This window comes from Anaerocolumna sp. AGMB13020 (genome assembly GCF_033100115.1).
Classification (GTDB): Bacteria; Bacillota; Clostridia; order Lachnospirales; family Lachnospiraceae; genus Anaerocolumna.
Window position 1 is genome coordinate 2,770,685 of record NZ_CP136910.1, and the last position, 104,316, is coordinate 2,875,000.

86 protein-coding genes, 6 tRNA genes, 3 rRNA genes, 1 pseudogene, 1 riboswitch and 1 other annotated feature (2 of these 98 only partly in view) are annotated in these 104,316 nt (G+C 40.5%); of the genes and pseudogenes, 35 read left to right on the plus strand and 61 right to left on the minus strand.

Going from position 1 to position 104,316, the window contains the following annotated elements; all coding sequences use genetic code 11:
• Positions 1–804: the 3' end of a S8 family peptidase gene (locus R2R35_RS11170; RefSeq protein WP_317734604.1), read on the plus strand. It extends 927 nt beyond the left edge of the window; 804 of the gene's 1,731 nt are visible here — the last part of the coding sequence; the start codon falls outside the window, past its left edge; its stop codon occupies positions 802–804.
• Positions 805–808: 4 nt separating this feature from the next.
• Here R2R35_RS11170 and R2R35_RS11175 read toward each other — a convergent pair whose 3' ends face one another.
• The 6 genes from R2R35_RS11175 to R2R35_RS11200 all read right to left on the minus strand — a co-directional run bounded on the left by R2R35_RS11175 (position 809) and on the right by R2R35_RS11200 (position 5,511).
• A complete protein-coding gene (locus R2R35_RS11175) occupies positions 809–1,834 on the minus strand; it encodes a M42 family metallopeptidase (protein WP_317734605.1) in 1,026 nt (341 codons plus the stop codon).
• Positions 1,835–1,854: 20 nt separating this feature from the next.
• Positions 1,855–2,430: a cyclase family protein gene (locus R2R35_RS11180; RefSeq protein ID WP_317734606.1), complete on the minus strand. Its 576-nt coding sequence runs from the start codon at positions 2,428–2,430 to the stop codon at positions 1,855–1,857.
• Positions 2,431–2,477: 47 nt separating this feature from the next.
• Positions 2,478–3,230, minus strand: a complete 753-nt coding sequence (locus tag R2R35_RS11185; protein WP_317734607.1) for a GNAT family N-acetyltransferase — start codon at positions 3,228–3,230, stop codon at positions 2,478–2,480.
• A 117-nt stretch (positions 3,231–3,347) separates the two neighbouring features.
• Positions 3,348–4,106, minus strand: a complete 759-nt coding sequence (locus R2R35_RS11190; RefSeq protein WP_317734608.1) for an exodeoxyribonuclease III — start codon at positions 4,104–4,106, stop codon at positions 3,348–3,350.
• 122 nt (positions 4,107–4,228) lie between these two features.
• Entirely contained in the window at positions 4,229–4,891 is a 663-nt protein-coding gene (locus R2R35_RS11195) for an HAD family hydrolase (protein WP_317734609.1), read from the minus strand.
• A gap of 104 nt (positions 4,892–4,995) precedes the next feature.
• Entirely contained in the window at positions 4,996–5,511 is a 516-nt protein-coding gene (locus tag R2R35_RS11200) for an STM3941 family protein (RefSeq protein WP_317734610.1), read from the minus strand.
• A gap of 232 nt (positions 5,512–5,743) precedes the next feature.
• On the opposite strand from R2R35_RS11200, the gene R2R35_RS11205 reads away from it, so the two are divergent.
• The 4 genes from R2R35_RS11205 to R2R35_RS11220 all read left to right on the plus strand — a co-directional run bounded on the left by R2R35_RS11205 (position 5,744) and on the right by R2R35_RS11220 (position 10,414).
• Positions 5,744–6,598 (plus strand): Cof-type HAD-IIB family hydrolase, encoded by an 855-nt coding sequence (locus R2R35_RS11205; RefSeq protein WP_317734611.1) that lies wholly within the window; start codon positions 5,744–5,746, stop codon positions 6,596–6,598.
• A gap of 217 nt (positions 6,599–6,815) precedes the next feature.
• Positions 6,816–7,295, plus strand: coding sequence for a methylated-DNA--[protein]-cysteine S-methyltransferase (locus R2R35_RS11210; RefSeq protein WP_317734612.1), 480 nt, complete (start codon positions 6,816–6,818; stop codon positions 7,293–7,295).
• A 260-nt stretch (positions 7,296–7,555) separates the two neighbouring features.
• The gene (locus R2R35_RS11215) at positions 7,556–8,791 is read left to right on the plus strand and encodes an MFS transporter (RefSeq protein WP_317734613.1); all 1,236 of its coding nucleotides are present in this window, start codon (positions 7,556–7,558) and stop codon (positions 8,789–8,791) included.
• Between the two features lie 942 nt (positions 8,792–9,733).
• On the plus strand, positions 9,734–10,414 hold the full coding sequence (locus R2R35_RS11220) for an acyltransferase (RefSeq protein ID WP_317734615.1): 681 nt from the start codon (positions 9,734–9,736) through the stop codon (positions 10,412–10,414).
• A gap of 255 nt (positions 10,415–10,669) precedes the next feature.
• Here R2R35_RS11220 and R2R35_RS11225 read toward each other — a convergent pair whose 3' ends face one another.
• Entirely contained in the window at positions 10,670–11,245 is a 576-nt protein-coding gene (locus R2R35_RS11225; RefSeq protein WP_317734616.1) for a hypothetical protein, read from the minus strand.
• Between the two features lie 204 nt (positions 11,246–11,449).
• Between R2R35_RS11225 and R2R35_RS11230 the strand changes: the two genes are divergently transcribed.
• From R2R35_RS11230 to R2R35_RS11260, 7 genes are all read left to right on the plus strand, one after another.
• A tRNA-Gly gene (locus tag R2R35_RS11230) sits at positions 11,450–11,520 on the plus strand.
• A 216-nt stretch (positions 11,521–11,736) separates the two neighbouring features.
• Positions 11,737–12,438, plus strand: a complete 702-nt coding sequence (locus R2R35_RS11235) for a response regulator transcription factor (protein ID WP_317734617.1) — start codon at positions 11,737–11,739, stop codon at positions 12,436–12,438.
• Positions 12,439–12,441: 3 nt separating this feature from the next.
• Positions 12,442–13,365 (plus strand): sensor histidine kinase, encoded by a 924-nt coding sequence (locus R2R35_RS11240; protein WP_317734618.1) that lies wholly within the window; start codon positions 12,442–12,444, stop codon positions 13,363–13,365.
• 123 nt (positions 13,366–13,488) lie between these two features.
• Positions 13,489–14,412 (plus strand): ABC transporter ATP-binding protein, encoded by a 924-nt coding sequence (locus R2R35_RS11245; protein ID WP_317734619.1) that lies wholly within the window; start codon positions 13,489–13,491, stop codon positions 14,410–14,412.
• Positions 14,405–15,178 (plus strand): ABC transporter permease, encoded by a 774-nt coding sequence (locus R2R35_RS11250; protein ID WP_331670279.1) that lies wholly within the window; start codon positions 14,405–14,407, stop codon positions 15,176–15,178. The genes R2R35_RS11245 and R2R35_RS11250 overlap by 8 nt, the downstream gene beginning before the upstream one ends.
• A gap of 18 nt (positions 15,179–15,196) precedes the next feature.
• Positions 15,197–16,009, plus strand: coding sequence for an ABC transporter permease (locus tag R2R35_RS11255; protein ID WP_317734622.1), 813 nt, complete (start codon positions 15,197–15,199; stop codon positions 16,007–16,009).
• A gap of 105 nt (positions 16,010–16,114) precedes the next feature.
• The gene (locus R2R35_RS11260) at positions 16,115–16,378 is read left to right on the plus strand and encodes a hypothetical protein (protein ID WP_317734624.1); all 264 of its coding nucleotides are present in this window, start codon (positions 16,115–16,117) and stop codon (positions 16,376–16,378) included.
• A gap of 268 nt (positions 16,379–16,646) precedes the next feature.
• Here the strand turns inward: R2R35_RS11260 and R2R35_RS11265 are convergent, their stop codons facing one another.
• The 4 genes from R2R35_RS11265 to R2R35_RS11280 all read right to left on the minus strand — a co-directional run bounded on the left by R2R35_RS11265 (position 16,647) and on the right by R2R35_RS11280 (position 21,890).
• Complete coding sequence (locus R2R35_RS11265; protein WP_317734625.1) at positions 16,647–17,192, minus strand: ferritin-like domain-containing protein; 546 nt, start codon at positions 17,190–17,192, stop codon at positions 16,647–16,649.
• A gap of 144 nt (positions 17,193–17,336) precedes the next feature.
• Positions 17,337–19,724: a transglutaminase-like domain-containing protein gene (locus R2R35_RS11270; RefSeq protein ID WP_317734626.1), complete on the minus strand. Its 2,388-nt coding sequence runs from the start codon at positions 19,722–19,724 to the stop codon at positions 17,337–17,339.
• Positions 19,721–20,905 (minus strand): DUF58 domain-containing protein, encoded by a 1,185-nt coding sequence (locus R2R35_RS11275; RefSeq protein WP_317734627.1) that lies wholly within the window; start codon positions 20,903–20,905, stop codon positions 19,721–19,723. The genes R2R35_RS11270 and R2R35_RS11275 overlap by 4 nt, the downstream gene beginning before the upstream one ends.
• A 34-nt stretch (positions 20,906–20,939) precedes the next feature.
• Entirely contained in the window at positions 20,940–21,890 is a 951-nt protein-coding gene (locus R2R35_RS11280; protein WP_317734628.1) for an AAA family ATPase, read from the minus strand.
• A 470-nt stretch (positions 21,891–22,360) separates the two neighbouring features.
• A riboswitch (glycine riboswitch) is annotated at positions 22,361–22,460 on the plus strand.
• A gap of 113 nt (positions 22,461–22,573) precedes the next feature.
• Between R2R35_RS11280 and R2R35_RS11285 the strand changes: the two genes are divergently transcribed.
• Positions 22,574–23,965 carry an alanine/glycine:cation symporter family protein gene (locus R2R35_RS11285; protein WP_317734629.1) on the plus strand — a complete coding sequence of 464 codons (1,392 nt, stop codon included), beginning with the start codon at positions 22,574–22,576 and terminating at the stop codon, positions 23,963–23,965.
• A 321-nt stretch (positions 23,966–24,286) separates the two neighbouring features.
• On the opposite strand, the gene R2R35_RS11290 is transcribed toward R2R35_RS11285, so the two are convergent.
• Positions 24,287–25,981 (minus strand): methyl-accepting chemotaxis protein, encoded by a 1,695-nt coding sequence (locus R2R35_RS11290; RefSeq protein WP_317734630.1) that lies wholly within the window; start codon positions 25,979–25,981, stop codon positions 24,287–24,289.
• A gap of 334 nt (positions 25,982–26,315) precedes the next feature.
• Here R2R35_RS11290 and R2R35_RS11295 point away from each other — a divergent pair, with 334 nt between their 5' ends.
• Complete coding sequence (locus tag R2R35_RS11295) at positions 26,316–27,440, plus strand: diguanylate cyclase (RefSeq protein WP_317734631.1); 1,125 nt, start codon at positions 26,316–26,318, stop codon at positions 27,438–27,440.
• The gene (locus tag R2R35_RS11300; protein ID WP_317734632.1) at positions 27,437–29,056 is read left to right on the plus strand and encodes a tetratricopeptide repeat protein; all 1,620 of its coding nucleotides are present in this window, start codon (positions 27,437–27,439) and stop codon (positions 29,054–29,056) included. The genes R2R35_RS11295 and R2R35_RS11300 overlap by 4 nt, the downstream gene beginning before the upstream one ends.
• 14 nt (positions 29,057–29,070) lie before the next feature.
• Here R2R35_RS11300 and R2R35_RS11305 read toward each other — a convergent pair whose 3' ends face one another.
• The 7 genes from R2R35_RS11305 to R2R35_RS11335 all read right to left on the minus strand — a co-directional run bounded on the left by R2R35_RS11305 (position 29,071) and on the right by R2R35_RS11335 (position 37,458).
• Complete coding sequence (locus R2R35_RS11305; RefSeq protein WP_317734633.1) at positions 29,071–30,048, minus strand: carbohydrate kinase family protein; 978 nt, start codon at positions 30,046–30,048, stop codon at positions 29,071–29,073.
• A complete protein-coding gene (locus tag R2R35_RS11310; protein ID WP_317734634.1) occupies positions 30,048–31,031 on the minus strand; it encodes a LacI family DNA-binding transcriptional regulator in 984 nt (327 codons plus the stop codon). Before R2R35_RS11310 ends, R2R35_RS11305 begins: the two co-directional genes overlap by 1 nt.
• Before the next feature lie 33 nt (positions 31,032–31,064).
• Positions 31,065–32,621 (minus strand): glycoside hydrolase family 32 protein, encoded by a 1,557-nt coding sequence (locus R2R35_RS11315; protein ID WP_317734636.1) that lies wholly within the window; start codon positions 32,619–32,621, stop codon positions 31,065–31,067.
• Positions 32,614–34,068, minus strand: coding sequence for a sucrose phosphorylase (gene gtfA, locus R2R35_RS11320; protein ID WP_317734637.1), 1,455 nt, complete (start codon positions 34,066–34,068; stop codon positions 32,614–32,616). Before gtfA ends, R2R35_RS11315 begins: the two co-directional genes overlap by 8 nt.
• Positions 34,069–34,178: 110 nt before the next feature.
• Entirely contained in the window at positions 34,179–35,042 is an 864-nt protein-coding gene (locus R2R35_RS11325; RefSeq protein ID WP_317734638.1) for a carbohydrate ABC transporter permease, read from the minus strand.
• Positions 35,042–35,920, minus strand: a complete 879-nt coding sequence (locus R2R35_RS11330) for a carbohydrate ABC transporter permease (protein WP_317734785.1) — start codon at positions 35,918–35,920, stop codon at positions 35,042–35,044. The genes R2R35_RS11325 and R2R35_RS11330 overlap by 1 nt, the downstream gene beginning before the upstream one ends.
• A gap of 149 nt (positions 35,921–36,069) precedes the next feature.
• Positions 36,070–37,458 (minus strand): ABC transporter substrate-binding protein, encoded by a 1,389-nt coding sequence (locus R2R35_RS11335; RefSeq protein WP_317734639.1) that lies wholly within the window; start codon positions 37,456–37,458, stop codon positions 36,070–36,072.
• 536 nt (positions 37,459–37,994) lie between these two features.
• Between R2R35_RS11335 and R2R35_RS11340 the strand changes: the two genes are divergently transcribed.
• Positions 37,995–38,792: an SDR family NAD(P)-dependent oxidoreductase gene (locus tag R2R35_RS11340; RefSeq protein ID WP_317734640.1), complete on the plus strand. Its 798-nt coding sequence runs from the start codon at positions 37,995–37,997 to the stop codon at positions 38,790–38,792.
• Positions 38,793–39,061: 269 nt separating this feature from the next.
• On the opposite strand, the gene R2R35_RS11345 is transcribed toward R2R35_RS11340, so the two are convergent.
• The 5 genes and pseudogenes from R2R35_RS11345 to R2R35_RS11365 all read right to left on the minus strand — a co-directional run bounded on the left by R2R35_RS11345 (position 39,062) and on the right by R2R35_RS11365 (position 44,202).
• Positions 39,062–39,766 (minus strand): ABC transporter ATP-binding protein, encoded by a 705-nt coding sequence (locus R2R35_RS11345; protein ID WP_317734641.1) that lies wholly within the window; start codon positions 39,764–39,766, stop codon positions 39,062–39,064.
• A 280-nt stretch (positions 39,767–40,046) separates the two neighbouring features.
• A pseudogene (locus R2R35_RS11350) lies at positions 40,047–40,805 on the minus strand (ABC transporter ATP-binding protein); the annotation flags it as partial.
• Positions 40,805–41,875, minus strand: coding sequence for a branched-chain amino acid ABC transporter permease (locus R2R35_RS11355; RefSeq protein ID WP_317734642.1), 1,071 nt, complete (start codon positions 41,873–41,875; stop codon positions 40,805–40,807). The pseudogene R2R35_RS11350 and the gene R2R35_RS11355, both read right to left, overlap by 1 nt.
• A 9-nt stretch (positions 41,876–41,884) precedes the next feature.
• The gene (locus tag R2R35_RS11360; RefSeq protein WP_317734643.1) at positions 41,885–42,811 is read right to left on the minus strand and encodes a branched-chain amino acid ABC transporter permease; all 927 of its coding nucleotides are present in this window, start codon (positions 42,809–42,811) and stop codon (positions 41,885–41,887) included.
• 167 nt (positions 42,812–42,978) lie between these two features.
• The gene (locus R2R35_RS11365) at positions 42,979–44,202 is read right to left on the minus strand and encodes an ABC transporter substrate-binding protein (RefSeq protein WP_317734644.1); all 1,224 of its coding nucleotides are present in this window, start codon (positions 44,200–44,202) and stop codon (positions 42,979–42,981) included.
• A gap of 727 nt (positions 44,203–44,929) precedes the next feature.
• Between R2R35_RS11365 and R2R35_RS11370 the strand changes: the two genes are divergently transcribed.
• The gene (locus R2R35_RS11370; RefSeq protein WP_317734645.1) at positions 44,930–47,314 is read left to right on the plus strand and encodes a phosphoketolase family protein; all 2,385 of its coding nucleotides are present in this window, start codon (positions 44,930–44,932) and stop codon (positions 47,312–47,314) included.
• 105 nt (positions 47,315–47,419) lie between these two features.
• Here R2R35_RS11370 and R2R35_RS11375 read toward each other — a convergent pair whose 3' ends face one another.
• The 7 genes from R2R35_RS11375 to R2R35_RS11405 form a co-directional block, all read right to left on the minus strand.
• The gene (locus R2R35_RS11375) at positions 47,420–49,783 is read right to left on the minus strand and encodes a valine--tRNA ligase (protein WP_317734646.1); all 2,364 of its coding nucleotides are present in this window, start codon (positions 49,781–49,783) and stop codon (positions 47,420–47,422) included.
• A gap of 146 nt (positions 49,784–49,929) precedes the next feature.
• Positions 49,930–50,191 (minus strand) — a binding site (T-box leader).
• A 137-nt stretch (positions 50,192–50,328) separates the two neighbouring features.
• Positions 50,329–51,678: an aspartate aminotransferase family protein gene (locus tag R2R35_RS11380; RefSeq protein ID WP_317734647.1), complete on the minus strand. Its 1,350-nt coding sequence runs from the start codon at positions 51,676–51,678 to the stop codon at positions 50,329–50,331.
• Between the two features lie 312 nt (positions 51,679–51,990).
• Positions 51,991–53,121, minus strand: coding sequence for an iron-containing alcohol dehydrogenase (locus R2R35_RS11385; protein WP_317734648.1), 1,131 nt, complete (start codon positions 53,119–53,121; stop codon positions 51,991–51,993).
• Positions 53,122–53,429: 308 nt separating this feature from the next.
• Positions 53,430–54,347, minus strand: a complete 918-nt coding sequence (locus R2R35_RS11390) for a substrate-binding periplasmic protein (protein WP_317734649.1) — start codon at positions 54,345–54,347, stop codon at positions 53,430–53,432.
• A 53-nt stretch (positions 54,348–54,400) separates the two neighbouring features.
• Positions 54,401–55,096: an amino acid ABC transporter permease gene (locus R2R35_RS11395; protein WP_317734650.1), complete on the minus strand. Its 696-nt coding sequence runs from the start codon at positions 55,094–55,096 to the stop codon at positions 54,401–54,403.
• A gap of 118 nt (positions 55,097–55,214) precedes the next feature.
• Positions 55,215–55,943 carry an amino acid ABC transporter ATP-binding protein gene (locus R2R35_RS11400; protein ID WP_331670283.1) on the minus strand — a complete coding sequence of 243 codons (729 nt, stop codon included), beginning with the start codon at positions 55,941–55,943 and terminating at the stop codon, positions 55,215–55,217.
• Positions 55,944–56,131: 188 nt separating this feature from the next.
• Positions 56,132–56,749 carry a cytidylate kinase-like family protein gene (locus R2R35_RS11405; RefSeq protein WP_317734651.1) on the minus strand — a complete coding sequence of 206 codons (618 nt, stop codon included), beginning with the start codon at positions 56,747–56,749 and terminating at the stop codon, positions 56,132–56,134.
• 829 nt (positions 56,750–57,578) lie between these two features.
• Between R2R35_RS11405 and R2R35_RS11410 the strand changes: the two genes are divergently transcribed.
• The 7 genes from R2R35_RS11410 (at position 57,579) to R2R35_RS11440 (ending at position 63,059) form a co-directional block, all read left to right on the plus strand.
• The gene (locus R2R35_RS11410; protein WP_317734652.1) at positions 57,579–58,700 is read left to right on the plus strand and encodes a PucR family transcriptional regulator; all 1,122 of its coding nucleotides are present in this window, start codon (positions 57,579–57,581) and stop codon (positions 58,698–58,700) included.
• 422 nt (positions 58,701–59,122) lie between these two features.
• Positions 59,123–59,482 carry a hypothetical protein gene (locus R2R35_RS11415; RefSeq protein WP_317734653.1) on the plus strand — a complete coding sequence of 120 codons (360 nt, stop codon included), beginning with the start codon at positions 59,123–59,125 and terminating at the stop codon, positions 59,480–59,482.
• A 1-nt stretch (position 59,483) separates the two neighbouring features.
• Positions 59,484–59,777, plus strand: a complete 294-nt coding sequence (locus R2R35_RS11420) for a hypothetical protein (protein WP_317734654.1) — start codon at positions 59,484–59,486, stop codon at positions 59,775–59,777.
• Between the two features lie 10 nt (positions 59,778–59,787).
• Entirely contained in the window at positions 59,788–60,429 is a 642-nt protein-coding gene (locus R2R35_RS11425) for a DUF5081 family protein (protein ID WP_317734655.1), read from the plus strand.
• Positions 60,429–60,752, plus strand: coding sequence for a hypothetical protein (locus R2R35_RS11430; RefSeq protein WP_317734656.1), 324 nt, complete (start codon positions 60,429–60,431; stop codon positions 60,750–60,752). The genes R2R35_RS11425 and R2R35_RS11430 overlap by 1 nt, the downstream gene beginning before the upstream one ends.
• The gene (locus R2R35_RS11435; protein ID WP_317734657.1) at positions 60,749–62,290 is read left to right on the plus strand and encodes a hypothetical protein; all 1,542 of its coding nucleotides are present in this window, start codon (positions 60,749–60,751) and stop codon (positions 62,288–62,290) included. The genes R2R35_RS11430 and R2R35_RS11435 overlap by 4 nt, the downstream gene beginning before the upstream one ends.
• Before the next feature lie 7 nt (positions 62,291–62,297).
• On the plus strand, positions 62,298–63,059 hold the full coding sequence (locus tag R2R35_RS11440; RefSeq protein ID WP_317734658.1) for a hypothetical protein: 762 nt from the start codon (positions 62,298–62,300) through the stop codon (positions 63,057–63,059).
• Between the two features lie 187 nt (positions 63,060–63,246).
• On the opposite strand, the gene R2R35_RS11445 is transcribed toward R2R35_RS11440, so the two are convergent.
• Positions 63,247–64,071: an acyltransferase domain-containing protein gene (locus R2R35_RS11445; protein WP_317734659.1), complete on the minus strand. Its 825-nt coding sequence runs from the start codon at positions 64,069–64,071 to the stop codon at positions 63,247–63,249.
• A 211-nt stretch (positions 64,072–64,282) separates the two neighbouring features.
• Between R2R35_RS11445 and R2R35_RS11450 the strand changes: the two genes are divergently transcribed.
• The 3 genes from R2R35_RS11450 to R2R35_RS11460 all read left to right on the plus strand — a co-directional run bounded on the left by R2R35_RS11450 (position 64,283) and on the right by R2R35_RS11460 (position 68,282).
• Positions 64,283–64,729, plus strand: a complete 447-nt coding sequence (locus R2R35_RS11450) for a MerR family transcriptional regulator (protein WP_317734660.1) — start codon at positions 64,283–64,285, stop codon at positions 64,727–64,729.
• 408 nt (positions 64,730–65,137) lie between these two features.
• A complete protein-coding gene (locus tag R2R35_RS11455) occupies positions 65,138–66,775 on the plus strand; it encodes a MutS-related protein (protein ID WP_317734661.1) in 1,638 nt (545 codons plus the stop codon).
• Complete coding sequence (locus R2R35_RS11460) at positions 66,765–68,282, plus strand: MutS-related protein (RefSeq protein WP_317734662.1); 1,518 nt, start codon at positions 66,765–66,767, stop codon at positions 68,280–68,282. The genes R2R35_RS11455 and R2R35_RS11460 overlap by 11 nt, the downstream gene beginning before the upstream one ends.
• A 125-nt stretch (positions 68,283–68,407) precedes the next feature.
• Here the strand turns inward: R2R35_RS11460 and dnaK are convergent, their stop codons facing one another.
• Entirely contained in the window at positions 68,408–70,150 is a 1,743-nt protein-coding gene (gene dnaK / locus R2R35_RS11465; protein ID WP_317734663.1) for a molecular chaperone DnaK, read from the minus strand.
• A 720-nt stretch (positions 70,151–70,870) separates the two neighbouring features.
• Here dnaK and R2R35_RS11470 point away from each other — a divergent pair.
• Entirely contained in the window at positions 70,871–71,065 is a 195-nt protein-coding gene (locus R2R35_RS11470; RefSeq protein WP_317734664.1) for a hypothetical protein, read from the plus strand.
• 305 nt (positions 71,066–71,370) lie between these two features.
• On the opposite strand, the gene R2R35_RS11475 is transcribed toward R2R35_RS11470, so the two are convergent.
• The 4 genes from R2R35_RS11475 to R2R35_RS11490 all read right to left on the minus strand — a co-directional run bounded on the left by R2R35_RS11475 (position 71,371) and on the right by R2R35_RS11490 (position 76,084).
• A complete protein-coding gene (locus tag R2R35_RS11475) occupies positions 71,371–73,095 on the minus strand; it encodes an ABC transporter ATP-binding protein (RefSeq protein WP_317734665.1) in 1,725 nt (574 codons plus the stop codon).
• Positions 73,092–73,913, minus strand: a complete 822-nt coding sequence (locus R2R35_RS11480) for an ABC transporter ATP-binding protein (RefSeq protein ID WP_317734666.1) — start codon at positions 73,911–73,913, stop codon at positions 73,092–73,094. Before R2R35_RS11480 ends, R2R35_RS11475 begins: the two co-directional genes overlap by 4 nt.
• Positions 73,914–74,042: 129 nt before the next feature.
• Entirely contained in the window at positions 74,043–75,059 is a 1,017-nt protein-coding gene (locus R2R35_RS11485; RefSeq protein ID WP_317734667.1) for a FecCD family ABC transporter permease, read from the minus strand.
• Entirely contained in the window at positions 75,056–76,084 is a 1,029-nt protein-coding gene (locus R2R35_RS11490) for a FecCD family ABC transporter permease (RefSeq protein ID WP_317734669.1), read from the minus strand. The genes R2R35_RS11485 and R2R35_RS11490 overlap by 4 nt, the downstream gene beginning before the upstream one ends.
• Before the next feature lie 434 nt (positions 76,085–76,518).
• On the opposite strand from R2R35_RS11490, the gene R2R35_RS11495 reads away from it, so the two are divergent.
• Positions 76,519–76,992, plus strand: a complete 474-nt coding sequence (locus R2R35_RS11495; protein ID WP_317734671.1) for a metal-dependent transcriptional regulator — start codon at positions 76,519–76,521, stop codon at positions 76,990–76,992.
• A 244-nt stretch (positions 76,993–77,236) separates the two neighbouring features.
• On the opposite strand, the gene R2R35_RS11500 is transcribed toward R2R35_RS11495, so the two are convergent.
• The 4 genes from R2R35_RS11500 to R2R35_RS11515 all read right to left on the minus strand — a co-directional run bounded on the left by R2R35_RS11500 (position 77,237) and on the right by R2R35_RS11515 (position 80,278).
• Positions 77,237–78,346, minus strand: coding sequence for a slipin family protein (locus tag R2R35_RS11500; RefSeq protein WP_317734672.1), 1,110 nt, complete (start codon positions 78,344–78,346; stop codon positions 77,237–77,239).
• A 368-nt stretch (positions 78,347–78,714) separates the two neighbouring features.
• A tRNA-OTHER gene (locus R2R35_RS11505) sits at positions 78,715–78,777 on the minus strand.
• Positions 78,778–78,841 (minus strand) — tRNA-OTHER (locus tag R2R35_RS11510).
• Positions 78,842–79,045: 204 nt separating this feature from the next.
• A complete protein-coding gene (locus R2R35_RS11515) occupies positions 79,046–80,278 on the minus strand; it encodes an RtcB family protein (protein ID WP_317734673.1) in 1,233 nt (410 codons plus the stop codon).
• Positions 80,279–80,389: 111 nt separating this feature from the next.
• On the opposite strand from R2R35_RS11515, the gene R2R35_RS11520 reads away from it, so the two are divergent.
• From R2R35_RS11520 to R2R35_RS11530, 3 genes are all read left to right on the plus strand, one after another.
• Complete coding sequence (locus R2R35_RS11520) at positions 80,390–81,619, plus strand: WYL domain-containing protein (protein WP_317734674.1); 1,230 nt, start codon at positions 80,390–80,392, stop codon at positions 81,617–81,619.
• On the plus strand, positions 81,609–82,688 hold the full coding sequence (locus R2R35_RS11525) for a WYL domain-containing protein (RefSeq protein ID WP_317734676.1): 1,080 nt from the start codon (positions 81,609–81,611) through the stop codon (positions 82,686–82,688). Before R2R35_RS11520 ends, R2R35_RS11525 begins: the two co-directional genes overlap by 11 nt.
• 145 nt (positions 82,689–82,833) lie before the next feature.
• Positions 82,834–83,664 (plus strand): TrmH family RNA methyltransferase, encoded by an 831-nt coding sequence (locus R2R35_RS11530; protein ID WP_317734677.1) that lies wholly within the window; start codon positions 82,834–82,836, stop codon positions 83,662–83,664.
• A 477-nt stretch (positions 83,665–84,141) separates the two neighbouring features.
• Here the strand turns inward: R2R35_RS11530 and feoB are convergent, their stop codons facing one another.
• The 3 genes from feoB to R2R35_RS11545 form a co-directional block, all read right to left on the minus strand.
• Positions 84,142–86,262: a ferrous iron transport protein B gene (gene feoB / locus R2R35_RS11535; RefSeq protein WP_317734678.1), complete on the minus strand. Its 2,121-nt coding sequence runs from the start codon at positions 86,260–86,262 to the stop codon at positions 84,142–84,144.
• A 26-nt stretch (positions 86,263–86,288) separates the two neighbouring features.
• Positions 86,289–86,513, minus strand: a complete 225-nt coding sequence (locus tag R2R35_RS11540) for a FeoA family protein (protein ID WP_317734679.1) — start codon at positions 86,511–86,513, stop codon at positions 86,289–86,291.
• A gap of 223 nt (positions 86,514–86,736) precedes the next feature.
• Complete coding sequence (locus R2R35_RS11545) at positions 86,737–87,978, minus strand: LysM peptidoglycan-binding domain-containing protein (RefSeq protein WP_317734681.1); 1,242 nt, start codon at positions 87,976–87,978, stop codon at positions 86,737–86,739.
• A gap of 387 nt (positions 87,979–88,365) precedes the next feature.
• On the opposite strand from R2R35_RS11545, the gene R2R35_RS11550 reads away from it, so the two are divergent.
• Positions 88,366–88,560 carry a hypothetical protein gene (locus tag R2R35_RS11550; RefSeq protein ID WP_317734682.1) on the plus strand — a complete coding sequence of 65 codons (195 nt, stop codon included), beginning with the start codon at positions 88,366–88,368 and terminating at the stop codon, positions 88,558–88,560.
• A gap of 28 nt (positions 88,561–88,588) precedes the next feature.
• Complete coding sequence (locus R2R35_RS11555) at positions 88,589–89,176, plus strand: SOS response-associated peptidase (protein ID WP_317734683.1); 588 nt, start codon at positions 88,589–88,591, stop codon at positions 89,174–89,176.
• Between the two features lie 72 nt (positions 89,177–89,248).
• Here R2R35_RS11555 and R2R35_RS11560 read toward each other — a convergent pair whose 3' ends face one another.
• The 6 genes from R2R35_RS11560 to R2R35_RS11585 all read right to left on the minus strand — a co-directional run bounded on the left by R2R35_RS11560 (position 89,249) and on the right by R2R35_RS11585 (position 93,811).
• Positions 89,249–89,920, minus strand: a complete 672-nt coding sequence (locus tag R2R35_RS11560; RefSeq protein WP_317734684.1) for a DUF1847 domain-containing protein — start codon at positions 89,918–89,920, stop codon at positions 89,249–89,251.
• A 361-nt stretch (positions 89,921–90,281) separates the two neighbouring features.
• Positions 90,282–90,698, minus strand: a complete 417-nt coding sequence (locus tag R2R35_RS11565) for a hypothetical protein (RefSeq protein WP_317734685.1) — start codon at positions 90,696–90,698, stop codon at positions 90,282–90,284.
• The gene (locus R2R35_RS11570; protein WP_317734686.1) at positions 90,688–90,897 is read right to left on the minus strand and encodes a helix-turn-helix transcriptional regulator; all 210 of its coding nucleotides are present in this window, start codon (positions 90,895–90,897) and stop codon (positions 90,688–90,690) included. The genes R2R35_RS11565 and R2R35_RS11570 overlap by 11 nt, the downstream gene beginning before the upstream one ends.
• Before the next feature lie 107 nt (positions 90,898–91,004).
• Complete coding sequence (locus R2R35_RS11575; RefSeq protein WP_317734687.1) at positions 91,005–92,069, minus strand: helix-turn-helix transcriptional regulator; 1,065 nt, start codon at positions 92,067–92,069, stop codon at positions 91,005–91,007.
• Positions 92,070–92,404: 335 nt separating this feature from the next.
• The gene (locus R2R35_RS11580) at positions 92,405–93,538 is read right to left on the minus strand and encodes a YcjF family protein (protein ID WP_317734688.1); all 1,134 of its coding nucleotides are present in this window, start codon (positions 93,536–93,538) and stop codon (positions 92,405–92,407) included.
• Positions 93,539–93,592: 54 nt separating this feature from the next.
• Positions 93,593–93,811: a hypothetical protein gene (locus R2R35_RS11585; protein ID WP_317734689.1), complete on the minus strand. Its 219-nt coding sequence runs from the start codon at positions 93,809–93,811 to the stop codon at positions 93,593–93,595.
• A gap of 311 nt (positions 93,812–94,122) precedes the next feature.
• On the opposite strand from R2R35_RS11585, the gene R2R35_RS11590 reads away from it, so the two are divergent.
• Positions 94,123–95,097, plus strand: a complete 975-nt coding sequence (locus R2R35_RS11590; protein ID WP_317734690.1) for a serine hydrolase domain-containing protein — start codon at positions 94,123–94,125, stop codon at positions 95,095–95,097.
• A 153-nt stretch (positions 95,098–95,250) separates the two neighbouring features.
• Here the strand turns inward: R2R35_RS11590 and R2R35_RS11595 are convergent, their stop codons facing one another.
• The 11 genes from R2R35_RS11595 to R2R35_RS11645 form a co-directional block, all read right to left on the minus strand.
• On the minus strand, positions 95,251–95,727 hold the full coding sequence (locus R2R35_RS11595) for a pyridoxamine 5'-phosphate oxidase family protein (RefSeq protein ID WP_317734691.1): 477 nt from the start codon (positions 95,725–95,727) through the stop codon (positions 95,251–95,253).
• Between the two features lie 69 nt (positions 95,728–95,796).
• Positions 95,797–96,405: a DUF6273 domain-containing protein gene (locus R2R35_RS11600; protein ID WP_317734692.1), complete on the minus strand. Its 609-nt coding sequence runs from the start codon at positions 96,403–96,405 to the stop codon at positions 95,797–95,799.
• 50 nt (positions 96,406–96,455) lie between these two features.
• Positions 96,456–96,857 carry an effector binding domain-containing protein gene (locus R2R35_RS11605; protein ID WP_442872280.1) on the minus strand — a complete coding sequence of 134 codons (402 nt, stop codon included), beginning with the start codon at positions 96,855–96,857 and terminating at the stop codon, positions 96,456–96,458.
• Positions 96,858–97,592: 735 nt separating this feature from the next.
• Positions 97,593–98,012, minus strand: a complete 420-nt coding sequence (locus R2R35_RS11610; RefSeq protein WP_317734693.1) for a VOC family protein — start codon at positions 98,010–98,012, stop codon at positions 97,593–97,595.
• Between the two features lie 910 nt (positions 98,013–98,922).
• On the minus strand, positions 98,923–99,792 hold the full coding sequence (locus R2R35_RS11615) for a CPBP family intramembrane glutamic endopeptidase (protein ID WP_317734694.1): 870 nt from the start codon (positions 99,790–99,792) through the stop codon (positions 98,923–98,925).
• 591 nt (positions 99,793–100,383) lie between these two features.
• A tRNA-Cys gene (locus R2R35_RS11620) sits at positions 100,384–100,454 on the minus strand.
• Positions 100,455–100,478: 24 nt separating this feature from the next.
• Positions 100,479–100,550 (minus strand) — tRNA-Asn (locus R2R35_RS11625).
• Positions 100,551–100,642: 92 nt separating this feature from the next.
• A 23S ribosomal RNA gene (locus R2R35_RS11630) occupies positions 100,643–103,542 on the minus strand.
• A gap of 187 nt (positions 103,543–103,729) precedes the next feature.
• Positions 103,730–103,802 (minus strand) — tRNA-Ala (locus R2R35_RS11635).
• 19 nt (positions 103,803–103,821) lie between these two features.
• Positions 103,822–103,939 (minus strand): 5S ribosomal RNA (gene rrf, locus R2R35_RS11640).
• A 48-nt stretch (positions 103,940–103,987) separates the two neighbouring features.
• Positions 103,988–104,316 (minus strand): 16S ribosomal RNA (locus R2R35_RS11645); it runs 1,205 nt beyond the window's last position.
• Together the 16S, 23S and 5S rRNA genes with 3 tRNA genes alongside form the textbook arrangement of a ribosomal RNA operon.

The window sequence follows — 104,316 nt, forward strand, 5'->3', positions numbered from 1 at the left end:
ACCTTTCATAATGTAGAACTATCCGTAGGTGAAGACACCTATGGTTTTACTATGCTGTTCTGGGGAACCGCCCCTAATTGGTTCTGGATTGATTTATATGCTCCTGATGGAAGTTATATCTTTCGAATTCCCTATATAAGTGGTAACAGCCTCCTGTACACCCAAGGGGATATGACAATTATTGCAGACAGCAGAATTAAAGAAATCTATTCCTCCGAACAATATATCGCCTTGCGATTTATGCATCCCATCCCCGGTAAATGGAAGTTTTTTGTTTATGGAGGTACCTCCGATCTGCCTATGAGCTTTCACATATGGCTGCCTATCCATAATTTTTTATCAGAGGGGACGGCTTTTAAGCATCCCAATAACTATACCACCATTGTCAGTCCAGGTAATAACAACAACCTTATCTGCGCTTCTGCTTATAACCCAGATGACAAGCTTCTGTACTATTATGCCAGCAGAGGCAATGCGGTGAACAACTACCCCAAACCCGATATTACCGCGCCTGGTGTCCATTCCCTAAGCCCTTTCCTAAACAATACCTTTCTTAAGGCAACCGGCACCAGTGTTTCAGCTGCCTATGTAGCAGGGGTAATGGCTCTTTTGATGGAATGGAGCATAACAGGCGGTAACTTCCCTACGATGAACACTGCACTTATGAAGAAAATCATCACACAAAGCGCCAGCAGGAACCCGGAGGAAGATTATCCGAATCCCGATTGGGGCTATGGTATTGTCAACCTTAACGATATGGGAAAAGTTATTAACTCTATCATTCACGTGCAGGAATATCTGTAAGGATTTACTCGAGAATGTATTTCTCCAATAATTTCAGGGTGTTTTCCAACCCCTTTACATGGGTTCTTTCCATCCCATGGGAAGCATGTACGCCCTGTCCGATTAAGGCTCCCTTAATATTATTTCCACCTCTTAAGGCGGCGGAAACATCAGAACCATAATGAGGGAATATATCTACCACATAATCGATTCCGGACTTTTTGGCCAGATTGATCAGTTTTGTAGTAAGCTCATAATCATAGGGACCGGAAGAATCCTTGGCACATATGGATACTGCATATTCACTGCCGTTTAGATCCTCTCCCATCGCTCCCATATCAATTGCAATAAATTCCGTTATTTCTTCCGGAATCCAGCTCGCTCCAAAACCAACTTCCTCGTAATTGCTAATTACAAGCTTTAAGCATCTCTCCGGTATGATGTGGTCTTCATGCATATCCTTTAACAGACCTAACAGAACTGCTACAGAAGCCTTGTCATCCAGATGCCTGGACTTTACAAAACCTGCATCGGTATACTGGAAATTAGCATCAAAGCTGATATAATCACCTGTGTTGATTCCAAGTGCTAAAACGCCTTCTTTCTCTTTCACCTGTTCATCAATACGAATCTCCATATTCTTCTCACAACGCTCCAGTGTTCTGGCATCATCGTAGGTGTGAACCGAAGGGCTCTTGCTCAGAATCGTACCGGTATAGGTCTTTCCTTCTCTGGTATGTATCTTGCAGTAACTGCCTTCAATACTGTGCATGGTAAAGCCACCAACCAGTGTAATCCTAAGCATCCCTCCCGGTGTAATGGAACGAACCATAGCACCCAGGGTATCCACATGGGCAGACAGACCGAGAGTTTCTTTCGTTTTACCAGGTACTGTGATTATAAGACCACCTTTGTTACTGTTTTCGCAGGAATATCCAAACCCTTCCGCCTCTTTCCGTACATACTCCATTACTTCTTTGGTATAACCGGAGGGGCTTGGGATATTAACCAGCTTATTTATGGTTTCAATGATATATTTCATGGTTTCCATACGTTCTTCTCTCTTTCTTTTTATTTCATGTCCAGAAGCAGTGCCCTTACTGGTGCTCCGTCACTGCCTCCCAGTTTTAAGGGTGCAGCCATCAGAAAATAGTTACCGTCGGTAACCTCCTCAAGCTTAAGGCCTTCCAGTAATATGACTTCCTGACCCAGAAGCTCCCTATGCACTTCCAGCGGTGCATCCATGGGAGCAGCGCTTTGGCTTTCCACGCCAATAAGCTCCAGTCTGAACTCATTGATACATCTGGCAAGCTCCATTGTTATGGTAACCGGTCCTTTCAGAATTACTTTCTTCTCACTGTTCTTAAGGACTTCTCTTAACTCCTCTGGTGTTGGCTGGCTGTCAAAAGCTTTTACCGTGCAGTCTCCCACGCAACGGTACAGATCCAGTTCCTCCACGGTTTTTCCGTCCTTTACGAAATGAAAAGGTGCATCCAGATGCGTACCGTTATGTGCATTCATGGAAAAAACCGTTACATTACAGGGTGCTCCCTGCCCCATATCACTTACCCTTGTAAATGCAGGTACCTGATCTCCCGGATAGGTCCTGCAGGTAAATACTTCCTGTGTAATATCATATATTTTCATACATTATTTCTCCATTTTGGCTTAAACTCATTTATGTGGTTATGGCACTAGTCCGAGTCAATCGTGAAAATTAATATTTTTCCGTAAGGCTTATATCCCGCTGATAAAGCAGTGCGAATTGAAGCGGTATTATTAGGGGAACAACTATAAACGGACTCGCCGCCTCTTTCAATAACGTGACGGGCGACGGAATTAACACACTCCCGCGCATATCCTTTTTTCCGAAAATCCTTCGAAGTATCTACCCCGATATCGGCTACTATGTCCTGATACTTCCCTGTTTTATGTGCATGGGCCAAAGAAACAATTTTATTATTTTCGATAACACTATATACAATACCGTTTGGTACGCAATGGTCGGGAAAATTTACATCACCATAACATTCATAACTATTATCCGTAATTTTTACTGTTGTAATATTAGAGCTTGGCTTTGCAATCGTTTCAGCATCACACGCAAAAACGAAAGAGTTCCAAGAGCCCTTCAGCTCTTTATTAAACAATAATTTCGCTTCTTCCTTCGCTAATTCCTTTAAGGGTGAAACAAACAGGTTGTCATCGATATCATATTTTTCTACGTTTTCACGTAAAAACGCTTTTACTTTTTCAGAAGTATTCAACGGCACACTTGCAATAATGGAATCGTCATAAAACTTCACGATATAGAACATATGAATCATTCCATAACTAGGCATACAGTGATGTCTTTTCTCCGTTTCAATTATTGCTAAACCGCTACCTGTTTCTTTTGCATCTAAAAGTGAGAGTATATATTCATTAACCAACTTAAATTTTTTCATTTATGCTCAACCCCCTCAAACGCACCTATATCGATGAAAAAGTGCATATTATTCGCTGCATCCACTGAAGCATACAGCAGCTGCCAGAATAAACACTCAGTCAGAGTTTATTATAAATTACTCCAGTTCAATATCCAGTTCAACGGGGCAATGATCACTACCCTGCGTATCCTGGTGAATGATACTGTCTTTGATCTTCTCTTTTAAGGACTCTGAGACTACGAAATAGTCTATACGCCAGCCTGCATTCTTCTCTCTGGCACGGAACATATAAGACCACCAGGTATATCTGTCCGTGGCGTCAGGATAAAGGTAACGGAAGGAGTCTACAAAGCCATTGTCTAACAGCACTGTCATCTTCTCTCGCTCTTCTATTGTAAAGCCTGCATTCCTGGTATTGGTCTTGGGATTTTTGAGATCAATTTCCTTATGCGCGACATTTAAGTCTCCGCACAGAATTACCGGCTTCTGCTCGTCCAACTTCTTTAAGTGCGCTCTGAAATCATCCTCCCACTCCATACGATAGTCAAGTCTTGCAAGTTCTCTCTTGGAATTAGGGGTATATACATTCACCAGATAAAAGTTATCATACTCAAGGGTTATGACTCTGCCTTCCTTATCATGCTGTTCAATTCCTAAATCATAGGTAACTGACAGGGGCTCCTTCTTTGTAAAGATAGCAGTTCCAGAATAACCTTTCTTCTCCGCACTGTTCCAGTATTCATGATAACCTTCAAAGGTATGCTCCCATTGTTCCTTCTGCATCTTGGTTTCCTGAATACAGAAAAAATCTGCATCCTGTTCTTTAAAGAATTCCTCGAAACCTTTGCCGAGGCAAGCTCTTAAACCATTTACATTCCATGAAATAAATCTCATAATAATCTATCTCCTTACTCTAAATTGTATATTAGTTTACAGGTAACGGGGTGTGAAAGCTGTTGTCCGAATTACTGTTCACGAGATTTTCACTTTACAGTATGAAGAAATTCTTCCTAGGTTTAACGGTCACACTCCAGTAAAATGTCTTTTAATTCATTGAGATCTGCGGCAATTTTGTCTGCTCCTGCTTCCAGAAGCTCATCCCTGCTGCCAAAGCCATAGAGCACACCAATAGAGGCAATACCATTTTCTTTGGCTCCTAAAATATCATGAAGCCTGTCCCCAATCATGACTACCTGGTCCTTCTCTTTAATTCCATTCTCTTCAAGGGCATATGCTATTACTTCACCTTTCTTCGATCTGGTCTCATCAAGATTTGAACCACAGATATCAGTAAAATACTGCTCCAGATTAAAGTGCTTAAATATTCTCTCTGCAAATATCTCCGGCTTCGAGGTTGCAACGATAAGGATCTTTCCGGCTTTAACAAGGCTCTCCAGGAGTTCCTCTATACCTTCATATTTAATATTCATGAAAATACCCTTGTCTACAAAGTATTCTCTATAATAACCGATTACTTCCTCAATCTGAATGTCATCAAGACCAAAGAACTCTCTCAGCCCTCCTGCTAACGGAGGCCCGATATGCCTTTTTAATATGCTTCGGTCTTCTACTTTAATCCCTATATGAGACAATGCATATTGAAGGGATTTGGTTATTCCTTCTTCCGGGTCTGTTATTGTGCCGTCTAAGTCAAATAATATATATTTTTTATTCATCATTGCTCTTATCCTCCTGCCTTGGCACACATCTATCGGAGATTAAAAACATTTATCTATTTTACTCCATGCTGTATGTTTAAGCTCATCTTTTTGCTGTAAGCCCTTTAGTCATACAAGCTTCGGTAATCCTTCAGACGCTTCTTTAAAAGTGTATAAATATCTTCCAGGGACATATCTTTGGCATTGCCTACAAAAAGCAGAAATACCGGCTTTTCATTATTTTTATTAATCAAAGCCGTCTGCTGCTTCAATGGTGACAGCTTGCCGATAAAGGCTTCTTCATCCCTTGGTATGATTCCAATGGCATCATCTTCTGCTACAATACAAAACTGTTCAATATCCTGATAGGAAAGTAAGCCGACGGAGCCCTTGGAGGAGCTGTCTATAATACCGTCAAAGGTAATGGTAATCAAAGATTTCTTCTCGGAAGCCTTTAAAAGATTTATGATACATCTGATTCCGATTATAATTGTCGCTAGAACTCCTGCAAAACCCAGCAGTATATACCTTTCACGAAATCCTGTCACCCATAGGGTTACCGACAGGAAAAGCAAGGCAAAAGACTGCATACAGCGCCGCACGGCTTTTGTCTGTTTTTCCTCAATAATAATCTTTTCCACGTTACTCCCATCTGCTTTCTTACCACTTAGCTTCCAATCTTTCTTTCATTCTATATGGAAAACCTTGAAAATGCAAGTAACCCTGGCGAATAATTCACGATAAATCACGCTGTAATTTTTTTAATTTGACGTTTTATATTGGCTCTAGTATACTTAAATTCAGTTACTTGGATTAGCAATGTATACCACTGAGCGGCTTTGGAAGATAAGGCCAGCCGGAAAGAAGAATCGAATGAAAACCTTATATATTTCAGATTTAGACGGTACCCTATTAAATAGCAATGCCGAGCTTTCTTCCTATACCATAGAGACTATAAATTCTTTGATTGAAAAGGGTATGGATTTTACCATTGCCACTGCCAGAACCGCAGCTACGGTGACACATATTCTTGCACCTCTTAACCTATCGGTGCCTGTAATTCTCATGAATGGTGTTATCCAATATAATATACAGCAAAAGGAATATTTAAATACATTTTATCTTTCCCGGGAAACAGCTGAGATAATCTTAAACACCGCCAAACAATGTGACCTAACAGGATTTTTATACCGGATCAAGGATAATTGTCTGGAAACCTACTATGAAAAGCTTACCAATAATGGAATGACAGAGTATTACACCGAAAGAACGGTTAAATTCAATAAGGTGTTTACCCAGGTGGAGAATCTCTTAACTGCGGCAGGTGATCACAGTATTTATTATGCACTGCTTGATAAGTACGAAGCGCTGCTGCCGGCATATGAAGTATACCGGAATTTACCTGGTGTTGCTACTGCCTTCTACCAGGATAATTACAGTAAGGAGGGTATGTGGTTTCTTGAGGTATTCAGCCTTCATGGAACGAAATATAATGCAGCCATGTCTCTGCGGCAGTCTCTGGGGTATGACCGGGTAGTCTGCTTTGGCGATAACCTTAATGACCTTCCGATGTTCAAAGCCAGCGATACGGCCTGTGCCGTAGGCAATGCAAAGGAAGAAGTAAAGACAGCTGCTGATCACGTAATTAAGTGCAATACAGAGGATGGTGTTGCAAGATGGCTATTAGAGAACTTTGAGAAAGACAATAAGTGTACGCCTTGCTTGTAAAGTATCACATTTGTAGGTATATGTAATGTACAAGAGGGTATTGAGCGCAGCTTCAGTTCGCACCCTTACCCTTGTTGTGGAAGTACCCCCATCTGTAGGCAGTGCAGCATATAAGGGGGCACTGTTGTGAATCTATCGCAAAAGCTTGATACACACCCTTGTTGAAGAAGCATTGCCTTTATCAGAACAAGGTACAAGGAGAGCTAGTGAGAAAGGAATGGTAGTTACGATGAAGAATTCCATTATTTTTGATACGATAATCGGAAAACTCTATCTTGCAGAAACAGATGGAGCCATATCACACCTGTATTTTGCAGGAGACCCCTCAGAATATGAAACTGCTGGCGTTGAAACACCGCTGCTAAGAGAAGCCCGCAGCCAGATTAACTCCTATCTGGAGGGTAAGCGGACAAGCTTTGATCTTCCCCTGTCCCCCAAAGGTACACCTTTTCAGGAAAAGGTGTGGGAAGCACTTCAAACCATTCCCTACGGTGAAACCATAAGTTATAAGGAGCTGGCAACCCGTGCCGGAAACCCCAAAGCCAGCAGAGCGGTAGGTATGGCAAATAATAAAAATCCCATTTCCGTAATTATCCCCTGTCACCGTGTAATCGGAGCAAACGGACAACTGGTGGGTTATGGTGGCGGACTGCCATTAAAGGAACAACTACTGCGCCTTGAAGGTGTTTTATCTTAAGAAGGACAACCTAAAATTATAGATTAAATAAAAAATGAATTATATCCGATAAATTCCCAGGGTGTGTTTTCAGATTGCTTGTACCAGGAAAGGCTTTCCTGACGATCCAATGAGTTTTTAAACACACCCCCACAGCGTTCTGTACCTGCCTTTGTTCGTTACCGGAGTGTTTCAGGCACTTTAATAACGGGTAATATGCAAAGGCAGCTTCAGAACGCTTTGTTAAGCTTACAATTAAATTAAATGATAACGAGGTAATCATGGAATCCATTGCCAGAAGGCTTACACTTAAGTTTGGTTTCATTCAGTCCAGTTACTGGATCAGCCAATGTGCTATAAACAGCTTTGCCGCAGTTTATCTGCAAGCCAAGAATTTTGAGAACACTCAGATAGGCTTCATCCTCTCCTTTGCAGCGATTCTGTCCCTGCTCCTGCAGCCCTTAGTTGCTTCTTTTGCCGATAAATCAAAAAAAGTAACCTTAAGGCATATGTTATTGGTATTGATGTTTTCCGTATTTGGATTGGGCCTTTTACTATATTTTCTTCCCGATTCCTTCCTGCTTATTACGGTAATTTATATACTGATAAATGCTGTTGAGTATACGGTTAATCCGCTGTTTAATTCTCTGGCCATGGAATACATGAATCAGGGTGTACCTATGAATTATGGTCTGGCAAGAGGCATGGGTTCCATTACTTTTGCAGTTATGTCCTTTTTACTTGGTTCCCTGGTAGACAGGTTCGGTGCTGACATCATATTGCCGGTATTCTTAATCTGTTACATATTTGTTATTCTCTCAACCTTTCTCTTTCGTGAGAAGCTGCCGGAATTTACACCGGAGCAGAAGGAGATAATGGGATATACGGAAGGAGCTGGACAGGGAGAGGTTAAGGAAGCCTCCAATATCCTGACCTTCTTTCGAAACCATAAATTATTTCTGGTTATGCTATGCGGAGTCGCCATGATTTTTTACTCCCATGTGCTTATAAATACTTACCTGATTAATATTATCGAGAATGTAGGCGGTGCCAGTGCTGATATGGGGATTTCCCTTTCGATCTCTGCTGCTTTAGAGCTTCCCACTATGGCATTGTTTATTTATATCGTGAGAAAAATCAAAGGCACAAAGCTGATTAAAATATCCGCTTTTTTCTTTGTAGTAAAATGTTTGATAACCCTGCTGGCACCTAATGTTGCCATGGTATACTTTTCTATGTGTTTTCAGCTGATTGCCTTTGCATTGTTTACACCAGCTTCTATCTATTATGTCAACGATTTGATTGAGAAAGAGAACAGGGTAAAGGGGCAGTCCATGCTTGGTGTGGCTAATATAGCCGTTGCCGGAACCCTGGCTAATCTGACTGGCGGCAGGTTACTGGATGCTTATGGTGTTTCTGCCATGTTGATTGTCGGAACCATCGTTACTGCTGTTGGATTTTTATTGATATGCTTTAGTATAAGGGATAGTGATGGAGAAGTTTCTTCCAGGGATTAAAAGAAGGACGGACGAGGCTTAATAAATTTAATAAAATAATAGTAATGTACAGGCTAATGATTAATAACTCAACTTTCCCAGCTGATATCTCCAAACAAATCCTTAATAAATGCTAAATTTCGTTATAGCGGTTACTTTTTGAAGCAGAAGATTGCAGGTTAAATCCAGTTGAAAAAGTTGTATCCATCAGACCATCCCAGGGTAAGAAGCGTAAATCCTTTCTGGCATTTATGTTCTACATGGTCAAAGATACGAGCAAGTAATTCCACTGATTTGCTACGATTTCGTTTAATAACCGAATCATCAAGAATAAGAACTTTTACCCTTTCTGATCTGGTAAGAGTATCAAATGTTGATGTAACTCTAACAACAAGGAGCAGAAGAAACTTGCTCCAGTTATAGGAAGTTTCGTTAAGAAAACAGTAATATGTATTTTAGAAACCGCCTGGTCTTTATGTTTAGAATTCAGAAAGCGGAATAAATTCTTTCCGTGAAAAGCTAGCAGTAGTAAAAATTGAAATACCTCATATGCGGAAATACCACAGGATTTAGTTATATTGGATTTACGCATAAGTTTTCCAATTTGAAAATCTTTTAATGCTTTAGAAAACTGATTTTGAGTATTTTCTTTTTATCATTTTGGTATATCATAAGGTTCAGCACCTTTTCTTGATATTTTGATGTTTGTTGTGAACTTATTATATCAGAAATTTGGTGCTATTTTTATGTCAATACACCGATTTATGGAATTGTTTTGCTTAAAAAATCAACCATTCTCAATAGTTATGTTGGTGGGAAAGTTGAGTTTATTATAATAAAGGTACACCCATTTGTACAATTACTGCCAAATATAGATTAATACGGAGATTGCATAATATAATATAGAAGTAAGATAAATAGGGCATAACGTGGTGATTTATTATAAAAAATGGAGGGTGATGGATGTTAAAGAATATCGCTAAAAACTACATAAAATCGAATCCAGATAAGATAGCCTATTTGTTAAGGCTTCATAATCGCATTTTAGGTTTCAATAAGATAAGAATTTCTCCAAACAATAAGATAAAAATTGGCGCAGTACTTATGAAGAATACAACAATCATGGTAAAGGGAAGTAATAATACAATCACGGTTAAGAATTTATCGAGATTAGTAAACTGCAGTATATATATTAGTGGAAATAATAATCACATTGTAATTAGTAGAAGAGCCGGTTTAAATAAAACTGACTTACATATGGAAGATGATAATAATAAAATTTTTATCGGAGAAAATACTTCAATCTTTGGTGATACGCAACTTGCGGCTATGGAAGGAACCTCAGTTAGGATTGGAAGGGATTGTATGTTTTCGAGTGATATTCAATTTAGAACGGGTGATAGTCATTCTATTATAGATTCCAATGGAAAACGGCTTAATCCATCCGAAAATATCTATATTGGTAATCATGTATGGATAGGCACAAAAGTGATTTGCTTAAAAGGGGTTCATATTGCAGATAATTGTATTGTTGGTGCAGGCTCTCTATTAACAAAGAAATTTAACGAAGAAAATGTCATTGTGGCAGGTAATCCGGCAAAGATTGTAAAGCATAACATTAATTGGTTAGTGAAAAGAATATGACTTAAAAGAACGTAAATCCTTTCTGAGAATAAGAACTTTTACTCGTTCTGGTCTGGTAAGTGTATCGAATGCTGATGTAACTTTAACAGCAAGGAGCAGAAGAAACCGCTCCAATTATAGTAAGTTTCGTTAAGAAAACACCAAACTACTAACGTTATGCGCCACTCTGAATAGACACCTTTATTATTTCACTTGTCTATTTAAAGTGGCGCATACTTTTCTATTAAGAAAAATATTAAATTTTTACTTTTCTAATTAATATCTTGCTTTTCTTCCGCTAACACTTACGGGAATATTAACGACCTTCTGAAGAGGTTTCCATACGGCATAGGCTATGGTGAAGTCGATCATACTGTGAATAATTGTACCTGCTCCTACTAATAAGATAACTGAGAAGAGGTAGCCTTTATCATAGTAAGTACTGGACACATTATTACCCCAATAGAACAGTGTTACCACTGCAACTTCACTGACTGCATGGATAAGAGCCATTAAAAGACCAAAAACTGCAGAACCTTTTACAGTGCTTAATAATTTCGGATTCTTCTTAAGCATAAATGAGCCGATGGCTACAAAAACAACATGTGACAATGCTCTTAAAACTACAACAATCGGAAAACCTGCTAATAAAAAGCCCATTGCTGAGATCAGTGCAACGGATATTGCCACATAAGGTGATATAAACATTGCTATAAATACGGGAACATGGCTTGCCAAGGTATAGGAAGCAGGTTCTAAAATAAATTTTGGTGCAAACATCGGAATTACGATGCCTATTGCTGACAGTAATGCTGCGATTGTCATTTTTTGAATAGAATTCTTACTGTTCATCTGATTTCCCCCAGTTTTAAATTTGAGTGCAAGCTTAACTTCCTCCCGGACTGTTAAGTTGGCTGTCTTGTCACCTGTAATCACCTGTATTGTATTAAATTTAACAAGTAATGTCAAGGGAAATTTTTAGATGTTTAGAAAATTTTATTTTTAGGTTGAATTTTCCAGTTGATGGTTTTATAATTAGGGAGTAAACCGTTATGTGCGGATATAGTTTAATGGCAAAATTCGAGCTTCCCAAGCTTGTGTTGCGGGTTCGATTCCCGTTATCCGCTGTCCCGTATCAAACAGAAAACACGCTAATTGCTAATATCTCAAGGCATGAAGCGTGTTTTTATTTTTCTTAAAAGTTCATGATTTACTTATCGTATTGAATTATTTCTAAACTATGCAACAAGAACTCCAATACTTATCAGTGGATATTTGCAACAGCGTGATTTATATTTAGTATTGAGAGAAAATACCAATTAATAAATAGAAGGGGGAGTAACTTGGCTTACAATATTTTAGTAATTGATGATGACAAAGAACTATGCTCTTTAATTAAACAAAGCATATTGAAAGAGCAGATAAACTCTGATTGCTGCTATTCCGGTACAGACGGACTTACCTTGCTTAAAAAAAACAATTACCAGCTAATTCTTCTGGATGTGATGATGCCAGGAATGGATGGTTTTCAGACTATGGAGCAAATAAGGATGAAAAGCAGCATACCCATTCTGATGCTCACTTCTAAAAATGACAGCATGTCAAAAGTTCAGGGGCTGCGTAGTGGTGCAGATGACTATTTAACAAAACCCTTCGATATGGAGGAACTGATTGCCAGGATTATTTCTTTGATACGCAGATATACACGCTTTAACTCGGCAGGCAATGGCAATTACACACAGCCCCTTACCTACAAAGGGCTGACAATAGATTTTGACAATCGGAGCGTGACCACACAAAATGGTACCTTCGAACTGCCGCCGAAAGAATTTGATCTTTTGGTCTTTTGCGCTAAAAACCAGGGAAGAATTTTAACCAAACAGCAAATTTATGAAGAAGTTTGGGGTGAGCCCTATGTTTATGATGACAGCAACATTATGGCCATCATCAGCCGACTACGGAAAAAGATTGAACCCAGTCTTGGAGCGCCGCTGTATATCCAAACGATAAAAGGAATTGGCTATCGCTTTAACAAGGAGGTATAGATTATGCTTTGGGATATAGTTTTAAGCCTTTTATTTTTCCTCGCCCTCTTGTTTGGTTTTGTATGTTTTTCAAAACTAATCGGTGTAAAACGACAACTTACATATATAACCGAGGTTCTGGATGATATTCAGTCAGGAAACGGCAACCGAAAAATCCTTACGACAGACACTCAATTGACCGCAGAGCTTTCCTTCAAAATGAATGAGATTATATATGCCTATGAAGAACAGCTTTCGCAACTGCGGGCGGCAGACGAAGCCAACCGCCAGTTAATGACCAGTCTTTCCCATGATGTGAGAACACCCCTTACAACCCTGTTGGGTTACTTGGATGCTGTTCACAGAGGAGTTGTTACCGGAAAAACCCGTGAGGATTACCTTGATATTGCGAGAAAAAAAGCCCACAATCTAAAAGACTATATTGATGTTCTATTTGACTGGTTTAAGCTCAACTCCAGTGAATTTTCTTTATCCATAAAACCGCAAGAGCTTGCGGAGCTAACACGTCATATCCTCAAAGACTGGATTCCGATTTTTGAGGAAAAAAATCTGGATTATGAAATTGAGCTTCCAGAAAAACCGCTGCTTACAAGAGTGGATTCGGATGGGTATTCTCGCATCATAAATAATTTAGTCCAAAATGTCATGAGTCATAGTCAGGCGACACAAATCAAAATTGAAATGGTTCAACAGGAAAATGCAATAGAAATTCACATAACGGATAATGGGATTGGAATTGAAAAACTAGATTTACAGCATATCTTTGAAAGATTGTATAAATGTGATAAAGGACGTTCGGATAAGGGAAGCGGATTAGGCCTTTCCATTGTCCGGCAGATGGTGGAGAAAATGGATGGCCACATCACGGCACAAAGTGAGCCAGACCTATACACAATTTTCACTGTTTCCTTTCCTTTAGAGGCATGAACGAATCCCTGTCTATCAGCAGGGGTTCGTTTTTTAAATTGCAAGGTTAATGCAAGACAACGGCAAGGTTAATGCAAGATTGACAGGATAGACTGATTTCAGTAAGAGAAGGAGGTTCTTCATTTGAGTGATTTTATCATTGAAACAAAAAATCTCACCAAACAATATGGTGAGCAGAAAAGTGTTACAAATTTGAATATCCATGTAAAAAAGGGCCGTATCTATGGTTTACTCGGCAGGAATGGCGCAGGTAAAACCACGGCTATGAAAATGCTCTTAAATCTGACACGGCCTACTTCCGGAGAAGTTCAGATCTTTGGCAAAAGCATTCAGGGAAACGAAAAGAGAATTCTGCCCCGCATCGGAAGCTTAATCGAAGCACCAGGGTTTTACCCGAACTTGACTGGTACAGAGAACCTGAAAATTTTTGCTCAGCTCAGAGGTGTTTCCAAACGTACCGCTGTCAAGGAGGCATTAGAAGTTGTTGGACTTGCTTATGGGGATAAGAAACTGTTTTCTCAATACTCTCTCGGCATGAAGCAACGTTTAGCGATTGCCCTTGCTATTATGCACGATCCGGAGCTGCTGATTTTGGATGAGCCAATCAACGGTCTTGACCCCATAGGGATTGCAGAAGTGCGATCATTTATCCGGAATTTATGCGACGCTCGGGGAAAATCGTTTCTGATTTCCAGCCATATTCTTTCAGAAATAGCACTTTTAGTAGATGATGTCGGCATTATTGATCACGGCGTGCTGTTGGAAGAAGAAAGCCTTGCCGAACTGGAAAAAAAGAATGGGAAGTACATCCACTTTATTGTTTCTGACACAGCACAGGCTGCCAGAATCATAGAGAGAAATTTCAGAACTAATAATTTCACAGTGGATAATGATCATAGTCTGCGCCTACATGATAACAATTTTTCTGTGGCTGCCCTTAACCGTGCATTTATTGAAAACGGATTGGAGGTATCCGAAGCTCACACCTGTGAAGATACCCTGGAGGATTACTTCAAGCGCATAACCGGAGGTGAGGGCATTGCGTAATCTGCTTCTAAATGAATTTAGAAAATTTAAAAGAAAGAAAATATTTTTCTATGGAATATTGGCAGCATTCATTTTTCCTCTTTTTAATGCAGTGTTGTTGTCAGATTCCAACTTTGCAAGTATCCAGTCCGGCGTAAGAGAGGATAACGCCTTTTTGCTATTAATGCCCTTACTGATTATCCTGGCAGCTAATCTGTTTTTTGTTGAGCAGGATAATGACACCTTAAAGAATCTGCTTTGCATACCAATATCAAAAAATCAATTGGTCCGTGTAAAGTTATTGGTTTTGCTAATTTTTTCAGTTGCATTTCAGTTAATGGGTTTTACAGTAAGCACGGCAATTGCAGTTTCTCAAAACATCCCGCTGACTGATCTTGCTTTTCAATTCCTGCTCACAGCCTCATCAGGGATACTCATGTGGGCTGCTGCGCTTCCCTGTGTTGTGCTGGTTGTATGGTTTAATAAAAGCTATATTCTCTCGGTAATTATCGTGTTCTTTTACACCCTGTGTAATTATGTGATGCATTTCAGCAATGCGATTATGATGCAGCCTTTAGGGATAAATGCAGGAACCCTGATGCCTGTTCCCATGATCTTTCGGTGGCTATACCAATTTTACACGCCCACTGGTGAAATACAGACTGAATTTTACAATCGATTCAGCCCGTACTTTGTATCGGCACCCGTATGCTTTGGCATGCTTTTATTGGAAGCGGCCGTTTGTATGTATTTGATGATCCGCCTCTATCGGCGCAGAGAAGTTTGAGGAAAGGAGAGCTCTTTCATGGTTCGTATTATAAAAACTGAATTTTTGAAACTAAAAAGATTTCATATTTTGCTTATTGGCCTCATTGGTATGACGCTTCCTGCCATTTTGTCTGTATTCACACAGGCAGTCGCTACACCGGAGGTCACAACACAGGATTATGGCTTTTCATCTCTTTTTAATAGTACCATTTGGAATAGCACAACAATTTTTATGCCCGTTATATATACATTGATAGGCGGCTATCTGATCAACCGTGAATACACAGATAACACACTGAAAAACATTTTTCCTGTTCCCATAAGCTTTCAACGTCTGCTGTCCGGAAAACTGCTGGCTATGGGCATTTTAAGCGTACTGTTTGGCTTTTACAGCTATACTGTAACACTGGTTGTCGGATTGCTGTCGGGTCTTTCCGGACTTAATGCCGGAATTTTATTTACCGGGCTTTTGCAAATGCTCGGAATATCACTTTTAACCTATATCGCCGTTCTGCCGATTATGGCATTTACCAGCAGGAAACCCGGGCTATTCATAGGAGGTGTTATCATAGCCTTTCTCTTTGGATATAGTTCCATGTTCATCAAAGATGTCACGATGCGCAGCTTATACCCGATCCTGTCTGGACTAACAATTATGGGGTTCGATACGGGAACCTTCATGAACACTTCAGAAACGGGGAATCTTACACTATCCCTGCTATCCTTGACGGTCATGCTTTTACTCACAACTGTGATTGTACTGCAGACAAAATCACCAAAACCAGCTTCTGCACATAAAAAGCATAAAGCGGTCAGTATGTTCCTCTGGTCGAGGCAAAAAGGCCTATAATTTCAATATCCGCAAAGAATATCTGCGGGAAATTATATTGTTTCAGATGGTGATGAGTATCTGGTTGGATCGAGTTAGAGTTAATTGAAAGAGGTGACACACTCTATGAAAGATAAAATATTAAGCAAGCTTGCTTTGATTACCATTTTTGTACCGCTGACGGTAGTATTCTTTTGGGAACCAGATACCCCCAACGCAACCTCGCTGCTCATTGGATATTTTATTTTTATTGCACTTAGTTTTTGCTATACCCTGTTTCTATTTATTAGTAAGTATTTAAGAAATACAGATACTAAGATTGCGCTTAGTGTAAACGGTCTATATCTTGCTGGCATATTATTTCTTGTGATACTTCCACGTGTTTTCTAATCATGTCACAAAATTATACGAAATCCCTTCAACCCCGTAAAGGTTGGAGGGGTTTGTATGTGTTAGTTAATACAGACTACTCCTAGGTATTTGCAGCAGCGATATAAAGGTATTTCAACCATATATATGAATTAATTAAATAAAGCACGGAAATCCCCCCATGCCTTATTTAAAATATTCTGTTTCTGCATAACCCAAAAGCAGCATAAATTATCTACAGACTGAGTTTCTATCTCCATAATACAGAAATGCATAAATGCATCTATCTCTATGCGGTGCAAGAGTTTCTAGCGTAAAGATAGCTGTAAAGGATTCCATGCCTGATTTCATCCGTTATAATTTCAGTCATCATGTTGATATGAACACGGTCCTGCATTGCGTAGAGAATTTTACGATATTTTTGGACAGCATTCTGCTCTCCCAGTAAGGCTCGACCCAAACCCTCACAATAACTTTCCGGTTCGATAAACTGCTCCCCCTGCATCTGCTGGGACATCATACCGGTTAATTCATAGAAGAGCTGATTAAATAACGTATAGTGGCCAATTTCATTATCACGAATCCCAGCTATTATATTACGCTCTTCTTCAGAGGGTGCTGCCTGTAGCAGCCATGCATAGAACATTCTATCCTCTGTTTCACCAGATAAAGCCTCTTGTATTAAGTCAAGTGCATTCTGCAGATTTTGAGGATATAAGAATTTATCATCTGATTGTGTCTCTTGTGCGGCTCCGATTGTATCCTCTGCTGGCATATACGGATTAACCTGACCGTAATAATAAGGATGGTAATTGCTGTAGTCACTATAATACATTGTTGAACTCCTAAGTTATACTTTCAATATTATATGATGAATTTGATAGGACTGTGATAAAACCCAGGTAATGGATAGCTTATATTGTTTTAGTGAGGAAATAGCTTCAATAAACAGGCCGCTTCCTATTACTTCTTGTTTTATTCACTGATAAAAATGAAGAAATAAAAATCTCTCCAGTAGCATTTTTCTTTTTCCCAGCCTTTGTTCCTGGTAATATCTGAAATCCTTTGAAAACTCCATAACGTCCTTAAGTTCTTGTGTTTTTACCTCATACTCACCATATCTGACACCCATAAATATGACGGCCACTTTCAGGAAATCTGTCTGGCTAAATTTTATTTTGCTGCCAATTCTTCCAGCAAAGGTAAGCAGTGTATCTTCATCGGTCATGCGGAAGCCCTCTTTTTCAAGGTAATGCAAAATTTCAGCCATAATGAAAAAGAGCTTTCCGTTATCTGAAGCATTCTCAAATTTTTTTCTGTATTTAACATTTAGTATGTTGTAATAAATAAAAGTAATTCCTATGAATAGGATCAAAATACTTGTCACTACCCCAATAAAAGGTAACACATAATTTTTCCGTTGGGGCTGATAAAGTTGAAAATTCTCTCCGCTATTAATCAACTCCTGATAGGCAGGCGGCATTGAAGGCTGTATAAAACCGGATTCTCCAAAATTACTGTAGCCGGAAGTTTTTGGTTCTTCCTTCCACTGGGTATACCTGGCTCCATAGAATGCCGGCGTCGGTTCAAAAGGAATCCAGCCGATTCCTTCTATGTAAGCCTCAACCCAGGAATGCGCACTGCTGCTGTCTACATTATAGGCACCGGAAGAATCTATGTTTTTATAATCCACCATAAAGCCTTCTATGTAACGTGTGGGTATGCCGACACATCTGCCCAGCACTCCGAAAGCAGAAGCAAAATAGGTGCAATAGCCCTTTTTTTGATGAAACAGAAAATAATCCACAAAATCTTCTCCGCCCGGTGTCTTTCCGATGCTGGTAGTATAGGAAAGCTGATTCAGATAAGCTTCTATCGCTTTTAATTTATCGTAATCATTCTCACAGCCTTTGGTTAACTGAGCCGCCAGTATTCTGACCCGTTCTGGCAGAGAATCCGGCAGGGCTGTATACCAAGTCTTTATTTCAGCAGATCGGCGGTCAAGGTCTTGTTTTAATCCCTCCATGTCAATATCTGTTGGCAACATATCATAATGAAATAGTTTCACTGCAGTTCTGTTTAATACCTCCGGTGATACCGACCTGCTATCCTCCGCTCTTTCCCGGAGCATTTTCTGCAGAAGCTTATTATTTAAATTCAGTTCATAATACTTTACATTATACTTAAACCCGATTCCTTTTGCTTTATCAGATAAAAAGGCTCCCTGGGGTGTTTCATTAAATTTAAGATCCCGGTAGAACTTAATATTGTAGGTTTTTAAAGGATAGAAAAGAGATCTTGTACTGATATCATAATATTCAATATCATAGCTTCTGCTTTTTATGAAATTAGTTAAATCGCCGCCTTCTTCCCTGGCAAAAGCAATCAGTAATTCATAAAAGTCATAAGAGTAATCTTCTTTCTCAAGTTCTCTGCTTCTCCTGCTTCTCTCCCAGCTCCGCCCCGTATAAGTATCACTTATAGAACCGATTAGATATCCTGCCGCTGTACTTTTATTCTGTGTTTTAACCTTCAGCGCCGTTTCATTCTTTACGTTAACTTCCCCCCCAAGTTCAGTCAGTTCTTCCGAGTACCCGGAAAAACTGACCGAAAATTCGTTGCCATTACGGTCAAAAAGGAATTCCAGCTGGGTGATTAATCGAGCCCCCTGTTCCTGTGCTTTTTCAATAAAGTACTTAAATCCGTTCCACTTAATGGGCTCATTGCCAGATGGCAGCCATATGGATAACAAGGCTATAATGATACAGGCTGGTGCAAGATAAACAGTAGCGATACTATTATTTACTGTATTACTGCTCTTATAATATAGTTTACCGCAATACACGGCGAGGGTTGACAGAGAATAAAAAATAATTACTCCTACTGTAATTTTAGGTATATTGACTTTATACACAGCTGAGATGATAAGTAGTACTACCAGTACGGCTGCGGCCATATTCTTTACCATTTTTAAATGATACAGGAAATACGTAACTACACCACACAGGAGAAGAATACCTGCCATCACTATCACACCGTAACGTCTCTCATACAATTTCTCATCTCCGTTATAGATAAGGCACCATTGATACAGCTTCCCGATTTCCTTGATAAAATTGACTTTTAATGCTAAGGTGATAATGATAAATGCAAAGAGGATTCCTGTTAGTACAAATAGGGTAAGAAGATTCTTTTTATACTGGTCAATAAAATATATCATACCCAGGAAGATTACCGTAAGACACATAAGAACTACAATATGAATCCTCAAGACAAATCGATTCTCAAAATATGCCCCCATAGCCAGGGTAAGCAGAAAACTTTCCGCAACCGCCAATTTTCGAATTATCTGCTTCCCCGTATTCATGCCTTTAATACCTCCCCGATTTCATCCTCCCTCGTCACCTGTTTAATAAGTACTCCGGAAAGTTTCAGGCTTTTCATCATTTCCATCTCATCCTCTCCGACTGTGTCCCGAATTAGCAGCAGCGACAGGTCATTGCCATTCTCCGACAACCCCAGAATCGTTATGTATAGTTCAACGGTAATCTCATGGGTAATAACTATATAAAATCCCGTGTTCTCCGTAAAGTTCAGACTTTCCTGTATGATACTCTCTACAGGGATGGTCGAATGAAAGTGCATTTGTGTGGTAAGCTGGTAAAAGAAATCAAAATCCATCTTTCCCCCAATGAAAATATTTTTAATGCCTCCCTGTTCATAATATACCTTTACTCTTGTATTATTATCTTTACAGTAGTTTGCAATAGCAAGCGTACCTTCAAGGATCTGGTCTTCTATAATAATGGCAGTGATGCTGTCTTCCCTGACCATTCTCAGATCCATAAAGATAGCAGTTTCTGCTTTGGGATTGCTGATAAACTTCCGGACGAATAACTGATTGTGCCTGGCACTTACTTTCCAATGGATCTGTTTTTTACTGTCACCTGCTATGTATTTTCTTGTCTCCAGATCCATGGCATCCAAAGAAACGTTTCGTAAAAAGGACGTGTTCTTAACATCCTTAAGCTCCGGTGCTATACTAAGCCTTGGTATATTTACAATCCTTGGAAGCACAGTAACTTTTAGTTTGGAGGAAATAGGATAGGTAATCTTACACAAGTAGAAATAATCAATAATATCCACCGTACTGGCACCCACAAAGTATTCACCCCGATATCTGCACCTAAGATGGGTTTCCATTTTCTCCAGCTGTCCGGGTAAAAGACAGTATTCACTGATATCATCTATATTGGCTATACTGGATTTGTCATGGAAGAAATTAACTTTAATACTTCGAAAGGTAATATAATCTTCATTGGCCAGGGTAAAGGAATAGGGAATAAAATCACCTTTTACCACGAGCCGCTGACCGATTTCCTGATAGATTCGGAAACGGATATATACATAAAAGGTATAAAGAATAGAAACTACCGGTATGGATAAGCTCATATAAAAAAGAGCATACGAAACATTTCCGCCGTAATGGCTGGCGAAAATGGCCGACGCTATGATTAAAATCAGCATTATAATACGATTAATAAACATATAACTCCTTCCTGCACTGGCTGCCTCATGGGATTTATGAGCATCCTACAGGAAGTATGGGTACACGGAATCTGGCTATTATCTTATCCAGCACCATCTCTGCCGTAAGCTTATTTAATCTGGATTCGGGGGAAAGTATCAGCCGGTGCCTTATTACAGGCTGAATTACTTTAAGGATATCATCCGGAATACAGTAATCCCTGCGATTATAATAAGCTGCTGCCTGGGATGCCCGGATCAGAGCTAGGATAGCCCTGGGACTGGCACCTAATGTGATATTGGTGTCTTTTCTTGTTTCGTCTATTATTTCGATTATGTAGGAAATCAAATCCTGGTGTATTTTTACGGTCTTCACTTCCTCCTGCATAGCGGAAATGGTTTTTCCATCAGTTACAGCTTCCAGTGACTTTATGGGGCTCTGTCTGATGTAATAATCTGCCATCCTCTTTTCATCCGCCATACTCGGATAACCAATGGACAATTTCATCAAAAAGCGATCCAGCTGTGCTTCCGGAAGATTATAGGTTCCCAGATAATCAATGGGATTCTGAGTAGCAATAACCATAAAAGGGGTTGGCAGCGGATAGGTCTTTCCATCCACACTGATCTGTCTTTCCTCCATGGCTTCCAATAAACTGGCCTGGGTCTTTGGGGATGTGCGGTTAACTTCATCGGCTAGTATAATATGATTCATGATAGCACCGGGTGTAAATTCAAACTGTCCTGTCTGCATATTATAAACTGACACACCGGTTATATCGCTGGGCATTGTATCCGGTGTGAACTGAATCCGGTTAAAGCCGCAGTCAATGGATTTTGAAATGGCATTGGCCAGAGTAGTTTTTCCGACGCCAGGTACATCCTCTATCAGAAGATGTCCTTCCGATAACAAGGTTATTACCGCTAAATCGATTGCTTCTCTTTTTCCTATTATAACTTTTTCGATATTCTTAACTAAGTCCCCAATTACTTCCTGGTTTTGCATATACCCTCCACCTTTCGCTGGCCGCAAAACCGGTAGTATCAAACACCTTATGGCTTCGCAGCTGCTACTTACTATTTGTTATAATCTGCCTCACCCTTCAGTCCAGTTGTTTCCAGAATATCCTAATGAATCTTTATGAAATTTATGAAAAATATGAAATAGTAAATTTCCGAGTAAAGCTAGTCAATGAAACAGCACTGATAAGCCTAATATTATCATATCACTTGTCCAAATAATGTCAATTATTTTCACACCTTAAGCTTTAACAGAAAGAATATGCTTTAAAAAGTTCCAGTTCCAAGATACATGAAACTGCAACGATAATTGCTTTCATTGACTTCACTTTAACAAAGTGATATAATAAAGTATAAAATTAATACTGACATGTGAAGTTTGTAGGAAAATGGCTTTCGCCTGCCGAAGGAGTAACACTCTCAGGCGCCCATGAATACCGGGTGAAGACTATGAACGGATGTAACTCTGGAGAATCTCAAATGCGAGTGCCGAAGGTGTAAGGTACGAATAAAGATTTCGTACTAATCTCTCAGGCAAAAGGACAGAGAACCTGTATACTGGGACTATCATGCCTTTTTCTCATATCCGGAGTCAAACCATACGTGTGGTTTGACTTTTTTGTTTGCATCCGGCACCTGCAGTTATGAAAATTAGGAGGAGTATTTATTATGGTATGGTTATCTGATTTCGTCAGCAGTATAAACAGGATACTGTGGGATGTATTTTTAATTGTTGTGCTATGTGGCGTTGGTGTTTATTTTACGATCCTGACAAGGGGAATTCAGTTTCGCAGATTTAAACAAAGCTTAAAATTAACCTTTGGCTCTATCACCTTGCGCGGTAAAAAGGCCAGCGATAAGGAAGGAATGACCTCCTTCCAGTCTCTGCTTACCTCCGTTTCTGCCCAGATTGGAACGGGTAACCTTGCAGGTGTGGCAACTGCCATGGTTTCCGGAGGCCCCGGTGCGGTATTCTGGATGTGGGTCAGCGCGATTTTAGGTATGGCAACCATTTATGCAGAAGCTACCCTTGCCCAACGTTACAAAACAACAGTAAACGGAGAACTTGTGGGAGGCCCTGTCTATTATATCCGCGCTGCCGTCAAAGGGCCTGTTGGTAAAGCCGCTGCCGCAGTCTTTTCAATACTTATTATTGTTGCACTTGGTTTTATGGGAAACATGGTGCAGGCCAATTCTGTCGGCGGCGCCATGGAGGCAGCTTTCGGAATTCCTTCCGAGATCATCGGGGTTGTACTGGCACTTATTTCACTGCTGGTTTTTCTGGGTGGTGTTAAACGTATTGTAGCTGTTGCAGAAAAAGTGGTTCCTTTTATGGCTGTCTTCTTTACTCTGTCTTCTATCATCGTTATGGTCGTAAATTTCCGTAACATAATTCCAGCTTTTTATGATATATTTGTCGGCGCTTTTAATCCACAGGCAGTTTTGGGTGGTGTTCTGGGTGTAAGCGTACAACAGTCTATCCGCTATGGTATTGCCCGAGGTCTATTTACACATGAAGCCGGTATGGGCTCAACACCTCACGCACATGCTCTGGCACGTGTAAAAAATCCCTGTGAGCAGGGACTTGTTGCTATGATAGGAGTATTTGTAGATACTATTATTCTATTGCCCCTAACCGTGCTGGCAATCTTAACATCCGGCGTATTAGGCACCAAAGATGCAGAGGGAACCTTCCTTACCGGGATTGAACTGACACAATCTGCCTTTGCGCAGGTATTTGGCCAATTTGGATACGTGATTATTGCAATCTGCGTATTTTTCTTTGCTTTCGCTACCATTATGGGCTGGTATTTTTTCGGTCTTTCCAATGTGAAATATCTCTTTGGCAAGAAAGCTGTCACTATCTATTCCCTCCTGGTTTCCATATTTGTAGGAATAGGCTGTACCCTTAAGGTTGACCTGGTATGGAATCTGGCGGACCTTTTCAACGGACTGATGGTTATTCCTAATATCCTGGCACTGATCCTCCTGGGAAAAGTAGTTGCCAGCTTAACAAAGGACTGGGAAACTGGTATTTCCGGTCTATCCGAAAAGGAGTAACCTTTCAAGAAAGTTTTAGGGCCTATGATACATAAAGAAAAGGCTGTAGGTTAGTAAAGCCAATCAGCTGACTCCAGACAATAGAAGCAACGAAAGGCCGTAGATTTTAAGGAAGCAAAACAGCCGGTCAGCTCCGATAGAAACTAAAAGCCGGAAGCACCTCCATGTCTTTCCTCTAATAAAAGCTCTAAAGACATGGGATACTTCCGGCACCATATGATAAAATTTTATAACCTTATATACTAACAATGTACACAAATACAGTTTAACTTATTTCATCAATAATTATCTGATCTGTCCCGGAAGCTCTCTATCACATCCTTACAGTTTAAAGAAATCCACCAGGCTATCCAGCTGCTCCGCACTCTCCTTGTTTTCCTGAACCTGCTTTAATACATCGTTTACCCTAAAGGCAACACTATTAATTTTTTCCGCTATATCCGTTGTTCCTTCCGCACCTTCGCCAGCTGCTGTGGTTATTTCATCAATTGCTGTCCGGATCTGCTGCATGGCCACGTGAAGCTTCTCTGCAATCTCGTTTATTTCAGTAACAATGCCTCTTACACTATCAGAATCATTCACATATTGGCTGCTTGTATTTACTAACATTTCATAGTCTTTCAGCACCTGGTTATCCACAAAGGACAAAAGCTTTTCAGAATCCTGAACTACACTTTTTACTGCATCGGATACATTATAGGAAATATCGTTTATTCTTGACACCGCCTGTTTGGAATTATCCGCCAGTATACGAATCTGATCAGCCACAACGGTAAAACCTCTTCCTGCCTCTCCTGCCCTTGCTGCTTCAATTGATGCATTTAATGCCAGCAAATTCGTTTGGGCTGTTATCTGTATGATTGTCTGTGTAAGTTCTTTAATTTCTTCTATTGCCTCCGTCTTTTCAATGGACGTTCTCAATTGTTGGTTTGTTAAATGATAGATATCCGAAGTATTCTTATAAGAAACTCCCGTTTCTTCCTTTAATTTTTCTGCTCTTGCTTTGATTTCTTGTGCAAGTCTTTCACCGTTTGCCGTTTTTTCTTTCATATAAGTAACTTCTGTTTCAATCTCATAGGTAGAGGCATTCATTTCCTCCGTGGCTGCTGAGGTTTGCTGCATACCGGCTGACAATTCCTCTGTGGTAGCAGAGATTTCTTCAATGTTAATATTCACCGTTTCCATCGCTTCAACAGAATGATTCACCTTGAGCTTCACCTGCTCGGATTCCTTCTGGATACCGGTTATGATTTCTTTCATTTTCACTTGCAGGTTCCTGGAGGAATTTGCGATTTCTCCTACTTCATCTTTTCTTCTCAACAATTTATCCTGAAACTCAAAATTAAAATTACCGCTTTCCATTAACCTGAGCTTGTCCTTAACTTTTGTAATCCCTCTTGCAATGGTAGCTCCCAGTAAAAAGGAGATGACAATTCCAATCACCAGCATACCAGCCGATAACATCCCTATCAGTAGCATTGCTTCTAAAATACGCTCATTGACAACATCCGTGTAAACACCTACGAACCAGATGCCTATTACTGCTCCACTATTGTCTTTTAAGGGTATGTAATAGGTTTCGGCAGATTTTCCCTGTATATCTGCAGACCCGGTGTAAACCTCGCCTTTCTCCAGAACTTGTGCAATTACCTCATCGGAAGCTTTTGTATTGATCTGTCTCTCTCCGCTTTTCACTTTTACATTTGTGGATATTCTTGTATCCTTTGCAAATAAGGTTGCAAGAATATTAGTGCCGGCTGTAAACTTATCAATAACCTCATAATTTTCATTTAATAACGTGTCCCCTTTATACAAGGCACCCTCTCGAACGGACCAGTCTCCCGGATATTCTGCATTGATAAGCTGCAGTCCCATATTGGAGTAATTTTTGATTTCAGACTTATTCTCTGCGTTCACCAGGTATTTTATTTCAAAATAGGTAACGGATATGATCGATATGGTCAGTATCATGATAATAAATATTGAAACACCTGTTATTTTCCATTTAATTTTCATAAAATCAATTCCTTTCCAAACTGTTATCGGTTGTTGATTTCTATACCAATATGATATAATAGCGACAGATAAAACGTTATGGGTCAAAAGTATACTTTTGTTACCATATACTGTAACCCGCTTTCCAAAAACGGTTATAATAAACCATTGAAAAGAATATAATTCGCACCTTTGATTTATGGCAGTGTCATAGCTGCAATCAAATAACGCCTGCAATGGAAAATAGAAAACGAAAAGCATAGCATTATAAGTCCTGGCGTTGTATATGTGCCATGACTCTGCAGGGATACTATCTGGAATTGTACGTGTGCTAAAGTGCACGGATGGGAGTAATATGGAAAATCTTGATTCGATTGAAAAAATGATCCTGGATTTTAATTTCATAGAAAATTTGTATGAGAGTATTCGTTTGGTTAATCCAATTGAAAAAAAAGTATACAAAATAATGAAAGGTTCCGGTAATCTTTTAAAGATTAATGATAACTGCTATGATTTCTGGCAAAACAATAAAGTCTGTGAAAACTGCATCTCAATGAGAGCCTACAATCAGAATAAAATATATACAAAGATTGAATACAATGAAACAAATATTTATATTATGACGGCAGTACCTCTGCGAAATCATAATGTAGTACTGGAATTAATGCAGAATGTCTCCTCTGATTACCTTGAGAATGATCAAAAATTCGATGACATTATTAAATTAATTCGTAAACAAAATCTATCCATTGTTAAGAATGCTCTCACAAGCTTATACAATGATCAGTTTGTTTTTGAAAGGCTTCCTCATGACATCGCCATTTCCTATAGGGAGAATATCAATGTCTCACTTTTTATCATAAAAATAAAGGATATGGATTATATCAATAACACCCATGGATATTTAGTCGGTAATCAGGTTATCAAAGAGGTGTCTAAGGCTCTAAAAGGGCTTCCCCGACGAGAAAAGGACTGGATTTCCACTTATCGTGGGGTCCGTTTTATCCTTCTTATGTATGGAATTAATGAGAACCAGGTAGGTCGAATATGCAATTATATCTATGAACGGATTAACGGACTTAATTTCTCCTCCAATGATGTCCCTGTTAAGATTGAAGTAGGCATTGGTTATCATATATTAAAGGACAAGCTGATTACACCGGAGCAGTTTATCGAAAATGCAAAAGAGATGATTAAAGTAGAAAACAAGCTTGAAAGAAACGATACCAGACCACAAAAATTAACCCAGAGATATTCATTAACCTATCGCGAAAAGGAAATAGCATTACTTCTTCTAAAAGGGATGTCAAATACCGAAATAGCAGATACCCTTTATATTGGATTATCTACAGTTAAGAAGCATGTCTCTTCACTTTTTAGTAAAACAGAAGTAAAATCACGTACAGAATTAGTTGCAAAATTAAACAACGAAAGGACAAACGATATAAAAATAGAATCTTATACAGGAGAATTGCCTTGAACAAACTCAACAAGAACTACCATATAAAAAGACGAAATACCCAAAGTACAGCAAATACAGGTAAGATATTGGAAGCAGAAAAACCCCTGTCCCAATCCATGGTATGGAAACTGCAAAAAGACTTCTATGCCAACCAGGGACCAGAGGCCTGGAGTAAAGGAATCGTACCCCAATATATAACCACCAATCCCTATATATCCCATTTATATGCAAAAACGGTATTCGGGTACTGCAGGGATATTGCTTCCAGTGAAGATTTTGAAAAAAATACAACAATTTATATTATGGAGCTGGCAGCAGGAGTCGGGCGTTTTACTTACTCTTTTCTGAAGTATTTTCTTCACATGCTTGAAAATTCCTCTCTAAAAGGACTGTCATTTAAATACCTTATTACGGATCTGGCGGAAAGAAACGTTGAATACTGGCTGAAGCACCGTTATTTGAAACCCTTTTTCGAAGAGGGGATACTGGATGCAGCAACCTTTAATATGACAGAAGATGAAGAACTGCATTTAAGGTACAGCGGTAAAATTCTTAGACCCGGTCAGGTTAAAAATCCCCTTATCTTATTTGCCAATTATACTTTTGACAGTCTCCCTCAGGATACGTTTTATGTCTCTAACGGTGAATTATACGAAGGTCTGGTTACAATCACTGAAAAAGAAGCAACGGTTGATGCAAAAGACAACTCCATTCTTTCAGGCTTTCATTATTCCTATACGGATAGACTGGTCTCTGGCAGCGAATATTACGACGAAACCAATATAAATGAAATACTTCTGTACTATAAAGACCGCCTGCAGGATAGTGCCTTTTCCCTTCCTATTATTGCTTTTCAATGTATCAGCCGGTTAAGGAGACTGTTTCAGGACGATCTTATACTAATCTCCACCGATAAAGGATATCGGAATCTATTATCCATGGAGAAAAACTATCATCCTTTTTTATCAAAACATGGTTCCATCTCCCTGACGGTTAATTTTCATGCGATGGAATTATATTTTGACAGCCTTGGCGGAAGTGCTATTCACAGTATTTATGAACATGAAAGTGTAACCATGTCCTTATTTCTGCTGAGTAAACACCCCCACAATTTTCTTGAAACCACCCTGGTCTTTCAGGAGATTATAGAAAGTACCGGCCCGGATGACTTTTATGTATTGAAAAAGGCTCTGGTACCAAAGAATAAATCCCTTACCTCAAAAGAATTACTGACCTTTTTAAGATTTACCCACTGGGATGCAAGAACCTTCCTGGAATTCTATCACACCTTTCTGGAGCGAATTGAGAAAGAAGAAGATTTCCCCAGGGAAGAACTGATTACTGCCATATATCAAGTTTGGGAATATTATTTTCCCATTGGCGATGACGGAAATCTATTTTATTGCCTGGGTTCCTTATTAAGTTATTTTGGTTGTGATACGGATGCAATTGAGCTCTTTGAATCCTCCATCGAATTCTATGGTGAAGAGGACGCCCTTTACTATGAAATCGCCCTCTGTTATTACAATCTGCAGGAGTTTTCAAAAGCTCTGATGTATGCTGAAAAATCACTGCTTTTAAACCCCACCTTTGAAGAAAGCAAAGAATTGATAAGCATAATAGGTCCAATCTGATAATGGGTAACCTACTAGCTGCCATACCTTCTTGCTTTTAAGAAATTCTCCAATTCAGATATCGTCGGCATTACCCGTAAGGCGCCTTTCCTGCCCGTGATGATGGATGCTGCCCCATTAGCGGTTGTCAGCATCTCCTTAAGCCATTCTTTGTTAAGTTGCTGCATTCCGTTTTCCAATATATAATGAAGGCAGCAGCCTAAAAAGGTGTCACCTGCTCCGGTGGTATCCTGGGGATTTTCTTGAAAAAAGGCTGGTGCCTCAGCAGATTCGGCTCCGCAATAGGCACGGCTTCCTTTTCCTCCCATAGATAACAGTATCAGCGGAATCGGATAAGCTTTTTGTAGCTTTTTTATCCCTGCTGTCAAGTCTGCCTCTCCGGTAAACCATATAATTTCATTGTCGGATATTTTTAAGATATCACAGTGCTCTAAGCCAAAGGATACCTGTTCTCTGGCTGTCTTTAAAGAGTCCCATAAAGGTTCCCTGAGATTGGGATCAAAGGAAATCAACGCCCCTTGTGCTTTTGCCGCTTTAACCGCCCGTATTGTTGCTCTTCTTACCGATTCATGGGTCATGGAGAGTGTTCCAAAATGAAAGATTCTGGTGTCGGCAAGTAGGGTTTCATCTATCTCTTTCTCCGTAAGCATCATATCTGCCCCTGGATTTCGATAGAATGAGAACTCCCTTTCTCCGTCCTTCAGGTTTTTTACAAAAGCCAAAGTAGTACGGGTAGTATTATCCGCTAACAGCCAGTTCGTATTAATTTCTAATTCTGAAAGCGTTTTTCTTAAATACCCGCCAAACATATCCTCACCTACTTTGCCAATAAAGGCTGTACGATGTCCAAAGCGGCTGAGCATAGCAAGAACGTTGCAGGGTGCTCCTCCCGGATTGGCTTCAAAGAGGGTGTTCCCCTGAGGACTTATGCCGTTCTCCGTAAAATCTATCAAAAGCTCTCCCAAAGCAGTAACATCATAGTTTTTAGACATCAGGTCGTCTCCCTTTTTATCAAAGAAACCGGCAGCATTGTTCTGTTTGGTACCAGCTTTCCTTCGCCTGCAGCAATTACCAGCTCAATTGCCATCTGTGCCATCTCCCTGACAGGCTGATGTATCGTGGTTATTCGGGGGGTGGTCAGAGAAGCAAGGTAAACATCATCAAAACCTACGATCTTCAGTTGATCTGGTATGGAGATTTTCATTTTTGCACAGACTTGTATGACCTGGGCAGCAATCAGGTCACTACTGGCAAAAATCCCGTCGGTATCAGGGTTCTCCTTAAGGATATTTTCAATAAAATCATGGTATTCCAGATTATTATACTGTAATTCACTGGTCGTTACCTCTTTAAAATCAATACCTGAGGAGCTGCACACCTCCCGAAAGCCTTCGCCTCTGGCGTCTGCAGGCATAGACCTCTCACTGACACCACTGAAATGAATCAGATGTTCACACCCGGATTCCATCAGATGTTTGGCTGCTAGCCGTCCTCCCTGCAGATTATCACATTCAATGGAGGCTGTTCCATTCTCCAGATAACGCTCAATGGTTACCAGCGGAATATTCAGCCTGCTGAATTCTCCTACCGCTACCGTACCACTGCATAGGATAACGCCTGACACACGGTTGCTGGTGCACATCTCCAGATATTCTCTTTCTTTCTCATCCTTTTCCTTGGAATTAAACAATAGAATCTTATATTTATGCAAATATGCCTGGTTCTCCAGATTACTTATTAATTCAGCAAAATAGGGGTGTCTGATATGAGGTACTATAACACCTATGGTATTCGTCGATTTCTTGGACAGGGAACGTGCTACTTCATTGGGCTGATAGTTTAGCCTTTTCATGGCATCGTATACATTCTGCCTGGTTTCCTCGCTAATATAACCTCTGTTATTCAGAACCCTTGAGATAGTACTTACGGTCAGTCCGGTTTCCTTTGCTACATCCTTTAATGTTGCCACTTCCATATCCTCCATTCATTATCTTAAAGCAACCTGTCGTTACCCTTCAAGCTGATATACCCGGTACTCTTTAAATTGCTCCGGTTTTGCGGAAATGGATGTCACAGGTTCCGTTAATTCAAATATACCTAAAATTATATCATGATTTGCCGTTACTTCAAAGATAACATCATCCAATAAAAATGTAAAATCCTTAAGACCTGCTCCTATAGCATATTCAACCCCCATCACCATAAGAAGCCCGGAATCCTTGTCATAGCTTATACGGTCCTTTCCGATCATCCATTCCGTCACAGCCTCCCCATTGCAGCCAAGAAGCATCTCCACCAGCACAGCCTGTGCCGCTTCCCATTGGTAATGATATTCCTCAGGAAGCCCTTTCTTTATCAAGTCACCGTCAACTTCTTTTACGCAAGCGGATAATTCCCTTACCAGTGGTTGGGCCAATACCGGCTGACCCTGATTCCAGAAAAGCTTCAGCTCTCTTGGAACACCCATGGCACCGGTATATAATTCCTTCCTTGCCGTTGTCCGAAGCCAGGAGACCGAGACTACCCTGTCTGAAATCCCGGAAAAGGTCTGCGCCGCATAAGGCAGGGTGTTTATATATGCATGATGACGGATACCCTCCGAAGTAAAATGATAACCATCAAAGGTTCCCAGATAATAATAACCGTCTGCGCACCAAAACACCCACAATTTATGGCCTTCTTCGTCCTTAACCTGAAATAAATCCGGGCATTCCCAAGCTCCCTCAAAGTTAAGTCTGTCCGTGAGTTCCCAGTTCAACAGCTCTTTGGAACGTAGCAGGGCAAATTCATTTCCTTCCAGCCAAAGACTCATAATATATGCCCCGCTCTCCTCATGCCAAAAAACTTTCGGATCCCGGTTTTCCTTTGCTATTGTATTGAGCTTTCCGGCCTCCGTCTTTGTAAGGGTATAACCGCCATCCAGGCTGTAGGCCAGCTTTTGGGTAAAAGGCTTCTCCTTGCTCCATTTCGTAACACCACCGGCGGCAGTATAAAAATAAAGAATGGCATCTTCAGGCAATCCCAGCATTCCTCGCCCATTGCTAATCGCACTGCCAGAAAACATCATCCCCTCGCTGTCCGGCATCAGTACCAGATCCTGATGCTCCCAAAAAAGCAGATCTCTGCTGATGGCATGTCCCCAGCACATATTATTCCATTCTGTATTGCAAGGGTTATACTGGTAATACAGATGGTAAATCCCGTTATGAAATATCAAGCCGTTCGGATCATTTATCCATCCCCGCTCTGCAGTAAAATGGATGGAAGGACGTCTTAAGGATGCCGCTGAAAGAAAGGTGTCATTGAAGATCCCTTCTGCGAAGCTCTCCTTAAAATCTCCCTTTAACAATAAGGTTTTACCGGTAAACTGCTTTACCGGTAAACGTACGGAATAATCAATGGCAGATTCTTCTTTTTCCTCCATTTCCTGAGGTATCATAAACTCCATTATCTTTATTTCCCGGCTATCCTCTTCCACAGAAAATATCTCCAGGCATTTTTCTTCTCTTTGCCTTTGTACCGGCAGATAGAGATACTCCTTTGAGCAATGAATGATTTTATTCATAATCCATACCAAGTTCTTTCATAATTCCATTATGAGAATACATAATGGTAAAGCATCTTGCCTCAAAATCTGCAATCAGCTCAGCCGTGTGCTCATGATATCTTCGAATAATATGAAGTTCCTTGTTTCCGCAGTCCACAAGTTCTATATCCCCTTCAAAAGAAAGATGGCTGTTACGGAATTCCAGCAGTCTTATCAGCTTTTTGACCACCGGTCTTTCCACTTCCTGCGCAACCTCCTCCAATGTGTAATAATGCCGGTTTATATTTCTTCCTTCTTTGGTCTCCTCCAATAATTTCAGATCATTTTTTCCGGCTAATAGTCCGACATAATAAATCTGGGGAATTCCCGGCGCAAAAATCTGTACGGCTCTAGCCAGTAAATAAGCATCATCGTCATTACCCAGGGCAGAATAATAAGTGCAGTTAATCTGATAAATATCTAAATTGTTGTAAGCCGCTGTATTATAGATTTTCTTCACATTGGCACCCCAGCGGAAGATATCTTCTTTGGTATTCTCAATTTCTTCTTCCGGAAGCAGATCTTTCACATCTACCACACCAATTCCGTCATGGGTATCCAGCGTGGTAAACTGTTTCCTGGGGCAGGTAGCAAGCCAATGCTTCAGGTACTCGGATTTTCCATAATAAAGGGCATTAATCATCAGAAACGGCAGGGCAAAGTCATATACATAATAACCCTCTTTTGCGATTTTTAATTGCATGCTATAGTGCTCATGGATTTCCGGCAGAATCTCAGCCTGGTAGGGACGTATTATCTCCTCACATTCCTTCAGGAACTCCCAGACCTCCGGTTCCACGAAAAAGCAGGATGTATCTGCTTTTTTGGTAGCATAAGCAAAGGCATCCAGACGAACAACAGCCGCACCGTGGCTGCACAGGGTTGTCAGGTTATCGCGTATAAATTTCTTGGAGATTTCTGACTTACAATTAATGTCAATCTGTTCCGAATCAAAGGTACACCATACCTTTTCAGTGGTTCCGTCAGCAAATACTGCATCCACATAAGGAGCTCTGGGTTTTCTCTTATATATCTTATCAATCTGTTCAGGGGTGGGTTCTCCCTGCTCCCAGAAATCCTTGTACCGGAGGAACATCTCCCAGTAAGGGGAAGCTTCCTTTTTTTTCAAAAAATCTTTGTAATACTCACTTTGGGCAGAAATATGGTTGATCATATAATCAAACATCAGATAATATCTTTCTGAAAGCTTCTCGATGTCTGTCCAGTCTCCAAAGGCTGAATCCACCTTGTGGTAATCCATGGGTGCGAAGCCCCTGTCGCCGGAAGAAGGGAAAAAGGGCAGGATATGTATTCCTCCAACCGCTTTGGAAAAATATAGCTCCAAAACCTCCTTAAGCTCCTTTAGATCCTTCCCCAGAGAATCTGAGTAAGTAATAAGCATACATTTATTTTCAATCTTTTTCATTTTAACCTCTATTCTTGCGCACGCTCTTTGCGCATACCAAGTTTGTAGTGCGCAAGCACAAACTTGCGGTTGAAAAATTTATTTTCAACTTATCCTCTCTTTCGCCCTATTTACAATTTAACCGCTCCGGCAATTACTCCACTTATAATCTGTTTTTGCAGGAACAGATGAAGGATAAGGACGGGTGCTACGGTTAATACCAGTGCTGCCATTATAACTCCGAAATTTGCCGAGTATGTACCGTAAAAGGCATAAGTCGACAAAGGCAGAGTAAACAGCTGCTTTCTTCCCAGGACCAGTGACGGCAGCAAATAATCATTCCAAAAAGCCAGTACATTAAGTATTACCAGAGTTGAAGTCGTAGGCTTTAGCAGTGGAAATACTACCCGGAAGAAGGTCTGCTGCTTGCTACAGCCATCCAGATAAGCCGCCTCCTCCAGGGAGATGGGAATACTGCTCTTGATAAAACCCTGATAGATAAATACCGACATGCTCATAGCAAAACCGGTATGCATAAATATCAGTGTCAGCCTGTTGTTCAGAACATTCAGATAAGAACCGTAAATAGATACCAGCGGAATCATTATGGCCTGAAAAGGAATTATCATAGAGGCAGCCATTAAGGAAAAAAATATCCTGGAAAACAGATTTTTCGCCCGGGTAAAATAATATCCTACCATGGAGGAAAGCAATATAACCAAAAGAGTACTAAAACCCGTTATAAAAAGGGAGTTGCCAAAGACCTTCATAAAGTTCATTTTTACAAAAGCTTCCGAGTAGTTATCCATGGTATAACCCATTTTAGTGACAAAAGAAAAGGGACCGGTTATAATATCTCTTTTCCTTTTAAAGGAATTCAGAAAAATCAGTGCAAAAGGTATCATATACAGAAGAAAAAATATCATTACAGTCAAAAACCCCGTTATCTTTAACACCTTACGTCTGGTTCCTCCAATATTAGAAACTGTGTCCATTATGCTTCAACCTCCTTCTTTTTCCCGATATAAATCTGGATACCACTGATAATGGCAACTACAAAAAATAGAATCAGGGCTTCTGCCTGCCCTACGCCATAATTTCTGGAAGTGAAAGCCTTTTCGTATACATGCATTGCCACCAGTCTGGTTGAGCCATAAGGTTCTCCTCCAGTCAGGGTAAGATTGACATCGTATACCATAAAAGCTCTGGACAGAGTAAGGAACACGCAGATTACAAAGGAAGGTACCATCAGGGGCAGGATAATGCTCTTTAATTTCTGTACCCCTGTAGCTCCATCTATACTGGCTGCCTCCAAAACATCGGAGGACAAACCTGTGAAACCGGCAATATAAATCAACATCATATAGCCGGATAATTGCCAAACAGTTACAATAACCATAGCCCAGAAGGCTTTGTCGGGATCAGATAAAAAAGAAGCGGAGAAAAGCTCTGCACCTGTCTTTTGTCCAAAACTGACTAAAACCCTGGAAAAAATAAACTGCCAGATAAAACCCAGTACCACACCTCCGATAAGATTCGGAGTAAAAAAACCCGTACGGAAGAAATTCTGACCCTTCATGCCGTTTGTCAGTGCATAAGCCAGAAGAAAAGCTATCACATTTACTAAAATCAATGAAGCCAGCACATATTTTAGCGTAAGTGCCATAGAAGACCAGAAGTTCACATCACGAAATACTTCAAAATAATTAGACAAACCTATCATATTCTTATGTTTGCTGACTCCGTCCCAATCTGTCAGCGTAAGATAAAATCCATAGATAAATGGAACAATTACCACTGCGGTAAACACCAGACATCCCGGCAAAGCAAAAATACATAGATTTTTTAATTTTTCTAATGGTTTTCTTCCCATGGTTCCCATTATTACAGTCCTTTCTTTCTCCGGAATCCCGCTTGCTTACCGGTAAACAAATAAAATTGTTATGTTATTATGGCTATTAGGGGGCTGCTACCAAAACACCAGCCCCTTAATAGCCGGATTAAGCTCCTGTTGTTAGCTCTTTATTTCTGTGATGTCCAGTAACTATCAATCGATGCTGCCAGTTCTTCCTTGCTGCTCTTTCCCGCAATATATTTCTGCATTGCGGCACCCAGGACGCTCCAATGATCAGAAGGCGCAATGTAGGAGGAAGAGTAGGTCTCTTCTTTCGCTAATCTGGACTGAATATCTTTCCCCAGAGGATCCAGGGCCTCATAAGTATTATTGGTGCAGGCAGGTATTACAGCTGCCGTTTCCACCAGCATCTTCTGTCCCTGTTCATTAAATACCAGCCAGTTTATGAACTCTTTCGCTGCTGTAACTTCATTTTCCGTAGCTTTGGTCGAGTCTATCATTACCTGCTTGCTTGCAGACGCCTGAATGGAATTATTTGCAAAATCAGTGGTATCATTTCCTAATACAAAAGGGATAAAGCCGTACTGATCTTCTGAGGAGGCACCTGCCTCCGCTATATTGGGCCATGCCCAGCAGCCATTTGCCCAAATTGCAGCTTCGCCGTCAGCCAGGAAAATAGGATCTTGCTCATAAAGCGCACCCAGCGGATCTTTTCCGTTGATATTGTACTTCAACAGTAAATTCATGGTGTCGATGAATTGATTGTATCTTTCATAATCCTCTACCTTTAAGCTGCCATCCTTTAATTTTCCGATCAGTTCCTGGCTGCCCTTTGTCGTGCCGTCATAGGTATCATAAATAAATCCAAGCTGATGTGCACCAAGAGACCAATCCTCCTTGGAGATTACCACAGGGTTTTCCATACCACCTGCGCGCAGTTCTTCAAGAAGTTTCTCCAAAGCATCATAAGAATTGACAGAACCGGGGTCAAAGCTTGTTCCCAGAGTGTCTTCTATGGCTTTCTTATTATAAATCAAGCCTCTTCCCTCCACACAAAAAGGAAAACTGTACACCTTATCATCAATCCTGGTCAGCTGATTCTCACACTGGCTTACCCATAGTTCTTCGGATAAGTCCAGTGCATGCTCTTTCGCTAATGCAACAATATCAGTAGTGTCCAGCATCGCCATGGTAGGTGCTGTTCCGGAATTATACATACTGGTAATCTTGGTGTAAGGTGATTCTCCGGTGCCGCAGGCTATTATTTCAACAACTACTCCCGTCTCTTCTTCAAAGGCAGCAGCCATTTCTTCCAGTGCTGTCTGAATTTCACCCTTACTGTTTAAAAAGGATATCTTGGTTCCGGATAAGTCTTTTACCTCTCCTGCCTCTGTAACCGGTGCAGTAGTTGCAGGCTCTGTCTTTTGCGTCTGATTAGTAGAATTGCTGTCCTTGTTTCCTGTGGTAACTGAATCGTTATTCCTGCCGCAGCCGGTTAGTATACCGGCCATCATTATTGTTGCTGTTATAATAGCAACAATCCTCTTAACCTTCATAATTTCTCCTCCAATACTGATTTCATACTCTTTGCTTTCCCTTATCCTGTCTGACAACTTTGCGCTTTGTTGTAACTGAATTATAGCATTCTCACATTTATATGTCAACCGGTTGTTATACAATATATTCACCTATTTATGCAAATATATATAATTTATTGCATTTTGTTTGTATAATATTTTTAAATATTATTCTATTTGCATAAATAGTTTATGTTTTATGTATAAAATACAAATATTATTAAATTTTTATATGATAATCGGTTATTATAATATTCCATAGAAAGATAAATACCTTCATATACAATAAAACTTAGGCTCTTGACATAAACGTTATCTTTATCATACTATGTTATAAACTATGCCAGATACTGCTGACCTTTCCATCGGGAGAGCAGGCTTGCAATTAAATCTCCCTGGCTGTTAACCAGAGCAATGCCTATTATAAAGGAGCAAATCGTAAAGGAAACCAACTATGAAAAGACCACAGTGTTACTATTGAGTATAACAAAGTTGTAATAGAAAGGAGAGTATTGATGTATTGGATACGAAATACATCATACAAGAAATACATGAAGATTAATCTGGAGAATAAAAGAGCAATCGTAACCGGAGGTACCGGACAACTTGGCCGCAGAATCGTATTATCTCTTGCAGAATGCGGTGCTGACGTTGCTATTCATTTCCATAGCAATCAGGAAAAAGCAGAGGAACTGGCCGAACAGGTCAAATCTATGGGACGGCAGGCTGGAATCTTTCAGGCTGATATAACCAATGAGCAGAGCATTTATGCCATGAGGGATAAAGTATATGCAGAGTTTGGCAAACCCGACATAATTGTTAACAATGCCGTTATCCAATACCAGTGGAAAAGTGTTCTGGAACAGGATGTATCCGATTATTACACGCAGTTTGAGAGCTGTGTCATGCATAACGTATATATGAACAAGGCCTTTGTACCTCATATGCTCGAGCAGAAATACGGTAGAATTGTAGTTATCAATACCGAGTGCGCCGCTTTGGCTGATCCCTATCAGTCTGCTTATGTTGCCGGTAAGCGGGGACTGGATGGCGTCGTTCGCTGTCTTGCCAAAGAAGTTGGGCCTTATAATGTAACCATTAATCAAGTTGCCCCCGGCTGGACAATCAGTGACAATGACCGGGATAAGAACCAGGAGGTGCAGCCGGAATATGATAAGACTGTTCCTCTGGGGCACAGAGGAACAGATCAGGATATTGCCAATATGGTATGCTTTCTGGCTTCTGATCTTGCTGCTTTTACTACAGGTGCTTATATACCGGTATCCGGCGGTAAGGTTATGCCGGCAATATAAGTTTTTTAGAATTAACTCCAAAGCCTATCCATTCATATATTAAAGGAGCTGCTTGATTAATGGCAACTCCTTTTACTCTATTCTCACTTCTTCGAAATTTAGTTTATTTAAAATAGTTCCAGCTTATTTCTACTATCCCTGCATAAATTACAACTTGACCATACAGCAATTCTCCTATGATTCTGATCTTTTTTATACTATTTTTTACATATTGCTTTTTACATATTACTTTTCTCATTAACTCATATTAAGAGGATTAACCAGTTCTGCTAAGCGCCAAGATATGCTTTCTTCACATTCTCATCTTTTAATAGCTCAGATGCCTTGCCGCTCATGGTAATGGAACCTGTCTCGAGTACGTATGCCCTATCTGAGATTGCCAATGCCATCTTTGCATTCTGCTCAACTAACAGAACTGTTATCCCATTGTTGTGAAGGGTACGGATAATCTTAAAGATTTCCTTTACTAAAAGGGGGGACAGTCCCATAGACGGCTCATCCATCAATACAATTCTGGGATTGCTCATTAAAGCACGGCCGGTGGCGAGCATCTGCTGTTCTCCGCCTGAAAGAGTGCCGGCAAGCTGCTTGCGCCGTTCCTTTAGTCTTGGAAAGTAATTATACACCATATCCATATTCTTCTTAACCATGGAATTATCCTTCAGTATGAACGCTCCCATTTCAAGGTTCTCCTGTACTGTCATCCTTGTAAACACATGGCGCCCTTCCGGTACATGTGCCATTCCAAGAGTTATGATGTCACTGGCTCTTGTCTTACGTAAGTCTTTACCGTCATATTCCACACTGCCGGATGAACTCTCTATAAGACCGGTTATGGCATGAAGAGTGGTAGTCTTTCCGGCACCGTTCGCTCCGATTAATGATACCACCTCTCCGTCATTTACCGTCAGGCTGATATTATGCAAGGCATGGATGGCACCATAAGATACGTCAAGATTCTCAACTTTTAACATCTTTTACCTACTCCTTCCCCTGCTCATTTACGAAATTATTGACTAGGTCTGTCTCTACGCCGTAGCTTGATTCCTTTTCTGATGCTTTTACTACTGACTCATTGTCTGAATTGTTTACCGGCTCTTCCTCTAATTCATTTACGTTCCTTTTCTCTGAGGCTTTTACTACCTCTTTTTCTGACTCGTTTACTGCCTCTTTCTCTGACCCATATACCACGTCTTTCTCTGAGACGGATTCACCATCAGCTTCTTCCTCTGAAAACTCATCTTCTTCCTCTGCACCAAGATATGCCATAATAACCTTGGGATTGGCAGCAATTTCAACCGGCAGCCCCTCAGCTATGGTTATACCATAATCAATCACAACGATTCTTTCACAGATTTTCATAACCAGACTCATGTCGTGCTCAATTAATAAAATTGCTATACCAAATCGTTCACGGATGACATTGATGCAGGCTAACAGCTCAGCCGTCTCAGTAGGATTCATTCCCGCAGCTGGTTCATCCAAGAGCAGAAGCTTCATGCCTGTAGCAAGGGCTCTGGCAATTTCAAGCTTTCTCTGCTGTCCATAAGGAAGATTACTGGCTATATAATTCGCCTTATCCTCAAGACCGAAGATATTAAGCAGATCGATTGCTTTTTCTTCTATATCCTTTTCTTCTTTCCAGAAGGTGGTATAACGGAATAAGGCACTGCCCAAACGGTATTTAAATTTCATACCAAAAGCCACCTTAACATTATCAAGAACTGTCATGGTCTTAAAGAGTCTGATATTCTGAAAGGTACGGGCAATTCCTGCCTGAACCACCTGATGTATCTTCTTGCCGTTCATCTTCTTCCCGCACAGGAAGAAGGCTCCCTCCGTGGGTTTGTATACCCCCGTCAGCAGATTGAATACTGTAGTTTTACCGGCACCGTTGGGTCCAATAAGGCCTACCAGTTCGCCTTCCTTGATACTGATATTAAAATCATCCACAGCTTTTAAGCCGCCAAAGGCGATGCCCAGATGTTTCGCTTCAAGTACAGGAGTGCCCATTATGATTCCTCCTTTTCTTCAACTTTTGTCGCTGCAGTATCTGTAGTCAAAGGCTTCTCTTTTGCTCTCTTACCTTTTCCCGTTTTGATAAGCTTAAACAAGGAGAACTCATAAGTACCAAGTAACCCTGTAGGCTTAAAGATCATTACCAGAATCAAAGCTACGGAATATGCCAGCATACGGTACCCGGAGAACTCCCTTAACGCTTCAGGTAATGCAGTAAGGACAATTGCCGCTATAATGGAGCCGGTAATAGAACCCATTCCGCCGAAGACTACCATGATGACATATTCTGTGGACTTTAACCAACCAAAGGCAGCCGCATTCAATGAACCGATGTAATGAGCAAATATACTTCCCGCTACTCCTGCGAAAAATGCAGATACCGTAAATGCCAATACCTTATAAAAAGTTGTATTGATACCAGAAGCACTGGCAGCTATATCATCATCCCTGATGGCTGTTATTGCACGCCCGTATTTGGAACGGATGAAAGTATAAAGCAGCGCTACGGATATTATCATAATCCAGAATACCACATAAATATCAGCGATACGGTTTATGCCTATCAGTGCCTGCCCTGCCTGCCCTTTTGAGAAACCTTTACCACCGGCAAATTTAAGGTTCTGGATAACAACACGGATAATTTCACCAAAACCAAGAGTAATGATTGCAAGATAATCTCCTCGCAGGCGCAGTGCCGGGATACCTACCAGAACACCAAAAACAGCTGCGATGATGCCACCGGCCAACGTTGCAATCAGAAACCGCAAAGTATTTGGAGCACCAATTCCAACCAATATATTACCTGACTCCATGGCTTTGGTGATCAAAGCTCCCGTATATGCACCGATTGCCATAAACCCACAGTCGCCAAGTGCTATCTGTCCTAAGTAACCCACTGTTATGTTAAGAGAGCAGGCCATGATGATTGAAATACAGCATACCATCAGAATTCCCTTTATATAATTGGATAATGTGCCCGTAGAACACAATAAAACCAAAATCCCAAAAAGAACTAAGATGCTTATAAAATTAATTAGAGTTGCTCGAATCCGATCTTTTTTCATACCCTCCACCTACACTTTCTCGCCTAAATTTTTTCCGAGAATACCGGAAGGTTTAACAAGTAATACTATTATCAGAATACCGAATACAATGGCATCCGAGAAGGCAGAGGTAATAACGCCTCCTGTTAGCTGTCCTATATAGGCTTTTGTCAGGCTCTCTACCAGACCTACTACAATACCACCAAGCATGGCTCCCGGTATGATACCAATTCCTCCAAGAACTGCTGCTACAAAGGCCTTCAGACCAAGCATGGCTCCCAATGTAGGGGTTGCCTGGGGATAAGAAGCGCAGTACATTAAGGAGGCAATTGCCGCAAGACTTGATCCAATGGCAAAGGTTATGGTAATGATCCTGTTTTTGTTAACGCCCATTAAGATAGCTGCCTGACCATCCTCCGATACCGCTCTCATGGCTTTCCCCATTTTGGTCTTCTGTACGAAGAGCTGTAACAGAATCATAACCGTAATGCCAAGAGTAATGGTAAGTATGGTGTTTCCGTTAAATTTAATGGTATCAAATTTTAAATCCGGAATTGAAAATATTGTTCCGATAGGCTTTGGTGCCGCACCAAAGATTGTTTGCGCAAAGTTCTCCAAGAATAAGCTCATAGCAATGGCCGTAATCAGGGCTGACATGTTATTTCCTTTTTTACGTACGGGTTTATATGCTACCTTCTCTACAGTAACCCCCACCAGACCGCAGACTGCCACAGCCAGAATGACAGCCATCCAGGCAGGCATTCCAAGTGCTACCATCAGCGGTATGGAATACAGCATGGTATAGCTGCCTACCATAATAAAATCCCCATGTGCAAAATTAATCAGCCGGATAATGCCATATACCATGGTATACCCCAAGGCTACCAAGGCATACACGCTGCCTATTTTTAATCCATTAATAACCTGTTGAATAAAAATGACGACTTCCGTTGACATAACGGTATTCTCCTTTACAGTAAATCACTTATGATTAAGTTTTTTCTTTTCTAAGCGCAAAAAGAAAAGAATTATTTTTACGTTTAGAAAGGCAAAAGACTTATACTCCGAAAGCCCAAAACGGCTTACCATCCGGTAAGCCGCAGGGTGATTGATTATTCAGCTGATTAGTTACCAAGTGTACTATTCCATACAGCTGCACCGTCTTTGAATTCAATAATAGCAACTGACTTCTCCGGTGTTCCGCTAACATCGAGGGTAAAGCTTCCGGTAACGCCCGAAAAGCTCATTCCGCTCATAGCATCACGGATTGCTGTTCTGTCTGCTGATCCAGCCTTTTCGATAGACTGTTTTAGCATATATACGGAGTCATATGCCAAAGCTGCAAGTGCATTAAGGCTTTCTGCACCGAATTTATCGCTGTAAGCTTTAACAAAGTTCTGAACGGCATCTGCTGTATCATCCGGTGAGTAGTGATTTGTAAAGAAGCAGTTGTTGTAGAGGCTCTTATCATCTACCATGGTTCCGATGGTTCCGTCGAAACCGTCAGCCCCCATGATTACGCCGCTAAAGCCCGCTGCTCTTGCCTGAGGTACGATGTAAGGTCCAACGGAGCTGTAGTAGTAAGGAGCAAAGAGATACTCTGCACCGCTGTTTGCGATGTTGGTCAGCTGAGAAGAATATTCGGTATCATCTACAGAGGAGGAACTTTCTTCCGCTACCACTTCAAGACCGAATTCTTTCGCTGCTGCAAGGAAGGCTTCACGAAGACCTGCAGAATATGCATCACCGGAAGCATAAAGTACTGCTACTTTCTTAACGCCTAATTTTTCTGCAGCAAATTTTGCCGCCATTTTTCCCTGGTAGGAATCCTTAAAGCAAGCTCTGAACACATAATCATCATCTTCTGTTACTGTGTCAGCAGTTGCTGTAGGTGTTAATAACACAATCTTTGCTTCATTTGCCAAAGGTGCAAGACCAGTAGTTACACCACTTGTTACAGAACCGATAACGGCACTGATCGCAGAATCGTCAGCCAGCTTGTTAAAAGCATTGGCACCTTCTGTGGAATCACCTTTATCATCCAGCGATACCAGTTCCAGCTGCTGTCCGAGAACACCACCGGCTGCGTTGATTTCCTCCGCAGCAAGCTTCATGCCGTTTACTACGGCTTCACCATAGGCAGCTAAGTTTCCAGTGTTGGGTGAGATGGTTCCGATCTTGATTGTTCCTGATGCTTCCGATGAATCAGGAGCTTCTGTTGCCGCAGGTGTATCACTGCCTGAATCAGACCCGTTGCTGCTTGTTGAATCTGATTTGGTGCCGCATCCGGATAAAAGTACAGCTACCATGATAACAGCCATGATGACTGCTAATAACCTTTTCTTCATGTAAATTTCCTCCTATAGAAATTTTTATGATAAAAACTTTGAAAGAATGGAATCCGTCCAAAATTCTTATTTCTTGGAAAGAACAAAGAGTCTGGCTTGCCAGACTCTAGCGCTCATGCGCTGTTACGATAGTAAAACAACAACAAAGTACTGTCATTTTCATATTCAAGGTCAATTTAAACAATTATCACGCTGTAATCTATGTATTCTATACTGCAATATTTACAATACAAAAAAAGGCATACACAAAAAATTTGTGCACACCTTCGTTATAAAGGGATTATAATATCTACCGGAGAAAATTACAATACCTTTTTTGAAAAGTGTTAATATTTTATAAATAAAATTGGATTAATATAATTTTCTTATGAAACAATATAATATTCCTTACAACATTTAACATTATTTTCAGCATATATAATAAGGACATATTATCTTCCTGTATAATTTAATGTAAAATGCCAATACCATAAAATATAACTATTTAATACCAAAAATACAGATAGAACAACTATTTATACCAAACAGTTGAATAGAAGATAGACAGACTGAAAACTGCGAAATAACGGTTAAAATGGGATTAAACGGAATTATTTTCACACTTTAGTTTAATTAATAGTGAACTAATTTAAGTATAATTTAACAAAACACCTTGCCTATTTTCAAAATATGTGCTAGTATATCTCGTATTCAGGTTTGTTAAAAAAATAACACAAAGGAGAGTAACATGACGGAGAAAACCAAAACCTATTTAACCGACAATGAGCTGAAGAAAATAAATGCTTATTGGAGCGCCTGCAATTATCTTGCAGCCGGTATGATTTATCTCAAAGATAATCCCTTATTAAAGCAGCCTCTGAAAGCAGAACATGTAAAGAGCAGACTGTTAGGTCACTGGGGAACCAGTCCCGGATTATCTTTTTCCTATGTCCACCTTAACCGGCTGATTAATAAATATGATTTAAATATGATTTTCATCGCGGGACCCGGACACGGTGCTCCCGGCGTTCTTGCCCCCGGCTATCTGGAAGGCGGGTATTCCGAAGTTTACCCTGATAAGAGTGAAGATGAAGAAGGCTTAAAGAAATTCTTTAAACAATTCTCTTTCCCCGGCGGTATCGGAAGCCATTGCACACCAGAAACCCCCGGCTCCATACATGAAGGCGGTGAGCTTGGCTACAGCCTTTCCCATGCTTACGGAGCAGCGTTTGACAATCCCGACCTGATCGTTGCTGCCGTGGTCGGTGACGGAGAAGCAGAAACCGGACCACTGGCTACCTCCTGGCATTCCAATAAATTTGTGAACCCTGCAAGAGACGGTGCCGTACTTCCTATTCTTCATTTAAATGGTTACAAAATCGCTAACCCTACTTTACTTGCAAGAATCAGCCATGAAGAGCTGGAGTGCCTGTTCAAAGGCTATGGTTACAAGCCTTACTTTGTTGAGGGTGATGATCCTGCTCTTATGCACAATGCCATGGCAGAGGCGATGGAAAACGCTATTCTGGAAATCAAGGCTATTCAGAAGGAAGCTAGAACCACAGGTAAAATAACCAGACCCAGATGGCCTATGATCATCTTAAGATCCCCTAAAGGCTGGACCGGCCCTAAGGTGGTTGACGGACAAAAGGTAGAAGGCTTCTGGCGCGCCCATCAGGTTCCCTTATCCGGAATCCATGAGAATCCCGAGCATCTTAAAATGCTGGAGGACTGGCTTAAGAGCTATCATCCGGAAGAATTATTTGATGAAGATGGTAAGCTGATTGCCGACTTAAAGGAGCTGGCTCCCAAAGGAAACCGCAGAATGAGTGCCAATCCTATTACCAACGGCGGTCTGTTAAGAAAAGACCTTCGTATGCCTGACTTTAAGAATTACAGCGTTAAGGTTGAAAAGCCCGGCTGTTCCGAGTATGAGAACACCAAACCACTGGGTGAGCTGTTAAGAGATATCTTCCGCAACAATCCTGAAAACTTCCGTATGTTCGGTCCCGATGAGACTTCCTCCAACAGGCTTACTGCCGTTTATGACGTCAGCAAAAAGTCCTGGATGGCAGACTATTATGAGGAGGATATCACAGACGGCAGCGAGATGACTGTTGACGGTAAAGTCATGGAGATGTTAAGTGAACATACACTGGTAGGCTGGCTGGAAGGATATCTCCTGACCGGTCGTCATGGCTTCTTCCATACCTATGAAGCTTTCTCCCATGTTATTGATTCCATGTTCAATCAGCATGCAAAATGGCTGGACATCTGCAAACATGAGATATTATGGCGTTCTCCCATCGCTTCTGAGAACATCCTGTTATCTTCAACAGTTTGGCGTCAGGACCATAACGGCTTCTCCCACCAGGATCCTGGTTTCTTAGATGTAGTTACCAACAAAAGCCCGGAAGTTGTTCGGATCTATCTTCCGCCGGATGTTAACTGCCTATTATCTACCATGGATCATTGCTTAAGAAGTACCGGATATGTAAATGTTATCGTAGCTGATAAACAGAAGCATATGCAGTATTTAAGCATTGATGATGCCGTAAAACACTGCACCAAAGGCATTGGCATCTGGGATTGGGCAAGCAATGATAACAATTCCGAGGAACCGGACCTTGTAATGGCCTGCTGCGGTGATATTCCTACCAAGGAAGCTCTGGCTGCAACTGCTATCCTCCGTGAAGAATTCCCGGATATAAAAATCCGATTTATCAATGTGGTGGACCTGATGAAGCTTATGTCTTCCTCTGAACATCCCCACGGGCTCACAGACGAGGAATTCAATTCTTTATTCACAAAAGACAAGCCGGTTATCCTGAATTTCCACGGATACCCCTCCTTAATCCACAAGCTGTGCTTTAAGAGAAGCCATCCTCATAGAATCCATGTTCACGGATACCATGAGAAAGGTAATATAAACACTCCTCTGGAACTTGCTATCCAGAATAAGATCGACCGCTTCAATTTGGTTATCGATGCCATCGATAATACTCCTACTCTGGGCTCTAAAGGTGCTCATGTTCGTGAGAAGATGAAGAACACTATAATTGAGAATCTTGAGTATGCGTATACCTACGGTATTGATAAGGACGAAATCCTTAACTGGGAATGGCCATTTTAAGAATATACAGAGAAACAGGAAGCTGCCCTTAACTTAAGTGGGGGGCAGCTTCTTGCCTATTTGTAAGCTTCTATTTCGCTTTAGATTATCTCATTAAAATCTTAGTTAGTTTCTGATAATTATTTTCCTGGCACTTGTGCAGGCTCTGATATCCTTCTCCGACTGCTGAAAGTACTTTACCAGATAGGCCGGACAGGTTATAACCAGCTCTTCCATTTCCTCTTTCATGGATAACTGCTGTTCTGCTTTTTTCTTCCTAACCTCTCCGATTACCCCTTGAAGACGCTGACCAAATTCTGCGATTGCACCGTCACTTTTGTCAGTCTTCCATAAGGTCTGGTGTATGGATACTGCCTCACCCTCCTTACGGTAAAACTGCTGGTAGATATAGTCTGTCATATGAGGAGTGTAAATAGCATAGAGCTTAAGGATACCGTACAGGCTGTGATACAGTGCATATTGTCCGGATCTCCGTTCTTCCCAGCCATGCTTTTCAGGCTGATACAGACGTTCTTTTACGATTTCTATATAATAATCACAGAAATCCTTCCAGAATAATTCATCGATCAAATGCCTTGCCTGACCGATTTCGTACTGTTCAAGGAGTGATTCTGCATTTGCTGTTGTTTCACTTACTCTTTGCAGGATCCATTTATCCGCAGGCAGAAGTTCAGCCTTTGCAGTGTCTTCATAATCCTCAAGATGCATAAAGGCAAATTTCGCCGCATTATACAATTTCGTCAGAAAGCGCTTTGATACTTTTAAGTCCTCCTCTTCAAAGAAAGTATCCGTCCCAAGCTTGGCACCGGCCGCCCAATATCTTATAGCATCCGCAGAATGAGTTTCAATAAGCTGTACCGGAGAAAGCACTGCGTTATTCTTGGATTTACTGATTTTCTCCCCCCGTCCTGCCAGTACGAATCCGCTTATCATAATGTCTTTCCAGGGAATCTTTCCCGTATGGTATAAGCTCTTTACAATCGTATAAAAAGCCCAGGTACGAATAATTTCATGAGCCTGGCTTCTCATGCCCATAGGAAGCAGTTCCCCAGTCAGGTCCTCCTCCTCTCCATAACCTGCATTGATCAGAGGTGTTACGGAGGAAGTTGCCCAGGTATCAAATACAGCCGTCTCTGCATGATATTCCTTACAGCCGCAGCTGCAAGGCTTACGTGGCTTATCCTCCAGCGGATTAACAGGCAGCTGCTCCTCTTCCGCCAGCAAAGGGCTTCCGCAGTCTTTGCAGTACCACAGCGGAAAAGGTACGCCGAAATTCCTCTGTCTTGAAATACACCAATCCCATTTCAGATTCTCTACCCAGATACGGTAGCGGTTCTTCATATGTTCCGGATACCAGTTGATTTCATCAGCTGCCTTAAGAAAACGTTCCTTCTCCGTCATAATGTCAATATACCATTGGGCAGAAGGAAGGATTTCTATTTCTGTACCGCACCTTTCGTGAACGGCAACGGCATGGATAATATCCTCTCTCTTACGAATCAGGCCTCTCTCTTCTAACAGCCTTACAATCTCAGTTCTGGCCTTCTTTATGCCAAGATTACCGATAAAAGGTACCTCTGAAGATATCCTACCGTTTTCCATTATAACTTTCTTAAAGGGCAGCTTATGCTTCTGATACCACTCTACATCTGTACTGTCACCAAAGGTAGCACACATAACCGCCCCTGTGCCCTTCTCTTTCTCCGCCTGTTCATCTGCAAGAACAGGAATCCAGAAATCATACAAAGGTACCTTTGCCTTCTGCCCGATAAGCTGCCTATAACGTTCATCCTCCGGATTTACGAAAATCGATACACAGCCATAGAGCAGCTCCGGTCTTGTGGTAGCTATGATAAGGGGAGAACCTTCCGTTTCAAAGGTCAGGTAATGAAAAGAGGATTCCGTGTCCTTCGTCTCCAGCTCTGCCTGGGCTATGGAGGTTTGACATTCCGTACACCAGTGTACCGGTGATTCCTTAAGGTACGCCTTCTTTGCTTTTACCAGATGAAGAAAGGAGCGCTGTGAGATTCTTTGGGTACGCTGTGAGATTGTCTGGTATTCCAAAGACCAGTCAACACTAAAGCCAAGGCTCTTCCACATAGCTTTAAACTCTTCTTCGTATCCCTTTACCGTATCCATACATCTTTTGTTATACTCCGTTCTGCTTAACTCACCGGGTTTTATCTTTTGAACCTTTTCTACCAGGCGTTCTGTGGGGAGGCCGTTATCGTCAAAGCCAAAGGGATAGAACACATCATATCCCTGCATCCGCTTATAGCGGGCAATCATTTCTGCCTGGGTGTAAGAAAATACATGACCGATATGAAGGCTTCCACTAACCGTAGGCGGTGGTGTATCAATTGAGAATACCTTCTTCTCTCTTCCTTTTCCAAAGCTATAAATACTTTCTTTCTCCCAAAGCTCCTGCATTTCCTTTTCTGCCATCTTAAAATCATACTTCTTATCCATTCTGATTCCTCCTGTTATGATGCATCGCTGAAATGTCCTTTCATTTTCCTGCACCAGAAACCTTCTTTGGCAAATTCTCGTGCTGACCTGACAGCTATGCTGGTGTTACAAAACAGACAAAAAACGCCCTAAGCAAATAAATAATTGCTTAGGGCGAAACGTGTCCGTGGTACCACCTAATTTCAGAATAGAATTCTGCTCTCATACAATACGGGAACGAATAAAGGTTCCGATATCGCTTTCCCTGATAACGGTGGAAATTTCCGTTGGAGTCTACTTAAAAATTGTATTTTTGTTCGATCCAAAGCTCAAAGGCTACTTCCATGTTCCCATCACGAAGATTTTCACCAACCATCTTCTCTCTGTTCATCCGGAATAACATGTACTCCTCCTCGTCAACGCTTTTGTCTGTGTTGTTATTCGTATTGTATGCGTAAGAGAAAAAAATGTCAAGGGGTATTCGATATAACTCTGTAGAACATACTCTTATTGCTCAGTGGTAAAATAATTTACTCCTGCTATTTCAAACATAAATAATAATCCCTCTACCGGCAGGCCTTCACTGCGTTATAAAGAATCGAGAGCCCGCAATCCAGCTGTTCATCTGTCACTACCAGGGGACACAGGAAACGAATGACATTGGAATAGGTTCCAGCGCTTTCCACAATAAGCCCATGCTCTGCACAATAAATAACAATATCCGATACCAGCCTTGCATTGGGTGATTTACTCTTTTTATCCGTCACAAATTCTATACCGGTCATACATCCGATACCTCTTACATCCCCAATTTCTTCAAACTCTTCGTGCCACAAATGAAAGGCTCCTTTCACTTTCGTAGCAATTTCCAAAGACCGGGCACACAGATTGTCTCTTTCTATGATTTCAATTACCTTTAAGGCCGAAGCACAGGCAAGGGCATTGCCGCCATATGTTCCCCCAATTATGCCATTCTTCACTCCATCAAAAATCTCAGCCGAAGCAGTTATGGCACTTAGCGGCACTCCTCCCGCTATGGACTTGGCAGTGGCAATGATATCAGGTGCAGCTCCAGCCTCTTCCCAATAATTTGACACGAACATTTTTCCTGACCTGGCAAAACCAGTCTGAACCTCATCTGCTACCAGAAGAATCCCCTTCTCGTCACAGATTCTTCTCACAGCCTTAACCCATTCTATGGGTGCCGGAACAAATCCGCCTTCCCCCTGAACGGGTTCCACTACAATGGCAGCTATATGTTCAGCAGGTGAAGCCTCTTCAAATACCTTTATTAATTTCTCAATATAATAAGCTATAGCACCTTCCTCACTATATCCTTCCGGTCCACGGTACAGATAAGGGAACTCCGCCCGGTATATACCATCCGGAAAAGGTCCAAGACCTGATGCATAGGCTTTCTTTGCCGTCATGGTAGAAGCAAGTAAGGTCCTGCCGTGAAAAGCTCCTGAAAATACGATGACATTCGGTCTTCCGGTATAGGACTTTGCCACTTTCACTGCATTCTCAATGGCTTCTGCACCGGAATTTGCAAACATTGTCTTTCTTTTGGCAGACTTAACAGGAACGATTTCGTTCATCTTCTCAGCAAGTTTAATATAACCCTCATGCGTTACGATATTCATCATAGCATGAAAATATTTTTCAGTCTGTTCTTTTACAGCCCCTATCAGCTCCGGATGGCTGTATCCAATATTTAATACTCCGACACCTCCTACCCAGTCAAGGAATATATTCCCGTCCACATCCTCTAACATCGCCCCTTCCCCTCTGCTGATTACACAGGGATACACCGATTTGATGGCGCCAGGTACTGCCTCACTTCTTCTCTCCAATATAGCACTGGCCTTGGGGCCGGGTAATGGGGTATTTATTTTAGGTAACGCATCTTTTAGCATATATTCCTCCCTTTCTGCGTTTTTTGCGCATGGCAAACAAACAGGACTGTTTGCATATTTCCCCGTTTTTGCCTTTGTTTTATAAAATATACTTATTCATAATTTTTCTATTTGAATTATACTGGATAGCTTTTTAATTATCTTACATTTTTGGTTCCTCTTGCTGTTAAACCTTCGTTTCTTATCCAATATAAAAAGGAATCTAAAAGGGTTCTATGTTTGTAAGAGGAGGGTTAGATCTTTAATTCAGCTTATATATTAACATTCGCTATAATCCCTTAGCTCTTACTTAACCGCCAACCGAACTTTTACTTATAATGCTTTTCTGAATATCTCTCTTATTTTCTCTGTTGTAAAGACTACGGGATGGTTAGCCATACTTGGAGCCGATACCTTCAGACAATTTTCAGTAAGCCAATTCAGATCCTTTTCCTCCACACCCATATCTCCAAGAGTTTCTGTAAGCTGTAGTTCTGATAAGAGCTTCTTTATAGCAGGTACGAAATCCTTTTCATCCCTCCCCCCAAGTATCCTGGATAACAGGAGGAATTTATCCGGTGCCCCTTGAATAGAAGCTTCATACACATAAGGCGCAAGTGCCGCCAGGCCTTTTCCATGCACGACATTTTTGAGTCCGCTTACCGGGTGCTCCATTCCGTGAAGAGCCGTTACCCCCGCTGCTCCTATTACCATTCCTCCAAGAGTACTGGCAAGGCATAAATGCTCCCAGCTGTCCATATCTTCATTATCCCTATAGAGCTTTGTAAGACTGCCTGCAGCAAGTCTTGCCCCCTCTAAGGCCATAATGTCTGTTAAGGGCTGTGAAACAGCCGAGATATAGGCATCCATGTTATGGCAGAGTGCGTCAAAACCTACGGAGGCCAGCGTTTTCTTTGGCATGGTCTTCATAAGCAATGGATCGATAATGGAACAGGCAGGAACAATGGCACTGCAGCGAAGGGATTTCTTATCCAGCGTATCCGGATTCGTCATAACCGCAAAGCCGTTGCCTTCGCTGCCTGTACCGCAGGTGGTGGGAACTGCAAGGACCGGAAGTGCCTTGTTACTGATTTTTCTACCGTAAATATACTCATTTATATCACCGCCATTTACGGCTTGAAAAGCAATTCCTTTTGCTGCATCCAGGCTGCTGCCGCCACCAAGGGCAAGCACCATGTCACACTCTTTCGATAATGCCTGTTCTGCTCCTTCGTAAGCCGTGGTTGTAAGAGGATTTGGGGTTACTTTATCAAACAGAGAAAAGGCTAATCCGCTTTTTTTTAGAAGTTGTTCTGCCTTCTCAAGTAATCCGGATTCCCTGGTGCTTCTTCCACCGGTTACGATAAGTGCTTTTTTCCCAAGTGCAGCTGCCTTCTCCCCTATTAATTCCGATTTCCCACGACCAAATACCAGATTGACTGGCAGATGATATTGAAATTCCATATTGAACTCCCGTCTGCGTACTTTAGCACGCTTATAAACTCAGGGTGAGTGAAAGAAAGCTTCGCTCATCCTTTTATCCGCTGCCACAAAAAAGTTTGTGCCAGTTCCATATTTAAACAATAAACCGAAGGAATCTATCTTCGTCTTAAAGATCTAAGAGTTGTTATGAAATGATTTACTATAATATCTGGTTGAAGAGAAAACCAGATATCATTAAAACCGCCTTCTGAATTCTCTGCTTTGATATCCTTTTTTTATTGTTTCTCGTAACCAGAAGCAGGTATCAGAAGCAGCCGTTCTCCTGGCTCTTATTTCGTATTTACTGTTTTACCATTCTGTACATCTACAAAATAATCTTCTGTTAATCCATAATCTTTTAGTATGGTTAGCAGCGTGCCATCCTCCTTCATCTCATTCAGGCATTTATTTACCTCTTCTAAAAAGGCTTTATCTTCAAAACGTAAAGCTGCGCCGATCTGCCCGCTGGCTTCTGCTTCGTAGGGAGCTAAGAGTTTCAATTTTAAGGAACTGTCGGCTGAAAGGGTATAACCTGCAACAATACCATCTGTTACCACTGCATCCACCTTTCCCATGTCTACAGCAGTCATCAGAGTTGCCTGGTTATCATATGCTTCCAGTCCTGCAATTCTTCCTTCATCAAGCCACTTCTGGGCAGTTTCATAAAAAGTGGTTCCGGGCTGTGCACCTACTTTTTTCTCCTTCAGATCATCTTTGCCAGCGATAGCAGAATCAACCGGAATTACCACAGCTTCACCTTCCTGGTACCACTTGTCTGTAAAGGCTGCTACCTTAAGTCTTTCCTCTTTCACATACATGGCATCTACCACCATATCAATGTTATTGTTATTAAGCTCTACCAACAGATTGGCAAAGTCAACTACCTTCATCTGTATGTCCGGGATCTCAAGCCGTTTGCAGATCTCACGAAGGATTTCAATATCAATTCCCTCTAATTTCCCCGACTCCACGTCAGTGTAGGAGAAGGGAGCATCGTTGGAGGAGCCAATTAAGATATAACCTTTTTCCTTGATTTTCTTTAACATATCGGATTCACCGGTGGAAGCAGTGTCTTCTCCACTGGCTGCCGTATCTTCTGTTGAGGTCTGGGTATTATTGTCCTTCTTACTGCAACCTGTGAGTACAGAAAACGTTAATAAAAGTGTTAACAACAGTGTGAAGCCTTTTTTCAGATTCATTTTCTTCATAATCTTTCCCTCTTTCTTTCTGCATGTTTTCTAGGTTTATGGAGTTACCAGAACTAACGGACTCTTTTAAGCCGGCGTTCCACTACTCTGCTAAGCTGCGAGAGTGGAATACTTAATAACAGGTAAACGAACGCCAGAATGGTGTATGCTTCTACCGTAAGAAACGTCTGAGAAGCATAGGTCTTGGTGCGAAGGAGAAGCTCCTGTACCGTTATCATAGCTAACAGGGAGGTATCCTTAATGAGCATAACCAGGTAATTTCCGAATACCGGCACGGAATTTCTAAGGGCCGGCGGTATTATAAAATGAAACAGTACTTTATTCTCGCTAAAACCAAGAGCCAGGCCGGCCTCTCTCTGACCGGAATCAATGGCCAGAATGGCAGAACGTATAACCTCTGACATATAGCAGCCATAATTAATAGCAAAGCCTATAATACCGCAGGTGGTAGCTGCCAGCTGGATGTTGGTGTCTTTTCCTAACATGCCCATAATACCGTTTAGCAGTGTCGGTACAACATAATATATATAAAAGAACTGAACCAGCAGGGGTGTTCCCCTTACCAGTTCAATGATTACTCCAAGGGTTCGGCGAAGTATCTTATTCCTGGATATTCTTCCGATAGCAACTAACAGTGCCACAGCCAAAGCACAGACAAACCCTGCCAGTGTTATATAAAGTACAATACCTATTCCTCCCCAGAGACTTGGCCCCAAGGTCTCAAAGGCCTGTTTAAAATGCAATTCCATCTTTACCTCCCTTCCGCCGGCTGGCGGTACAAAATCTGATGTAAGAAGCCTGTCAGACACCTCTCTGCGTTCTTACAAGGTTCTTGCATAGTGAAATGGGTAATGTTTACTCTTACCACTATAGCACTCTGGCTAAAAAGGCTCTGGTTCTCTCATTCTTTGGCTGTATAAAGATATCACTTGGAGCACCTTCCTCTATCACATAACCACCGTCCATAAAGATCACCCTGTCTGCCACATCTCTTGCAAAACCCATTTCATGGGTTACCACTATCATGGTCATTCCTTCCCCTGCCAGCTGTTTCATAACCTCCAGGACATCCCCCACCAGTTCCGGATCCAAAGCAGAAGTGGGTTCATCAAAAAGCAGAATCTCCGGTTTCATGGCCAGTGCCCTTGCAATGGCTACTCTTTGCTGCTGGCCTCCGGATAGCGCCGCCGGATAAGTATCTGCTTTACTTTCCATTCCAACTTTTCTTAGGAGTTCCATGGCCTGCTCCTTTGCCTCTTTTACCGGAACCTTGTTTAGTTTCATGGGAGCATACATAATATTCTCCAGTGCTGTTTTTAACGGAAAGAGATTAAACCTCTGAAATACCATTCCCACCTGTTTGCGATAACCGGTAACTTTCTTTCCAAGACAAGTGATATCCTCTCCCAGATACAGGATTTCTCCCCCTGTGGGTTGTTCCAGCAGATTGATGCAGCGCAGCAAGGTGCTCTTACCTGAACCGGAGGGACCGATAATAACCACTACTTCTCCCTTGCTCACCCTTACATTGACATCCCTTAATACCTCCAAATCAACAAAACATTTGGATAGTTTCTTAATTTCAAGCAGTTCCATAACATCACCTTCCTTTTTTAAACAGAAAGAGGCAACGGAGCTTTTGTATACAAAAGCTCCGTTGCCTAAGTCAGATCATAATTCTGTTATTATTGATTACTTATTTTTGTTAAATATTACTGTGATTCGTTTATTTCTATTAATAAGCTTGTTTCTTACTGATAGCTATGTACTTTAGAAATGTACTTTTAAAAATTCTTACTGTTTACCAAATTGAATTTCTTCCGAATGATATCCGTTAAAATATCACAGGTGCCTTCCACTCCCAGCAGACTGGAATCCAGCATTACATGTTTATAATCCTTATCCGCCATAGAATAACCGCAATAATATTTGTGATAGGACTCTCTTGCCTTATCCACGGAGGCAATCATTTTCCTGGCTTCATCAGGTTTCATATCCAGTCTCTCCACGCAATTTGCCAGCCTTGCTTCATAAGGGGCATAAATAAATACATTGATAATATTCTTATGATCCTTTAAGATATGGTCAGCACATCTGCCTACGATGATACAAGACTCCCGTTCAGCAAGATCGATGATTATCTTTCTTTGTACGGCGAAGATAGAATCCTGTATATTGGTTGTTCCCATACCCAGTGGATAATTCATGTTAAAAAAAGCTGATTTCGCACTTTCCTCCACATCACTGACGGTTGAAACCGGCAGATTCAGATTCTTTGAGGTCATCTCAACGATATCCCTGTCATAATATTCAATTCCCAGCTTCTCGCTGACTAAGCGGGCAATAGGTCTTCCGAGACTACCGAATTGCCTCGCAATGGTTATAACAAATTTTTCACTCATACGGAACACTCCTTTCTTTTTAAGAGTCTCTTGAAGGAATTCATATTTTGTATATTCATTTTACGCTACACTATAATGCTCAACAATGGCTGTTTATTCCAAACTTTTTGGTGGTTATTGTACTTTAAGTACAAAGAGCATTGGTTCTGTGTTGTGATAATTGAATTTACTGGGTTTTATTTTATTTCTAAGTCACTGGCAATACAATGGAATATATTGTATAATTTCTTCAAATACATCTTACCCAATTAAACGTAAAGCTATTTCATAAGTATGAATGATTAGGAGAAAATAAGATATGTTAACCATAACAATATTGTTTTTTATTGGGTCTATAATAAGCCTCTTGGTGTGCATTTTTTCGATAGCGCTAAGAAAACGTATGTCGGAACATATGGCAGCCATTTTAATTCTTACCAGTATTTTTATGAGCATCATTTTCGGTATTATGTCTCTGACCTTTGGGTTTTTTGCACAGGATTACTTTAAATGAATTATTGGCAAAATGTATGCAGTCAACCGTTACGTACCTTTTTTCTCCTATGTAGTTATACCTGGATAAATAGGTAGATCTTTCATAATATCTTAGCATCCTGAATCTTGTTATACTGTTCTATAATGTATTGCTTCCGTTCCTCCTTTTCCATTTGCCTGTCCCTCCTGCTTCTACTTCTAATCATATAATTTATACATTTTTTACAAACTCCTTAATTAGCTGAATAAAAATAATATTGACAGTCACATTAAAGTGAATAATAATTATAAAATCATTTTATTAAAATTCTTACTATAACTGTACTCTAAAATAAACTCATAAAGGGGAAAGTCTATGGGAACACAGATAACCGATTTATATGAAAGTGCGAAAGATAAATACTTTATGACCCTCCATAGCGGAGAAGCTGGCCTGACCAATCCGGTTTCGTGGGTATATCTGGCAGAGGATATACAGAACACAGCTTTTCTTAAAGGTGGTGAGCTGGTAATAACCACAGGACTTTTTATCCAGAGCGGAGTTAAGCTTTATGACTTTATTTGCTCTCTTATCACCTGCAATTGCAGCGGAATTATTATCAACAACGGGAAATATCTAACACTGCCGGATCTTACCCCTGAGATTATTGAAATGTGCTCCCTTAATAAATTCCCGCTCTTTACCATGCCCTGGAAGGTTCATCTTATTGATATCATGCAGGATTACTGCAGTCTTCTTTTACATAACACACGCAGTACAGATCAGCTAAATGCTGCCTTTCAAGGCGCCTTGTATCAGACTCCCGTCCATGAAAATATACTTCTTACCTTAAATCAGTATGGCTTTCCCACACTGGCCGATTATAGGATCATCGTAATACAGAATCTAAAGAATACCACCAGAGTCACCTTTTCCCTGAACCGTTTGAAATTAAAATACCATCTTTTTGAACATGAGCACCGGCAGATATTGATTTATCTTATCTCCAAGACTCCTCCTTCTCTCCAGGAAATCACCGATTTACTCTTATTTTGCGGCAGTATAACTTTAGGTATCAGTAATGTTATTTCCTCCCTTACGGATATTGGCAGCTGTTATAAACGTGCCCGCTTTTCCCTTGCTGCAGCAGCTTTCTGGAATATTACCTCTATAAATTTTGATGAGCTGGGCTTTTTTCAGATACTTTTTAGTTCTTCCGATCCGGAAATGTTAAAATCCATTTATGAAAAGAACTTAGGAAGGCTGGAGCAGTTTGACACTGTCCATGACGCAGATTATATGAACACTTTACAGGTATTTCTGCTGTCAGACTGTAATCTGTTGGAGACCGCTTCAAAGCTGCATACCCATCGGAACACAGTAATTTACCGGATAAAGAAAATCAAAGAGCTGTTAGGTACGGAGCTTGATGCTGCCAACGTAAAATTCGACCTGCTGATGGCATTTTTTATCAGGGAGTATTTTTCCATCGGTTAACTGCTCAGGTAAATTTAAATCTGCGATTCCCCGGTTCAAATTCGGATTCACAAGATAGTGTACCTGATGAGGTAAAGAATGAAAAATACCGGGAAACTCTGATTCCACGTTGTAATTTAATATTGTTTAACTTTTAAAATCCGAATAAATCTAGAATCATTTATCCTTTGATATATTCCTTAGCAACGGTTGGATTACTTCCATCTTTAAACCGGAGGAGATAACATATAATAACGCACCGGAAAACAAAAGTTTTCTGTCATATTATATGTAGTGAGATTAACTTATTTAAAATTTTTGAAGAGAATCGAAAACCAGAAGTGATAACTGCTATTATAGCAGAACCTAAGATGTTCAGTAGCTTTACTGAAGCTCCTGGAAAACTAAGAATACTTCAATATAAATTACAGGGAGGGAAGAGTATGCCTTGGGTAACAAAATACAATTATTATGCGGCAGCCAAAGCGGAAGCATATAAAAATCTGGAAACTTCACTCACAGACATTCGAAGAAAGATAACAAATAACCTGTCAGATATAAATACTTATAAGAATAGGTTAAATGGGAAAGTCGGTTATATGGGAGGATTATCCGGTGATTATATCCGGCGTTACGAGATAAAACAGACTGATTATTTTAATCATTGCCAGCAAATAGTTACAAGCATTAATCATTTTGCGGAAGACCTAGAACAGGCAATATCACAATGTAGCAGTAAGAAAGCAGAGTGGAGCAGTAAAATTTACACAAGAGAATGGGAAGAAGATAGGGAGGTGCTGTAGTATGTCTGAAATAAAAATACTGAAAAATGGGCCTGCCGATTATCAGGCTTGTATAACTAGGATTGAGGACAAATTTAAGGAACTCAATATTCTGGAAGCAAATTTAGTTAAAAAATTAGAAGGTAAGGACTGGCAGGGAATCACCCGTGACAAGTGTGAAACCATGTTGAATTTAACAATCGCATATAAGAAAAAGATAAAAGAAATATTGTATGAGATGAATCAGAAGGAGCAGGAACTACTGAAGAATGTGAATAATTTTACCACTAATTCCAATGCGGTAAAAGCATTATAGGAGGCATGCAATGAATTATTATGAACTCTATGTATTAAACACCGTTATTGACGGTGAAGATATTCATTCTGTAGACTCATTCTCTAATAAAAAAATGACTGGAATAGCAGTGGAAGTAATCAAAGATGCTTTAATAGAAAACGGTCTCTTGAAAGACTATAAAACGTTAACCCCCCAAGGAGTTTTGGTAATAAATAGAATAAAACAATTTAAGGAAGCAAAAAAATATGTTAGAATACTTAATATGACAATTGGTTTTGTGAATGATGCACTAGGCATTCTGTTAAGATCAGACCCTAGTGGTAATTATTGGTTTTCTGTTATAAACATCAAAAAAAATTTAGAGACCGTAACAAAAGCCTTCCCTGAATTTCTACTGCTAGATGGAAAAAGCAGTGCCAGTCATATTGATTTCCAGATCAGCCCTGAAAGCTTGCTGCAAAAATATGAAATCAACGCAAAAACCAGTTTTACCTTAAGTACGGAGATTCGATCCTTAAAAGAGGAAAATATGAAGGGATACAGCACAAAGGAGTTATTTTTTGAGTCTGCAGGTAAAAAATATTGTTATGATTGTATTAATAATATACTGTATGAAAGAGACAGAAATACGTTAGTTGATTTGCTTCATAAAAGACTGGAGGTGGTTTAATGCCGTTATCTACAGCCAAAATATCTGTTCGTGAAACGTCAATGGAGGAAATTGCACTTGAATTTAGCAAGTGTGCCGCCTGTGTGAAGGAGATCATTACAGAGTCTGAAAAAATGAAAAGTATTATGCAATATAATTATAGCGGAAGAGCATCCGCTGGTTTAAATGATTATTTTACTGTCTTAAACCGGCATCTTGACATACTGCAGTTATGCTATGGGCAGCTGTCGGATTACACCACTATGGTTAAAGAGATAACTTTCATGATGGATAATTTTATTGGTAAAAACTTCTTTAACAACGGAAAAGGAGGTATCAAATGAACAAAGATTTCATATCCGACTATGAGGAATGGCTTTTTCATGAAAATGCCTGGAATTCCTATGAGGCCAAAGTAATAACTGCTGCTTCTTTCAGTGCATATAAATTGGCAGTTGAGGCAGCAAGGAAGATTTCTAGTAGCTCTTTAGACGGTATTTCGTCTCCGTATATCAGCGTTTTGGATTCTAAAATTGAAGCCTTGGAAGAGTCCAGAAAAAAACTTGGTGATTTCTGCAAAAACATTCATCTTGACGCAGAGAATCTTATAGACGATGTATTTAACTATGGTGTTATGAAAACATTGACGGATGTTTATGCTTTAAATCCAAATGATATTACCTGCACCACGGGTGGCACGGAGTATAAATTAAAAACAGCTATGGCAACCATAATGATTGACCCTGATTTAAAAGCCGACTTTTTAAAAAAAGCAGAAAAACTTGATAAAGATGAGGTGTCCGATGATTTAAAGGCTGGTCTGATTGATGCAGTCAGCCGGTATTATGACGGTGATGTTACCCCTTATATGAGAAATGATGCGGCATATGACATAAAGAATTTTAAGGAAGATATCGGGCTGGTAATTGAATATTATGAGTATATGAAACCAAAAGATGCAAAAAACATGAACAATTTACTTTCTGGTCTGGCAAAGGATAAAAACAGTAAATATCAGGAAGATATCCGGAATATTAAATTTATTGCTTATACGGCTCAGGAACCTTATCGCTCTTTGTTTTTTAAATATGCCAAGGATTTAGAAATAGGTGATTATAATTATCACGAAAATAACAGTGATGGAAAAGAAATGGCACAGCATTATAGTGGAAAAAACAAAAAATTATATGTTCGTTTTTATCAAAAAGACCCTTATAGTAAAAATAATGAAGGAAAGTATGATCCAAGAGGTGCTTATGCTACTTTCTTTCATGAAGTAGGCCATGCTATCGATGATTTGTCATTAGATGATGATAAATTTTTGTTTATCACTAAAAACTACAATTACACAACAGTGAATGCAGACGGGCCCACCGTTTTACAGGCAGCTGAAAAAGATGTCAAAGCTAATATAAAGAAAAGTATATTAGAATACATAGAAGACAAAGGATATGAGGGTTATGGCATAGATGTTGATGAAATCGTAAAAAGTATAATGACCTACAATTTTTCAGGGTATGATAAAGAATTGGTTCAGTATGAAATATATGACGCCATAACCCAGGAGTATAAAAATAAATTTTCCATGTCTGGTACAAATGCAACTATTTATTGTGGTATTTCAGATGTATACGGAGGATTCACTGACAACAAACTAAACGGTACTTATCATCACGATAACAGCAAAGAAGATGACACAACATATTGGAATAATCTGAAAGCGAATAATAAATATACCGGAAGTCAGGCAAAGGAATTATGGGCAGAAGTCTTTTCAAGGTATATGACATCAAATGAAGAATCGATACGGGAATTAGAAGCTTATTTCCCGACTGCCATGCAGCTTATGAATAAGCAATTGATAGAATCAAAGGGGAGGTGAAATAATCATGTATATTAAAAAAATTATCTTGTTCACAGCTATTATGGGGGTGTTTCTGACCGGTTGTGCAACAGAAAAAACGAAAGGAGAAGAAAACGTGGAAAGTATACAAAATTCACGGGATGAAGCAGCTAATACACCGTTAGCAACAAAAGCTTTCATACTTGAAACATTTCAACTTACAGAAGAAGATATCGAAAAATATGGCCTAGAGGAATTAATTTCATATTTTCAATTGACAGAGGAATATTTCCTGCAGGTAAAACAAAATTTGAAAGACTTATCTTATATAACCATTGATTTAAAAAGATTACAAGAACAAATGGTAAAAGAAAAGACGGAAGAAAAATATGACTTCTCCTACTTAATAAATGCAGAGAAATTCTCAGGGGAATTTCCAGATATGGCAACGATACGTTATTTGACTGTTTCGGACCAGCAAGGCACCGGAGGGACCTCTTTTGTAATAGACTTTGGTAAGGAACTGATTTATGATTCCTATTATTCGGCTAATCTTTATAGTGACATCCGAAGAGCTGATAAAGAAACTGTATTAAAAGAGGAGCAAAAAAATGACATAATTAAGGCTCTGGAAGAAGCAGAAATCTGGAAGTGGGACTATATGTATTCAGATAACAGTGAACCCGGGATGGCAAGCTGGTGGCATCTAGGTGCAGAGTTTGAAGACGGTACAATTGTATCCTTTAATGGTGCGGGAATAGTTCCTGACAATTATAGTATATTGGAAAAAGTATTATATAATCGTTAATAATTACAGCAGCACAAGACATTAATAAACAGGGGCTTCCGTGAACAAACGGAAGCAAAATGAAAAAGGTATACTCTATGATAAATAGGAGCTGCCTTCCTATACAGAGAAAAATATATCAGCAAAAAGTTCATTTTAACCCGCAGAACCCTATTTTCAGTACGGTTCTGCGGGTTGTCCGTTATTGCTAAGATTTTCGAAATCCCGTTTGCTCCATATATCCAAAAGCGCTTCCTATAAAGCCCCCTTCTTTGATGAACCTCTTAATATTTCTCTGTAAGGATGTCTCTTCCGGCAATTCCTCTAAAGGTAAGTCAAAATTCTTAAACACCCATTCCCTATAAGAGTTATCTTCCTTGTTCCACTCCTCAATGGTGTAATCCGCCTGAAACTGAAGAATTCTGGATTCCCGAGGTAGTACCTCCTTTAACCCCGGTGAGAGCATCCAGGAATCACAGATAAAATAACGGTACTTAAAATCCGGATAGTATTTAGCGAAGAAGTTAAGCGCCTGTTCATAAGAATTCAGACAATTTTCTCTGGTTATCCTGGCATCAGAAGGTATGTGCACACTGATTACTCGCTCCCCTTTCCAGTTCTCCATTTCAAATTCCAGTTCTCCCAAGCGGAACTCCTCCATGGATATCTGTCTGGGCGTCCACCATTCCCTATCAAAACCATAGGTATGATAGCTGACCAGATGCTCCCCTACAAATCTGGAAAAGCATTGAAAGGTATCAAAAAATATTTTCTGACCGATTCCTTTCTCTTCATAGAGCTTATAGGTATTAAGTCCGGTTACCAACTGTAGTGTCAGCATTTTTAAACCTTTATCATCTTTTCCCAAAGCCTTCTTTAATTCTTCCAGGGTCCTCTCCCATTCCCTACGATCGTATAACTTATCAGAATTTTCCTTTAACGCAGAATAATCCTGTTCTTTGTAAATCCTTAGAACGGTTTCCGTTACTTCCTCTGGCAGATTGATACCCATGCAAAGTTCCTTTAACGTCATATAGAATCTCCTATTCCCCAATAATTTGGTCTCAGTATAACATGTACCCAATCACACTTTCAACCGTATTAAAAAAGAAGGCAAAGCAGTGTTTTCTACTCCTCTTTCTATGATATCCAAATGGTATTGAAAAGCTTCCTTGAATATATTACTATAGGAATATACTTACGAAATATTCCATTTGTAAGAGTGGTTTACAGGGGGTACCAATATGTTGTTAAAAATAAAAGAATTTGCAGACTTTAGTGATATTTCAGTACGTGCGCTTCATCTCTATGACCGGCTTGGTTTGCTGGCACCGGCAGAGGTTGATTCTTCTAACGGCTACCGCTATTATGAATCTGAACAGATGAAGGAACTTAATACAATAATCAGTTTTAAAAAACTGGGGTTTTCTCTGGCAGATATTAAGGATCTAAAAGAAGACAGCTATTCCAAAGAAGCCGTTATGAAAAAGCTCCAGGAGAAAAAGGACGAGAATGACCGTCTTATCCAGATTCTTGCCTATAACAACGAAAACATCTATAACATGCTGTCACACCTTGCGGCTGAGCCAGAAAAGCCAGGTGCAAAAGAAGAGGCTTACAATCTTTCAAGAATCTATTGCCTTGAGAACGACAAGCTGGAACAGGATTTCTCAGATATTCTATGGTTATAAAGCAAATCCTGATAAACGTATGTTTATTACACCTGGGTCTTCCTTTCAATAACGAAATAAATTTACTTAATGAAAAACGCTTCTGGAGGTTTCGACAAGCAATGTGCTTCGAATACGTTTAAAAACTGCTGGTATCAGGCCAGGCGAGTACGGGAACTCAAATTTTTAATACTGCTGGTTTATACCAGGGTGTGTCTGAAAACTGCTGGTGACGAGCTGGTGACAGACTGATCCTGTCCCGGGCTATAAAAGAAACCTCGATTTTTGTATCTCGTGGAGGGCTATACCGTAAGTTTTAAAACACGGCTCAAAGGATTTTAAACAGTCTGTAAAAAAGCTGCTATTTGTAAAATTTTCATTGACCCTACACATGCGTCATAGTTTACACTTATTTCAGGAGGTGAAGCTATGACGTATTTTAGTTTATTTTACGAAAACCAGGAGCAGGAAGATTCAGCTAAAAAGCAGTCAGGGAATCAAGTATATTACCGGGCAAAGCAAAGGCTTGAAAAAAAGACTTACTTTGTAGGTGCCAGAATGGTTGTATCAGAAGAAGTTATAGAAGCTGGCAGAAATCTGCCCTGCTTTTTCCAGGATCTGAATCTGGAGGCGCTATTTCTTCCTGATAAGGATGAATACCTAACAGAGGAAATAAAAAATTATTACTTTAGTTTTCCGGAAACTCTCTCTCAAATCACTTATCGGCAGGATATCTATAAAGACCTTGACAATCCGCTAGTCTTAAATGGTTTAACTGCTTTTCGAAACAGCTTTACAGAAGCAGAGCGCTTTCTTGAATACCGGCACAAATCCGATTCACCGCTTCAACAAAGCAAGTATTATATTGATGCTGCCGTAATGCATTATGAGTCTGTCAGCAGGTTATATGATCTTTTAAAGGAACAGGTTAAATCCAAGGCTTTCCTTTCCCTGCTTTCTCATCTTACCTCGTTCCTGAACACAGACGGTTATTCCGATTTCTATAGGGAAGCAATCCGTTTGAAGGACAAACTGGAAAATATTTATTTCACCCTGACTATGGCCGGAAATGCTGTTAAAGTATATTTTCAAGAGAATACTGGAGTCACTGAAGATTTCGCCAGCAGCCTTGAGAAGGTGTTCCGTATTCAGGAGCACAGCCGTAATTCGATTCGGCTTTTCAACCAGCCTGGGTTAAATCCTTTTGAAAGTAAACTAATATCACTGGTGGAGAAAGAAAATCCAAAGCTTCGCAAAGAATGCCTGGAATTCACTGCTACAGCCAGACTTTTGACAAATGATATTCTGCAAAGGCTTTACAAAGAATCTGAAGTCTATCTGTTCGGGCATACCCTTGCTTCCAAGTTGCGGGAGAAAGGCTTTCTGTTGACTTATCCGGAATTTACCGAAACCAGGAGCCTGCACCTTGAAGGAATATGTGATATCGGTCTTGCACTGGCAGCGGGAAAGCACAGGGAAGTAGCGGTGAATGACTTGGTATTGATGGAGAGTAATAAAGGTGCTTTTATTACAGGAGTAAATCAGGGCGGTAAGACGACTTATGCAAGAAGTGTGGGACAGACCGCATACCTTGCAATGCTTGGTATGCCGGTAATTGCCACAAAGGCACTGCTGCCACACTTTAAGGGTATTCATACTCATTTTACCGTGGAAGAAAATCACCTGGTGAACAACGGTAAATTACAGGAGGAATTGCACCACTTAAAAGAGATCCTTGATAAAGCACCTACCAACTGTCTTTACCTCCTTAACGAGATGTTTTCTTCTGCAACCGCCGCAGATGCTTTTGATCTGACCAGCCTGCTGCTTCCGAAAATTTTTGCAAAGGCCGGTACTGTACTCTGTGTAACTCATGTTCCGGAACTGGCAAAGCTGCAGGCAGATATGATAAGCTTAATAGCCTCTGCCAGAGAAGAAGATGGCTATCAAAGAAACTATCGAATTCATCCGGGAGAGGCGGCACTTAGTGCAAGAGCAATTGATATCGCCTTAAAATACTGCCTGTCAGGAACACAGATAAAGGAGTGTATAACCAATGGAGATTAACCTTATAACTACTGATAATACCGTACAAAGGTTTAAGACAGACAGCAAACTTCTCCTGCGGGATTTGAAGCTGGAGCAGCTTTTAGATGTTATTTCTGATGGTGATGAGGAGCTGCGAAAAATAAGCAGTAAACAGTTGATGCTGCCTGCTACTCAGAAAACTGAACTATTAAAGCGACACTCTGTTCTAAGGGATGCAATCAAACATCCTGCGTTATTTTATGAGATTTACCATTCGTCCTGTCAGGCTTTAGATAAGATACAGACATACGATGATTCTACAAAACTAAAATATAATTACATCATTTCGGTGCCCAAGAAGATTCTGACTCAGGTTGAGACAGCCTTAGCAGCACTTACTTATCTGGAAGATATCAGCGGCAGGCTCAGAAGAGAAAACAATTTTACTGCGGAAGTACTTCTTTCCTTCTGCCATGAATTTACCGGCTATTACACGGAGCACTTTCTAAAAGAGGTGCAAACTTTCCTTCAATCCCTATCAGTCTTAAAGAAAACCGATGCCGTCTCTGTAGGTGCCCATCTTGGCAAAGGTCTTAAGATGACCGACATGTCACTGCTTCGTATTCTTGATAGTGAAAGCTCCTCCGAGGAAAAGAAAGGGTTGCTGTCCTATGTTCTGAAGTCAGACAAATGCTATGAAATTAGAATCGAAAATACCACTATTGAAAACGAAGTGCGGGAAATCATAGATGCCAGCCTTACCTGGATACTAAAAACGGTAAGTGATTTTAACTATACTGTGAAGCACCTGTTAGAGCAGTTGAAATTTCAATTCGGCTTTTACTGTGGTGCTCTGAATCTATATAAATTCCTGGAGGGACGTGGAATAAAGATATGCTTTCCAGTCTTTGCAGAAGACTCTAAGGTCTTAAAGGTCTCTGAACTACATGACCTGTTTCTGGTTATAAAGGACAATTCAGCAATAGCCAACAGTATTTCTTATGAAGGTGTCAGCAATTATATTATCACGGGAGTAAATCAAGGCGGTAAAACTACCTTTCTCAGAAGCTTCGGCACTGCACAGCTCCTGGCACAAAGCGGTTATTTTACCCCTGCCGCCCAGTATGTCTGCAATATATATCAGAGTATCTTCACCCACTTTCCAGAGGATGAAGATTCCAGCTTGAAACACGGACTATTGGAACAGGAATTATTAAAGCTTCACGATATTATAACCCGGATAGCTCCTGACAGTCTGCTGCTATTAAATGAGACTTTTGCAACTACCACCGATTACGACGCGGCTTATCTGGCAAAGGAACTCCTCCATGGTATAGAAGACAGCGGTATTACCTGTCTCTTCGTTACGCATAATTATGAGTTCAGTCACAGCCTTTATCGTAAAAAGCATAGCGAAAATGTCTTTTTAAGAGCAGACAGAGAGGAAAGTGGAGACAGATGCTTTCGTTTAAGCGAGGGTGAACCCCTTAAGACAGGGTATGCCTTAGATTTGTATCAGGAAGTTATGAAGGAGGCTTCCAGATAGAGCATTATTACAATTGAAAAAAGCTTAAACTACTTTTGCAGCTACTTTAAATGTTTTCAACATTAGTAACCGGAACAAAAGTATTTAAGCTTCTTTCATGATATTATCTTTACATACTTCAGTACTTACAGAATCTGTGCTGCAGTATATTCCAAACGTTCTTTTGCCGCCGCAATTCTATCCGCTTCTTCTTTGGTTATTGTACCAAGCTTTGTCTTTCCAACAGTTTTCTTTAATTCTGTAAGACTTTCTTTAATCTCTTTCTTTTTCCCTTTGTCCAGTTCCTTCTTTCTGGAGGCAAGAGCAGATTCCGCCTGCAGGATGAGGTTTTCTGCTTCATTTCTGATATTCACGGCCTGTCTTCTCTCATCATCACCGGACTCATATTGCGCTGCCTCTCGTATGGCTCTTTCTATTTCATCTTCAGAGAGGTTGGTACTGGCAGTAATAACAATATGCTGTTCCTTTCCAGTATCCATATCTCTTGCGGAAACCTTTAAAATACCATTGGCATCTATATCAAAAGTAACCTCTATCTGAGGAACCCCACGCATGGCACGCTTGATACCATTGAGCTTAAAATTACCAATCAGCTTATTATCTTTGGCGAACTGCCGCTCTCCCTGAAGTACCTTAATATCCACGGAAGTCTGAAAATTACCGGCTGTGGTGAATACCTGGCTGTATTTAGTGGGGATGGTAGAATTCCTCTCAATCAGTCTTGTGGCCACGCCTCCCATGGTTTCAATGGATAAGGATAAGGGTGTAACATCTAACAAAAGAATTTCCGTCAGTCCTGCTTCTCCTGCAAGCTTTCCTCCCTGAATGGAGGCGCCTAAGGCCACGCATTCATCGGGATTCAGGTTCTTGCTGGATTCCATTCCCATTAGCTGCCTGACTTTATTCTGTACGGCAGGAATTCTGGTAGAACCTCCTACCAACAGCACTTTGTGTAAATCAGCAGGTTTCAATCCGGCATCGTTTAAAGCATTCTGTACGGGTACTGCAGTTCTTTCCACAAAATCATGGGTAAGCTCATCAAACTTTGCACGGGTCAGATTTATGTCCAAATGTCTGGGACCAGATTTATCCGTAGTAATAAAAGGAAGATTAATATTGGTGCTGGTGGACGCTGACAGCTCTTTCTTCGCTTTTTCTGCCGCTTCCCTCAGTCGTCCTAAAGCAACCTTGTCCTTTGACAGATCAAGCTTCTCTGTTTTTTTGAACTCCTGTACCAAATAATCGGTTACCCTTTCATCAAAGTCGTCTCCTCCTAGTCGGTTATCACCTGAGGTCGACAGGACCTCGATAACGCCTCCTCCTATTTCAATTACAGATACATCAAAGGTTCCGCCCCCCAGATCATATACCATGATTTTCTGTGCTCCTTCGTTATCCAATCCGTAAGCCAATGCCGCGGCCGTAGGCTCATTGATAATACGCAGTACATTTAACCCCGCAATTCTGCCTGCATCTTTGGTGGCTTGTCTTTGTGCATCATTAAAATAAGCCGGAACTGTAATAACTGCCTCTGTAACCGTCTCTCCCAGATAACTTTCAGCATCTTTTTTGAGTTTTCCAAGAATCATGGCAGAAATCTCCTGTGGCGTGTATTTCTTACCGTCAATATTAACTTTGTAATCCGTACCCATCTGACGCTTTATGGAAGCGATGGTTCTATCTCCGTTGGTAACGGCCTGGCGTTTTGCCATATCGCCTACCAGCCTTTCGCCGGTCTTTGAAAAAGCTACCACTGAAGGTGTCGTTCTCTGTCCTTCACCGTTATTGATAACTACCGGTTTCCCTCCTTCTATAACAGCTACACAGCTATTTGTTGTACCTAAATCAATACCGATTATCTTACCCATTCATGTCCTCCGCGATTTTGGAATCATCCTTTTTGTTGATATTTTATATATAAAGCTCAAAATTATATTTTCAATAATTCAAGCTACTAATGATTTCATTTCTATATTTTTACGCCATCTGACTGTCATATTACCCTTTATATGGCTTCCATGTCAATTACAGGATTCTAAACAAATTATTAAATGTTTTGTATATGATGAAATCTAATTGATTATTATATCAGTTTATCAAGTTCTGGAGTATTCTAGTTCAATAATGTATTTAAATATTAATTGGAACTGAGGTATTTGAAAGTCTTTTGAATATATATTGATATCACAAAGAAATAAAATGGACACCGCTAGGAATATAACTAAATTTGGTGGTTATTTTTTAAGTCGAGACATATTTTATTATATTAATTATATTTTTTGCTATCGTTGCGTAATGGATAATGGAAAATAAAATAGGACGTGAATTACTTATTCAGTTCTATCAGGAAACTGCTGAATAACAAAGAATTGCTGATAATACTTGAGAAAAACGAACAAATGGATATTCTATGTTACCTATACAAAAAATATCTTAATGTTCCTTTAAATGCAATCGGCGGCAAGTCAACGACACAAGTCCATTATAATGATAATTTTTAGAAGTTCCACATCTTTTAAGCATTTACATTTATACTACACAATTAGTTATAAATAGTATATAATTGTTAAAAGTTAAAGGAGGTATATATGAAACATTTTTTAACTGGACTAGGTATTTTTATTTTTGGATTTATATTATTAAGTATATGCTCATCAATTTGGGGTAACGGAGGTAATGCAGACTCAAGTTTTTTAATACTGATATCTATATTTTATCTTTCTGCTATTATAGGAGGCTCAACATCTCTTATTTTAGAGGAACTTAGAGAAAGGAATAACTAAACTTAGAACAGATATTTATACATTGGTCAGATATGAAAATCTAAGACAGAAGAAGCACTTTACTTTATTCATAACTATGAAAACCTATAACCGATCCATTTATATAAAAATAACATTCCTATAAATGGAGCATCACCTCATGACTGAAATTTAGCCATATTGCGATGCTCCTTATTAATTTACCTTTATAACTTTTATTTTATCTTTGCCCTTTTATCTGTAATAACGTTACTTTGTTTATTTTCTATATTAGATGTAATTATCTATAATTATTAAATAACTTCAAAAATTGATTTCTTAACCTTCTATGAAGCCTGCGCCTCATGAAGTCTGCAGTAAATCCCTCCGCAAGCTATAAGCTCATCATGGGTGCCAAGTTCCGCAATGCCTGTACCCTCCAGCACAACAATAAGGTCTGCATGACGGATTGTGGAAAGTCTGTGGGCTATAACCAGTGTTGTCCGTTCCTTTGATATCTCATCCAGTGCTGCCTGAATCTCCTGCTCTGTCTTGGTATCAAGTGCAGAAGTTGCTTCATCCAATATGAGAATAGGTGAATTACGCAGAATAGCTCTGGCAATGGAGAGACGCTGTTTCTGTCCGCCGGATAAGCGTACGCCACGTTCTCCGATTACAGTGTCATAACCCTCCTCCATTTTCTCGATAAAGTCATGGGCATTCGCAGCTTTAGCCGCTGCCAGTACGTCTTCTCTGGTGGCTTCTTTCCAGCCATAAACAATATTCTCATATACTGTACCATTGAACAGGAAGGTATCCTGCAATACCATGGAGATATTATCACGGAGGCTTGAAAGAGTTACATCCCTTATATCCACACCGTCAATAACGACTGCACCAGCCTGAGGATCGTAGAAACGGTTAATGAGATTTGCAATTGTGCTTTTACCAACACCGGTGGTTCCCACCAATGCCACTGTCTGTCCTGCTCTGATATTCAGATTGGTTTTTTGAAGCACTGGAATTTCCTCACTGTAGGAGAAGGACAAATCCTTTAACTGAATATCTCCTTTTACCCGGGGAAGTACAGCAGGGTTTTTCTTTTCCTTGACATCAGGAACTTCATCAATGACCTCAAACACTCTGCGGCATCCGGCTCCGGCTTCACCGGCACGTTCCACAAGGCCGGAGAAGCTTTTAACCGGACCGTAAAACATAGAAAGATACATTACAATACCGACTATATCAGCAATGGCAATTTCACCTTTCCCCAGCAGATGTCCTCCATAAACAACTACGATAACCGTTCCAAGGGCAGTTATAAAAGCCAGAAGAGGATAAGTGGTCTCAAAGAAGAAGCTAGCCTTAAGATATGCCATGCTATGCTTAAGTGAAAGCCCGGATACCTTTTCTTCCTCATGCTTTTGCTGGTTAAAGATCTGGATCTCTTTTATACCGGATAAGTTATCCTGCACTGTTCCGGAAAGCTCTCCCCTCACCCTGGAATTCTCTTTCCAGACCGGGGTCACATGATGGCTCTGCCAGATAGTAATCCCCAAAAGTATAGGGATGGTTATAAGACTCATTAATGCCAGCTGCCAGTTAATCGTAAAAAGCAGTGCACCAACACCGATAAAGGTCAGTATATTTACCACAAAATCCGGTATTACATGGGCTAACAGGATTTCTGCATCCATAGCGTCATTTACCACTCTTCCGGTCAGATCACCGGTGCGGCTTTTGTGAAAATAACGAAGGCTCATATGCTGCAGTTTTCTATAGAGCTTTGTCCGCAGGTCCGCTACATAATGAAGTGCTGCATAATGGTTCAGATAACCCGAAGCAGAGCTTCCTGCTGCCTGCAGCGCTGTGGCTGCTAAAAGGAAGAGTCCGATTCGAAGAGCCTCGACGGCAAAATTACTGCTTCCGTCTGTAGCAAGGCTGGTTAGTTCTCTCAGCGCCCAGGGTGTATAAAATCCGGCAATCGTAGAGATTACCAGTGATATAAATGCAATGATTAAATATAGCCAGTACTTTCTGGCCTCTTTCAAAATTCGAAAAGAGGTCTTCATAGTCCTGCCACCTCCAATTCCGCGGTTTCTTCTTTGTTTAACAGGTCATAGGTAAGGCAGACAGGCCTACCGGTTCTTGGTTCATGCACAATCTCAGCGTCAATGGAAAAAGCATCTTTTAACACCTCCTGTGTCATTACCTCCTCCGGTGTTCCATGCTTAATAATCTTACCTGAGCGAATTGCGATGATATAATCGGAAAAACGTGCTGCCAGATTCAGATCGTGAAGCACCATTGCAATGGTACAACCCTGTCTGCGGTTTAAATCATACAAAAGCTTTAAGACCTCCATCTGGTGAGCCAGATCCAGATAAGTTGTTGGCTCATCTAATAAGATGAGATCCGTCTGCTGTGCAAGAGCCATTGCAATCCATACTCTCTGGCGCTGACCGCCTGACAGCGTATCCACTTCCCTATGTTCAAACTCCGTAAGCTTTGTTACCTTAAGGGCCCACTGAATGATCTTTTTGTCCTCCGGCATTAGCTTACCGAAACCCTTCTGATGGGGAAACCGTCCATAAGCCACCAGCTCACTTACGGTAAGACCGCTTGGAGCTGTAGGGGTCTGGGGCAATATTGCCATCTTTTTAGCGATTTCTTTTGTTGATAGTTTGCGGATATCATCTCCGCTTAAATATACCAGACCGGTCTTCGGCTTTAGGATACGCCCTACTGCTTTTAATACTGTGGATTTCCCGCAGCCGTTAGGCCCTATAATAGAGGTTATCTTTCCATGTGGAATATTCATATCCAATGCTTTTACGATAAGGGTATCATCATAAGCTATATCTAATTTTTCTGTTGAAATACTGTTCATATAATCCTCTTTCCTGAAATCCAAACATTAATTGGAACGTTTTCTATTCTGTTGTTAAAAGAGTTCATTTATCATGCAGGAATCTCACTCATAACGCAGGCTTTGACACTGCTGATTTGTCCACTTTTGTTAGTTTGCTTTGGCCAGCAGATATAGGAAATACGGTGTACTTAGAACCGTGATTACGATACCGGTTGGAACATCCGTACCCAGACTTATGGTTCGGGTTATGGTGTCTGCTAAAAGTACGATAATAGCTCCTGAGAGGCAGGACGCCGGCAGTAAAAGCTTATGATTGGGTCCTACCAGTTTTCTGGCCATATGGGGGCTTATCATTCCCACAAAGAAAAAGTTACCGCCCAGAGAGACACTCCCTGAGGAAAGTGCCACCGCTGCGATGGACAAACCGAGAAATTCTGCTTTAACCGCAAGGCCAAGTCCCGTCGCTGTCTGGTTGCCAAGGTGGAGGGTATTAAGCATTCTGGATTTATAGAACACATAGATGCAAAGGATCAGTGTCCAGGGTCCAAGAATGACAAGATACTTCCAATCATCTCCCCACAGACTTCCCGCACTCCAGCGCTGAATAAATTCCATCTGGTTCTGATCTAATTTCAGGGTAAGAAGTGTCGTCACAGCACCATAGCCGCTGGAGAGAGCTACACCCGTCAGAATCAGACCTGTAGGAGAGATGTCCTTCCCTTTACGGTAAGACAGCAGGTATATCAAAGCCGCTGCCGTCAAACCGCCGATGAAGGCCAGTAAAGGCAGTGTTATGGCTGAATAAGTTCCTTTTGAGGCAATAAAAACTACAAATATCAATACAAAAAGTCCGGAACCGGAGCTGATACCTAGCGTACCGGGACTTGCCATATCATTTCGTAATAAGCTCTGCATGATACAACCTGAAATTCCCATGCCGATTCCCACCAGTACAGCAAGAATTATCCTTGGCAGCCGGAATTCAAATACAATAAGATTCTCTCTGTCCGTACCTTTACCAAGTATTACTTTTAGTACCTCCATAGGAGACAGATTCATCTTACCGGAATTAATACTGATAACTGCAATAATAAGCATCAGAACAAGCATAATCAGGATTACGTTGATTCCGTGCCTTATACTAAATCGTTGTTGTTTTCTCATTCAAATTCCCTCCTTTGCTTTCTGGCAAGAAAGAGGAAATAAGGCACACCTACCACCGCAAAGATAACACTGATCGGCGTTTCATAAGGTTTATTTATAAGCCTTCCGGTAAGGTCTGCAAACACAGTCAGCAAAGCTCCGTATAAGCCAGAGGCAGGTATAATGTAACGGTAGTCTACTCCTACCATATAACGGACAATATGCGGTGTAATCAGTCCAACAAAACCTACGGGACCTACTACAATAACAGAAAGTCCTGTCAGCACCAGTACGATTATGGTTGAAACTCCCTTTACAAACCGTGTCTTAAGGCCAAGCCCCATTGCCACATCTTCTCCCAGGCTCATTACCGTAACGGAGGAAGACAAGGCAAGGGAGGCCAGTACAGCTACAACAAAAAAAGGTGCTACCAATGCCAACTCACTCCATTTGGCGCCTGCCGTACCTCCGGCAGTCCAAAAGGCAAGCGCTTGTCCTAATTTGTATCGGATAGATATGTACTGACTAAACGCACCAAATAGCATGGATATGGAGATGCCTGCAAGGACCAGCCGTTGAGGCGTCATACCCCTCCTACCAAATGATGCGATAAAATATGTCATACCGGTTGCTACAGCTGCTCCCAGGCAGGCAAATAGCATGACCTGTCCGTAAGTTCTGCTGGGCAGAAAAGCCATACATAAGGCCATGGCAAAGGTAGCTCCACTGCTGATACCCATAAGCCCTGAGTCGGCTAAGGGATTTCTGGTAGTACCTTGCATTAATGCACCACAGATGGCGAGACTGCAGCCAACTATGATATCTGCTACTGTTCTTGGGAATCGCAGGGTACGGATTATCTGATGTTCTGTAATATTAGGGTCAAAACGGAATACCGCCTCCCATGCGGTGGATAAACGCATATTGGCGGCGCCGAAGGAAATCGACGACGCCGTCATAAATACCAGTAATCCTAACCCTACCAGCATAATAAGCGCAAAATTTGCAGAACCTTTACGCTGCTCCTTTGTAAGGGAATGTTCCATTGTTGCAATCCTTTCTTCTTCTATTTCTTTTATACTCTCCGGAAATCCCTTTGAAACCGCTTACAATAGGAGTAATCCGGGATAATATCATACCAATTATTATTACAATAATGTACCTGACACACACTATTCGTTTATGTTAGATGTTTCTAACTCGTTGGTAATCTTAGCATGATTTATTTTTACTGTCAATCAAAAGGTCTGCTTCCTGCCAGAACTCAAAAGGATGAAAAACCATATAATCACTCTTGTTTACAGTAATCTGAGGTAGTATTATATTACTATTTTGGAGTTGTCTTATCACGTTTTGGATTATATTCTTTGATCTGCTGTTTTTGTTTTGTATACTTTAGAAGAATTTATCCACTCATTTTACTTCTTACCTGTTAGTTCCAGACATATAATGAACAAATAGCCCTAAGGATACCATTACCATGTCAGACCAAGAATTTTACACTTTCCGTGAATACTTTCGAAATGAGCATGAAGATCTTTCTCCTTCAGCGGAAGATTATTTAGAAATGATATACCGTCTGGCAAAGGATAGCGGGTATACCAGGGCAGGAGATCTGGCTCAGGCATTGAATGTACAGCCTCCTTCCGTTACCAGTATGGTTAAAAAACTTGCGGATATGAATTTTATAAAGTATGAAAAATACGGCGTTATAACCCTTGAGCCTTCCGGTAAGATCAGAGGAAAAGCTCTTTTACTGCGTCATAATCTGGTGGAGGAGTTCTTAAGATTTCTGGATATCAAAGACGGCTTATTGGGCGAGACAGAAAAGATTGAGCATACCCTGAACAAAGAAATACTTTGCGGAATTCAGGATTTGCTTGACTTCTTTCAGAGCAGACCTGAGTTGTTAAATGATTACAGACATTATCAGGCTAAGCAGCATGAACACTAAAGTAACGACTTAGCCTTTGTGTCAGATTACAATACAACCCTTTTAATCAGATAGCAAAATCAAATAGAATAATTATTTTCCGGCAGTATTCTCTTTATCTAACTGTCAACATTTTTATTACAATATTTTGAAATAATCTTAGCTTTACTATACCAAATCTCATCCTCGTCAATGGTTCCTTCAATTTAGAGAACAGTGAAGTTTGGAGGCCCCTTTGAAAGATGAGTACGGTAGACCTTTGTACTTAAGACTTGGCTGAAGCGGAATTGCTATACAGTAATTCACCTAACTGCCCCAGAAGATTGCCGTTACCTACAGAAATATTTCCTACTTTATCACAGATCTTCTCTAGGTATTCCAGCTCTTTCAGCTTATAAAGGGTCGTGTTCTCCTCCATCAGTTTAGCGGTATTTAGCAAACTTCTGGTAGAGGCTACTTCCTCCCTTCTTAAGATAACGCTTGCCTGGGCATTCTTTTCAGCAATAAGAACCGTATTCATGATATCCCTTATCTCACCGGGCAGGATGATATCCTTAAGTCCTGCATCGCGAAACTCTATATAAAGGCTCTCCTGCTTCTCCTTAAGCTTCTCAAGTACAATACCGGCAATGCTGTCCTTTTGTTCCAACAGATCATCGAATTTCAAACACCCCACATATTCTCTAAGCACCAGCTGTGTAGTTACATAAATCTGTGTTTTATAATCCTTCAGGGAGTTATTTATTTTTACCGCATCTGTAATCCTGTAAGTGCACACAAAGTTCAGCCGCAGGGATACCTTATCTGCCGTTAGTATCTCCTGACTGTTGACATCCATCTGTTGAGAACGCATATCCACGTTCTGGCAGGATACCCTTATGGAGGAGTTCCAGAAATAATAGACACCAGGTGAAAGCTGCTCCTTGAATTTACCATCGTAAAAGAGCAAGCCGGTTTCTCCCTCTGAAACAATATACTGGCTGTATAAGTTTGTCGGAACAATAGACATCATTACCCTGGGCAAAGCTACCTCCGGCGAACTGGTATCGATTAACTGGAAGGTATGCTGGTGGAACACGTTCCAGAAATAAAAGGTACCTGCCCTTAAAGCTTCGATTAATCTACCGTCCTCATAATGGAGTGCTATGTTTAGATCCGGAACTTCGATCTTTGTTACGCTGTCGGCAAAGGTCTTATCTCTTAATAATACCTGAATGTCGACCTCTTTTATGTTTACCTGCCTGTAGACATTTGTCTGAAAGCAGGTTTCACCTGCTACCGGATATACCCTATGTATACCGGGGCTCAGCATACGGCGAAAGGTACCGTTTCTGAACAGGAATCCTCTTTCATTTTCTTTGATGATTATCTTCATAAAGCCCTCACCTTCTGCCACCGGAGCGGCAAATAACTACATCGTTTATGTATACATTATTCTTTGTTTCGTAGCCTGAATTTGCGTAAATACCCACATTACTTTAAGGGGAGCATGGTTTAAGTAATTTTGGGTCTTATCCGGCTTTCACAGCATCCATGAACATGGGATAAGCTTAACGATTACGGTATCCACCTGCTGCAGGCCTAAGCTCTGCTGCGCTGCGATGATCTGCAGCACCGGGTATTTACACGCCTTCGGGTTTGGTTACACTTAACAGGTGTAAGAGTGGAGTTGAACCACAGGTCGTTGACCTTGCCTTAAAAGCAGACTCCCTAAGTCTGTGCCTTAACCACTTGGCTAACCTCTAAAAGGTATGGGATTCGAACCCATGAATTTGATGGTATGCTCTACCTTTGAGCTAACTCTCCCGGAGTGGAGGAATCGAACCTCCGACACTACCGTTTGGACAATGCTCTACCGCTGAGCTACTTCTTGCGAAGGGTGGAATCGAACCACCGCCATTGTCTGAATCCTGTCTGCCTGGAACACAGTACGGCATGACCGCTGCGCCGCGAGGCTTATAAAGCCTTCGCTAAAGCTGACAATCTATATTATGGCCTGGGCCAAAATAACATTAGTTAAATACTTCTTATTTCATATTAGTTACCACAGTATCGAATCTGAGTTCAGACACCTTTATCCCTTAACAACACCGACCGTCTTCAGTCGTTTTACGGGCTTAACCAGGTCTTTCTGATTCTCCATAACCTCATCGATATCCTTATAAGCGAAACGGCTTTCCTCTGCAACATCCTTTTTGTTATGCTTTCCTAATACTACTCCCTGCTTTTGCAGGTCCACCATAACCTCTTCGGCAGTAAAATTCTCCATTGCACCTTTTCTGGAGTATCTTCTCCCTGCGCCGTGGGAAGAGGAATGAAAGCTCATCTCATTTCCAAGCCCCTCCACTACATAGCTGTAGGAACCCATGGCGCCGGGAATTACTGCCAGCTCACCTTCTCTTGCTCTGGTGGCACCCTTGCGGTGCACCCACACTTCTTTGCCGTAGTGCTGTTCCAATGACGCATAATTGTGATGACAATTGATTTCCATATTGTATTCTAAAGTAAGGTTTGTGTATTTACCCATCCATTTATCTAAGATTGCTTTTACCGCTAACATCATACGCAGTCTGTTCTCTTCAGCAAAATTAAGCGCCAGGTTCATCCAGTTGATATACTGCTTCCCTTCTTTTGTATCTACCGGGAGAAATGCCAGCCGGTATTCATCCGGTACGCTGCTCTTCCATTTACTGTTTAATTCTCTGGCGGTTTGATGAAAGGCATCACATACCTGTTTGCCGAAATTGCGGCTTCCAGAATGAATCATGATACCAAGATACCCCTCTTCATCTTCCTGTAATTCAATAAAATGATTACCCCCTCCAAGGGTTCCCACCTGGAAGTATCCGGCCTCTAACTGTCCCAGTAGTTCTGCGTTCGCCTCATATTTCTCAAGTTCTTCAAAGGCTCTTTCCAGGGTATTGCAGGGCTGAGGATGTTTATGGTGATTGAAGCCGACAGGGACATTCCTTAATATATCACTGATGATCGCCTGTATCAGTGATCCGCTGCCAGTCTTGATATCTTTTATTTCCTCCACAAGAATATTGGTTCCTACAAAGGCCATTCCGCAGCCGATATCTACCCCCACTGCATTGGGTACAATTACATCTTTTGCTGCAATGACACCACCAATGGGCATTCCCATTCCTGCATGGGTATCTGGCATTAATGCCACCCACTGGTGAAGAAAAGGCAGTCGGGACAGATTGTAGGCCTGCTTTAAACAGGTTTCTTCTATGCTCTTTTCTCCATCAAGCCATATTTTAATGGGGTGGTCAGTTTCTTTATTTGCAATTACAAACATACAATCACTCCTTTCATTCTTTTCATTGTTTCTGTTTGCTTGCTATGCTATGATATTAGCATATGTTTCCAAGGGAATCATTTAAAAAAGTTTGCGAAAGTGAAGAATACGATGGGAGAATATCACGAACTCATACGTAATTTTGATAAAATAAGAGATTATATGCGGGACTTTTATATTTATGGCTTTAAATCACGAAGTGATTTTACGAGAAAGTCTGCCCGCACTTATGATAATGAAAAACGTCGGATTGAGAGCTACATGGGCGAATATATGAAGTGGGAGTATACAAAGACCGGCAAGAACCTGTTCATCTCCATGGACTGCGCACGGCTTCCCCTTAACCCCCTTTATGCTGCCTGGAAATCAAAGACCTTTACCGGCAACGATATCATGCTCCACTTCTATCTGCTGGACATACTGGGCAAGGATTCCAGGCTTTCCATTGAAAACCTCACCGATCTTATCTGTAGCAGAAGCGGACAGGTCTTTGACCCCCAGACTGTCCGTAATAAATGCAAGGAGTATGCAGACCTTGGTATCATAAAAGCCGAAAAGCAGAAAAAGGCTCTTCTTTACAGCCTGTCCGATAATACCTTTAACCAGTTGCTTCAAAGTGCTCCTGGCTTAGGGGAGGCAGTGAAGTTCTTTCAGGGAAGTGTGGCTTTCGGTGAAATCGGCAGTTTTATTATGGATAATCAGAGGCTGGAGAATGACCGTTTTACCTTTAAACATTATTATGCCGCCCATACCCTGGAGGACGGTATCTTACTTGACCTTCTTTCTGCCATCAGAAACAGTTGTGCTATAGAGTTTGTTAATGTAAATGAATCAGGTACCAGAGTTTCCACCTTCAATGGAATTCCCGTAAAGGTCTTTGTCAGTGCTGCCACCGGAAGGCGTTACCTTTGTTTATATAAGACAAAGGAGAAGCGTTTCTTCAATTACAGGTTGGATCATATAAAAGAAGTATCCCTAAAAGACTTTTGCGAAACAGCCGGACAACACCAGACAGACCTTGAAAATAACCTTGACCGTGTGTTTGGTGTGAGCTTCGGCGGGCAGAATCGAAAAGAAATCGTTTGTATGAAGCTCTATGTAAATGAAAAGACAGACGGCTTTATCCTGGATCGTTTAATCCGGGAAGGACAGGGCGGAGAAGTGCTACGCCTTGAGAAAAATACCTATCTGTATACCAAGGAAGTCTTTGATTCCAATGATATGTCTCCCTGGATTAAGACCTTTACGGGCAGAATTATCCAGCTGGAAGGCACCAATCAGACAGTGATAAACCGTTTTTACAAAGATATCAAAAGGATGAAGGAAATGTATGAAGATTAACAACCATTTATTCTCAGAAGTTTACGGCTGTTACTTTACAGTAGTAAAAAGGATATTAGAGCAGGCTGAGGGAGGTCTTACCCAGGCTGAAATTGAGTCAATGGTTCAGGCCGATGGCTTTTATGACAGCGCCTTTCATCTGCTGCCAAAACTCTTCTCCGGCGAGTGGAATCTCATGGAACACAGAACTGACGGCAAATATTATTCCAGACTTCTTTCCAATAATCTGACGCGCCCTATGACTGATCTGGAAAGAGCCTGGTTAAAGGCTCTCCTTACAGATAAGCGAATACAACTATTTATTGATCCAGAAGAAGCCGCCGCCCTTAAAGAGGTATTAAATGAAATTCCTCCCCTGTTCCTACCGTCCGATTTTCACTTTTATGATTCTGCCGCTGATGGAGACTCTTACGAGGAAAAGCGGTATATTGACAACTTTCGGTTAATTTTAAAGGCATGTGAAAGTCAGACCCCCTTATCTATTCTATATGAAAGCGGTAAACAGAACCGGACCAGGCGATTCGTTATACCCTATAAATTAAACTACTCCTCCAGGGATGATAAGTTCAGGCTCTTAGGTGTAACCTGTCAAAAAGGCGGACATTTTAAAAAAATAACGTTAAATCTTACTCGAATCCTTACCGTAGAACCTTCTGCCGACACCTATTCTGAGAACACGGAGATAAACTCAACTAAGACTTTTCCTGTAGCCTGCGCTGGTGCTTTAACGGAAACATCTGCTAATATTAAAAGTCCTTTTCCTTTCTATCAATTTTTCAGAGAGACCAAATGCAAGGAACCCATTGTTTTGGAAATATCAAAGGAGCGTAACGGTCTGGAGCGTTGTATGCTGCAGTTTGCTTCCTGGGAAAAGCAGACAGAATATGATGAAGCGCATGATTGTTATGTATGTCGGATCTATTATGACGGCCAGGATGAGACTGAATTGCTGGTTCGGGTATTAAGCTTTGGTCCGGTGGTAAAAGTCCTTGGTCCGACAAGCTTTCTAACGCAGATCAAGGAACGGGTTCGAAACCAATATCGCTTGAACACCTGGGAAGAACCGTAAAGTCGTGTGAAGTCGGGTCTAACTATTAAAAATATAAATGCATATTTATTACAATATACACGCTCATGGAATATATGGTATATTGTACTATAGGAATACAGGTTATTCATATCACAAATACGTTTATAAAAGAGGTATACCAACCATGAAAATTGAAAAAATTTATACAAAAAATACTGCCTACCAGAAATTCGAGGTTCTTAGAAGCAACCGTAATAAACGTTATAAATACCAGGAATTTCTTATTGAAGGAGTTCGTAATATAAACCAGGCCATCGCAAAGGGATGGAATATCAAATCCTTTCTTTATTCCAATGAAAGAAATCTGTCTGATTGGGCGAAGGGGGTAATTCACAGCACTTTTACGGAAATCAATTATGAACTGCCGGAAATTCTTTTAAAGGATTTAAGCGGAAAAGAAGATACTTCTGAAATTATGGCTGTAGCCGGAATGAGGGAGGATGACCTTAATACCATAACACTGTCAAAAAATCCAATGATAGCCTTGTTTGACAGACCCTCCAACAAAGGAAATCTCGGAACCATTATTCGTTCCTGCGATGCTTTAGGGGTTGAATGCCTTATCCTGACCGGACATGCCGTTGATCTATACGATCCGGATGTAATAGTATCAACAATGGGCTCCTTCTTTAATATGCAGGTAATAAGGGTTCCTGAGACTCAGAAGGTTCTGGATTTTATGGCTAAACTGAAGAAACAGTATCCGACCCTCCAGACCATCGGCACCACTGCACATAAAGAATACCCAATTTACGATTTGAATTTATCCGGGCCAGTGCTTTTTATGCTTGGAAATGAAACAGATGGATTAAGCAGGGCTTTTAAGGACAGTTGTGATATTCTGACCACCATCCCCATGGCAGAGTCTTCTTATGCTACTTCCTTTAATGTTGGCTGCGCTGCGACGGTGATGTTTTACGAGGCCTCCAGACAAAGAGCACTGACACTTTCCTAAGTTGTAACCGAACCATATTATATTACCCTTTATTTGTCATTTGTCATTTAGCAGCATACGGTATTGCTTTATAAACATTGTAGTAAAAGGGAGTAACTTTATACTGGAAATATGCCCGAAATGGGAAATCACGGAGCTATTGCAGCGTGATACTGGCTTTTTGGTAATGGAAGCAGAGTTCCCTCACTTATAACCGCAGGTTTATGGACAATGGAACCGTTTCTGGTACAAAAGCGGATACTTTTGATAATACAGGCAAAACTGTCTCAGAGGTGGCAGATTACGTCACCAGGTGGGTTAAGGGAAGCCTTTAGAAAAAGCTCTTCTGATAATCAAAATAAAGTATAGGTAAAAGCTCCCGGCGATTTCTTTCATTCCTGTAACAGGTATTAGAAAATGCCGGGAGCTTTATTTAAGTTTAATGAAACTTCAGACCATAACACCAGGGTTATTGGTGGATTAACTTTTTGAATATATTTAGAATAATTTCCCCACAAGCTTATATATCACTGTCGTACAGAAACATACTGCGATTGCAATAATGGTTGGCAGTAACGCTGAAACAATGGTCCATTTAATGCTACCGGTCTCTTTTCGAATTGTTATAAGAGTCGTAGCACAAGGCCAGTGAAGGAGGCTAAAAAGCATGGTGTTCAATGCCGTCAGATACGTCCAGCCGTGTCCGACTAAAATATTACGAAGTGCTTCCAGGCTGTCATACTCTGCCATAGAACCAGTGGACAGATAGGCCATTAATAGAATGGGCAGAACTATTTCGTTAGCCGGCAATCCAAGAAGAAATGCCATTAAGATATACCCATCAAGTCCGATTAACCTGCCAAAAGGGTCAAAGAAGTTCACCATATGCCCCAAGATACTAATATCACCAACAGAAATATTTGCCAGTATCCAGATAAAGGCGCCGGCCGGTGCGGCTACTACTACCGCTCTTTTAAGTACGAATACCGAACGATCAATCATTGAGGTATATAATACCCTTCCGATCTTAGGTACTCTGTAGGGAGGAAGTTCAAGGGTGAAGGTAGAGGGAATACCTTTTAACACAGTCTTTGATAAGAGGTAGGAAACAAGAAGGGTAACTACGATACCAATAACAATCATAGCAGTTACCGCAAGTGCCGGCATGATGCCAAAGGTATTTCCTCCCAGTGCCACCAGAAAAACACTGGATATGGCGATAAGGGTAGGAAATCTGCCGTTACAGGGTACGAAGTTATTGGTGAGGATTGCAATCATTCTCTCTCTTGGTGACTCGATAATCCGGCAGGATACAATTCCTGCTGCATTACAGCCAAACCCCATAATCATGGTAAGACATTGTTTCCCATGGGCACAGGCTTTTTTAAAGAGATGATCCATATTAAAGGCTACTCTGGGCAGGAAACCCAGATCCTCCAATATGGTAAAGAGCGGAAAGAATATAGCCATAGGCGGAAGCATAACAGAAACGACCCAGGCTAAGGTGCGGTAAAGTCCCAGTATCAATACCCCATGAAGCCAGGCAGGTGCATTCAGATAAGAAAATAAATCTGTAAATTTATCTTCTATATAAAATAATAAATCCGCCAGCAGTGAGGAAGGTATATTAGCACCTGTAACTGTAATCCAGAAAACAAGCGCCAGGACCAGTAACATGATGGGTAAGCCAAACCGTTTGGAGGTGATAATATTGTCAATTTTCTTATCTCTTGCATTTACTTCACTGTCCTCCTGAATGCATTTCGCTTTCAGGTCTTCTATACGGCGATAGATTGCTTCTGAGATTCCGTCCCTTAAGGTCTCCTTATCCGGCAATTCTTTCTGTAATACAGAGAGAGACCGATTATCTTCCAAGGCAAGCTCTCCCATATGAGCTGACATGGCACTTAAGAGTTTTTCATCTCCATCCAGCATTCTAAGAGCCATCCACCTTACGGAAACATCTGCTGACGTATCCCTGAGATCCGGTAATAGTAGCTTGATCAGCTCTTCTACTTTATCATCGTATTTTACCGGCACCGGTTTTGGAATTATCTCTCCTGCTGCAACCTTGACTGCCGTCTCCTTTAATTTCTCCACGCCGATTCCGCTTCTGGCAGCGCATAACACAACTGGTACGCCAAGGTCTTTCTCAATTCCCTTTGCATCAATTTTAATATGCCTCTTCTTTGCTTCGTCAATAAGATTGATGCATAATACTACTTTAGTAGTCAGTTCCATTACCTGAAATACAAGATTTAAGCTTCGCTCAAGACAGGTGGCATCTGCAACAACAATAACAGCATCTGCATTACCAAAACATATAAAGTCTCTGGCCACCTCTTCTTCTACCGAGGAGGCAAAGAGCGAGTAGGTGCCTGGTAAGTCCACCAATATGTTCTCTTTGCCCTCCTGTCTGAATTCACCTCTGGCATTTACAACTGTCTTACCAGGCCAATTGCCTGTATGCTGATGAAGTCCGGTTATGGCGTTAAAAACAGTACTCTTTCCGGTATTCGGATTCCCTGCCAATGCAATGATAAACTGTCCTTCTTCTTTGTCGATACGGTATAGATCCGTCATTGCATTGTTTTGTGTGGATTGATAGGTCAACCCCATTATAGCCTCCTTTATATAAAATTAATTTAATCCGTTACAGATATAAGGGAAGCCTCTTCTTTTCTTAACGCTATCATGGCTCCCCTGATGCCGTATACGGTAGGGTCTCCGGAAGGTCCTTTGCGGATGACCTCTACCCTGGCTCCTTTGGTCAGTCCTAATGCCAGCATTCTCTCTCTTAGCAGGTCAGAAGCCCTCAATTCATAAACTGTGGTATGTGTTCCAACGGAAATATCAGTCAGCTTTTTCATTTATATCAACCTCACTTTTTTAGAATGTTTTAACTTTTTTAAATGAAACTAATTTATTGTATGAAAATAGTCTAAAAATGTTCTATGAGGAGATAAAAATTTTTCTTACATACCTGATATGAGGTATCAATATTATTCAATATTCCCTGGCTTGTCTCTTAATTTCCTGTTGCCTTAAAGTTTAGGAAATAGCCAAAAATCTGAGAGTTTTATAAAGATATTTCTATAGAATGGAATACTCGATGGCAGCAATCATCCATAGCTGCGGGAACCATTGCATGATATTCCAGATGCCGATACCATATAAGTTAAACTCCGGTACAAGTTTTAGAAACACATCATAGCTTCTTGCATCCCAGAAGCGCACAAGGTATTCATCTCCCGAGTAGAAATAAAAGGATACGGAATTGGTCAGAGGGTCATAAAGAATCTGGGCATTATTTTGTGCCGCCAGCTCAAGGGCTGCCCTATAGCTGATAGCCCTGCCCTGGGAGATACCGGCAATAAAGGGTAATTGATAGATATAGCCCTGGACCGGTAACCCAAAAGAGACCATATCAGAGGGTACCATCTTGGTAAAGTCCGCTATGATCCTGCGATAGTTTTCTGTACAAAGGGTTCCAAGAGATAATCTGTCAGAGTATCCGAATTCATATACAATCAAAGTAATTCCTGTCAAGCCCTCTGTCATAAACTTGTAATCGAAACCGATAATAGGATTTTCAAAGGTATCCATTACTTTATAACCTGCGGAAGTAATACTTTCCAGCATTTTCGTAGCATGTCTGCGGTATTTTTCACGGTATCTGGGATGGATATAAGGTGTATGAAAGCTCACCCCGCTGTACCCCTTGGTTTCCAGGTTAAAGAGAATTTGATTGATAAACCTGTCTTCGATTGTTACATCAGATATTATGGAATTGACTACCTCCATAGCTTCTTCATTATTATGAGAAGCCGGAATAATCATCATTAACGGTTCTGTTCCATATGCTTTTGCAAGTTTAATAATGTCTTCATCCGCCAAATTATTCAAATCACCTGTTGCAGAAACCGTATAACTATATACCGTGAGATAAGTCAGATAAGGCAAGGTCATCTGTAGGGTCTTTGTATCAATAAAGGGGTATGCAAAACCATTTGTCGCAATTGTATGTCCTTTTTCCCCTCGAAAGCTGATAACAATTTCATCTCCTGAATAAAGAGACTGGCTATCCGACAATTCCGGATTATACCGAAGGAGCTCTATTACGGTCTTGCCATAGGCATCTGCAATCTGTAATAAGGTATCTCCTTCTTTCACGGTGTAAGTAATTTCGGGAATAAGGATAATAAGGGCTTCTCCTATTACCAGTGAGTCCTCAGCCGTTAAGTTATTATATATTTTTAGTTTCTTAGCAGATACACCATAATAATCTGCTATGGAGAGAATAGTCTCTCCAGCTTCTACCACATGAATAATCATTACTGCCCTCGAACGGTTTTGTTTCATTATATGTGATTTATAGACAGAGGTTTCTAAGAAAGTAAATTATGGACACCAATCCTGCTTCTCGTTGAGACAATTAAGCAACTGAGGGTTACGTGTCTTGAAGTGCTTGCAAAATATTGTCCTTTCTTGAAATACTATCTTTCTTGTAGTACTATGACAGTATGGGCTTTTATAAATTTTCTATAAGATACATTCCCTTGATTTCCCTCTTTAATGCCACACGAGCATAAACCTTATAGTAATATTACAAAGCCAATTAAACGAATAACAAAATTTTAAATCGATTAATTGAATAGCCATTGCCGAGGGTATACTAGTGTGTGTCTGAAAACTGTTTGTGCCCGGACTGAAGGTTCTGCTTTGTGGGAGGCAAATTGCGAAAAACAGCGCGGCGGACTTTCGAATGTAGCGTTGTTATGTTCCGGTGTTACGTTCCCATACTGCAACGCAGAATGTAGCGGTATTAGCCCAAACTGCAACGCAGAATACCGCAAGATGGAGCCTTCGGAATGGTACAATGAATTGCAGGGAACCTTAGAGAACAAAATGAAATAATTTCCTATTCTTAAAAAGGGAGGTACTTATGTGCGGAAGATATTATATAGATGATGATACAGCCAAAGAAATAGAGAGACTGGTAGAAGCCATCGATAAAAAGCTCAGTGAAAAAGCAGGGAAAAGGGATGTCCGTCCTTCTGAACCGGCAATGGTCCTCACTGCCTCCGATAAGGCTATGCATTCGGAGGAGAAGCACTGGGGATTTCCAGGTTTTCAGGGAAAAGAGCTGATTATCAATGCCAGAAGTGAAACTGCCCTATCCAAAACAATTTTCCTGGACAGCCTCCGAAATCGGCGGTGTATCATACCTGCTGCGGGCTTTTATGAATGGAATGCTTCCAGAGAAAAAGCTTCCTTCTACCGTGAAGACTCCAAGGTTTTATTTATTGCGGGCTTTTATAGCTCTTTTCAGGAGAAGGACCGGTTCATTATACTGACTTCACCGGCGAATGAGTCCATGATTGAAGTCCACGACCGTATGCCCTTGATCCTGGAACGAGAGGAGCTCTTACCGTGGTTAACGGCTCCTGACCGTACAGAAGAATTATTACAAAAGAAGCCCTGCCAGCTAAAAAAGGAAATGGATTATGAGCAACTGCGGCTGCCCTTTTAGCAGGACCGCCGGACTTGCCATTACCCTTGCTTTTCCGTAAGCTACAGGATTATTCGTTAATTGTTTTTATATTTACAGCTCTTTATCCTCCTCCCGTAAGCTGACGCCCTGAAGAAGCCTCTTATAATAAGAACCATTTGTATAAAGAGCTCCTACAGGGTTATGCGCCAGGACACGATCTTTTACCACAAGATAGGTAACAGGTGCGTCGGAATACTTAATAAACATAGAATCATGTCCGACACAGAGACCGCAGATAACATTTAAGTCCGTATTCTCTTTGTTTAATAGCTTTGCCTGCATAATAGGATTACAGGCTGACTCATGTTGTCCGGGACGAATCTTATCCTCTTCCCTCACCCCAAGTGCCGATTTGTCTTTTGCGCCTACTTTACATATAACTCCGTAGGGTTCAAATCCATTTGCTTTTAATACTTTCTCAAATATCTTACTCTCCTGGATCAGTCCCATGCAGGAGGCAATCCCTATTTTTTTAGCCTTTATTTTCTTAGCAAATACGATGACTTCCTCAACTCTGGTAAGCTGTCCGTAATATTGCCCTTCCACCTGTGCTGCCGCGACAGCGATTTTTTTTATCTCCGGATCCTTGTTATATATCTCCAGACATTCCTCCAGTATTTCTTCGTTCTCCTCGCTGGTAGTCAGACATTTACCGGGATATGTTCCATTTTGAGCGGCACAATTGAATACGCCACAGGATGTACAACTGAAATTCTCACTCATTTTAACCTCTATTCTTGCGCACGCTTTTTGCGTATACCAAGTTTGTGGTGCACAAGCACAAACTTGCGGTTGAAAAATTTATTTTTCAACCTAACCTCTTTCCAGGTTTGATACCCTTTTGATAGATTGTTACTCTGCTGCCGCGCTTTCCCTATACTCCCCTGTTAAATGAGTATTAAAAAACAGAGGTAGTCTAAGCTGTAAGCTTATCTTAACCTCTGTTCGTACAGTCAGCCAGTCATAATATTCTATTCTACAGCACCAGTTTTAAGCAATTACTGTTCTCTGGGTGTATTTCAAATATCATATAGAGTATATTAAAATTTTGCCTTTGTCAACTATTTTCGCCAGGAAGTGAAAACTACATAACTTTATTATATTTCACAATATAATAAAGCTGTAAACTGTACCCAAATAAATAGAAAGCGATTACCGTTAATATCATCCACAAAGGCGAATTAGTGAAAATCATAACAAAAGGAACCCCTATCATGATATATATCATCTTATCATAAGCTTTTGCTTTTGCTTTGTTCGTTATTGCAATGGAGCGCTCATCTTTTGCATCTATCTCGCTCTGGCGTTTATATTCCGGATGTTTCCTAAGCATTCGCTTAAAAAGTATATGGACCACATTTAAACTGGCAAGGCCGGAACCAAATCCGATACAGATTCCAGCTATGTTTCTGTTATCATAATCTATAACGAAAACTCCTCCCAGAATAAGTCCAATACTAACTAATATCATTAGAATATTAACTTTTTGATTATCTTTCATTTGGCTCCTCCTCATAGATAAAAATATCTTCAATGGTCATACTAAAATATCGGGCAATTTTAAAAGCCAATAAAATAGATGGATTATAACGGCCGTTCTCCAGAGATCCGATTGTCTGTCTGGACACCTCCAGAGCTTCTGCCAGTTCTTCCTGCTTTATCCCCTGTTTCTTTCTTATTTCTTCTAACCGATTCCTCACTCTTTCACTCCTTTAAATAAAAATGGAAAGCATACTTTACATAAACATCATACCTCCAACGGCTTATAATGTCAAGTATACTTTCCATAATTAAATAAAATATTTGCTTAATTGTATTTTCCTTTATTTCGTTCTATTAAGTGTCGAAACTCAACATTGTCGTGAAGAAATTCATATTTAGGGCTGCTTTCCATCTCAGCCAGAAAAGCGGAAAATAGCTGTTTACAATAGTTTTGCTGAGTTTCTTCTTTTACAGGGATATGACTGTATAATAAAGAATCACTGACCTTCCAGGGAGAAGCTACAGCAGATAATACTGACTTAATCAATGAAAGGCAATCTTTCACATTCTTTTTGGCAAGAGCCACCTCCAGTGGTATCAGATAAGCATTAACGCCCCACAGGTCAAAGCGATCGCTGAGATTTACAGATAGCTCCGCCAGATGATCTGCTGTTCTAAGGTTTTCCATTTTTAATGCAATGTCGATCAGATTCATTAAGATTCCATGGATTTCATTGACCTCCATCAGTAACTTACGTTCCAGAATTTCTGCAGCCTCTTCTAATTTATTCTGGTGTCTGTATAAATTGGCCTGAAGCAGCATTTTATCCAGATCAGCACTTTCGGGTAATAAGTCCAGCATTTCCTGCGACTTATCGTACTCTTCCTGCTCCATATACTTAGATACCAGCATATAGACAGCGCTGTTTCTCACCTGCTCCTCCTTGCTTCCTGCAACACGCTCGTACAAAGCAGTTATTTGCTTTTGATAAACCTCTTTGTTATCAGCATTGAATCCATACATGAAAAGTGCCCCCTCCAAAAGCAAGGCAGCTGTATAAAGGAGTTTATCGCAATTCGGATATTCCCTTATCTTCTCCATTGCGAAAGAGAACCCGCTTTCATAGTCCTTCTTGCGAATTGTATCAATAACTTTATTGCTGAATTGATTGATTTCCTGGTCTGTAAGCCCTTCCTCAAAGCAGAGTAAGGTGTTCAGATCAATCTTGAGCAGCCGTGCCAATGCAGGCAGTAACGAAACATCGGGATAAGAAACGCCTTTTTCCCACTTGTTTACAGCTGGTGTTGAAACGCCCAAATATTCTGCTATTTGCTCCTGTGTTAATCCGTGTGCTTTTCTGTTTTCCCTGATAACCATATTAATTGGCATGAATAATCCTCTCCTGACTTCGTATAAAGATAAACTGTACTATAACTACATTTTATCCATTGGCATGTACTTCTGCAATTGAATGGTTATTAAATAAAAGGATAAAAAATTAACAGCAGGTTAATAACAGGAGGTTAATATCAGGAGGTTATTAACACCAAGTTATGTTATTACCTGGATTCAACTTAGCGTGCTAAATAAATATCCTCACAGAAAGCTAACGGTATTTACCGGCTTGGATCCTGGGTCTTGGCAGCTTTCATGGAATTGAAATAGATACACAGAAAGAGTGACTGTTGTTCTTGATTTATTATTTTTGATTCATTATTTTTGATTCATTGTTTTTTCTTCAACTCTTTTTTAAAGATATCCTTCATTTCAGTCATAGCTTCTTTACTACTCAGATCAACAGCCTTTATTTCTCCAAGGCACATTTTTTCCATTAGTTTAATATAGGCTTCTCCCAAAGCAGTGGTTATAACAGCGGCTGTACCTCCGGAAATCATACCACCTACTATCGTACCGACTCCAGGAAGCAGTTTAAAGATATTGGATACAATGGTTCTGCCTGCAATTGTAGCACCTGCGGTTCCTAAGATTGAGGTAATAAAGGATGTAATGATACCTTTGTCCACCTTAAGGCCGAATGCGACTGTAATGGATGCAATCATAGTAACCTGTGTTGGTACTAAAAGCGCTGCATCGGCAAAAGGAACCGGTGCAAAGCCTTCTGCAAAGGTAGCTGTTACCGTTGTGGCAACAATCCCTCTGGCATATTTAATTTTTTGCTTTATCGCCGCTTTTTGAACATTCTGAAGAGTGGGGATCAATTCCTCCCCTAACAGCTCCCCCATGATTTCTATAAGTTCCTCTCCACCATAAGCTTTGGCTGTATAATCATCATCTATTTCGTAGTCCATCGCCAATACAGGAACAATAGCGCAAACATGCAAATTAAGGCTGTCGATATAGTTCTTGAATTCCTTGGCTTTGGCTTTCGAAAATGATTTGGTTAATACAAGGATAATAGGGACCTGCGTATCTTTATTATCTTCTGTAAACTCCTTAATCCATTCAATTTCATCTTCTTCAATTCTGTCAGATGCCGTATTGATACAATACCAGATACAATGAATGCATTTATTTTCATCTTTGGCATAAAGTCCTTCTTTTATTTTATCAATGATTTCAGATTTAATCTGTTTCTGCGTATCCCGCCCAAGCTCTAATCCTTTCGTATCATAGATCGTTAAAGGTATATCTTTCTTTGTTATCTTCTGTATATGCTGTGTTACAGGTTTTCCGATTCCGGTTTCCGCCAGCTGCTCTCTGAAGATATAATTAATTAATGTACTCTTACCAACTCCTGTTTTGCCGGCTACAATAATATTCAGATTTTTTAAATTCTTGATTTTCTTATTGATTTCATTTATACATTGGCTAGCTACATCTGAAATATTAATATCCATCTATCCCTCTTCCTTTGTGGTGGTTCATACAAATTATCCATACTGATCTGTTGTCTATTTCACTACTCTAAAATTATTCTTATAAATCTTGCTTGCACCTTTATTAATTAGTTTCGGCATTATAAGGAAAATTCCGATGCTGCATGCAATACTTAAAAGCAGGTACACAACGGATTTTATCCCGGATTCCTGCTTCTTATTTTTCTTCTGTAATTCCTCTGCTGCGATTTCTTTTATTATTTCGATTTGTTTGTTGGAAAATCCATTCTTCATATAATTACCTCCGGTATGTCTAATTATAGCATATTATTACAATTAGTGAAGTGAAGTTATCCCGAATATTTTAATCCTTATCATTCACCCTTTCTATGGACCATCAGAGATCCACAGATTACTTCTTCCCATTTAATTTGAACTTTTTAAGATTCTATTATTTAGGATTCTCAAAACCATATAACCTTATAATAAAAATATTAATTCCTGAATCTCGTTCATGAATCTCATCGTTTTTTAAAACAATTATTGACTCTACACTTAGTGTATAGTTTACACTAAATTAATCAAATAAAAAAGGAGCAGGGAATATGGATAGAGAACTATATCAAAAGATTAACAGTTTATATGAAGAAAGCTCACTTTTACAAGACTTTAACGGTTATATATTAATCAAAGAGGGTGAACATATTTTATTTCAGCAAAACTTTGGATACTCTGATTATGCTCAGAAGAAAATAGCAGATGAAAACACTATTTACAACCTTGGCTCCATAACAAAACAATTTACTGCGCTCTGTGTGCTGCAACTGGCACAAAGAGGGTTATTATCCCTTAATGAAACTATTGCTACCTACTTACCTGACTTATATTATGGAAGGAATATAATAATCCAGGATATTCTAAATATGATTTCCGGAATACCGGAATACTGGTCTAAAACAGAATGGCATGAAATCCCACAAGTTACCTCTGAAGATTCTTATTCGTTTATAAAGTCACTTACGGATTATGATCTACCGCATAAAACATTCCATTATTGTAATTCTAATTATATTATTTTAGGTAAATTAATTGAAAAGGTATCCGGTATCAGCCTTAGGGAATACCTGAACGAAAATATTTTTATTCCCCTTAACATGATGCGCACGTCCTTCCTTACACTTGACCCAAAAGACATAAATACTGCTACCGGTTATAAATCACCTCATATTTCAAAATGGGAAAAGAATACTGTTGTCATTAACTCTTTTGCAGGTGCAGGAGGGATTTATTCCACCGCAGCCGATCTATGTAAATGGGATGAAGCACTTTATACCGAAAAGCTGTTGACCCAGGATTTTATGTCAGAGTTCCTAACTCCTGTTCTATCTAATTATGCAATGGGATGGTATATAAATGGTGATAAAATATTTCATGGCGGCGATTCGCCAGGTTTTAGCGTTAGGTTTACTCGTGTACCAAACCGTAGATTAATAATTCTGCTATTATGTAACTTTGATGGCTGCAAAGAATCAAATATGGGTCATTACGCTGATATGATTGATATGTTAGTACTAAAATAATTATACGCAATATATGATTATACCCAATATATGATTATAAAAACGGCTTCCTCTAAAGGGAAGCCGTTACATTGCATTCTTTAAATTATATTCTATGATTGTTTTCACTTTACTTTACTTGCATCAATTCACAAAATATTTCTTCTTAACAGATTATTTCACTGTTTTATTAATAAAATCGATTGCATACTGCAGTTCACCGTATTTTCTCTCATTGTCAGTAATCGTTCCCTCTGTGAGTGTGATACGCAGAACAATTGAGTTCGGATTGTCTTCGTCTCCAACTTCCTCGAACCAGTCAAATATTTTCTTGAAATTTTCTCTGACTTTGGCATTCTTCTCATCCTTGACCCAGCCAAGATTCTCAGCTGTGCCCTGGAAAGCGTACCAATCGAAACCACAGACAGAAACCTCGTTGTTTTTCTCAATTTGCAACATTTTATTTTTTCTTATGTCCGTAGAAACATAAAATGCACCAGCTTCATAATAAGCACTTACCATACGTACAGCAGGGCGGGGACTACCCGCAGCGTTTGAAGCGAGTGATATTGTTGCAAGTGCAATAACTTCTTCTTTCCCATTTCCACATCGTTCTTCCAAAAGCTTTATTGCATTTTCATATTTGCTCATTCTATTTCTCCTTACTATAGATTAATATATAATGTAACTGCGGACAAAATCATGATATGTATATAAACTTCATACTCCCAGCTTTATCCACATAGCGGGACGGACACCACCTGTACATTTGCCATCGCTGATGTTGCCTTTTAATATATTGTTGCCTTGAATACCTATATTACCGTCTGTTCCAAAGATGTATACCGCTTTTACATTAACCCGGCCCGGCGACCGAAGCCACCACCACCAACTCCATTCCTTATCCTGAAGTCTTGCTATTCTCTTACTGTTGTTTTCATCTTTTCTTTCAAACCAATATCTTTGATTTTTTCCACGGTTTAGGAGCTTTGAAAGACTATCACCAAAATATTGGCACACTTCCTCAAGGCTTAACAAAAATATATTGTCCCTTGTATCAACTCCCCCTTTTGAACCATACCACTGGTTATCAGGATTTTTATTTAGCACCGTAATTATTTTTGCCCTATCGGTTACATCGAACTTGTCATAGAACTCACCGTTAAGATATTTTCGGAGCGAGCAGTCAGCCCATGTTATTTCCTTATAAGCGTCATGGTAAGCACGTTGTTCTATAATACATTCCGTTACAAGTAGAGCTGTATTGTCCTGAATGTCAAGTACACGCCACTCGTACCTGCCAAATACTATTTTATCACCTATCTGCATATATTTCCTCTCCATTTGTACTCATTTCACTTGCAAATACCGACATTGGTTTATTCCTTTTCCTTTATAGGGAAGAGTAAATCAATTTGTAAATACTTCATTTCAGAATTGTGCTTCTGAACAAAATTATAGAAATTTAAGGTTTCTTCAAAGCCTTGTCCAAAAGCTGTTTCAGGTGATTCCCACCGAGGTGACCCCCAGTCATTCTCGTATTTATCGCTTTCTTTCACCCATTCTTTCAGACGACGCCAATCCTGGAAATCCCACGTTCTTAACACATGTGCGGCATATAATCCACCACTGAATTCTCGTCTTACTAATGGTGCCGGTATCTCCATATCATCGGGGACAGATACCCACATTTCATAAGCGTAGGAGTTCTCTCCAACTTCTGATGCTCCCAGAGGACAATCAAATCCAAAACTGCGCGCATCAGGTTTAAGCTTTAACAAGCCGCTTTCTACTGTAAACCTACGTAAGATGCTTTCAAGTAGGGACAAAGAATTACTGCCATTCGCAGATAATCCAACTAATCATGCGGCTATATGGTTGCGGAGACAACACTACAGCTTGCTTATACTACGTTATTTTCTAAAACAATTAAATCACTTAGCATATCCCAATCTGTTTTATTCATTCGGGAAAAATAATGACCTTTAAAGTAACATGGCGTATTTTTTATACCATCTATATGATATGAAACATGCAAAGAACCGCAACAGGGATGACAATTTTCACATTCCTTTGTAGCAGCTATTGATTTTTTTATAGTGCCGGAACACCTCGACATTTTTTCAATATAATTATCAATGTGCAATAAATTGGCCTTTACGAGTAATGAATTATCGGATACCTCCATCCAGAACAATACTTTCCTATTGCTTTGCTTGTTAAATATAACTCTATATCCGTTTGGTCTTTTTTTGAAAACAATTTTGCATCCGAGCGACTCACCTGTTTGATGCAATGTTTTTGCAATTTCATATTCCTCATCCAGTAATGCATTGAAAGAATTTAGTTTATCTATTTATGACCATTCCTTTCCGGCGCCAACGTGTTATGAAACAAGTCAGGTGCACATCGAATTTTCCCCTACTAATATAGGTAGTACTTACCACAGTGGCGCGGATAAACTACAGAGCACGCGGAGGTACCGCATTAATGTCATATATATTAAATGCCATTGTTTATGTGGTTTCTTCTTGTCCCCTACTTCCGATCTCAAGCAAATTACCTTCAGGGTCTGTAATATAGAAATTTCGTATGCCAAATGGGAAGGTTTCTGGTTTTCCCGTAAATGACTTTACTCCAAGTGCCATTAGGCGCTCATATTCTATATCAACATCTAAAAATTTTGGCAGCCAAATACCTATTTCCATTGTTAAGTTAATTCCCTTCGGGGGGTAATAGGACTCCCCTACGGCTTTCGCAAAATTTTCCCGATCATACATTGCTAATGATAACGGCCCGCTTTTTGTTTTAAATTCCGCCCATAATCCGCCGTCCCAGTCGGTATCAAATTCCATGATGTTTTTATAAAATGAAACCATTTTTTCTATGTCTTCAACAAAAAGAATTACACCTACATTAACATTCATACCATTCATTGTTTTACCTCACTTTCGATTTCTTTCATTTTACTACATCGAATACGACGACAGTATGTCAGGTTTAATAATATAAATTTTCAACGCTTATACAACATGAAACACTAAGCTCAGATAAGGAAACTACTCTGCCTTGGATAATATCAATAGGATATAAAACCTTCGCATTTATTTCTTACTAATAGGTAAATACCATAATAGCATATACAGTTAATCCAGTAAACTATATTTTCCAATAACTCTTATACCTGAATCATTTCTTTAATTATGTACATTTATTCCAGTTCTTGAACAAGTATTTTCAAAGCATATCGCACTCCATGAAGAAGGTGATATAAACTAGCTTTTAGGTATGCTACAAACAGTAAAATATGATGGTATTATTGCTTATGAGGATTCTAAAGGTGGGAAAGAGCTAGACATAAATTGTTTACTCCACTTCTGGGAAAAGAAACGCCATTTTATTGTGAATATAAAAATAAAAACTTCAGTAATTTCAGAAGTTTAAAAAGGCAAGAAGATGACTACCCTGGCAAATACTTATCTGAGTGATATGCAGCACGAAATAAAACATAAAATAAAACCCCCAGTAAACACTGAGGTTTTAAAAAAAAGCCGACAACCAGATTTGAACTGGTGATCAAGGTGTTGCAGACCCGACATCAATTCCTACAATCTTGGTATACTTAAGGGCTATAGCCATTCCAAAAGCCCATTACACAAATATTCTACACAAAAAGCAAATTTCATAGAAGTTACGCCACAAATTATAATTGTAATATATTATTTTAATAAGTTAATGTTTCAATATCCCTATATTTATCAGTTTCTAAAGTTAAGTTAATATCTTATATCCTTTCGTATATTATAATTCTCACTTCTTAGATTTACACAACTATGCCCAAGCTCATCATTCCTTCTTACCTATTGAGTGAAAATATGCATACATAAAGCCGCCTGTTGCAAGAATCATTATAATCAGACCAAATATGCTTGATTCTGCGCCTATGCCCCCACCATTCCACCATGTATCTTTAGAGATTGTAGTTCGTAGCCAAGCTCTATCTGAGTCAATTCCAAATATACTAGATAACAGCCAGTTCCAAGCTAGATGAAAACCCATTGGAAACATTAAGCTTTTTGTTGCCAAACGCATAGTTGAGAACATCATTCCACCCACAAAAAGATATATTAGTGAAAGGTATGAATAGCTTGAGTTCATTAAATGAAATAAAGCAAAAATCATTGCCGTAATTATACACCCAATTACTTTATTCTTTTTACTTGTCTGATATTGTATGTAGCCACGAAAAATAATTTCCTCAGCAAAAGCAACAGTTACATAATTAAATAATCCTGCAATGAGTACTGAGACAACTTTATCATCTAATACTCGATATTCAAGAACATAAGAATGAGATAAATACAGTGGGGCTAGCACTAATAGTATAAAAATACTGCCAAAAGTAAAGCCACTTAACACTTTTAAAAAATATCTACCAGTAAAACCAATAGTATATATAACTGTCTCCTCTTTATCCAAAAGAAGCTTTATCCAATAATAAATCAGTATCAATGTAACTATCATTATAAATATTTGTGCTAAGATTGATTGCATTATAACATCCAGTGCAGCATTAAAGGAAACCTTTGTAATGAAAGAAAATAATAATCCAGGTGTAACTACTGTAACAATGGATATAACGATATATCCTATAATCGCTACAATAATCATCCTCCATATTCGGTTTGCATTATTACTATTTTTTAACAATAACATTGTTAACTCCTAATTTTTGATTTATCTTATTATACTATATACCAGAATGTAAATATAGCAACGAATATTTATTCTTATATATTCAAGTAATCCCTGTCTGGTACTTGATGGCTAACTTGCAGTTAGTAAACCATTGAATTTATTATATTAAAGGAAAAAGTGACTAGGTTTTCGAGATTTACCCTTGTTACCAAAAGCATTAGAAGTCCTTTCCAGAAATAAAGAGGTTAATCCCGATTGTGAATATCTTTTTGTTGGATTTTCTAATCAACCAATTACAAAAATTACGGGCAATCGTCATATTAGGGTAAACGGTAAGAAACAAAATATCCTGTATTGCAGTTTTCATGAAATACGCTTTTGGGAGCCTCTGCTCTATACAAAGCAAATTAACTGCTACGGTCATTCAGGAATTTCTAAAACATATTTGGCTTTGACAGTGCACTATCTATGTAGTATTACACCAAAAGATGAGGTATTAACAAGTTACACAGGTTCTTAGTAAGCCTGTACACACTTGCATATAATAATTCAATACATAAAAAATTCTCAAAACCTTATATTTCAAAGCTTTGAGAATTTCATTAAGAGAGGCGACAACCAGATTTGAACTGGTGATCAGGGTGTTGCAGACCCATGCCTTACCACTTGGCTATGTCGCCGTATATTAATTTATTTAGAAAAAACTCCCCGAGTAGGGCTCGAACCTACAACCCCACGGTTAACAGCCGTGTGCTCTACCATTGAGCTATCGAGGAATATAGGATTTATTGTAATACTTTTGATAAAGAAAGTCAATAGTATTTGTTGTACTTTTATCCTACACATTGAAACATCCAAAGTAAATCTTTAGGTCAAGCCCTCGACCTATTAGTATTAGTCAGCTGCATGTGTTACCACACTTCCACCTCTAACCTATCCACCTGATCGTCTTTCAGGGGTCTTACTGCATTCGCATGGGATATCTTATCTTAAGGGGGGCTTCACGCTTAGATGCCTTCAGCGTTTATCCCGTCCCGACTTGGCTACTCGGCCATGCACTTGGCAGTGCAACCGATACACCAGAGGTCAGTCCAACCCGGTCCTCTCGTACTAAGGTCAGCTCCTTTCAAATATCCTACGCCCGCGCCGGATAGGGACCGAACTGTCTCACGACGTTCTGAACCCAGCTCGCGTACCGCTTTAATGGGCGAACAGCCCAACCCTTGGGACCTAATACAGCCCCAGGATGCGATGAGCCGACATCGAGGTGCCAAACCACTCCGTCGATGTGAACTCTTGGGAGTGATAAGCCTGTTATCCCCAGGGTAGCTTTTATCCGTTGAGCGATGGCAATCCCACTTTATACCACCGGATCACTAAGTCCTACTTTCGTACCTGCTCCACCCGTCGGTGTCGCAGTCAAGCCCTCTTATGCCTTTGCACTCTGCGGATGGTTTCCGTCCATCCTGAGAGGACCTTTGAGCGCCTCCGATACCCTTTCGGAGGCGACCGCCCCAGTCAAACTCCCCACCTGACATTGTCCACTGCCCGGATCACGGGCACATGTTAGAAACCCAGTACTGCAAGGGTGGTATCCCAACAACGGCTCTGCGGCAACCGGAGTCACCGCTTCATAGCCTCCCACCTATCCTGTGCATGCAATACCGAATCCCAGTATCAAGCTAGAGTAAAGCTCCATGGGGTCTTTCCGTCCTGGCGCAGGTAACCAGCATCTTCACTGGTATTTCAATTTCACCGGGTGCATTGTCGAGACAGTGCCCAAATCATTACGCCTTTCGTGCGGGTCGGAACTTACCCGACAAGGAATTTCGCTACCTTAGGACCGTTATAGTTACGGCCGCCGTTTACTGGGGCTTAAGTTCAACGCTTCGGATTGCTCCTAACATCTCCCCTTAACCTTCCAGCACCGGGCAGGCGTCAGCCCATATACTTCACCTTACGGTTTTGCATAGACCTGTGTTTTTGCTAAACAGTTGCTTGGGCCAATTCTCTGCGGCCTGTATTTCTACAGGCACCCCTTCTCCCGAAGTTACGGGGTCATTTTGCCGAGTTCCTTAACAATGCTTCTCCCGTCGGCCTTAGGATTCTCTCCTCATCCACCTGTGTCGGTTTACGGTACGGGCTTATAAAAAACAATAGCGGCTTTTCTTGGCAGTGCCTCCATCAGCTTCCCTACTTATATTTCGGTCCACATCACGTCTTCCCATTATGGAACGGATTTTCCTGCTCCACTGGTACCTCGCTTGTACCGGGTATTCCTCACCCGGCTCTGACTTTGTCTCTGCGTCCCCACAGTTCTGTTTTTATAAGGTACAGGAATTTCAACCTGTTGTCCATCGACTACGTCTTTCGACCTCGCCTTAGGTCCCGACTTACCCAGAGCAGATCAGCTTTACTCTGGAAACCTTAGATATTCGGCCTGAAAGATTCTCACTTTCATCTCGCTACTCATTCCGGCATTCTCTCTTCTTATCCCTCCACGACTCCTTACGGTATCGCTTCGTCGGTATTAAGAATGCTCCTCTACCACAGTAGTATTCACTACTATCCACAGCTTCGGTGTCGTGTTTTAGCCCCGGACATTTTCGGCGCAGGACCTCTCGACTAGTGAGCTATTACGCACTCTTTTAATGTGTGGCTGCTTCTAAGCCAACATCCTAGTTGTTTTCGAAATCCCACATCCTTTTCCACTTAACACGCACTTTGGGACCTTAGCTGGTGGTCTGGGCTTTTTCCCTTTTGACTACCCAACTTATCTCGTGTAGTCTGACTCCTGGTCATCATCTATATGGCATTCGGAGTTTGATAATCTTCGGTAAGCTTTGACGCCCCCTAGGATATTCAGTGCTCTACCTCCATTAGACTAAACCAAGGCTAGCCCTAAAGCTATTTCGAGGAGAACCAGCTATCTCCGGGTTCGATTGGAATTTCTCCCCTACCCACACCTCATCACCACCCTTTTCAACGGATGTGTGTTCGGTCCTCCACCGCCTTTTACGGCAGCTTCAACCTGGACATGGGTAGATCACCCGGTTTCGGGTCTACTTTTACTGACTTATTCGCCCTATTCAGACTTGGTTTCCCTTCGGCTCCGAGTCTTAAACTCTTAACCTTGCCAGTAAACGTAACTCGCCGGACCGTTCTACAAAAAGTACGCGGTTCACCTGTAAATAGGTGTTCCACAGCTTGTAAACACAGGGTTTCAGGTTCTCTTTCACTCCCCTCCCGGGGTTCTTTTCACCTTTCCTTCACAGTACTATGCACTATCGGTCACTAAGTAGTATTTAGCCTTGGGGGGTGGTCCCCCCTAATTCCCACAAGGTTTCTCGTGTCTCGTGGTACTTCGGATCCCGCTCGCTGACTTCCGGTTTCGCATACGAGGCTTTCACTCTCTTTGGCTGGCTTTCCCAAAACCATTCTGCTACCTTTCATCTCACTTGTTGCGGTCCATAACCCCAGAAGATAAATCCTCTGGTTTAGGCTCTTTCCATTTCGCTCGCCACTACTCTGGAAATCGAGTTTTCTTTCTCTTCCTCCGGGTACTTAGATGTTTCAGTTCCCCGGGTTCCCTCTATTAAGCTATGTATTCACTTAATAGTAACGGAGGTTTGCTCCGTCAGGTTTCCCCATTCAGAAATCTGCGGGTCAAAGGATATTTGCTCCTCACCGCAGCTTATCGCAGCTTATCACGTCTTTCATCGGCTCTTAGTGCCAAGGCATCCACCCTGCGCTCTTATTAGCTTGACCTATGATTTCTGTTCTAAGAACACAAATCTCGCCTGTCTAGCGTGACAGGTTTTGGTCTTATTTATTTTGGATGTCGCATTAATCATTACTTTAACATAAGATTAATGTTTTCTAATATATATTAGAAATTTGTTCAATGTGTAGTTGTCAAGGTACTATCATCACTTCTGGATTACTCCGTGATGAGTGGAGATAATGAGATTCGAACTCATGACCCCCTGCTTGCAAGGCAGGTGCTCTCCCAACTGAGCTATACCCCCAAAAATGTAATTTAATAAAATCCGGCAGCCACCTGCTCTCCCATACCGTCTCCAGTATAGTACCATCGGCCGCTTACGTCTTAACCATCGTGTTCGGGATGGGAACGGGTGTGTCCCATAAGCGCATCGCCACCGGAAATTTTTTGATAACTCAACAGTAAAACAACCCCTACTTACTTCCTTAGAAAGGAGGTGATCCAGCCGCACCTTCCGATACGGCTACCTTGTTACGACTTCACCCCAGTTATTGAACCTGCCTTCGGCTGCTCCCTCCTTACGGTTGGGTCACAGACTTCGGGCATTTCCAACTCCCATGGTGTGACGGGCGGTGTGTACAAGACCCGGGAACGTATTCACCGCGACATTCTGATTCGCGATTACTAGCGATTCCAGCTTCATGTAGTCGAGTTGCAGACTACAATCCGAACTGAGATGACCTTTTTGGGATTTGCTCACTCTCACGAGGCTGCTTCCCTTTGTAGTCACCATTGTAGCACGTGTGTAGCCCAGATCA

Excerpts from the sequence above, each read along its gene's own strand:
- R2R35_RS11440 (WP_317734658.1), top strand. The coding sequence starts at position 62,298 with ATGTATATTAAAAAAATTATCTTGTTCACAGCTATTATGGGGGTGTTT.
- R2R35_RS11530 (WP_317734677.1), top strand. The coding sequence starts at position 82,834 with ATGAAAATTGAAAAAATTTATACAAAAAATACTGCCTACCAGAAATTC.
- R2R35_RS11190 (WP_317734608.1), bottom strand. The coding sequence starts at position 4,106 with ATGAGATTTATTTCATGGAATGTAAATGGTTTAAGAGCTTGCCTCGGC.
- R2R35_RS11390 (WP_317734649.1), bottom strand. The coding sequence starts at position 54,347 with ATGAAGAAAATGAATCTGAAAAAAGGCTTCACACTGTTGTTAACACTT.
- R2R35_RS11560 (WP_317734684.1), bottom strand. The coding sequence starts at position 89,920 with ATGAGTGAGAATTTCAGTTGTACATCCTGTGGCGTATTCAATTGTGCC.
- R2R35_RS11175 (WP_317734605.1), bottom strand. The coding sequence starts at position 1,834 with ATGGAAACCATGAAATATATCATTGAAACCATAAATAAGCTGGTTAAT.
- R2R35_RS11195 (WP_317734609.1), bottom strand. The coding sequence starts at position 4,891 with ATGATGAATAAAAAATATATATTATTTGACTTAGACGGCACAATAACA.
- R2R35_RS11395 (WP_317734650.1), bottom strand. The coding sequence starts at position 55,096 with ATGGAATTGCATTTTAAACAGGCCTTTGAGACCTTGGGGCCAAGTCTC.
- R2R35_RS11295 (WP_317734631.1), top strand. The coding sequence starts at position 26,316 with ATGGAAAATCTTGATTCGATTGAAAAAATGATCCTGGATTTTAATTTC.
- R2R35_RS11575 (WP_317734687.1), bottom strand. The coding sequence starts at position 92,069 with ATGCCAATTAATATGGTTATCAGGGAAAACAGAAAAGCACACGGATTA.
- R2R35_RS11225 (WP_317734616.1), bottom strand. The coding sequence starts at position 11,245 with ATGAACAGTAAGAATTCTATTCAAAAAATGACAATCGCAGCATTACTG.
- R2R35_RS11425 (WP_317734655.1), top strand. The coding sequence starts at position 59,788 with ATGAATTATTATGAACTCTATGTATTAAACACCGTTATTGACGGTGAA.
- R2R35_RS11340 (WP_317734640.1), top strand. The coding sequence starts at position 37,995 with ATGTATTGGATACGAAATACATCATACAAGAAATACATGAAGATTAAT.
- R2R35_RS11375 (WP_317734646.1), bottom strand. The coding sequence starts at position 49,783 with ATGGATAAGAAGTATGATTTTAAGATGGCAGAAAAGGAAATGCAGGAG.
- R2R35_RS11345 (WP_317734641.1), bottom strand. The coding sequence starts at position 39,766 with ATGTTAAAAGTTGAGAATCTTGACGTATCTTATGGTGCCATCCATGCC.
- R2R35_RS11265 (WP_317734625.1), bottom strand. The coding sequence starts at position 17,192 with ATGTATTATAGTGACTACAGCAATTACCATCCTTATTATTACGGTCAG.
- R2R35_RS11590 (WP_317734690.1), top strand. The coding sequence starts at position 94,123 with ATGGATAGAGAACTATATCAAAAGATTAACAGTTTATATGAAGAAAGC.
- R2R35_RS11280 (WP_317734628.1), bottom strand. The coding sequence starts at position 21,890 with ATGCAAAACCAGGAAGTAATTGGGGACTTAGTTAAGAATATCGAAAAA.
- R2R35_RS11480 (WP_317734666.1), bottom strand. The coding sequence starts at position 73,913 with ATGAACAGTATTTCAACAGAAAAATTAGATATAGCTTATGATGATACC.
- R2R35_RS11520 (WP_317734674.1), top strand. The coding sequence starts at position 80,390 with ATGGGAGAATATCACGAACTCATACGTAATTTTGATAAAATAAGAGAT.
- R2R35_RS11500 (WP_317734672.1), bottom strand. The coding sequence starts at position 78,346 with ATGAAGATAATCATCAAAGAAAATGAAAGAGGATTCCTGTTCAGAAAC.
- R2R35_RS11305 (WP_317734633.1), bottom strand. The coding sequence starts at position 30,048 with ATGTCTAAAAACTATGATGTTACTGCTTTGGGAGAGCTTTTGATAGAT.
- R2R35_RS11540 (WP_317734679.1), bottom strand. The coding sequence starts at position 86,513 with ATGAAAAAGCTGACTGATATTTCCGTTGGAACACATACCACAGTTTAT.
- R2R35_RS11385 (WP_317734648.1), bottom strand. The coding sequence starts at position 53,121 with ATGGAATTTCAATATCATCTGCCAGTCAATCTGGTATTTGGTCGTGGG.
- R2R35_RS11185 (WP_317734607.1), bottom strand. The coding sequence starts at position 3,230 with ATGAAAAAATTTAAGTTGGTTAATGAATATATACTCTCACTTTTAGAT.
- R2R35_RS11555 (WP_317734683.1), top strand. The coding sequence starts at position 88,589 with ATGTGCGGAAGATATTATATAGATGATGATACAGCCAAAGAAATAGAG.
- R2R35_RS11485 (WP_317734667.1), bottom strand. The coding sequence starts at position 75,059 with ATGAGAAAACAACAACGATTTAGTATAAGGCACGGAATCAACGTAATC.
- R2R35_RS11585 (WP_317734689.1), bottom strand. The coding sequence starts at position 93,811 with ATGAAGAATGGATTTTCCAACAAACAAATCGAAATAATAAAAGAAATC.
- R2R35_RS11365 (WP_317734644.1), bottom strand. The coding sequence starts at position 44,202 with ATGAAGAAAAGGTTATTAGCAGTCATCATGGCTGTTATCATGGTAGCT.
- R2R35_RS11445 (WP_317734659.1), bottom strand. The coding sequence starts at position 64,071 with ATGACGTTAAAGGAACTTTGCATGGGTATCAATCTGCCAGAGGAAGTA.
- feoB (WP_317734678.1), bottom strand. The coding sequence starts at position 86,262 with ATGGGGTTGACCTATCAATCCACACAAAACAATGCAATGACGGATCTA.
- R2R35_RS11460 (WP_317734662.1), top strand. The coding sequence starts at position 66,765 with ATGGAGATTAACCTTATAACTACTGATAATACCGTACAAAGGTTTAAG.
- R2R35_RS11525 (WP_317734676.1), top strand. The coding sequence starts at position 81,609 with ATGAAGATTAACAACCATTTATTCTCAGAAGTTTACGGCTGTTACTTT.
- R2R35_RS11455 (WP_317734661.1), top strand. The coding sequence starts at position 65,138 with ATGACGTATTTTAGTTTATTTTACGAAAACCAGGAGCAGGAAGATTCA.
- gtfA (WP_317734637.1), bottom strand. The coding sequence starts at position 34,068 with ATGAAAAAGATTGAAAATAAATGTATGCTTATTACTTACTCAGATTCT.
- R2R35_RS11475 (WP_317734665.1), bottom strand. The coding sequence starts at position 73,095 with ATGAAGACCTCTTTTCGAATTTTGAAAGAGGCCAGAAAGTACTGGCTA.
- R2R35_RS11415 (WP_317734653.1), top strand. The coding sequence starts at position 59,123 with ATGCCTTGGGTAACAAAATACAATTATTATGCGGCAGCCAAAGCGGAA.
- R2R35_RS11545 (WP_317734681.1), bottom strand. The coding sequence starts at position 87,978 with ATGATTATTCATGTGGTAGAAGCTGGAGAGACTATTCTCTCCATAGCA.
- R2R35_RS11360 (WP_317734643.1), bottom strand. The coding sequence starts at position 42,811 with ATGTCAACGGAAGTCGTCATTTTTATTCAACAGGTTATTAATGGATTA.
- R2R35_RS11315 (WP_317734636.1), bottom strand. The coding sequence starts at position 32,621 with ATGAATAAAATCATTCATTGCTCAAAGGAGTATCTCTATCTGCCGGTA.
- dnaK (WP_317734663.1), bottom strand. The coding sequence starts at position 70,150 with ATGGGTAAGATAATCGGTATTGATTTAGGTACAACAAATAGCTGTGTA.
- R2R35_RS11490 (WP_317734669.1), bottom strand. The coding sequence starts at position 76,084 with ATGGAACATTCCCTTACAAAGGAGCAGCGTAAAGGTTCTGCAAATTTT.
- R2R35_RS11595 (WP_317734691.1), bottom strand. The coding sequence starts at position 95,727 with ATGAGCAAATATGAAAATGCAATAAAGCTTTTGGAAGAACGATGTGGA.
- R2R35_RS11580 (WP_317734688.1), bottom strand. The coding sequence starts at position 93,538 with ATGGATATTAATATTTCAGATGTAGCTAGCCAATGTATAAATGAAATC.
- R2R35_RS11240 (WP_317734618.1), top strand. The coding sequence starts at position 12,442 with ATGCTTTGGGATATAGTTTTAAGCCTTTTATTTTTCCTCGCCCTCTTG.
- R2R35_RS11435 (WP_317734657.1), top strand. The coding sequence starts at position 60,749 with ATGAACAAAGATTTCATATCCGACTATGAGGAATGGCTTTTTCATGAA.
- R2R35_RS11220 (WP_317734615.1), top strand. The coding sequence starts at position 9,734 with ATGTTAAAGAATATCGCTAAAAACTACATAAAATCGAATCCAGATAAG.
- R2R35_RS11290 (WP_317734630.1), bottom strand. The coding sequence starts at position 25,981 with ATGAAAATTAAATGGAAAATAACAGGTGTTTCAATATTTATTATCATG.
- R2R35_RS11255 (WP_317734622.1), top strand. The coding sequence starts at position 15,197 with ATGGTTCGTATTATAAAAACTGAATTTTTGAAACTAAAAAGATTTCAT.
- R2R35_RS11610 (WP_317734693.1), bottom strand. The coding sequence starts at position 98,012 with ATGAATGGTATGAATGTTAATGTAGGTGTAATTCTTTTTGTTGAAGAC.
- R2R35_RS11495 (WP_317734671.1), top strand. The coding sequence starts at position 76,519 with ATGTCAGACCAAGAATTTTACACTTTCCGTGAATACTTTCGAAATGAG.
- R2R35_RS11180 (WP_317734606.1), bottom strand. The coding sequence starts at position 2,430 with ATGAAAATATATGATATTACACAGGAAGTATTTACCTGCAGGACCTAT.
- R2R35_RS11310 (WP_317734634.1), bottom strand. The coding sequence starts at position 31,031 with ATGGAAGTGGCAACATTAAAGGATGTAGCAAAGGAAACCGGACTGACC.
- R2R35_RS11410 (WP_317734652.1), top strand. The coding sequence starts at position 57,579 with ATGGGAACACAGATAACCGATTTATATGAAAGTGCGAAAGATAAATAC.
- R2R35_RS11330 (WP_317734785.1), bottom strand. The coding sequence starts at position 35,920 with ATGGGAAGAAAACCATTAGAAAAATTAAAAAATCTATGTATTTTTGCT.
- R2R35_RS11420 (WP_317734654.1), top strand. The coding sequence starts at position 59,484 with ATGTCTGAAATAAAAATACTGAAAAATGGGCCTGCCGATTATCAGGCT.
- R2R35_RS11600 (WP_317734692.1), bottom strand. The coding sequence starts at position 96,405 with ATGCAGATAGGTGATAAAATAGTATTTGGCAGGTACGAGTGGCGTGTA.
- R2R35_RS11450 (WP_317734660.1), top strand. The coding sequence starts at position 64,283 with ATGTTGTTAAAAATAAAAGAATTTGCAGACTTTAGTGATATTTCAGTA.
- R2R35_RS11380 (WP_317734647.1), bottom strand. The coding sequence starts at position 51,678 with ATGCTAAAAGATGCGTTACCTAAAATAAATACCCCATTACCCGGCCCC.
- R2R35_RS11355 (WP_317734642.1), bottom strand. The coding sequence starts at position 41,875 with ATGAAAAAAGATCGGATTCGAGCAACTCTAATTAATTTTATAAGCATC.
- R2R35_RS11285 (WP_317734629.1), top strand. The coding sequence starts at position 22,574 with ATGGTATGGTTATCTGATTTCGTCAGCAGTATAAACAGGATACTGTGG.
- R2R35_RS11615 (WP_317734694.1), bottom strand. The coding sequence starts at position 99,792 with ATGTTATTGTTAAAAAATAGTAATAATGCAAACCGAATATGGAGGATG.
- R2R35_RS11210 (WP_317734612.1), top strand. The coding sequence starts at position 6,816 with ATGGTAGTTACGATGAAGAATTCCATTATTTTTGATACGATAATCGGA.
- R2R35_RS11260 (WP_317734624.1), top strand. The coding sequence starts at position 16,115 with ATGAAAGATAAAATATTAAGCAAGCTTGCTTTGATTACCATTTTTGTA.
- R2R35_RS11270 (WP_317734626.1), bottom strand. The coding sequence starts at position 19,724 with ATGAATACGGGGAAGCAGATAATTCGAAAATTGGCGGTTGCGGAAAGT.
- R2R35_RS11470 (WP_317734664.1), top strand. The coding sequence starts at position 70,871 with ATGAAACATTTTTTAACTGGACTAGGTATTTTTATTTTTGGATTTATA.
- R2R35_RS11325 (WP_317734638.1), bottom strand. The coding sequence starts at position 35,042 with ATGGACACAGTTTCTAATATTGGAGGAACCAGACGTAAGGTGTTAAAG.
- R2R35_RS11370 (WP_317734645.1), top strand. The coding sequence starts at position 44,930 with ATGACGGAGAAAACCAAAACCTATTTAACCGACAATGAGCTGAAGAAA.
- R2R35_RS11565 (WP_317734685.1), bottom strand. The coding sequence starts at position 90,698 with ATGAAAGATAATCAAAAAGTTAATATTCTAATGATATTAGTTAGTATT.
- R2R35_RS11215 (WP_317734613.1), top strand. The coding sequence starts at position 7,556 with ATGGAATCCATTGCCAGAAGGCTTACACTTAAGTTTGGTTTCATTCAG.
- R2R35_RS11335 (WP_317734639.1), bottom strand. The coding sequence starts at position 37,458 with ATGAAGGTTAAGAGGATTGTTGCTATTATAACAGCAACAATAATGATG.
- R2R35_RS11405 (WP_317734651.1), bottom strand. The coding sequence starts at position 56,749 with ATGAGTGAAAAATTTGTTATAACCATTGCGAGGCAATTCGGTAGTCTC.
- R2R35_RS11205 (WP_317734611.1), top strand. The coding sequence starts at position 5,744 with ATGAAAACCTTATATATTTCAGATTTAGACGGTACCCTATTAAATAGC.
- R2R35_RS11515 (WP_317734673.1), bottom strand. The coding sequence starts at position 80,278 with ATGTTTGTAATTGCAAATAAAGAAACTGACCACCCCATTAAAATATGG.
- R2R35_RS11430 (WP_317734656.1), top strand. The coding sequence starts at position 60,429 with ATGCCGTTATCTACAGCCAAAATATCTGTTCGTGAAACGTCAATGGAG.
- R2R35_RS11275 (WP_317734627.1), bottom strand. The coding sequence starts at position 20,905 with ATGTTTATTAATCGTATTATAATGCTGATTTTAATCATAGCGTCGGCC.
- R2R35_RS11400 (WP_331670283.1), bottom strand. The coding sequence starts at position 55,943 with ATGGAACTGCTTGAAATTAAGAAACTATCCAAATGTTTTGTTGATTTG.